The organism is Treponema sp. Marseille-Q4132 (genome assembly GCF_014334835.1).
GTDB lineage: Bacteria > Spirochaetota > Spirochaetia > Treponematales > Treponemataceae > Treponema_D > Treponema_D paredis.
In genome coordinates, this window is record NZ_CP060591.1 from 2,133,014 (window position 1) to 2,246,704 (window position 113,691).

114 protein-coding genes, 1 tRNA gene and 2 pseudogenes (2 of these 117 only partly in view) are annotated in these 113,691 nt (G+C 47.4%); 80 read left to right on the forward strand and 37 right to left on the reverse strand.

What is annotated here, in order from left to right:
• Both H9I35_RS09665 and H9I35_RS09670 read left to right on the forward strand, forming a co-directional pair.
• Nucleotides 1–1,069: the 3' portion of a proline--tRNA ligase gene (locus H9I35_RS09665; protein WP_187419200.1), read on the forward strand. The gene continues 779 nt to the left of window position 1, outside the view; only the last 1,069 of its 1,848 coding nucleotides appear in the window; its start codon lies off the left edge, out of view; its stop codon occupies nt 1,067–1,069.
• Between the two features lie 46 nt (nt 1,070–1,115).
• Nucleotides 1,116–2,198, forward strand: coding sequence for a DUF7954 domain-containing protein (locus tag H9I35_RS09670; RefSeq protein WP_187419201.1), 1,083 nt, complete (start codon nt 1,116–1,118; stop codon nt 2,196–2,198).
• A 347-nt stretch (nt 2,199–2,545) separates the two neighbouring features.
• Here the strand turns inward: H9I35_RS09670 and H9I35_RS09675 are convergent, their stop codons facing one another.
• The 3 genes from H9I35_RS09675 to H9I35_RS09685 all read right to left on the reverse strand — a co-directional run bounded on the left by H9I35_RS09675 (nt 2,546) and on the right by H9I35_RS09685 (nt 6,267).
• Nucleotides 2,546–3,475: a GerMN domain-containing protein gene (locus H9I35_RS09675; RefSeq protein WP_187419202.1), complete on the reverse strand. Its 930-nt coding sequence runs from the start codon at nt 3,473–3,475 to the stop codon at nt 2,546–2,548.
• Nucleotides 3,476–3,847: 372 nt separating this feature from the next.
• A complete protein-coding gene (gene gltA / locus H9I35_RS09680; RefSeq protein ID WP_187419203.1) occupies nt 3,848–5,365 on the reverse strand; it encodes an NADPH-dependent glutamate synthase in 1,518 nt (505 codons plus the stop codon).
• A 44-nt stretch (nt 5,366–5,409) separates the two neighbouring features.
• A complete protein-coding gene (locus H9I35_RS09685; RefSeq protein WP_187419204.1) occupies nt 5,410–6,267 on the reverse strand; it encodes a sulfide/dihydroorotate dehydrogenase-like FAD/NAD-binding protein in 858 nt (285 codons plus the stop codon).
• A gap of 350 nt (nt 6,268–6,617) precedes the next feature.
• Between H9I35_RS09685 and H9I35_RS09690 the strand changes: the two genes are divergently transcribed.
• Nucleotides 6,618–7,484, forward strand: a complete 867-nt coding sequence (locus H9I35_RS09690; protein ID WP_187419205.1) for an Rpn family recombination-promoting nuclease/putative transposase — start codon at nt 6,618–6,620, stop codon at nt 7,482–7,484.
• 61 nt (nt 7,485–7,545) lie between these two features.
• Here the strand turns inward: H9I35_RS09690 and H9I35_RS09695 are convergent, their stop codons facing one another.
• Nucleotides 7,546–9,945 carry a helix-hairpin-helix domain-containing protein gene (locus tag H9I35_RS09695; RefSeq protein ID WP_187419206.1) on the reverse strand — a complete coding sequence of 800 codons (2,400 nt, stop codon included), beginning with the start codon at nt 9,943–9,945 and terminating at the stop codon, nt 7,546–7,548.
• Nucleotides 9,946–10,060: 115 nt separating this feature from the next.
• Here H9I35_RS09695 and H9I35_RS09700 point away from each other — a divergent pair, with 115 nt between their 5' ends.
• The 10 genes from H9I35_RS09700 (at nt 10,061) to H9I35_RS09745 (ending at nt 18,826) form a co-directional block, all read left to right on the forward strand.
• On the forward strand, nt 10,061–10,876 hold the full coding sequence (locus H9I35_RS09700; RefSeq protein ID WP_252722644.1) for a tetratricopeptide repeat protein: 816 nt from the start codon (nt 10,061–10,063) through the stop codon (nt 10,874–10,876).
• Between the two features lie 278 nt (nt 10,877–11,154).
• Nucleotides 11,155–11,862, forward strand: coding sequence for a Gfo/Idh/MocA family oxidoreductase (locus H9I35_RS09705; RefSeq protein ID WP_187419208.1), 708 nt, complete (start codon nt 11,155–11,157; stop codon nt 11,860–11,862).
• A gap of 82 nt (nt 11,863–11,944) precedes the next feature.
• A complete protein-coding gene (locus H9I35_RS09710; protein WP_187418599.1) occupies nt 11,945–13,114 on the forward strand; it encodes an ISAs1 family transposase in 1,170 nt (389 codons plus the stop codon).
• 91 nt (nt 13,115–13,205) lie between these two features.
• Complete coding sequence (locus H9I35_RS09715) at nt 13,206–13,451, forward strand: type II toxin-antitoxin system prevent-host-death family antitoxin (RefSeq protein WP_187419209.1); 246 nt, start codon at nt 13,206–13,208, stop codon at nt 13,449–13,451.
• Nucleotides 13,451–13,765 (forward strand): type II toxin-antitoxin system RelE/ParE family toxin, encoded by a 315-nt coding sequence (locus H9I35_RS09720; RefSeq protein ID WP_187419210.1) that lies wholly within the window; start codon nt 13,451–13,453, stop codon nt 13,763–13,765. Before H9I35_RS09715 ends, H9I35_RS09720 begins: the two co-directional genes overlap by 1 nt.
• A 101-nt stretch (nt 13,766–13,866) precedes the next feature.
• Nucleotides 13,867–14,718 (forward strand): hypothetical protein, encoded by an 852-nt coding sequence (locus tag H9I35_RS09725; protein WP_187419211.1) that lies wholly within the window; start codon nt 13,867–13,869, stop codon nt 14,716–14,718.
• A gap of 44 nt (nt 14,719–14,762) precedes the next feature.
• Nucleotides 14,763–15,638, forward strand: coding sequence for an SH3 domain-containing protein (locus tag H9I35_RS09730; RefSeq protein ID WP_187419212.1), 876 nt, complete (start codon nt 14,763–14,765; stop codon nt 15,636–15,638).
• 124 nt (nt 15,639–15,762) lie between these two features.
• Nucleotides 15,763–16,263, forward strand: coding sequence for a hypothetical protein (locus H9I35_RS09735; RefSeq protein WP_187419213.1), 501 nt, complete (start codon nt 15,763–15,765; stop codon nt 16,261–16,263).
• Between the two features lie 197 nt (nt 16,264–16,460).
• Complete coding sequence (gene serC, locus H9I35_RS09740) at nt 16,461–17,558, forward strand: 3-phosphoserine/phosphohydroxythreonine transaminase (protein WP_187419214.1); 1,098 nt, start codon at nt 16,461–16,463, stop codon at nt 17,556–17,558.
• An 89-nt stretch (nt 17,559–17,647) separates the two neighbouring features.
• Nucleotides 17,648–18,826: a phosphoglycerate dehydrogenase gene (locus tag H9I35_RS09745; RefSeq protein ID WP_187419215.1), complete on the forward strand. Its 1,179-nt coding sequence runs from the start codon at nt 17,648–17,650 to the stop codon at nt 18,824–18,826.
• A 224-nt stretch (nt 18,827–19,050) separates the two neighbouring features.
• Here the strand turns inward: H9I35_RS09745 and H9I35_RS09750 are convergent, their stop codons facing one another.
• Entirely contained in the window at nt 19,051–19,815 is a 765-nt protein-coding gene (locus H9I35_RS09750; RefSeq protein ID WP_187419216.1) for a rhomboid family intramembrane serine protease, read from the reverse strand.
• 231 nt (nt 19,816–20,046) lie between these two features.
• On the opposite strand from H9I35_RS09750, the gene H9I35_RS09755 reads away from it, so the two are divergent.
• The 4 genes from H9I35_RS09755 (at nt 20,047) to H9I35_RS09770 (ending at nt 24,610) form a co-directional block, all read left to right on the forward strand.
• Entirely contained in the window at nt 20,047–20,367 is a 321-nt protein-coding gene (locus H9I35_RS09755) for an ATP-dependent Clp protease adaptor ClpS (RefSeq protein ID WP_187419217.1), read from the forward strand.
• A 310-nt stretch (nt 20,368–20,677) separates the two neighbouring features.
• Complete coding sequence (gene clpA, locus H9I35_RS09760) at nt 20,678–23,059, forward strand: ATP-dependent Clp protease ATP-binding subunit ClpA (protein WP_252722645.1); 2,382 nt, start codon at nt 20,678–20,680, stop codon at nt 23,057–23,059.
• Entirely contained in the window at nt 23,046–23,825 is a 780-nt protein-coding gene (aat, locus tag H9I35_RS09765; RefSeq protein ID WP_187419219.1) for a leucyl/phenylalanyl-tRNA--protein transferase, read from the forward strand. The genes clpA and aat overlap by 14 nt, the downstream gene beginning before the upstream one ends.
• Nucleotides 23,826–24,340: 515 nt before the next feature.
• Nucleotides 24,341–24,610: an ACT domain-containing protein gene (locus H9I35_RS09770; protein ID WP_040770105.1), complete on the forward strand. Its 270-nt coding sequence runs from the start codon at nt 24,341–24,343 to the stop codon at nt 24,608–24,610.
• A 146-nt stretch (nt 24,611–24,756) separates the two neighbouring features.
• Here the strand turns inward: H9I35_RS09770 and H9I35_RS09775 are convergent, their stop codons facing one another.
• From H9I35_RS09775 to H9I35_RS09785, 3 genes are all read right to left on the reverse strand, one after another.
• A complete protein-coding gene (locus H9I35_RS09775) occupies nt 24,757–26,550 on the reverse strand; it encodes an ABC transporter permease (protein ID WP_187419220.1) in 1,794 nt (597 codons plus the stop codon).
• Nucleotides 26,551–26,663: 113 nt separating this feature from the next.
• Nucleotides 26,664–27,851: an ABC transporter substrate-binding protein gene (locus H9I35_RS09780; RefSeq protein WP_187419221.1), complete on the reverse strand. Its 1,188-nt coding sequence runs from the start codon at nt 27,849–27,851 to the stop codon at nt 26,664–26,666.
• A gap of 152 nt (nt 27,852–28,003) precedes the next feature.
• The gene (locus H9I35_RS09785) at nt 28,004–29,275 is read right to left on the reverse strand and encodes a deoxyguanosinetriphosphate triphosphohydrolase family protein (RefSeq protein WP_187419222.1); all 1,272 of its coding nucleotides are present in this window, start codon (nt 29,273–29,275) and stop codon (nt 28,004–28,006) included.
• Between the two features lie 217 nt (nt 29,276–29,492).
• Between H9I35_RS09785 and H9I35_RS09790 the strand changes: the two genes are divergently transcribed.
• Nucleotides 29,493–30,821, forward strand: coding sequence for an ArsB/NhaD family transporter (locus H9I35_RS09790; protein WP_187419223.1), 1,329 nt, complete (start codon nt 29,493–29,495; stop codon nt 30,819–30,821).
• Nucleotides 30,822–30,938: 117 nt separating this feature from the next.
• Here the strand turns inward: H9I35_RS09790 and H9I35_RS09795 are convergent, their stop codons facing one another.
• Nucleotides 30,939–31,814: a helix-turn-helix transcriptional regulator gene (locus H9I35_RS09795; protein WP_187419224.1), complete on the reverse strand. Its 876-nt coding sequence runs from the start codon at nt 31,812–31,814 to the stop codon at nt 30,939–30,941.
• Between the two features lie 149 nt (nt 31,815–31,963).
• Between H9I35_RS09795 and H9I35_RS09800 the strand changes: the two genes are divergently transcribed.
• Genes H9I35_RS09800 through H9I35_RS09820 form a run of 5 tightly spaced genes read left to right on the forward strand, consistent with a single transcriptional unit; the run spans nt 31,964 to nt 36,835 of the window.
• Entirely contained in the window at nt 31,964–32,770 is an 807-nt protein-coding gene (locus H9I35_RS09800; RefSeq protein ID WP_187419225.1) for a hypothetical protein, read from the forward strand.
• 42 nt (nt 32,771–32,812) lie between these two features.
• Nucleotides 32,813–33,793: a tripartite tricarboxylate transporter substrate binding protein gene (locus tag H9I35_RS09805; protein ID WP_187419226.1), complete on the forward strand. Its 981-nt coding sequence runs from the start codon at nt 32,813–32,815 to the stop codon at nt 33,791–33,793.
• Between the two features lie 18 nt (nt 33,794–33,811).
• Nucleotides 33,812–34,534, forward strand: a complete 723-nt coding sequence (locus H9I35_RS09810; protein ID WP_187419227.1) for a tripartite tricarboxylate transporter TctB family protein — start codon at nt 33,812–33,814, stop codon at nt 34,532–34,534.
• Between the two features lie 16 nt (nt 34,535–34,550).
• Complete coding sequence (locus H9I35_RS09815) at nt 34,551–36,068, forward strand: tripartite tricarboxylate transporter permease (protein ID WP_187419228.1); 1,518 nt, start codon at nt 34,551–34,553, stop codon at nt 36,066–36,068.
• The gene (locus tag H9I35_RS09820; RefSeq protein WP_187419229.1) at nt 36,065–36,835 is read left to right on the forward strand and encodes an MBL fold metallo-hydrolase; all 771 of its coding nucleotides are present in this window, start codon (nt 36,065–36,067) and stop codon (nt 36,833–36,835) included. The genes H9I35_RS09815 and H9I35_RS09820 overlap by 4 nt, the downstream gene beginning before the upstream one ends.
• Before the next feature lie 112 nt (nt 36,836–36,947).
• Here H9I35_RS09820 and H9I35_RS09825 read toward each other — a convergent pair whose 3' ends face one another.
• From H9I35_RS09825 to H9I35_RS09840, 4 genes are all read right to left on the reverse strand, one after another.
• Nucleotides 36,948–37,712, reverse strand: coding sequence for a transglycosylase SLT domain-containing protein (locus H9I35_RS09825; RefSeq protein WP_187419230.1), 765 nt, complete (start codon nt 37,710–37,712; stop codon nt 36,948–36,950).
• A gap of 216 nt (nt 37,713–37,928) precedes the next feature.
• Nucleotides 37,929–38,468: a hypothetical protein gene (locus tag H9I35_RS09830; protein WP_187419231.1), complete on the reverse strand. Its 540-nt coding sequence runs from the start codon at nt 38,466–38,468 to the stop codon at nt 37,929–37,931.
• Between the two features lie 87 nt (nt 38,469–38,555).
• A complete protein-coding gene (locus H9I35_RS09835) occupies nt 38,556–39,002 on the reverse strand; it encodes a PTS sugar transporter subunit IIA (RefSeq protein ID WP_040770099.1) in 447 nt (148 codons plus the stop codon).
• A 61-nt stretch (nt 39,003–39,063) separates the two neighbouring features.
• Nucleotides 39,064–40,233, reverse strand: a complete 1,170-nt coding sequence (locus H9I35_RS09840) for an ISAs1 family transposase (protein ID WP_187418599.1) — start codon at nt 40,231–40,233, stop codon at nt 39,064–39,066.
• Between the two features lie 205 nt (nt 40,234–40,438).
• On the opposite strand from H9I35_RS09840, the gene H9I35_RS09845 reads away from it, so the two are divergent.
• From H9I35_RS09845 to H9I35_RS09865, 5 genes are all read left to right on the forward strand, one after another.
• Nucleotides 40,439–41,179, forward strand: a complete 741-nt coding sequence (locus H9I35_RS09845) for a WecB/TagA/CpsF family glycosyltransferase (RefSeq protein WP_187419232.1) — start codon at nt 40,439–40,441, stop codon at nt 41,177–41,179.
• Between the two features lie 138 nt (nt 41,180–41,317).
• Nucleotides 41,318–42,463, forward strand: coding sequence for a sigma 54-interacting transcriptional regulator (locus H9I35_RS09850; RefSeq protein WP_187419233.1), 1,146 nt, complete (start codon nt 41,318–41,320; stop codon nt 42,461–42,463).
• 126 nt (nt 42,464–42,589) lie between these two features.
• Nucleotides 42,590–43,159 carry a TetR/AcrR family transcriptional regulator gene (locus H9I35_RS09855; RefSeq protein WP_187420770.1) on the forward strand — a complete coding sequence of 190 codons (570 nt, stop codon included), beginning with the start codon at nt 42,590–42,592 and terminating at the stop codon, nt 43,157–43,159.
• A gap of 132 nt (nt 43,160–43,291) precedes the next feature.
• Entirely contained in the window at nt 43,292–45,037 is a 1,746-nt protein-coding gene (locus tag H9I35_RS09860; RefSeq protein ID WP_187419234.1) for an ABC transporter ATP-binding protein, read from the forward strand.
• Nucleotides 45,034–46,767, forward strand: a complete 1,734-nt coding sequence (locus tag H9I35_RS09865; RefSeq protein WP_187420771.1) for an ABC transporter ATP-binding protein — start codon at nt 45,034–45,036, stop codon at nt 46,765–46,767. Before H9I35_RS09860 ends, H9I35_RS09865 begins: the two co-directional genes overlap by 4 nt.
• On the opposite strand, the gene H9I35_RS09870 is transcribed toward H9I35_RS09865, so the two are convergent.
• Nucleotides 46,764–47,522 (reverse strand): RNA methyltransferase, encoded by a 759-nt coding sequence (locus H9I35_RS09870; RefSeq protein ID WP_187419235.1) that lies wholly within the window; start codon nt 47,520–47,522, stop codon nt 46,764–46,766. The genes H9I35_RS09865 and H9I35_RS09870 overlap by 4 nt on opposite strands.
• A gap of 251 nt (nt 47,523–47,773) precedes the next feature.
• Here H9I35_RS09870 and H9I35_RS09875 point away from each other — a divergent pair, with 251 nt between their 5' ends.
• From H9I35_RS09875 to H9I35_RS09910, 7 genes are all read left to right on the forward strand, one after another.
• Nucleotides 47,774–48,352, forward strand: a complete 579-nt coding sequence (locus H9I35_RS09875) for an anti-sigma factor antagonist (RefSeq protein WP_252722647.1) — start codon at nt 47,774–47,776, stop codon at nt 48,350–48,352.
• Nucleotides 48,353–48,737: 385 nt separating this feature from the next.
• On the forward strand, nt 48,738–49,784 hold the full coding sequence (locus H9I35_RS09880; RefSeq protein WP_187419236.1) for a hypothetical protein: 1,047 nt from the start codon (nt 48,738–48,740) through the stop codon (nt 49,782–49,784).
• 6 nt (nt 49,785–49,790) lie between these two features.
• The gene (locus tag H9I35_RS09885) at nt 49,791–51,593 is read left to right on the forward strand and encodes a hypothetical protein (RefSeq protein WP_187419237.1); all 1,803 of its coding nucleotides are present in this window, start codon (nt 49,791–49,793) and stop codon (nt 51,591–51,593) included.
• Between the two features lie 654 nt (nt 51,594–52,247).
• Nucleotides 52,248–52,415: a hypothetical protein gene (locus H9I35_RS09895; RefSeq protein ID WP_187419239.1), complete on the forward strand. Its 168-nt coding sequence runs from the start codon at nt 52,248–52,250 to the stop codon at nt 52,413–52,415.
• Between the two features lie 157 nt (nt 52,416–52,572).
• Nucleotides 52,573–52,899 (forward strand): hypothetical protein, encoded by a 327-nt coding sequence (locus H9I35_RS09900; protein ID WP_187419240.1) that lies wholly within the window; start codon nt 52,573–52,575, stop codon nt 52,897–52,899.
• 51 nt (nt 52,900–52,950) lie between these two features.
• The gene (locus H9I35_RS09905) at nt 52,951–53,598 is read left to right on the forward strand and encodes a hypothetical protein (protein ID WP_187419241.1); all 648 of its coding nucleotides are present in this window, start codon (nt 52,951–52,953) and stop codon (nt 53,596–53,598) included.
• Nucleotides 53,599–53,646: 48 nt separating this feature from the next.
• Nucleotides 53,647–54,111: a hypothetical protein gene (locus H9I35_RS09910; protein ID WP_187419242.1), complete on the forward strand. Its 465-nt coding sequence runs from the start codon at nt 53,647–53,649 to the stop codon at nt 54,109–54,111.
• A gap of 533 nt (nt 54,112–54,644) precedes the next feature.
• On the opposite strand, the gene murA is transcribed toward H9I35_RS09910, so the two are convergent.
• From murA to H9I35_RS09970, 12 genes and pseudogenes are all read right to left on the reverse strand, one after another.
• Nucleotides 54,645–55,928, reverse strand: a complete 1,284-nt coding sequence (gene murA, locus H9I35_RS09915; protein ID WP_187419243.1) for a UDP-N-acetylglucosamine 1-carboxyvinyltransferase — start codon at nt 55,926–55,928, stop codon at nt 54,645–54,647.
• 50 nt (nt 55,929–55,978) lie between these two features.
• Entirely contained in the window at nt 55,979–57,250 is a 1,272-nt protein-coding gene (gene pepT, locus H9I35_RS09920; RefSeq protein ID WP_187419244.1) for a peptidase T, read from the reverse strand.
• Nucleotides 57,251–57,525: 275 nt separating this feature from the next.
• Nucleotides 57,526–57,795 carry a hypothetical protein gene (locus H9I35_RS09925; RefSeq protein WP_187419245.1) on the reverse strand — a complete coding sequence of 90 codons (270 nt, stop codon included), beginning with the start codon at nt 57,793–57,795 and terminating at the stop codon, nt 57,526–57,528.
• A gap of 248 nt (nt 57,796–58,043) precedes the next feature.
• Nucleotides 58,044–58,373, reverse strand: a complete 330-nt coding sequence (locus H9I35_RS09930; protein ID WP_187419246.1) for a hypothetical protein — start codon at nt 58,371–58,373, stop codon at nt 58,044–58,046.
• A 275-nt stretch (nt 58,374–58,648) separates the two neighbouring features.
• Complete coding sequence (locus H9I35_RS09935; RefSeq protein ID WP_187419247.1) at nt 58,649–59,155, reverse strand: hypothetical protein; 507 nt, start codon at nt 59,153–59,155, stop codon at nt 58,649–58,651.
• A gap of 78 nt (nt 59,156–59,233) precedes the next feature.
• The gene (locus H9I35_RS09940; protein WP_187419248.1) at nt 59,234–59,992 is read right to left on the reverse strand and encodes an ankyrin repeat domain-containing protein; all 759 of its coding nucleotides are present in this window, start codon (nt 59,990–59,992) and stop codon (nt 59,234–59,236) included.
• Nucleotides 59,993–60,183: 191 nt separating this feature from the next.
• A complete protein-coding gene (locus H9I35_RS09945; protein WP_187419249.1) occupies nt 60,184–60,924 on the reverse strand; it encodes an ankyrin repeat domain-containing protein in 741 nt (246 codons plus the stop codon).
• Between the two features lie 100 nt (nt 60,925–61,024).
• A complete protein-coding gene (locus tag H9I35_RS09950) occupies nt 61,025–61,351 on the reverse strand; it encodes a DUF7674 family protein (RefSeq protein WP_187419250.1) in 327 nt (108 codons plus the stop codon).
• An 851-nt stretch (nt 61,352–62,202) separates the two neighbouring features.
• Nucleotides 62,203–62,739 (reverse strand): hypothetical protein, encoded by a 537-nt coding sequence (locus H9I35_RS09955; RefSeq protein ID WP_187419251.1) that lies wholly within the window; start codon nt 62,737–62,739, stop codon nt 62,203–62,205.
• Between the two features lie 39 nt (nt 62,740–62,778).
• A complete protein-coding gene (locus tag H9I35_RS09960) occupies nt 62,779–63,057 on the reverse strand; it encodes a hypothetical protein (RefSeq protein ID WP_187420797.1) in 279 nt (92 codons plus the stop codon).
• Nucleotides 63,031–63,256, reverse strand: a pseudogene (locus H9I35_RS12545) (RHS repeat-associated core domain-containing protein); the annotation flags it as partial. The gene H9I35_RS09960 and the pseudogene H9I35_RS12545, both read right to left, overlap by 27 nt.
• A 237-nt stretch (nt 63,257–63,493) precedes the next feature.
• Nucleotides 63,494–63,838, reverse strand: a complete 345-nt coding sequence (locus H9I35_RS09970) for a hypothetical protein (protein ID WP_187419252.1) — start codon at nt 63,836–63,838, stop codon at nt 63,494–63,496.
• 232 nt (nt 63,839–64,070) lie between these two features.
• Here H9I35_RS09970 and H9I35_RS12550 point away from each other — a divergent pair.
• Nucleotides 64,071–64,256 (forward strand): annotated as a pseudogene (locus tag H9I35_RS12550) (DUF4372 domain-containing protein); the annotation flags it as partial.
• A 599-nt stretch (nt 64,257–64,855) separates the two neighbouring features.
• Here the strand turns inward: H9I35_RS12550 and H9I35_RS09980 are convergent.
• Nucleotides 64,856–65,614, reverse strand: a complete 759-nt coding sequence (locus tag H9I35_RS09980) for a DeoR/GlpR family DNA-binding transcription regulator (RefSeq protein ID WP_371809476.1) — start codon at nt 65,612–65,614, stop codon at nt 64,856–64,858.
• 47 nt (nt 65,615–65,661) lie between these two features.
• Nucleotides 65,662–66,327 carry a class II aldolase/adducin family protein gene (locus tag H9I35_RS09990; protein ID WP_187419254.1) on the reverse strand — a complete coding sequence of 222 codons (666 nt, stop codon included), beginning with the start codon at nt 66,325–66,327 and terminating at the stop codon, nt 65,662–65,664.
• Nucleotides 66,328–66,474: 147 nt separating this feature from the next.
• Between H9I35_RS09990 and H9I35_RS09995 the strand changes: the two genes are divergently transcribed.
• From H9I35_RS09995 to H9I35_RS10015, 5 genes are all read left to right on the forward strand, one after another.
• The gene (locus H9I35_RS09995; RefSeq protein ID WP_187419255.1) at nt 66,475–67,479 is read left to right on the forward strand and encodes a DctP family TRAP transporter solute-binding subunit; all 1,005 of its coding nucleotides are present in this window, start codon (nt 66,475–66,477) and stop codon (nt 67,477–67,479) included.
• A 192-nt stretch (nt 67,480–67,671) separates the two neighbouring features.
• Complete coding sequence (locus H9I35_RS12555; protein WP_371809477.1) at nt 67,672–68,097, forward strand: TRAP transporter small permease; 426 nt, start codon at nt 67,672–67,674, stop codon at nt 68,095–68,097.
• Nucleotides 68,094–69,386, forward strand: a complete 1,293-nt coding sequence (locus H9I35_RS10005) for a TRAP transporter large permease (protein ID WP_187419257.1) — start codon at nt 68,094–68,096, stop codon at nt 69,384–69,386. Before H9I35_RS12555 ends, H9I35_RS10005 begins: the two co-directional genes overlap by 4 nt.
• The gene (locus H9I35_RS10010) at nt 69,386–70,891 is read left to right on the forward strand and encodes a xylulokinase (protein WP_187420773.1); all 1,506 of its coding nucleotides are present in this window, start codon (nt 69,386–69,388) and stop codon (nt 70,889–70,891) included. Before H9I35_RS10005 ends, H9I35_RS10010 begins: the two co-directional genes overlap by 1 nt.
• 189 nt (nt 70,892–71,080) lie before the next feature.
• A complete protein-coding gene (locus tag H9I35_RS10015) occupies nt 71,081–72,853 on the forward strand; it encodes a bifunctional metallophosphatase/5'-nucleotidase (protein ID WP_187419258.1) in 1,773 nt (590 codons plus the stop codon).
• Between the two features lie 63 nt (nt 72,854–72,916).
• On the opposite strand, the gene H9I35_RS10020 is transcribed toward H9I35_RS10015, so the two are convergent.
• The 3 genes from H9I35_RS10020 to H9I35_RS10030 all read right to left on the reverse strand — a co-directional run bounded on the left by H9I35_RS10020 (nt 72,917) and on the right by H9I35_RS10030 (nt 76,647).
• Complete coding sequence (locus H9I35_RS10020) at nt 72,917–75,133, reverse strand: polysaccharide deacetylase family protein (protein ID WP_187419259.1); 2,217 nt, start codon at nt 75,131–75,133, stop codon at nt 72,917–72,919.
• Nucleotides 75,130–75,375, reverse strand: coding sequence for a zinc ribbon domain-containing protein (locus tag H9I35_RS10025; RefSeq protein ID WP_016520708.1), 246 nt, complete (start codon nt 75,373–75,375; stop codon nt 75,130–75,132). Before H9I35_RS10025 ends, H9I35_RS10020 begins: the two co-directional genes overlap by 4 nt.
• A gap of 81 nt (nt 75,376–75,456) precedes the next feature.
• Nucleotides 75,457–76,647 (reverse strand): M23 family metallopeptidase, encoded by a 1,191-nt coding sequence (locus H9I35_RS10030; RefSeq protein WP_187419260.1) that lies wholly within the window; start codon nt 76,645–76,647, stop codon nt 75,457–75,459.
• Nucleotides 76,648–76,692: 45 nt separating this feature from the next.
• Here H9I35_RS10030 and lepB point away from each other — a divergent pair, with 45 nt between their 5' ends.
• From lepB to H9I35_RS10065, 7 genes are all read left to right on the forward strand, one after another.
• Nucleotides 76,693–77,205 (forward strand): signal peptidase I, encoded by a 513-nt coding sequence (gene lepB / locus H9I35_RS10035; RefSeq protein ID WP_187419261.1) that lies wholly within the window; start codon nt 76,693–76,695, stop codon nt 77,203–77,205.
• A complete protein-coding gene (locus H9I35_RS10040; RefSeq protein WP_187419262.1) occupies nt 77,202–79,070 on the forward strand; it encodes a penicillin-binding protein in 1,869 nt (622 codons plus the stop codon). Before lepB ends, H9I35_RS10040 begins: the two co-directional genes overlap by 4 nt.
• The gene (locus tag H9I35_RS10045; RefSeq protein WP_187419263.1) at nt 79,051–81,018 is read left to right on the forward strand and encodes a motility associated factor glycosyltransferase family protein; all 1,968 of its coding nucleotides are present in this window, start codon (nt 79,051–79,053) and stop codon (nt 81,016–81,018) included. Before H9I35_RS10040 ends, H9I35_RS10045 begins: the two co-directional genes overlap by 20 nt.
• Nucleotides 81,019–81,222: 204 nt before the next feature.
• The gene (locus tag H9I35_RS10050) at nt 81,223–82,467 is read left to right on the forward strand and encodes an HD domain-containing phosphohydrolase (RefSeq protein WP_252722649.1); all 1,245 of its coding nucleotides are present in this window, start codon (nt 81,223–81,225) and stop codon (nt 82,465–82,467) included.
• A 38-nt stretch (nt 82,468–82,505) separates the two neighbouring features.
• On the forward strand, nt 82,506–83,783 hold the full coding sequence (locus H9I35_RS10055) for an O-acetylhomoserine aminocarboxypropyltransferase/cysteine synthase family protein (RefSeq protein ID WP_187419265.1): 1,278 nt from the start codon (nt 82,506–82,508) through the stop codon (nt 83,781–83,783).
• Between the two features lie 180 nt (nt 83,784–83,963).
• Complete coding sequence (locus H9I35_RS10060; protein WP_187419266.1) at nt 83,964–86,102, forward strand: methyl-accepting chemotaxis protein; 2,139 nt, start codon at nt 83,964–83,966, stop codon at nt 86,100–86,102.
• Between the two features lie 405 nt (nt 86,103–86,507).
• On the forward strand, nt 86,508–87,347 hold the full coding sequence (locus tag H9I35_RS10065; RefSeq protein ID WP_187419267.1) for a sigma-70 family RNA polymerase sigma factor: 840 nt from the start codon (nt 86,508–86,510) through the stop codon (nt 87,345–87,347).
• A 79-nt stretch (nt 87,348–87,426) separates the two neighbouring features.
• On the opposite strand, the gene H9I35_RS10070 is transcribed toward H9I35_RS10065, so the two are convergent.
• From H9I35_RS10070 to dnaE, 3 genes are read right to left on the reverse strand one after another with little or no spacing between them, the layout of a single operon-like run.
• Nucleotides 87,427–89,919 carry an ATP-dependent DNA helicase RecG gene (locus tag H9I35_RS10070; RefSeq protein ID WP_187419268.1) on the reverse strand — a complete coding sequence of 831 codons (2,493 nt, stop codon included), beginning with the start codon at nt 89,917–89,919 and terminating at the stop codon, nt 87,427–87,429.
• A gap of 3 nt (nt 89,920–89,922) precedes the next feature.
• Nucleotides 89,923–90,519 (reverse strand): YggT family protein, encoded by a 597-nt coding sequence (locus H9I35_RS10075; RefSeq protein ID WP_187419269.1) that lies wholly within the window; start codon nt 90,517–90,519, stop codon nt 89,923–89,925.
• 19 nt (nt 90,520–90,538) lie between these two features.
• Nucleotides 90,539–94,117 carry a DNA polymerase III subunit alpha gene (dnaE, locus tag H9I35_RS10080; protein ID WP_187419270.1) on the reverse strand — a complete coding sequence of 1,193 codons (3,579 nt, stop codon included), beginning with the start codon at nt 94,115–94,117 and terminating at the stop codon, nt 90,539–90,541.
• A 185-nt stretch (nt 94,118–94,302) separates the two neighbouring features.
• On the opposite strand from dnaE, the gene H9I35_RS10085 reads away from it, so the two are divergent.
• The 32 genes from H9I35_RS10085 to H9I35_RS10240 all read left to right on the forward strand — a co-directional run bounded on the left by H9I35_RS10085 (nt 94,303) and on the right by H9I35_RS10240 (nt 112,377).
• Entirely contained in the window at nt 94,303–94,581 is a 279-nt protein-coding gene (locus tag H9I35_RS10085; RefSeq protein ID WP_187419271.1) for an HU family DNA-binding protein, read from the forward strand.
• Nucleotides 94,571–96,040, forward strand: coding sequence for an HU family DNA-binding protein (locus H9I35_RS10090; protein ID WP_187419272.1), 1,470 nt, complete (start codon nt 94,571–94,573; stop codon nt 96,038–96,040). The genes H9I35_RS10085 and H9I35_RS10090 overlap by 11 nt, the downstream gene beginning before the upstream one ends.
• Before the next feature lie 39 nt (nt 96,041–96,079).
• Nucleotides 96,080–96,325, forward strand: coding sequence for a TIGR03905 family TSCPD domain-containing protein (locus H9I35_RS10095; RefSeq protein WP_187419273.1), 246 nt, complete (start codon nt 96,080–96,082; stop codon nt 96,323–96,325).
• Nucleotides 96,326–97,009: 684 nt separating this feature from the next.
• Nucleotides 97,010–98,206, forward strand: a complete 1,197-nt coding sequence (gene tuf / locus H9I35_RS10100) for an elongation factor Tu (protein ID WP_016520690.1) — start codon at nt 97,010–97,012, stop codon at nt 98,204–98,206.
• Between the two features lie 54 nt (nt 98,207–98,260).
• The gene (gene rpsJ / locus H9I35_RS10105; protein WP_016520689.1) at nt 98,261–98,569 is read left to right on the forward strand and encodes a 30S ribosomal protein S10; all 309 of its coding nucleotides are present in this window, start codon (nt 98,261–98,263) and stop codon (nt 98,567–98,569) included.
• Nucleotides 98,570–98,720: 151 nt separating this feature from the next.
• Nucleotides 98,721–99,341 carry a 50S ribosomal protein L3 gene (rplC, locus tag H9I35_RS10110; RefSeq protein ID WP_187419274.1) on the forward strand — a complete coding sequence of 207 codons (621 nt, stop codon included), beginning with the start codon at nt 98,721–98,723 and terminating at the stop codon, nt 99,339–99,341.
• Between the two features lie 19 nt (nt 99,342–99,360).
• Nucleotides 99,361–100,002: a 50S ribosomal protein L4 gene (gene rplD, locus H9I35_RS10115; RefSeq protein WP_016520687.1), complete on the forward strand. Its 642-nt coding sequence runs from the start codon at nt 99,361–99,363 to the stop codon at nt 100,000–100,002.
• Nucleotides 100,002–100,286 carry a 50S ribosomal protein L23 gene (locus H9I35_RS10120; RefSeq protein ID WP_016520686.1) on the forward strand — a complete coding sequence of 95 codons (285 nt, stop codon included), beginning with the start codon at nt 100,002–100,004 and terminating at the stop codon, nt 100,284–100,286. The genes rplD and H9I35_RS10120 overlap by 1 nt, the downstream gene beginning before the upstream one ends.
• A gap of 27 nt (nt 100,287–100,313) precedes the next feature.
• A complete protein-coding gene (gene rplB / locus H9I35_RS10125; RefSeq protein WP_016520685.1) occupies nt 100,314–101,138 on the forward strand; it encodes a 50S ribosomal protein L2 in 825 nt (274 codons plus the stop codon).
• Nucleotides 101,139–101,155: 17 nt separating this feature from the next.
• Nucleotides 101,156–101,473 (forward strand): 30S ribosomal protein S19, encoded by a 318-nt coding sequence (gene rpsS / locus H9I35_RS10130; protein ID WP_187419275.1) that lies wholly within the window; start codon nt 101,156–101,158, stop codon nt 101,471–101,473.
• 11 nt (nt 101,474–101,484) lie between these two features.
• Nucleotides 101,485–101,841 (forward strand): 50S ribosomal protein L22, encoded by a 357-nt coding sequence (gene rplV / locus H9I35_RS10135; RefSeq protein ID WP_187419276.1) that lies wholly within the window; start codon nt 101,485–101,487, stop codon nt 101,839–101,841.
• 1 nt (nt 101,842) lies between these two features.
• The gene (rpsC, locus tag H9I35_RS10140; RefSeq protein ID WP_016520682.1) at nt 101,843–102,568 is read left to right on the forward strand and encodes a 30S ribosomal protein S3; all 726 of its coding nucleotides are present in this window, start codon (nt 101,843–101,845) and stop codon (nt 102,566–102,568) included.
• A gap of 3 nt (nt 102,569–102,571) precedes the next feature.
• Complete coding sequence (gene rplP, locus H9I35_RS10145; RefSeq protein WP_187419277.1) at nt 102,572–102,991, forward strand: 50S ribosomal protein L16; 420 nt, start codon at nt 102,572–102,574, stop codon at nt 102,989–102,991.
• A gap of 12 nt (nt 102,992–103,003) precedes the next feature.
• A complete protein-coding gene (gene rpmC / locus H9I35_RS10150) occupies nt 103,004–103,228 on the forward strand; it encodes a 50S ribosomal protein L29 (protein WP_016520680.1) in 225 nt (74 codons plus the stop codon).
• A 10-nt stretch (nt 103,229–103,238) separates the two neighbouring features.
• Entirely contained in the window at nt 103,239–103,514 is a 276-nt protein-coding gene (rpsQ, locus tag H9I35_RS10155; RefSeq protein ID WP_016520679.1) for a 30S ribosomal protein S17, read from the forward strand.
• Between the two features lie 15 nt (nt 103,515–103,529).
• The gene (gene rplN, locus H9I35_RS10160) at nt 103,530–103,898 is read left to right on the forward strand and encodes a 50S ribosomal protein L14 (protein WP_016520678.1); all 369 of its coding nucleotides are present in this window, start codon (nt 103,530–103,532) and stop codon (nt 103,896–103,898) included.
• A 12-nt stretch (nt 103,899–103,910) separates the two neighbouring features.
• Nucleotides 103,911–104,228, forward strand: coding sequence for a 50S ribosomal protein L24 (gene rplX, locus H9I35_RS10165; protein WP_016520677.1), 318 nt, complete (start codon nt 103,911–103,913; stop codon nt 104,226–104,228).
• Nucleotides 104,228–104,779: a 50S ribosomal protein L5 gene (gene rplE / locus H9I35_RS10170; RefSeq protein ID WP_016520676.1), complete on the forward strand. Its 552-nt coding sequence runs from the start codon at nt 104,228–104,230 to the stop codon at nt 104,777–104,779. The genes rplX and rplE overlap by 1 nt, the downstream gene beginning before the upstream one ends.
• A gap of 10 nt (nt 104,780–104,789) precedes the next feature.
• A complete protein-coding gene (locus tag H9I35_RS10175; RefSeq protein ID WP_021331277.1) occupies nt 104,790–104,975 on the forward strand; it encodes a type Z 30S ribosomal protein S14 in 186 nt (61 codons plus the stop codon).
• Between the two features lie 15 nt (nt 104,976–104,990).
• Nucleotides 104,991–105,389, forward strand: coding sequence for a 30S ribosomal protein S8 (gene rpsH, locus H9I35_RS10180; RefSeq protein ID WP_187419278.1), 399 nt, complete (start codon nt 104,991–104,993; stop codon nt 105,387–105,389).
• 12 nt (nt 105,390–105,401) lie between these two features.
• Entirely contained in the window at nt 105,402–105,941 is a 540-nt protein-coding gene (gene rplF / locus H9I35_RS10185; RefSeq protein ID WP_187419279.1) for a 50S ribosomal protein L6, read from the forward strand.
• 11 nt (nt 105,942–105,952) lie between these two features.
• Nucleotides 105,953–106,315: a 50S ribosomal protein L18 gene (gene rplR, locus H9I35_RS10190; protein ID WP_016520673.1), complete on the forward strand. Its 363-nt coding sequence runs from the start codon at nt 105,953–105,955 to the stop codon at nt 106,313–106,315.
• Nucleotides 106,316–106,324: 9 nt separating this feature from the next.
• Complete coding sequence (gene rpsE, locus H9I35_RS10195; protein WP_187419280.1) at nt 106,325–106,960, forward strand: 30S ribosomal protein S5; 636 nt, start codon at nt 106,325–106,327, stop codon at nt 106,958–106,960.
• A 3-nt stretch (nt 106,961–106,963) separates the two neighbouring features.
• Nucleotides 106,964–107,149 (forward strand): 50S ribosomal protein L30, encoded by a 186-nt coding sequence (gene rpmD / locus H9I35_RS10200; protein WP_016520671.1) that lies wholly within the window; start codon nt 106,964–106,966, stop codon nt 107,147–107,149.
• A complete protein-coding gene (rplO, locus tag H9I35_RS10205) occupies nt 107,149–107,703 on the forward strand; it encodes a 50S ribosomal protein L15 (RefSeq protein WP_187419281.1) in 555 nt (184 codons plus the stop codon). Before rpmD ends, rplO begins: the two co-directional genes overlap by 1 nt.
• Before the next feature lie 14 nt (nt 107,704–107,717).
• On the forward strand, nt 107,718–109,052 hold the full coding sequence (secY, locus tag H9I35_RS10210; RefSeq protein ID WP_187419282.1) for a preprotein translocase subunit SecY: 1,335 nt from the start codon (nt 107,718–107,720) through the stop codon (nt 109,050–109,052).
• Between the two features lie 38 nt (nt 109,053–109,090).
• On the forward strand, nt 109,091–109,204 hold the full coding sequence (gene rpmJ / locus H9I35_RS10215; protein WP_016520668.1) for a 50S ribosomal protein L36: 114 nt from the start codon (nt 109,091–109,093) through the stop codon (nt 109,202–109,204).
• Between the two features lie 11 nt (nt 109,205–109,215).
• Entirely contained in the window at nt 109,216–109,584 is a 369-nt protein-coding gene (rpsM, locus tag H9I35_RS10220) for a 30S ribosomal protein S13 (protein WP_187419283.1), read from the forward strand.
• Nucleotides 109,585–109,691: 107 nt separating this feature from the next.
• Nucleotides 109,692–110,072 (forward strand): 30S ribosomal protein S11, encoded by a 381-nt coding sequence (gene rpsK / locus H9I35_RS10225; protein ID WP_016520666.1) that lies wholly within the window; start codon nt 109,692–109,694, stop codon nt 110,070–110,072.
• A 203-nt stretch (nt 110,073–110,275) separates the two neighbouring features.
• The gene (locus tag H9I35_RS10230) at nt 110,276–111,325 is read left to right on the forward strand and encodes a DNA-directed RNA polymerase subunit alpha (RefSeq protein WP_016520665.1); all 1,050 of its coding nucleotides are present in this window, start codon (nt 110,276–110,278) and stop codon (nt 111,323–111,325) included.
• Nucleotides 111,315–111,836: a 50S ribosomal protein L17 gene (gene rplQ / locus H9I35_RS10235; RefSeq protein WP_187419284.1), complete on the forward strand. Its 522-nt coding sequence runs from the start codon at nt 111,315–111,317 to the stop codon at nt 111,834–111,836. The genes H9I35_RS10230 and rplQ overlap by 11 nt, the downstream gene beginning before the upstream one ends.
• A gap of 289 nt (nt 111,837–112,125) precedes the next feature.
• Nucleotides 112,126–112,377, forward strand: a complete 252-nt coding sequence (locus H9I35_RS10240) for a hypothetical protein (protein WP_187419285.1) — start codon at nt 112,126–112,128, stop codon at nt 112,375–112,377.
• 243 nt (nt 112,378–112,620) lie between these two features.
• Here H9I35_RS10240 and H9I35_RS10245 read toward each other — a convergent pair.
• The 3 genes from H9I35_RS10245 to H9I35_RS10255 all read right to left on the reverse strand — a co-directional run.
• Nucleotides 112,621–112,693: transfer RNA gene (locus H9I35_RS10245), tRNA-Ala, on the reverse strand.
• A gap of 16 nt (nt 112,694–112,709) precedes the next feature.
• Complete coding sequence (locus H9I35_RS10250; protein ID WP_187419286.1) at nt 112,710–113,387, reverse strand: HAD-IA family hydrolase; 678 nt, start codon at nt 113,385–113,387, stop codon at nt 112,710–112,712.
• Between the two features lie 18 nt (nt 113,388–113,405).
• Nucleotides 113,406–113,691, reverse strand: partial view of a mannose-1-phosphate guanylyltransferase/mannose-6-phosphate isomerase gene (locus H9I35_RS10255; RefSeq protein WP_187419287.1) — the final stretch only. The gene runs 764 nt beyond the window's last position; only the last 286 of its 1,050 coding nucleotides appear in the window; the start codon falls outside the window, past its right edge — the gene reads right to left on this strand; the stop codon is at nt 113,406–113,408.

The following is a 113,691-nucleotide window of genomic DNA, read 5'->3' on the forward strand; positions in this document are numbered from 1 at the left end:
AGTTCCGTGCCCCGGTGTCGAAACCATTGCCAAGATGGAAACATTTTTTAAAATGAGCGCTTCGCAGTTTATCAAAGTGCTCATTTATAAAACATATAATTCCTCCCTCGATTTGACGGATGTGCCCGGAGGAGCCGCGTTCAAGCGCGAAAAAGACGAAGGCGGAAACGAATATTATCCGGAAAGTTTTTTTGCCGTTGCGATCCGCGGCGATCTCGATGTAAACGAAACGAAACTTGCGGCTGCTCTCAAAGCGAGCGGCGCGGAACTCGCGGAAGAAGAAGACGTTATAAAGTATTCCGGTGCGCCGCACGGATTTGTCGGACCCGTCGGATTGACGAAAGTGCCGCTAGTTGCGGACGAAAGCGTTATGGTAAAAAAGGACGACGGCTCGTACGACGTGCGCGTCCACGATACGGTAACCGGCGGCGGTGAAAAAGACATCGACAATATGCACGTCGAGCCGCTGCGTGATTTTACGCCTTTTATGACGGCCGACGTGCGCACCGTAAAAGAAGGCGATGCGTGTGCCGTCTGCGGCCAAGCGCTCTATACGAAAAAAGGCAACGAACTCGGACATATCTTTAAGCTCGGCGCAAAATATACGAAGTCGATGAACGTTTCATATCTCGACGTAAACGGTAAATCCTGCATACCGCTCATGGGCTGCTACGGCATCGGCGTCGACCGTACGCTTGCGTCGATCATCGAAGAGCATCACGACGACAAGGGCATCATTTGGACGATGAGTACCGCTCCCTACCACGTCGCAATCGTACCGATAAAATACGAAGGGGGCATGAAAGAAGTCTCCGACGACATTTACGATGCGCTTACGAAAGCGGGCATCGAAGTGCTGCTCGACGACAGAAACGAACGGCCGGGCGTCAAATTCGCCGATATGGATTTGATCGGCATACCGGTGCGCATCGTCGTCGGCGAAAAAAATCTTCCGAACGTGGAGATAAAAGAACGTTCCGCAAGCGAAGCGTCCCTCGTTCCCGCCGGCGATGCGGCGCGGCAGGCGGAAAAGATCGTGCGCGATGCGCTCAGTGCGCTTAATGCTTAAATTTGATAAAAAATTCGTAAGGTATAAAAGGGGAGGGATAAACGCAATGCAACCGATAAAAAAAATTAATAATTATTATAAGGCGATCGCCTGTGCGGCATTTTTTTTGTGCATGAAGGCGGCGAGTGCGCTCCCGGGCTTTACGCCGTACATCGAAGATGCATCGGGTGAATACGTTTATTACGAAGATAAAACCTTTACGCGGAAATCTTACGTCGGCTTTCTCCGCTACGACGAAGCGACGTACGCCGCGCGGTATTATGCGCCGAAGACGGATAAAGACGCGCCGCTTTCCGTAACGATTTTTGTAACGCTGAATCCGGCTTCAGATCACATGGAAATCACCGGCGAAAAGCAGATCGCATCCGGTTCTCCGCGCGACGGCGAGATCGTCAATTATCTTGAAGACATGATGTACACGCTGAACGCGCACCGTATCAAAGCCGGCAGTATCGTTCGTGAAAAAGAGCGGATCGTACCGGACGAGTTCATGCAGTTCGGCGGCAAAGTCGTCATCGAATACGATTACCTCATTCCGCTTTTCAACGTAAAGCGCATCGCAAAGGGAAGCGATATGTCGATCCTTTTCGATGTAGTAAGCGTCGGAAAGCTTGCGTCTTCAAAGGATTCGGCGTTTTCAAATTTTTCGGGTTTTCCCGAATACTATGCGGATAAAAAAAATCACGCTCCGCGAAAAAAAACTGCGGCAAAAAAAACGACGCTTTCATTTGACGGGCAAAAAATTGATGCCGATGAAGACTGGGTGCAAAAGATGGACAATATGTGGATGCTCGGAAACGATGCGGTCATTTCCATGGCATCGCTTCCGAAACTTGCGGAAACTTCGCATCGCGCGGAAGCTCTCATGATCCGGCGGCTGCTCGAAGGAAACGGTACGTCTTATGCCGATTGGAGACGCGCTTCGGTGAGGGGCGCTGCAGGAGGCTATACGCTCGCCGCTGTTTTTTACGATGATGTAAAAAAGAAAGCGACACGCATCGTCAGAAAATTGATAAAAAAGAATGACGGTTCGTACGCGTTTTTTACGATGAGTGTTTTCGAAGGCGCGTACGAACCGAACAAATCGTATTTCGAGGGCATCGCCGATTCTTATACCGCCGTACAGTGACTTTATCGTCTGAATGTCGGGTTTTGAAATGCTTTCATAGAACTCGGCATTCAGGCTGATTAACCCGAATTTCGAGTTTGCCAGAACTCGAAATTTTCCAACCGTTTCGTACATCAATGCATGTTGAGTTCGAAAATAAATAAAATGATGCGGAGGCAAGGTTCCGGCTGCGTGCCGTTTCGAGCGTTAGGCTCACGGAAGCCTGTCTTAAAAGCTCGACTGCGGCATACACGGCGAGTTTGCAGAGCAAACTCGGTAGTGAGCGCAGCGAACGAAGTTCTCGCCGAAAGCATACTTTTATTTTGAAATGCTTTCATAGAACTCGGTATTCAGGCTGATTAATAATTTTATTGAAAGCTCGAACGCGAAAGCGGAGAGCCTATCCACGTACCTTCGCTTCCGAGATAATCTTCACGCTGTCCTTCGATGATAAACTGCACGCTGTTGACGGTGCTGAACGAAGTCGCCGTGTAAACGATCTGCATGAGCTGCGCGAGGTAGCCCTGGACGCCGACGCTGTTGAACGAAAAGGCTTCGCTGAAATTGAGCGTTGCGATGCCGTTTTTTACCGAAGCGCCGAGAAGCTTTGTACCCGAAGGGATCAGCGTTATCGTGTTGCGCGCTTTTTCATCCGCGCTGGGGCCGGCTAAAAGCGAGTTCAGCGTATCGGTGAGCGGAGAATCCGATTTCGGCAATTTGCGTGTTACGATTTGACGGCTCACCGACCCGTCGGATCCGATGACGACGAAGCAGAGCGGCACGTTTATCGTCGACGCAGGCTGCGGTGTGCTTTTCGGACTTTGCGTTTTATCGGCGTTCCGTGTATCCGATTTCGGTTTTTCCGCCGTCCGCGTTTCTTTGTCTTTTTCGCTTTTCGGCTTTTCCGCAGGTGTTGTTTCACCGCTCTTTTCGGTTTCCGCTCGGTCGGCAGGTTTTTGTGCATCGGGTATCGATGTCGGTTTTTGTACAGTGCTTTCGTTTTGCTTTGCAATGTTCGACCGGTTATTTTCAGTGACGGATGATTCGGTCGAATTCGCTTCGGGTAAAATATCTATTTGAAAGGCGTCGCTGCCGTTTTTCGGATTTTGTTTTTGTTCGTGGTTTTGGACGAACTCCGGCGTCTTTCCGAATACGCGCCCGAAAAAATCGGTGTTTTGCAGGTTTGAAAGTATGATATCTTTTTTAACAAAAAAGAATACGAGCAGAATGAGTGCGACGAGCAGCCAGCACGCAAATGCAAATCCCGTATTCTTCTTTTTTGTATTCCGTTCAGCCATATCTATAGTATCGGTAGCATTTGCCCGCACTATTAGTTTGAAACCGCACCGGAAACTATATTGTATAAAAAACAACGTATAACGTAAAAAAACGCTGCACTCCCGGCAGCAGCCCTGCCGTTCGCCGCGGCAGACCGTGATCGGAATCGGACTGCGCAAAATTTCTTCGAAATTTTGCTTGCCATCGGTCAGAGCGGCTCGGCGGCAGTTCCGCTGCCTCGCGTTCCGCCCTTTATTATACACTTCTTTTCGATAATATATATTTCCGGTGCGGTTGCCCTGAGTCCAGATGCTGATCTGCAAATTCGCCGGAACGGAACCGAAACTCCGCCTTCGAAATCCGGCAGCAGCCGCGCCGTTTTGTGCGATCCGTCAGCCGGCCAGATATTCGTTTATGCTCGCAGCCGCTTTTCTGCCTTCACCCATGGCGAGGATGACAGTTGCCGCTCCGAGTACGATATCGCCGCCCGCCCACACTTTCGTCTTGCTTGTAGCCTGTTTGTCGTCGACGACGATGTGACCGTGTTTATCCGCATCGAGTCCGGGCGTCGTGCGCACGAGCAGGGGATTGCTGCCGTTGCCGAGGGCGACGATGACCGCATCGCACGGGATTTCGTGTTCGCTTCCGGGAATGGCGACGGGACTCCGTCTGCCCGATGCGTCGGGTTCGCCGAGTTCGTATCGCAGTGCTTTGATACCGCGCACGCGGCCGTTCAGCGCTTTGTCTTCGCTTTCGATGCCGAGCACTTCGATCGGGTTTTCGAGGAAGCGGAATTCGACGCCTTCTTCTTCCGCGTGGCCTACTTCTTCTTTTCGTGCGGGCATTTCATCGCGCGTTCTGCGGTATACGATGCTGACGTGTTCCGCGCCGAGGCGGAGCGCCATACGTGCGGCGTCCATCGCAACGTTTCCGCCGCCCACGACGATGACGTTTTTCGCTTCGTAATACGGTGTATCGGCAGTACCCTTCATATACGCTTTCATCAAATTGGCACGCGAAAGGTATTCGTTTGCGCTGAATACGCCGATGAGATTTTCTCCCGGGATATTGAGGAATTTCGGAAGTCCTGCGCCCGTGCCGATAAAGGCGGCGTCGAAACCTTTTTCCGTCAAAAGCTGATCGAGCGTGTCGGTGCGTCCGACGAGAAAGTTCATTTCGAATTTGACGCCCATCTTTTTCAGATTTTCGACTTCTTTTGCAACGATGTCTTTCGGAAGACGGAATTCGGGAATGCCGTAAAGCATGACGCCGCCGGCTTTGTGAAACGCGTCGAATACAGTAACGTCGTGACCCGCTCTCGCGCAGTCGGCAGCGACCGTAAGTCCCGCAGGACCCGATCCGACGACAGCGACTTTTTTGCCCGTCGCTTTTGCGACCGTCGGCAGCGTCGTTTTATTGTTCGTGCGTTCCCAATCCGCGACGAACCGTTCGAGCCGTCCGATAGAAACCGCTTTGTCGACCGTTTTATGAATCTTTCCGACCGTACATTCTTTTTGGCACTGTTTTTCCTGCGGACACACGCGGCCGCAGATCGCAGGCAAAAGGTTCGTCAGTTTAATCGTATCGACTGCAGATTTGAAATCTCCCTTTTGGATTTCCGCGATAAATTGCGGGATCGCGATGCCGACGGGGCAGCCTGCGACACAGGGTTCGTTTTTACACTGGAGACAGCGGTTCGCTTCGTTGATCGCCATCTCTTTCGTATAACCGAGGGCGACTTCGCCCATTTCACGCGCGCGTTTTTTCGGCTCCGCGACCGGCATTTCCTGGAGCGGAATCGCCATGCGGTCTTTCGGAGAAAGAGGTGCCGCTTTTATCTTCTGTTCGATTTCATCGAATTCTTTTTTCGCCTGCGCTTCCAATTCATTTGCTGAAATATATTCCGTCATGATTATCGTCCTCTATAAAACTTTTGCAGGAAATTATTAAAAAATTACGATTGAGCTTTTTGCTCGATCGCGCTTTCCAATTTGCATTTGTGGAAATCTTCCTGTTCCTGCGCTTTGAACGTACCCATGCGCATCATCATATTGTCCCAATCGACTTTATGTGCGTCGAAATCGGGTCCGTCCACGCACACGAATTTCGTTTCGTCGCCGACCGTAACGCGGCAGCCGCCGCACATACCGGTACCGTCGATCATAATCGTGTTGAGCGAGACCACCGTCGGGATATTGTATTTTTCCGTCGTCTTTGCGGCGAACTTCATCATAATGGGAGGCCCGATAGCGATAACTTCGGCAGGCGGCGTCTGGGATTTGCAGAGTTCATCGAGCGGTACCGTGACAAGTCCCTGCCTGCCCGCGCTTCCGTCGTCGGTCATGACGATAACTTCGTCCGCAACCTTTTTCATCTCATCGACGAAAATGAGCAAATCCTTGTTTCTCGCGCCGATGATCATAATCACTTTATTGCCGGCCGCTTTCAGCGCCTGCACGATCGGATAACACGGTGCGACTCCGAAACCGCCGCCTACGACGACGACCGGCCCGTCGCGCTTTTCGATGACCGACGGATTTCCGAGCGGACCGAGTACCGCAGCGATGGAATCTCCCGTCTTTTTTTGCGCAAGTTTATACGTCGTCGCTCCGACCGCCTGAAAGACAAGCACGACCCAGCCTTCTTCCGCATTCGCATCCGCGATCGTCAGCGGAACACGTTCTCCGTAATCCGTGTCGAGCTGCACGATGACGAATTGCCCCGCTTTGCGGTTGCGCGCAATTTCGGGAGCTTCGAATTTCATGTAGTAGACGCCGGCGGAAATTTCTCTTTTTTCAAGAATTTTGAACATAGCATACCTTCGATAGAATAGATATCTATTATTGTATAGGAAAGGGGGAAAAAAGTAAATCGAATTAAAATTCTTAAAGACTATTTATCGACTAAGATCTTTTTACGGGATTTAAGGGGGGAAGTCTCCCCCTCGCGCGCACTTTGTTGCGCGCTGCCCCCTCATGCGGGGACACCCCGCAACGCCCCGTTTGCATCGCGGACATTCTCTGTCTAAAAAAAAATCTCCGAAAAACTCCGAGATCGCAACTTTTCCGCGATTTATATAGCAGACATCTGTGTACACGCGTACTAATTGCACCGTTCCTGCTTCTGAAGATTTACTCGCTGTATAATTTCAAGGATGGTCTTATGTCAAAACATAATCGTCGGTACAAAGATTCGGTTTTCGTCGACTTTTTCGGCGAAGATAAAAATGCAAAAAGCAATTTTCTCTCGCTCTATAACGCGCTCCACGACACTTACCTCGACGCATCTACGGAGCTGGAAGCACTCCGCATCGAACAGGTTATGTACATGGCTTTTCGTAACGACATTGCCTATCTCATAGACGGTAAAATCATCGCCCTCTCAGAACATCAATCCACAATCAACGCGAATATGCCGCTGAGATTTTTGCAGTATGCCGCGCGCCTTTACGAACGCATTCAAAACCCGCGCGACCGCTATCTCAAGTACTTGAAAAAAATCCCTACGCCCGAGTTTTATGTGTTCTATAACGGAGAAGAAGATTACCCTGAAAGCACGACTCTTCGTCTTTCCGATGCCTTTATGACGGTGTCCGAAAAACCTGTACTCGAACTCGTTGTCAGCGTAACGAATATCAATTATAATAAGGGAAGCAGAATCTTGCATACGTGTAAGCCGCTGAAAGAATACACGCTGTTCGTTGAAGCCGTACGGCGACACTTGCAGCTTGATTCTGAAAACGGCTTTAAGAACGCGATCAAAGAGTGCATACAAAACGACATCCTGCGGGAGTATCTGCTGCGGAAGTCAAAGGAGGTGATGAATATGTTAATTGCCGAATATGATTACGATGTAGACATCGCCGTGCAGCGGGAAGAAGAGCGGGAAATCGCTCTGCAGGAAGGCATTTCCGAAGGCTCATACCAAGCTAAGCTTGAAACGGCAAAAACCATGCTCGCTATGCGCTATCCGCTTGAAGATATTTGCAAAATAACCGGTCTCACGAAAGCGGAAGTCGAACAGCTGTAAATATTCCATACCCCGAAATCTTGTCTGCGCCGATATTCCACAGCCCCGACGTCCCGCTTTATCAATTTTTCAGCAAATCCGCAAAGGGATTGTACGTCATGCCGTCGTTCCGCACGCCGCCCGCTTTTGCACCTGAGCTTTGGCGGTTTTTGCCGTCGCTTTTCTGCCGAGTGCCGTCCGCATTCTTCGAAAGCGCTTTGACGACGATCACTCTCTTTGCGCCCCCGTTCGATTTTTTTTCATGCGCCGACCCGCCGCTTCCCTTGTCGCCGGATTTCGCTTCCGTCGGATTGAGCGCGCGCGATGCCGCGTCGCTTTTCAGCGACAGGCTGATGCGCTTTCTGTCGGGATCGAGCGCGAGGATCGTAAATTCTTTGACATCGCCGACTTTGACGACTTCCATCGGCTCTTTGACGAAATTGTCCGAAAGCTCGCTGATGTGGATGAGTCCCGTTTCGTGCAGACCGAGATCGACGAAAGCGCCGAAATCCACGACGTTTTTGATCTTTCCGGTAACTTTCATGCCCGGCTTCAAATCTTCGAACTGCACGACGCCTTTTTGCATGATCGGAGCGGGGTAGTCGTCGCGCGGATCGCGGTTCGGCTTTTTCAATTCTTCTGCGATATCCGAAATCGTCGTTTCCCCGATGCCGTATTTTTCTTCGAGTTTCTTTTTCAATTCGGCGGAAACTTCGCCGCCCGATTTGATGACGGCAAAAAGCTCGCGCGCCGCTTCGTAGTTTTCGGGATGCACCCACGTGTTGTCGAGCGGTTCTCCGCTTTCGGGGATTTTTAAAAATCCCGCGCACTGCTCGAAAGTCTTCGGACCGAGTCCGCTCACTTTTTTCAAATCATCGCGGCTTGTGATCTTTCCGTTCGCATCGCGGTATGCGACGATCTTTTTCGCGGTCGCAGGCGTAATGCCCGAAACGTATTTTAAAAGCGAACTGCTCGCCGTATTCAAATTGACGCCGACTTTGTTTACGACGGAACCCACCACTTCGTCGAGCATATCGGAAAGCTTTTTTTGATTGACGTCGTGCTGATAGAGTCCGACGCCGATCGCTTTCGGATCGATTTTGACGAGTTCGGCAAGCGGATCCTGCAGCCGCCGCCCCATGCTCACCGCTCCGCGGATCGTCAAATCCAAGTCGGGAAACTCTTCGCGCGCGATATCGCTTGCGGAATACACCGACGCACCGCTTTCGTCGACGACCGTATAGCGCACGTCGGGATAGTTTTCGCTTATGACGCGGCTTACGAGTTCGCGAACTTCGGGGCTTCCCGTTCCGTTTCCGACGGCGACGACTTGAATATCGTATTTTTTGATCGCAGCTTTAAGCGCTTCGTAGGAACCCGAAACGTCTGCGACCTGCTTTATTAAAAAGCTTCCGAGATATTTTCCCGTTTCGTCGAGAGCTGCGCACTTCGTTCCGGTGCGTATGCCCGGATCGACGCCGAGCACGCGGCTGCCTTTGATCGGCTGCGTCATCAAAAGGTTTCTGAGGTTTTCGCTGAATATGCCGATGCCGTGTTCGTCCGCTTTATCCGTTTCGTCGCTGCGGATTTCGCGCACGACGGCAGGCGAAAGGAGCCGCACGACGCCGTCTTTGATCGCGTCCGCGTGATACGCGTTGTTGATCGCTTGGCGCTTTTGCAGCATATCTACGGCCGCATCGACGTCCACATTTACGGTAACTTCGAGCGCTTCTTCCCGCTCTCCGCGGTTTATCGCGAGGATGCGGTGCGGCTTTATCTGATTGAGCGGCTCCGTGTAATCCCAATACATTTGATATGTCGACGTTTTTTGCTTTTCTTCGTCTCCTATACCTTTCGAAACGATCGAGCCGGTCGCCATATAGAGGTCGTACACCGCTTTGCGGTTCGCGCTGTCCTGCGCCGTCCTTTCCGCGATGATGTCCTTCGCACCCGCGATGGCATCCTCTGCAGTCGGAACCGAAAGTTCGGGATTGTCATCGTTTATTTTAATAAATTCTTCCGCTTTTTTTTCGACTGCAGTATCGTCGAGCGTGAGCATCGCATCCGCAAGCGCTTCGAGCCCGCGTTCGATCGCGATCATGCCGCGCGTTTTCTTTTTCTTTTTAAACGGCGCCCATAAGTCTTCAAGCGCCGTGAGCGTAAGCGCGCTCATTACCGCGTCGTACAGAGATTCGGTGAGTTTCCCTTGAGCAAAAATACCTCTCGCGATTTCGAGGCGCCGCTCTTCGAGATTTTTATGCGATTTGAACAAGCGGTCGCAGTTGCGTATCTGCATTTCGTCGAGCGAACCGTGCTTTTCTTTTCGATAGCGCGCGATAAACGGAACCGTGCAGCCTTCGTTTACGAGGTCGATGACGGCGCGCACCTGCGTTTCGCGGATGCCGATTTCCGCCGCGATTTTTTGTACGATGAGCGCTTCGTCGATTGCGAGCGCGTCCATTGTGTCTTGAGTAAATTCCATATAGGCGCTATTGTACGGAAAAGGACGGTGCGTGGCAAGGAAGATGAAAAATATATGTGTAATGTTTTTTTATACGGTATTGTTATGCACTGTTTTTGCCTGTAGTTCTGTTCCTATGAATCGGACTACGGAAAAAGATAATTTGTTGATATTCAGGCTTAACCTTCGAGTCTACGAGAAAAAAATACGGAAAGATCCCGATAATTATCGGCTGTATTATGAGTGGGGAAATTATTATTGTTTGTCGGGATACTATAATGCGGCGCTGGCGGATATAAATAAAGCTCTGCAAATACAGCCGTCTTATGAGGAAGCGCTTTTATTAAGGGGAATGATTTTTATTTGTAAGGTGCAATATAAGGATGCGCTTGCCGATTTCGCCGAAGCACTTGTGTTGATTCCCGACGATGACAGAGTATACAATAACAGAGCATGCCTCTATATACAGTTGGGAGATCTGGAAAAAGCACTTCGTGATATCGATACCGCTATAGAGTTGAATCCGAAGTGTGCCTTACATTTTAAAAATAAAGGACAAATCCGTTATCGAATGAATGATTATGAAAATGCGGTTTTAAATTATTCTCATGCGATAAGACTGAATCCTAAAAGTGCGGAAACCTATTTTGATCGGGGTACGGCGTATGAAATGCTGCGACGATATGATGCGGCTTTGAGCGATTACCGTAAAGCCGCATCATTAAAATACCGCGTTTCGGATGTATATTTTCATATAGGCGTTTGCTGTTACCGTTTGCAAAAATACGGTGATGCTCTCGATGCGTTTACCGAAGCGATTAAAATCGATGATGCAAATTATATATTCTATGAATGGCGAGGTAATACAAATCTTGCATTAGAAAGACGTAACAAAGCGGAGGTGGATTTTGATGCGGTGAAACGGCTTATGGCAAACGCTTCGCTGCAGTAATTTAAAAAAACGATATTGCAAGTCACTCTTTGAAATTACGCGGCTCCCGCTTTTTTGTTTTCATACATCATATCCGTTTTCGAATTGCCCCATCCTTCCGTCGCCTTCCTTTACCTTTCCCGCGCTCGCCTTTACTTTTTTCCCATTTACTGTTAAAAATTTCACAGTAAATGCGGATTTTCCGTTTTTTTTCGATTTTTCGGCTTCGAATCGATGAAAAAGGCCGAATTTTCCGTTGACCGGAAAACCTGGCATCCGTTACTATCGGGAGGATTGCGATGAACGAAATGCTTGCCGCGCCGCAAAAGCGCGTTTCCGAACCGTCGAAGCGGCGGCTCGTACTCTTGGCAGAACTTCTTTCGCGTACGGATAAAACGCGCATTACGTCGGTAGAGCTCGCATCTCTCGTGCATTGGAGTTCCGCGCTCATCAGGCACGATATAGCGTCGATCGGTTTTTGCGGCGGCGTTTCAAACGGCTACGACGTGCGCCGCCTTTGCGATGCGATTTTGCGCTTTTTCGAAATCGCTCCCGCATCGAGCGAAAAGAAGTGCTGCATCGTCGGTTTGGGGAGGCTCGGAACCGCCCTCCTCGACGAAGCGATATTCGACGGGACGGGTTATAAAATCGTCGCGGGATTCGATCCGAACGTAAACCGGACGGAAATCCTCCGATCGGCGTTTCCGCTCTATCCGGCGTCGCGGATCGAAGCGGTCGTCGCTTCGGAACGCATCGAATATGCGATCCTCGCGTCGAAAAACGAAGACGCCGCTCCTCTTGCTTCACGCCTTGCTTCTTGCGGCATACGCGGTATCGTCAATTATACCGATGCCGTGCTGGGATCGACCTTATCGGCTCGGGTGGAAAACGCATCTCCGGTGACGCTCCTCCGAACGCTTTCCGCCCGTGTTTCGGGAATCGCGTCGGATGGTGGAAAAAAGACGGAAGTCGAAAATGCGACGGAACAGCGGTGCCGCAGCGGATGACGGAAGAAAGCGGGGAAGTCCACGGAAATCAATTTTTGCTCGAGTATTGTTTAAAAAGTTGATAAAGTGCTAAAGTAAGTGTATGAGGTGGGAAACATTAGAAGAAGCACTTGCAGTGCTTGAGACGGAACGGGAATACGACGGGTATTTTTGCAGCGTACAAGACGCGGTTATCATCGTGATTTTGGGAAGCTTGTGCGATTTGCAAAGCGTAAAGAAAATCCACGAGTGGGCAACGACCGAACATGTCAGAACATTTTTGGCAGAAACGTTCGGAATCAAACGAATACCGTGCTATTGGTGGCTGTTAAGCCTGCTTGGAATCATACGGCCGGAATCATTGAATGAGTGTATGAAACAATGGGTAGCTTCGGTTGTACCGGCTCTTGCAGCAAAACTTGAGACGGAAGAGAAAGAACAAAGCGCGAAGAAAAAGAAGCAGCCGTTGACGATAGCCATAGACGGAAAAGCTATCCGCTCAACGGGAAAGATGAAAAAATACGACAGTCCCTTGCATATCATCAGTGCACAGATAGGGGAATTGGGGTTGACGCTTGCCCAAAGAACGGTCGAATCAAAGAGTAATGAGATTCCTGCCGTACCGGAATTGATAAAAGAGCTTGAAATTCAGGGCTGTATGGTGGTCGCGGACGCAATGAACTGTCAAATAGAGACTGCCGAGGCGATAATTGAGGCAAAAGCGGATTATTTGTTAAGTGCGAAGGGCAATCAGGAAGCACTTATGAACGATATCGCGGAGTATGTTCAGGATACAAAGCTGAGAGTGACGATGGACAGCATCACACGAACGGAAAAGGGACATGGGCGGAAGGAAAGGCGCAGTGCGTATACGAGTGCAGATGTTTCATGGCAGCCGGGAGGACGAGTATGGCCGGAACTCAAATGTATTGGAGCAGTGCATACACGATTTGAGACGAGTAAAGGGGTGACGGAAGAATGGCATTATTATATTTCAAGTAAAGCGTTACGAGCGGAAGAGCTGCTCCATCATGCAAGAGAGGAATGGTCGGTGGAATCGATGCATTGGCTGTTGGATGTACATTTTGACGAGGACAGATGCAGGGTGCAGAGTAAGAACGTACAACAGAATCTCAATATGCTGCACAAGTTTGCGCTTAACATAATCCGCATACACAAACGTGAATCACAATCGAAGCTGCCTTTAAACGGGATTATGTTCCGTGCACTTATGAATCCTCAAGCATTATTACCGCTTTTGGGCAAAACTTGATTTCCGTGGGGGAAGTCCGTTTTTTGTTGACAATATCGAAAAATATTAAGATAATAGTTGCGTAAAATATTAAGAATGATTGAGGTGGTATATGATAGCAATTAAACCGGTTTCAGATTTGCGCAATTATAATGAAGTATTGCAAGATGTTTCAGAAGATTCTCCCGTATTTCTTACAAGGAATGGAAGAGGCTGTTATGTGGTCATATCAATCAAAGATTATGAAAAACTTACGGCGGCAAAAACATTGTTTTCGGAATTAAAAAAAGGAGAAAATTCGGCAATAGAAAAAGGTTGGCTTAATGCAAATGATGTCAGAAAAATGGTCGGTCACTGATGTTTGAAATAAAAGTAACTCCGCAAGCGGCTGAGGATTTGTTGGAAATAAAATATTATATTGAGAATGAATTACAAAATCCGATTGCTGCTGAAAATACCATATTAAAAATTATAGAAACATATGAAAGCCTGTCTGATTTTCCTGATTTGGGAATACCTGTTGAAAGATATGTTTCTTTTCCAACGGATTATAGATTTGTATTAGCAAACAATTATTCAATTTTTTACAAAGTAGAAGATACCTTTGTAAAAATAATAAGAATTATATATTCAAAAAGAGATTTTGCAAGGATTTTATTTGAGGAGAAATAATATCACATAACACGGTTTTCAAGGCCGACGTTTTTGCCTGTACAAAAATGCGGTTTAAAATAATGATAGGCGCATACGCCGCAGGCGTGTAAAAGGAAGAAATGAAAAAACTGATAATTTTAATATTTGTATCTTTATTTTCAATAAATGTTTATTCAGCGGACGTCAGGATTTTAAATATTCAAAATTTTAAACTCGATTCAAAAATAACTTCAACATTAGCGGAAAAAACGAAAAAAATTGAAGAATTGCATATCTATCAGGAAAATAACGATATATATGTTCTGGGGTGGTCAAAAGACGGAAAAATAGCTTTTATTGAAAATAGAGGAATTGACGGTCGTGGCGGACATGATTTCCTATTTACAATTCAAGATTTAGTAGAAGATAAAATATGCTATTACAAAAAGATTGAATGTTATGATTTTGATGAATTCTCGGAATATCATGTATTATTACTTACTTTGCAAGAATGCATTAATAACAATGCGGAAGAGTTAAATAAAAAATTAAATGAATATAGTATCATAGTAAAACCGAGCGAAGTTCGGTTTTTTCCATTGTTTGATAAAGAAAGAAATGAGATTAAGTTTGATGTCAACGTAATTAAAAAAGGAATCGGTAAATACGGTTTGACTCATATGACTTATGAAATTTTCGCTATTAAAAATAATAAATATAAAATTCTTGGTAGAAAAGATGACGTTATTTGTGAATATATTCTACCGACCGGTTATATAAAAAGTCCTTATGAAGATAGAATCGCATTAATAGTAGCCGATGCCGAACATGTATATGAAGGAGCGGAAGTTTTTATTAAATTTTACGGATGCAATTTAAATGTAGGGTTTGAGAAGAAAAGCAGTATTATAAAACATATGAAAAATGGAACCGGAAAAAATCATAACACGGTTTTCGTAGCCGACAGGTTGCTGATGCAATTTGCCGTTTGAAATAATGATACGGATTGCCCGCTGCTTCGGGCACAGGAGTAAAAATGAAAAAAATTATTTTAGTAGTTATGCTTGGATTAATCACCGGTTCATTGTTTGGGGAAAGCAATGATTATTTTAACAAAAATAAAAACATTGATATTCTTTATGTAAATGCAACAGAAGGTTTGCGTGTTAGAGATAGTGCTTCATTGTATTCAAAAAAAATTGGAACTTTATTTGATAGAATGGTTGTAAAAGTCGTTTCAATTGGAAATGAAGCGGAGATAGATGGAATAAAATCTAATTGGGTACAAATTCTCCTTCCTATTGAAACGATTAATACGGGAAGTAATGTATACGGATGGGTATTTGGCGGTTACTTAACTGAAAATTTATTTCCGTTTTCAACTGAAAAATGGTCTGATGCTGATTTACAAAGATATTTAAGCAGATTTTCATGGGTTTCAGATAATAGATACAGAAAATTTTCTCCTGAAGGAAAATACTTCTTTGGTCTTTTAGAGTCAGGTATGGGAGGGAGTGGAAAATATTCAGTATCAATAAAAAATAAAACTATAACGTTAAGTGTGTCGTATGGCGATGAGGAATATAAAGGTCCTGTTGAAAAAGAAATTTATAAAATCTTAGATATAAAAGAAGATTCCTTGTTATTGGAGATTAAAGGTTCTGAAGTTACATTACTACCGGCATTCACAAATTCGAATTTCTGGGGAAATGTTGCCAGGGAAAAAATGAGATTTAGCAATTTTGATGAACCTGCAATGAATGCATTGCGTTTTCCATTTGTTACATCAATGATAAAAAAATTGCCGATTAAAGATACTACTGTTTTATGGACTAATCTTATAAAAATGGGAGTTAAGTTAGATAATCAGGAGTTTATAAATGAATATAATAAGACTTGGGGAAATCAATAATAAAGAACACCTAAAAAAATTATGGCCGACAGGTTGCTGATGCAATGTGCGGTTTAAAATAATGTTAGACGGACGGCTCTTTAAATAAGCAAAGTCCGTAAAATAAAATCATTAGGAGGATTTTATGAAAAGAGTTTTATTTTTGTCGGTACTGATTCCAATGATGGTTTTCAGTTCATGTAATTTTTTTGAACCTGAAAAAAAAGGATGGGAAAAATTTGAACCGGAGATATTGTCCTCAATTTCTTTTAAAGGAGATTTTACATCGACTCAAAAAATGTCTTTTTATAAAAATAAAGACGATTTGATCAATGCGTATAATAAATACGTTATTAACCAATATACAAATGTCGGTAAAAATTGGGATGTGAGGCCGAAACTTAAAGTTCTGACATATTCATCGACTTTTGTAACTTATTCAGACCCGAACAGCCAGTATGATAAGGTTGAAACCATCACCGTAACAGAAGTGAAACAAAAACTTAAAGATTATAAAAACAGCTATGATAATTCTTGTTTTGCCTTTGCAATTTTTGGTTATGGTATTACGGGGATTGGAATTTATTATATTGAAAACGACGAATTAAAATATTGCTGGTATTATTCATTTAAACATGGTGTATAATTATTTTTTAAACTCGAATATCTAATATGTGCGCCGCTCGCAACTTCGCGTTTACGCGTTCGTTGCGAAGTATGCGCACGGCTAAAAACTTTTTCGGAAGTTGATTCGAAGACCGCGAAAACGGACACGTAGAATCGGTTCTTTGCAGAACGAGCCGTAGGCTCTAACTTCCTGCAAAATTTTTTATAGGAGCAGCTATGGGACGTGTGTACAATTTTTCGGCGGGACCCTCGTGTTTGCCGGAAGAAGTGTTGAAAGACTGTGCCGATGAAATGCTCGACTACAAGGGCACGGGTCAGTCGGTTATGGAGATGAGCCATCGTTCGTCGGCATTCAAGCCGATCATTGAGGACGCGGAAGCTATGGTGCGGAAACTCATGCGCGTGCCCGACAACTACAAAATCGTGTTTTTGCAGGGCGGCGGTTCGACTCAGTTTGCGATGGTGCCGCTGAATCTCGGCATAGGTTCGGGCAAAGCGGTCTACGTCGATACCGGCGTGTGGTCGGGTAAAGCGATCAAAGAAGCGAAAAAATACGTTTCCGTCGATATCGCCGCGTCGTCCTCCGACCGCAATTTTTGCTATATTCCGAAAATCGATAAAATCACGGGCGATTACGATTACGCGTATATCTGTCTCAACAACACGATCAAGGGCACGCACTGGAATTATATTCCCGATACGGGCGGCATTCCGCTCGTTGCCGATATCTCTTCGTGCATCCTGTCCGAGCCGCTCGATGTGAGCGCTTTCGGTCTCGTCTTCGCAGGCGCGCAAAAAAATCTCGGGCCTGCGGGCGTTACGCTCGTCATCATCAGGGACGACCTCATCACCGACACTCCGCAAAAACTTACGCCGACGATGCTCACGTATAAAACGCACACCGACGAAGATTCTCTGTACAATACGCCGCCGTGCTATGCGATCTACGCCCTCGGTAAAGTGCTTCATTGGATAGAAAAAAACGGAGGCGCTGAAGGCATGAAAGCGCGCAATTATGCAAAGGCCGAGCGCCTGTACGACTACCTCGATTCGAGCGCCGTCTACCGCGCGACCGCCGACAAAGACAGCCGTTCGATCATGAACGTGCCGTTTTTGACAAAGGAAACGGACGCCGACAAGGCCGATGCGATCAACAAAAAATTCACAGCCGAAGCGGCGAAAGCGGGACTCGTAAACCTTGCAGGGCACCGTACCGTCGGCGGTATGCGCGCGTCCATATATAACGCCATGCCGATCGAAGGCGTCGAGCGGCTTATAGAGTTTATGGATAAGTTTGCCGCTGAAAATTTTTAAGCGGACGAATGCCCGCCGAAAGCATTCGTTTTGAGGCAGCTTTCAAAGCGCGGCATCCGTATTAATAATTATTAAAATTGAGAGGCAATATGTTTAAAATTCAAACGCTCAATAAAATATCATCTGCGGGGCTCGAACGATTTCCCCGCGACGATTACGAAATCGCATCTTCGATCAACGATCCCGACGCCATCCTCGTGCGCTCTCAAGACATGCACGGCATGACGATTCCCGATACGGTAAAAGCCGTCGCACGAGCGGGTGCTGGCGTCAACAATATTCCCGTGCAGGAGTTGACCGAGCGGGGCATCGTCGTGTTCAATACGCCCGGTGCGAATGCGAACGCGGTAAAAGAACTCGTCATACTCGGCATGCTCATCGCAAACCGCCCCGCGATCGCCGCCGCCGAGTGGGTAAAAAGTCTTGCGGGTAAAGGCGACGAAATTCCCGATCTTGCGGAAAAAGGCAAATCCCAATTCATCGGGCCGGAACTGCAGGGCAAAACGCTCGGCGTCATCGGTCTCGGCGCCGTCGGAGCCCTCGTCGCAAACGCCGCCGTCGGTTTGGGCATGACCGTTGCGGGCTACGATCCCTTTATCTCCGTCAAAAACGCATGGCAGCTCGACACGCACATCAAACAGGCGGAAACCCTCGATACTCTGCTTTCAAAATCGGACTACATCACGATCCACATGCCGCAGACAAACGACACGAAAGGTTTTATCAACGCCGACAGATTGAACGCGATGAAAACCGGCGTGCGCATCATAAACTTTGCGCGCGGAGGATTGGTCAACAATGCCGACATGCTTCAGGCGATCGCGAACGGAAAGGTTTCCATGTTCGTCACCGATTTTGCCGCGGAAGAACTGCTTGCAAATCCGAAAGTCATCTGCTTTCCGCACCTCGGCGCATCGACACCCGAAGCCGAAGAAAACTGCGCCGTCATGGCCGTCGCAGAGCTCCGCGAATTTCTCGAACGGGGCACCATCGCCAATTCGGTCAACTTTCCGAAAGTCGTCACCGAAAACGAAATCCCCTCCGGCGGTACGCGCCTTTGCATTTCGAACAAAAATATTCCGGGTATGGTGTCGAAGTTTTCGACGATTTTGGGCGAAGCTTCGCTCAACATCGCGGGTATGATAAATCAAAACAGCGGCAACATCGCCTACAATATTATCGACGTCGAAGGCAATGTGAGCGACGAAACGCTTGCAAAACTTTCCGCAATGGAAAACGTCACGCACGTGCGCGCGATCGCAGGGTGAACGTTTTTTTGCAGAAAAATTATTAAGAGGGGGAAGTCTCCCCCTCGCTCCCGTCCGCATCTCTCCGCAAGTGTAAAACTGTCGTTTTCCCCTTGCTCCGTTCATACGGCCGTTCGCTGCCCCCTCTGCGGGGACACCCCGCAACGCCCCGTCCGATTTTCAGCGCCGTCGAATAAAAATCGTTTTCGAAGTCACCTCTAAAGACTGCAATTTTTAGAGGTACTCTATCGTTTTTTTCCGTCCTTCGTATGTTTTTTTAACGCCGATTTTTTCGTACCGATTTTTACATCGCGTTTGCCGGCCGGCTCGGAAGCATCGCTTTGCGTTCTTTCCGAAGCGTTTTGCTTTGCGGAATTTTCATTCTGCGCGCCTGCCGGAAATTTTTGCGGCGTGAGCAAAAACGCGAAGAGACTTCCGCACAATCCTCCGGCTATGTGCGCGGCGACCGAAATGCCGTTATGCTGCAGCGTGCCGAAATTGAAAAACTGTCCGCCGATATATAAAATAAACACGAGTATAAACGACAGCGGTATTTCGTTTTTTGCAAACGATGTGAACGACGCGAGCATGATCATCATAAACACGACGGAGCTTGCCCCCATTTCCGGATGCGTGATCAAACACGCGTTGATGACGCCTGTGACGAGTGCGGTTATCGTTATGACGAGTGCGAAGACACGCGATCCGTAGCGGCTTTCGATGATCGGGCCGAGCAGCAAAACGAGCGACATATTCGAAATGAGGTGCTGCCAATCGGCGTGTCCGAAAACGTGCGAAAAGAGACGAAAATAATCGAGCGGCGCTTTCCAATCGAACGGATGGCTGCTGTACTTTCCGCCCGGTATGATAAAGAGCGCCGCCGCAAGGTGCCGGTCGAACACATGCGTGTCAAGGAGCATAATTACGGTACAGATGACGACAAAGGTAAGCGTAACGGGTGCATTGTAGGTTACACGGATTTTCGGGTGTACTTCGGTTTTTTCCTGCATGGCGACAGTATAATAAAAGCGACGCTTCCCCTCAAGCGATTTTTGTGTATTTGTATCGTCGAACTTCCGATCCTTTACCGTTTCAAACTCAGTACCGCCGCCGGAAATGCGACCGGTTTTTACGGTAGTGCTCGGTTTTCGGAAATACGGTTTTCGCTTTTTTTATTTTATCGATTTTTTAAAGTTTTTAATGCTATTGGAATAATTATAAAAATTCTGTATATTATAAGCATGACTGACAGCGACACATTCGGAAGCGGCGAGTTTTCGATCGAAGCGGTCGATGCCGTCGATTACGATATTCCGCCGAACGGTCGCGTCATTTTTTTTAACGACGACTATACGACGAAAGATTTTGTCGTCGACGTGCTCATGTCCGTTTTTTATAAATCAGAAGAGGACGCGTGCGTCATTATGGAATCGGTACACAAAACTGGTTCCGCAATCGTCGGCGTGTATGCGTTCGATATAGCGGCGACGCGGGCTGCGCTTGCGGTGCGCCGTGCGCGGGAACAGGGCTTTCCGCTGAAAGTTGAAGTGCAGGAAGTATAAGAGAAAGTCCCTGAAAACTCGGTCCGGTTTTTGAAGTCGCCCGAGAAATTGTATGACGGCTTCGGAAAATTAAAATATGTGCGGGCTGCAAAAATATTTTTTGCTCAGCCGCGCTTGAGCTTTTTGATTCTAACTATGTAAGCGTACCGCTTAAGCGAACGGCATAGGATTGTAACTTTGCCCCGTATCGTTTATTTTTTTTCGAAGTTCGGCATTCAATTGACACAAGGAAGAGCGTGAGATTTCATACGAGTGTAATTTCACGCTTAAGATCCGCTGCGCGATGCGGCGGGCGGGAAGTGGAAAATTTATGGAAATAAGTCCGCAGCTGCGAAAGATATTGTCGGTTTCGTTTTCCGACGCAAAATACGCCCGTCACGAATTCTTTACGCCGGAGCACTTGCTCAGCTCCGCGCTCGCCTTCGATTCGGTGCGCGGTCTGCTCGAATCGTGCGGCGCGGACGTGGCGACGATTCGCGATTATGTAAACGAATACATTAAAAAAAACGTGCCGGTATCGGCGGTGCAGGGAAACGGGCAGAGCGCCGAACCGGTGGAAACACAGGGTTTTCAGGAAGTGATGAACCGCGCCGTGTTTCACTGTGCGTCGAGCGACAAGCAAATTCTCGACATCACCGATGTACTCGTCAGTATGACGGAAGAAAAGCGCAATTACTGTGCGTATTCTCTGCGTATGGGCGGCGTCGACAAACTCCGCCTCATCGAAGCGATCGGAGAAGCGAAACTTACCGATGAAAACCGATTTTTTTCCGACGGTACGGATACGCAGCAAAAATTTACGCCGGACCTGCAAACATCCGACGATGTCCGGCAGGAAAGTCCCCGCGGAACAAAACAGACGGCGCTCGAACGCTTTTGTGTCGATTTGACCGAAGAAGCGAAGCAGGGCAAAATCGATTCGCTTATCGGACGGACGGAGGAAATCGACCGCACGATTCAGATTTTGTGCCGCCGCACGAAAAACAATCCGCTTTACGTCGGAGATGCGGGGGTGGGCAAAACGGCGATAGCAAACGGACTTGCACTCAGGATCGCGCAAAACAAAGTACCGGACGCGATTAATAATTTTTCAATCTACAGTCTCGATATGGGTTTGCTGCTCGCCGGTACGAAATTCCGCGGCGATTTTGAAGACCGTCTCAGAAAGATCACCGACGAACTGATGAAAAAACGGAACGCGATTTTATTTATCGATGAGATCCACATGATCATGGGTGCCGGTACGAGCGGCAACAGTACGATGGATGCGGCAAATTTGTTAAAACCGGTGCTGTCGTCGGGGAAAATCCGCTGCATCGGTTCGACGACGCACGAAGAGTATGCAAAAAATTTCGAAAAAGACAGAGCGCTCGCGCGCCGCTTTCAAAAAATCGATATAAAAGAACCCTCGCCCGAAGATACGCTGGCGATCTTAAAAGGGCTTCGCGAAAGGTACGAAAGTTATCACGGAGTTACGTACAGCGATACGGCACTCAAAGCCGCGGTCGATTTATCGGTGCAGTATCTGCCGGACAGGCGGCTTCCCGACAAAGCGATCGACATCATCGACGAAGCGGGTTCGTACATGAAAATCAAAGCGAACGGGGGATTCGCTCGCATGCGCAAAACTCCCGTTTCCGAAAGCGATGCCGCGCGTACAAACTCGCTTTCGAAAAAGCCCGTCGTGTCTACTTCCGTTATCAAATCGGTGACGGCAAAGATGGCGCGCGTGCCGCTTGAATCGGTGACGAGCGGAGAAAAAGAAAAGCTCCGCGACCTCGCCGACACGATGCGCTCGGAAATCTTCGGACAGGATGAAGCGGTCGATGCGGTGACAAAAGCGGTAAAAAGGGCGCGCGCGGGATTTAACAATCCCGAACGGCCGGAAGCCAGTTTTTTATTCGTCGGTCCGACGGGCGTCGGCAAAACGGAGCTTGCGCGCTCGCTTTCCCGTACGCTCGGCGAAACGCTCTTGCGCTATGACATGAGCGAATATCAGGAAGAGTATACGGTGAGCCGTCTCATCGGTTCGGCGCCGGGGTACGTCGGTTATGAAGAGGGCGGACAGCTTACCGAAGACGTGCGCAAAAATCCGCATTCGATCGTGCTCTTCGACGAAATCGAAAAAGCGCATCCGAAAATTTACAACGTGCTGCTCCAAGTTATGGACTACGGATTTCTTACCGACAATCAGGGCCGTAAAGCCGATTTTCGAAACTGCATCATCATCATGACGAGCAATGCCGGCGCGCACGAAATGGAAAAGAGCAAAGTCGGTTTCGGCGCCGGAGATGTTGCGGATGCAAACGATTCTCTTCGCGAAGCGGTCGAAAAAGCTTTTTCGCCGGAATTCCGCAACCGGCTCGACGGCATTATCGCGTTTTCACATCTGGGCAAAGAGATCGTCGACGACATCGCAAAAAAAGAAGTCGCAAAACTCGCCGCCCGCCTCGCGCAAAAAAAAGTCAAGCTCGAAACGACCCCGCGCGCGATTGCCTACCTTTCGGAAAAAGGCTATTCGCGCGAATTCGGAGCGCGGAATATGGCGCGTACTGTCGAAGAAAAGATCGCATCTCCGCTCACCGACGAAGTATTGTTCGGAAAACTTTCCGCGGGCGGTGAAGTGCGTGTCGACATATCCTCCGGAAGCGACGGCACGGAAACATTGACTTTCGATTATGGAAAGCGTTGATTGGCGGGCAAAACTCGGCGCCGAACGTTTCGGAAGCGATTTTGAATATACGCATTTTTTCGTACGCGATGCAGGGCGAAACGGCTTGCTCGGTTATACGGAAGAGCTGACGCCTCATCTCGTATTTTCGGCATATCTGCAGGGGATTTTCCCTTGGTATGATGAAAGCTCCGGCGATCCCGTTTTGTGGTGGAGTCCCGATCCGCGTTTCGTGCTTCCCGTAAATGAAATCCGCTTTCCGCGCAGCGCCGTAAAATTTTTAAAACACAGTCCGTATACGTATACCATCGATGCCGCCTTTTTCCGCGTCATCGAAAATTGCGCGCACGTATATCGCGCCGGACAGGACGGCACGTGGATAGGAAATCGCATGATCGATATCTACTGTGCGCTGCACGAGCGCGGTATTGCACATTCGATCGAAGCGTGGCACGGAGACGAGCTTGCGGGCGGACTTTACGGAGTACTCATCGGAAAAGTGTTTTGCGGCGAGTCGATGTTCACGCGTGAATCGAACGCGGGCAAAAGCGCGTTTATGCTCTTTGTAAAAGCCTTCGAAAAATGCGGCGGCGTTTTGATCGATTCGCAAGTGTATACGGAAAACATAGCGCGATACGGCGGCCGCAATATAAGCCGCTCGGCATTTTTGCGTATGGAAAGCGAACTTTTGCCGCAAAAACTTTCAGGCGACTTGCGCAAAGTTTTTACCGAAATCGCAGCGGAAACCGTATACGCGTCTCGGCCACGTACGGAAAGCGCTTCGTAGCCGAAGCTGCGCGGAAAATTTCGCTTCGTACAACCGTACACAGGGATTACGCATGAGAAATGGATACATAGAAAAGAAGCGTATAATTATATAAAAAAGGCGGAACGCGAGGCAGCGGCAATGCCGCCGAGCCGCTCTGACCGAGTTTAAACGGAATGCTAAAATAGCGCCTCCCGTTTAAGCGCAAGTTTGCTCCGCAAACTTGTTTATATACGTGTACGCTTTCGCGCACGAGTGCGGCATTTTCGAAAATCGACATTTTCTGCAATGTCGCACTTCAGAGAATGGCAAGCAAAATTTCGAAGAAATTTTGCGCAGTCCGATTCCGATTACGGTCAGCCGCGGCACTTGCAACGAGCGCGAAGCGCGAAGTTCCCCGCGCAAACGGCAGGGCTGCTGTCGGGAGTGCAGCCGATTTTTTACGTTACACGTTGCTTTTAAAGAATAAAGTTTTTCATGTGTAAGCCCTGCGTTCGCTCTTGCCGGTATACTCCGAATGCGGTACACTGAAACGTATGAATGCAATTATCACCGTCGTCGGCTCGGATAAGGTCGGCATTATCGCAAAAGTAAGCGGTTTCCTCGCCGAACACAAAGTCAATATAGCCGATATTTCACAGACGATCCTCTCCGGAAATTTCGTTATGATGATGATGGTAGATCTCGACGGCGCCGATATTTCGATCGAAGATCTCCGCGCTGAAATGAATAAAACCGCAGACGCTATGGGCGTTGAAATCAACATCATGAGCGAAAAAGTGTTTTCCGCAATGCATCGGATTTGATCGCACCCGCCTGCGGATTTTACGCCGCGTCGTATTGGGGTGATACGCTACTCGTTTTCCGATTAAAAAAATACGGGCGATTCGAACTGCGCCATTTCATATTGCGCACAGCCCGTCCGCCCGTACAAACGATTTTTCGAATTGTTTTACGCGCCGCCGACACCCTTGTCGATCGAAGCGCCGGTCGCTTTATTTACGGTAAAATTGATAAGCAATACGAGTACGATGATCATAAGGTTGATCGCGTTGCCGTACTGCGTATAGCCTTTTTCGTTGAACTGCATGAGCATCGTCGTGAGCACTTTATTTTGCGGAGTGACGAGGAGCGCGAACAGCGAAAGCTCTCTCATGCACGAAATAAACGGAAGCAAAAATCCCGACAGGAACGTCGCCTTTTGAATCGGAACGATGATGTGCGACATACGCTTTATCCACGGTACGCCGACGATGACGGCGGCTTCTTCGATTTCGTTTGAAAGCTGCAGCATGGCGTTGACGCCGCTTCTCGATGCGAAGGGCAGATATTTTACCGAACCGATGAGCGCGAGGATAAAAAACGAACCGTACAAAAACGGTATCTTCGTCGCAATCGAAAGGTAGATCGCGCCGAAGGCCATCGACGGCATGAGGTAGGGAAAAAACGCGAGGTTGTTGACGAAAGTTGCCAATTTCGATCCGCGCCGTTTTCCGATCGCATAGCCGATGAGGATGCCGCTCGTGCCGGCGACGACGGAACATACGACCGACAGGCGGAGGCTGTTCCACAGCGTGCGCCACACGTCGGCGCTCATGAGGATGCCCGCGTCCATACCGTTTTCGAGGGCGGATTCGCCGCGCCCGATCCAAAAGTCGAGCGTAAAATTTTTCAGCGAATAATCGCCGGGCAGAAGCAGCACCGATTCAAGCGCAAAGGTGATGAGCGGTACGATCGCGATAAAGCACAAGAGAACGACGAGGAAGGCCGAAAGCGGCGTCCGTGCGCCGCGAAGGTTCACGAGCGAAATCTGCGAAGATTTTCCGGTGATCGTCGTAAACGATTTTCGTCTGCCGGTAAACCATTGATTCAATCCCAGAATGCCGATGCCGAATAAAATCATCGTAAACGCGATGATGTATCCCTGTCCTTGGAAATTGCCGTTCATCATCGTGTACATCTTTGTCGTGAGTACCCAAAAGCGCACGGGCGATCCGAGAAAAACCGGAACGGCGTACGCGCTCATCGCGGAAGCGAACACGAGCAGAAAAGTCGAAAGAAGCGCGGGCATGACGATCGGCAGCGTGATTTTCCGCATGATTTTTGCGCGGCTCGCTTTTAAAATCGTCGCGGCTTCTTCGAGGTTCGCATCCATATTGCGGAGGATACCGCCGATGAGGATGTAGGCGAACGGCGAATAGTGAAGCCCGAGTACGACCGAGCAGGGAAAGATTCCGTAAACGAACCATTCCGGCATTGTGATGCCCGTAAGCGCCGTAAAGATACCCGTGATGCCCATACCGACGTTCGCATTTCTGAAAAAGTTCGTCCAAAACATCGCGAGTGTCCACGACGGCATGATATACGGAAAGACGAATACGAACGAAATGAATTTTTTATATTTGAGATTCGTTCTCGTGATAAGCCATGCAACCGATCCGCCGAAAAAAATGGCGATGATCGACGCGATGATCGCCATGAGGACCGTGTTCAGCAACGGACGGTAAAAATTATTAACGGAATATTCGCCGCCTGTGAGCAGTCTCTTCCAATGATACGGCGTGAGCGCACCGGTCGGCTTTCGTATGAGCTGCATTTCCATCGGATGAACGCTGTAGGTTTCGAATACGAGCGAAAGCAGCGGATACAATGTCAGCGCAGCCAGCAAAATAAAAAATACGACAAGGATGACATTTGCGGGGTTTTGAAAAAATGTCTTTATATGATTCGCCGCTTTTTTTGACATGATAGCTCCCATAAAAATTCTGGCAGACGGATTGCGGGCATACGCTTTGAAACGCATACCCGCACATACATCTTTAAGGAAGGGCTTGAAAAATTATGATTTTTCGAAGCGCCTTATTTGGTAAGATTTTTTGAAATGAATTCGAAAACATCGGCATACGCCTCATTGATGTATTCGGGATCATCCATGACCAGGCGCGTTTTCCAATACGAAAGCGGCTGATCGCCTTTGTTTACCGGAATGCCCGTATTTGAAGAATACGCGCCGATGTCTTTGCCCCACGGAGCGAATCCGGCAGGCGATACCAAATGTTCGACAAAGAGCATGGACGTGTACGGCATCGTCGTCGTTTTGACGATCTGGGCATAGAGCGGATACATAAAGCCGGCAAAGGGTTCAACCGTCGTATTTTTTCCGTCCGCATAGTATGAAGCGACTTCGAGATTTTCAGTGCGCACCGTTTTCGAGCGGAGTTTGCTCAAAACGAAAAGACCGATTTTTCCGGACGCTTCTGCGTTGGAAATCTGTTCGGCTATCGTCGTATCCGAATTGCCGAAGGAACAGTTATGCAGGAATTCCGCAATCCATTTATAGCCCGCGTTTTTGTAGCTTCCGAGTTGAATATCTTTGCCGTATAAGTTTTTATATGCCTTTGCAAGCTTATCCGACCATGTTTTATTCGTCAGCATGATAAGGAAATTTTCGTTTACCTTTTCCGTTTCGGGGCTTTTGAAAAACACTCTGCCTTTCATAGCCGGTTCGGTCAGCTGCCACACGTTCGTGATTGCAGGGACGTTCGAACCGACGGTATTGAAGATAAAGAGTTTGTCGATATATTGCTGTACAAGCGGTACTTTGTCCGAGTTTTCGATATTCGAAGCGACGGATGCGGGAATGTAGTTTATGAGATTTCCCGTGTCGACCATCTGCACTTTCATAACCGCACCGTTCTGTGTCAGCACGACGTCCGCGCCGTCGATTTTGCCGCTGATTTCAGCCTGCAATTTCGTATAGATTTCGCTGTCTTTGACGTTCGTCGTTTCGACGTCGATACCGTATAATTCGGTAAACGCTTTTGCCGCCCTCGCGATGCGCGAACTCGTTCCGTACGCTTTGAATACGGTGCCGGCCGATTTTGCCGCAGCCGCTTCTTCTTTTGCCTTTGCGACGATATCGTCGTGCGACATATTTTTTGCCGCGGCGATTGTCTGCGCTGCAGCGCTGCCCGAGTCGTTTCCTCCAAGCGCAAAAAGCGACGATGCCGCGAGAATGCACATCGCGCCGATAATCAATTTTTTCATTTTTACCTCCAAACAAAGTTCATAACGATTTGATTTTTTTATATGCCCGGCTGAAATTGCCGTTCAGCCGACAATATTTCATTGTACTACGGATTTTTGTTATGTGTCAAATATCTTTTTCAGTTTAATGCGGATGCCCGAAATGCGGCATGTTAAAACGTGATGATCTCTTCATACACTTGAATTGCAAACTGATCGGTCATGCCGGAAATATATTCGATGACGCATTTTTGGTACGACTCGTTATCGTTTATATCGAAAACTTCGGCGGTATTGCAGCGGAGAATTCGTTTTCGGTCTGTCTGTCCGAGAGGTGCGTAGTTTGCGTATTTGACGAGCCAGTCTTCATAGGTCGAACACAGATTCGGATAATAGCGCAGCGCTTGTCGTGCGCGTCCGTTTTGCGCGTAGGGCTGCACGCGCATGAGCACTTCGTACAGTGTTTTGATAATGTCCGACGCGTAGTGCATGAATTCTTCTATGCGCCAGTGAGCATAGATCCGCCGGAAATTGAATTTTTTCAGTTCGATGATAAAACGGAAATACTCGTCCGAAAAGCGCAAGCCCCCTTCCGGACTCGACTGCGTGCACAAGTCGACGATGAGATCGTTTATTAAAACCGTTGTATTGACCGCTTTGCCGCTTCGGAACGCGCCCTTCGCTTTGCCGTCGATGCCGAGCGTCGTCGCGACGATTTCGCGCAGTTCGCGGTAGGACGTCATATCGAGCATGTGGTATGCCCGCGCATCTTCGATGTCCCGTCCCAAGTATGCTATTTTGTCGGCGATTTTTACGACGCAGCCTTCCCACGTGTACGGCTGTACGATACCCGGCCGTTTTATCGAATAGAGATCGATCGCTTCAGTCCGCGGCATGATACCCTGCTGATCGATTTCGCCGCAGTGGCAGATAAGTCCGTCTCGCACCGCATAGGTCAAATTGAGCGGCTGTTCGATTCCGTCGGGATCGGCAAGCGTTTCGATATAGTCTGCAAAAAAAAGACTGTTGCGTTCGTGCCAAAATTTTTTCGGAGCATTGACGCCCGTTTTTTGTTCAAGGAGCGAATTGAGACGGTTTTCTCCGTGGTGACCGAAGGGTGCGTGTCCGATATCGTGCCCGATCGCAATTGCGGCGGCAAGTCTTTCGTTCAAGCCGAGGTATTTTGCGATTTCGGATGCGACCGATGCTACGTGCAGCACGTGTTCCATGCGCGTACACGTGTGATCGTTGTGCGGTGCGAAAAAAACCTGCGTTTTATGTTTTAAGCGGCTGAACGCGCGGGAGTGCAAAAGCCGCGTATAATCGCGCTCGAAGTCCGAGCGGATTTCATTGCCTCTGCCGTACAGCGGCACTTCGCGCTTTATGCATTCCGCCCAATTTTTGCGTTCGGGACAGCATCTTACGTCTTTAAAAGAATCTTTCATACAGCGGCTATTATATCACGGAAAAAGAGCGGTAGTAAGTGCGCGGTTAAAAAATAAGGCCACTGTTAAAAGGAGGAAAAACAGTGACCTTTGCGTTTGCATATAATGCTTGCACTCTATAAACGGCGGACGGGGAAAATGGTTACAACCGAAAGAAATTTTATGAAAAAAATCGTGTGATTTACCTGCGGCTTTTTTTTCTGTATACTCTTTCAATATGGAAATGAAATGGGTCGTGCTTGCACTTGCCGCCTCGATGTATGCGCTCGTCATCGTCGTGCAGCATAAAAAAATCGTATTTACATCCGCTGCGGCGCTCATTATTCTGTTGTTGGGCGCGATATTTCCCGGCAGCATTTTTCCCTTTGACGGCGGCGTTCCGCTTCGTGCATATCCTTTCGTGCACGCATTTTTTTCTCTTGTCAACTGGAACGTGCTCATGATTTACGTCGGAAGCATGGCAATCGCGGCGCTCTTTATCTATTCGCAGATGCCCGCGTTCATTGCGGATAAAATAGTTGAAAAAGCTCCGAATACGGGAATCGCAATCGTGCTCATCCTTGCAATGACGGGCTTTATTTCGATCTTCGTTGAAAACGTCGCGACCGTACTCGTCATGGCTCCGATAGCGCTTGCGTTGTGCAAAAAGCTTAAAATCGATCCGACGTATTTTATGATAGGACTTGCCGTCATGTCGAATCTCGAAGGAACGGCAACGCTCGTCGGAGATCCGCCGTCGATGATTTTTGCAAGCTACGCGGGCTATACCTTCAACGATTTTTTCGTACATGCCGCCAAGCCGTCGATTTTTTTCTTTATTCAAACGGGTATGCTTGCGGGCTGTCTGTATTTTTATTTGTTTTTTGCAAAGCAAAAAGAAAAACCCGATTCGGATAAAACCGAAGTGATTTCTTCGGTGCCGCTTCTGCTCCTGCTCGCGATGATTTTCGGGCTTGCGGCGATTTCGTTTTTTCATTTCGATTTTGAATTTTTATCGGGACTGTACGTGCTTTTTCTCGGTATTGCGGGCGTGCTGTGGTTCCGATTTGTACGGCACCGCTCGCTTCGTGAAACGCAGCTGCTTATCAAAGGACTCGATTGGGAAACGATTGCGTTTTTGATCGGCATATTTATCGTCGTCGGCGCGATTTCGGAAACCGGTTTGCTTTCGGATTTCGCCCGTATTCTCGTACGCATTACCGGCGGCAATGTGTTCGCGGGTTTTATGCTGATCCTCGTCGTCTCCGTCGTTATTTCGGGTTTTGTAGACAACGTGCCGTATATTATCGTCATGCTGCCGGTTGCGAAAACGCTCGCCGTTCAGATGGATCTCGCCGCCGAACTCTACATGTTCGCGCTTCTTATCGGTTCCTGTCTCGGCGGAAATTTGACGCCTTTCGGAGCGAGTGCAAACGTCGTCGCTATGGGTATCCTCAAAAAAGAAGGCCGCCCCGTCGATTTTGCGGGCTGGCTGAAAATCGGCGCGCCTTTTACGATTTTAACGACAGCCGCTGCGGCTTTGGCGCTGTGGCTCGTGTGGGCGTAGTTTTGTTTGGGAGAAAGCGTACCCTTCTTCGGCTGTCTGTGTGCGGCTCGAAGCGGTAGACACGGGACGGAAAATTTTCCTTCGCTGCGATTTTAAAAAAAAATTTACCGGCGTATATTATTTTTTTAATTCCTGTATGAACTTTCTCGGCGACATACCGAATTCGGTTTTAAATGCCCGATAAAACGAACTGTAATCTCCGAAGTTGTAATTCGTACACAACGTTTCAACGGAAGCATGCCCCGATAAGAGTTCCTGTTTCGCCAAATAAAGCTTCTTTTTTATGATGTACTGATGGACGGACGTTCCCATACAGTCCGAAAAAAGTTTTGAAAGATGAGAGCGGCTTATGCACAATTCGTTTGTGATGTCGGAAATCCCGATGTCGTCGTGAATGTGTTCGGCAATATAATTTAACGTGCGTAAGATTATGGGATTGTCGTCAATATCCCGTTCAAAATAGACGGGTTGCCAATATAATTTGATACGCGCAATATGAATGAGAAGTTCGGTGATGTAGGAGTCGGCCAAAAGGTCGGAGCCGTATTCATGAGAATTGAACTGGATTAAAATCATTTGCAGCAGATTGGCTACGACGAGGCGCATATCATGCGGCAGCCGCAAATAAGAACCGGAAAAATTTATTTTGCGGAAGGGAAGCAGCAGATCGGTGTGCGCGGATGACAGTTGTTTGATATAATCCGTGTTCAGCCATAGAATATAGCGTTCGTAAGCTTTTTGATTTTCGTTTATCAATGCGGCATGTACTTGTTCGGGTTTAATTAAAAGGATATCGCCGGGGCGGAGAGGATACGTTTTGTCGTCTAGGGTATACATAACGCTGCCCGATATTAAAAAATAAAATTCATAGTGACTGTGCGTATGTTTTCCTATCCGGCCGAGTGAAAAGTCACTGTTATAATAAATCTCGTATGTTTTTGATTTCATCACACCTTTGTGATAATAAGGAGTCGGAGCGATTTTTTTTGTCATATCGATATCACCTTAATAAATAGTCGATTGTCTATTATAAATCAAATAGGACAAAATGCAATGTTTTTCAGATAAAAAACTCTTTTTTTATCACGGGATCGGGCATACAATATACGCATATTCCAAACTCGGTAAAGCATAATTTCGATATGAAGATAGTAGAATCCATAGTAAAAGGTAAAAAACGCGCCGGTTACTGCGAAGACGTTTTGACGATCACCGATCATTTTATTGCCGTAATTGACGGCGTTACTTCAAAGAGCGATTTTATCTGCGGTGAAAAAAAAACCGGACGGATTGCCGCAGAGCTGATCGCCCGTGCCATAGAGCAAAGCGCCCCCGATTCGGAATGCACCGATATCATCAAAAACTGCAATGCCGCTTATGAGGATTTTTATCGGCGTACCGATTTTCCTTACGATAAAAAAGAATACGGTTTGCAGGCGGTCGCCGTTATCTGTTCCGTTTCGAAGCGCGAGATATGGCTTATCGGAGACTGTCAGGTGATGGTCGACGGCGCACTTTATACCAGTGTAAAAAAAAGCGATATCGTTCTTGCCGATCTGCGCAGCATGATACTTTATCTGCAGCCCGATCAAAGTTTGTCCGATGGAAGTTCTGCCGATGAAGGCAGAAAGGTAATTCTCCCGTGGATCGTTAAAGCGACGAATTTTGCGAACCGCAGCGATACGCCCTACGGATATGCCGTTATAAACGGCGATGAAATTCCGGAAACTTTAATAAAAAAGATTCGTCTGCCGGAAAAAAGTTCGGAAGTCATTTTGGCGAGCGACGGATACCCCGTATTGCTGCCGACGTTGGAGAAAAGCGAAGCCGAACTGGCGAAGATTTTACGGGAAGATCCCGAGTGTTACAGACTTCATGTGTCTACCAAGGGAATCGAAAACGGTAATATAAGTTTTGATGACAGAACGTACGTGCGCTTTACGTTGTGAGCGCACATACACGTAAAATATGCGAAAATTCTGGAGGTATGTATGAAAAAAATTGCTTTGGTGTTGTCGGCTGCGGTCTTTGCCGTTATTCCGGTATTTGCTATGGGGTCGAACGAAAACGCGTTTCCCGATCCCGAAAAAACGATAACGATCGTCGTGCCGCACGCGGCAGGCGGCAGTACGGATTTGATTTTCCGTGCTTTGGTCGAAGATTTGAAAAAGACAACGGGACAGAATTTTATAGTGACGAATATGCCCGGAGCGGGAAGCGCTACGGGAACGAATGAAGTGATCAACGGCGCTGCCGACGGATATACGCTTTTGGGTTCCGGTACGCATACGACGGCGGCTACGATGCAAGGCTTAACCGAGGGGTATAAAGCGCTTGATTATATTGCGGCTTTGAACTGGGATCCGTTTATCATCGCGGTTCGAAACGATAAGCCGTGGAAGAGCTTAAAAGAAGTTGAAGCGGCTGCAAAAGCGAATCCCGGAAAAATCACGTTCGGAAACGCAGGCATGGGAGGCGCGACGGGTGTTGCAAGCGTGGGCATAAATCTCGCTTTAAATAAAGTATTCAACGTAACGCCTTTTAAGGGAGGAGCGGATCTTATAGCTTCCGTTTTGGGCGGTCATTGTGACGTCGGTATTTTCAGTCAATCCGAAGTCAAAGCGAATAAAGCGTCGCTTCGTCCGTTGGTGATTCTCGGTGAAAAACACAGTTCGATTCCGGAGTTGGCGGACGTACCTACGATCGCGGAAGCGGGCTATCCCGGTCTTTCCATACCGAGCGGATCTTTCCGTTCGTTGACGGTGAAAAAGGGTACTCCCGATGCGGCAAAAAAATGGCTTGCCGACGCGGTTGAAAAAGCTTTTTATTCAGAGGGTTTTCAAAAATTTATGAAGACGAACGGTTTTATTCAATCCTTCCATAAGCTCGACGACTTTGCCGCATACGATGCGGGCATCATTGCGGATTATGAACCGATATTGAAAGAAGCCGGTTTATATAAAATGAAATAAATTATGAGGACAAACGGTATGCTTAAAGATAAAAAACCGATTCTGATAGCTTTCGTTATTTTATCGGGATTGTATTTTATCTACGTAATCAGTTCCGGCAGTTCAAGGATGATCGGCGATGAAGTCGGCGGTGATCCGGGCGGCATGATTTTACCGCTCGTCTTTTCGATTTTTATGTTTATCGCATCGGTATATTTACTGATAACCGATAAGCGTAGCGAAAAAGAAGATGCCGCGATGTCGAAGCCTGAAAAGCGCCTGTTTGTCCTTACGCTCGCGCTTGCTGTTGCTTATATATTTTGCATACGGAGCGCGGGCTTTATTCCGTGTACGGTACTCCTTCTGTTTTGTTTGTGTTTTGCAAATCAACAGGGAGATATCCGTAAAAAAGACCTGAAATTTTTATTGTCCGGCTGCATCGCGTCTCTCGTCAATATTCTGCTGCTCTATACGCTCGGCCGGCTTATTACACGCAATTTATTGTCTGCCGGAAGAAGGGGAAGCGTTCCGTCGTGGGTCGGGTCTCCATCCTTTACTGCGGCTTGTACTCTCGTTATTACGGTGCTTTGGATCATTGCCGCCGTGAAACTCTGTCGAAAAAAATGGCCTGCAAATGATGATAAGAGCTCGTACCACACTTGGCTTTCTGCTGTCATTGCAACGGCGTCCACCGAAATAATCTATCTTGTTTTTAAACAATTGTTCCTTGTCGAATTGGTCAAAGGACTTATTTTTTGGTAAGAGAGGCGGTTTTCGTATGGATACTTTTTTGCAAGGATTACTTCAGGTTGCGAATATATCGACGCTGCTGTGGATGGCGTTCGGCTCGATTTTAGGCATCATACTCGGAGCGCTTCCCGGGCTGACGGCTACGATGGGCATCGCATTGATTATGCCGATCAGCTTTCATTTGCCAAGTGCGACGGGAATCGGACTTTTGCTTGCCGTATACTGCGGTGCGGTCAGCGGCGCTTCCATTCCCGCCATATTGCTCGGTATACCGGGAAATCCTAACGCCATAGCGACCGTTGAAGACGGCATTCTCATGACGAAAAAAGGCAAAGCCGATCAGGCTTTGGGAGGCGCCGTTGTTGCGTCTCTTATAGGCGGGATGGGCAGCCTGCTTTGTCTCGTTTTATTTGCACCTTTGATTGCACGCTTGACGCTTGCTTTCGGACCTGCGGAAAAGACTACGCTCGCTTTGGTAGGTCTTGTCATTATCGCTTCGGTTTCCGCAAATAATGTTATGAAAGGTTTGCTTATGGGAGCATTCGGTATGGCGCTTGCATTTTTAGGAACGGATCCTTTCAGCGGACAATTGAGGATACCGTTTTCTTCGTATTTGGCGACGACTCCTTTGGCGAAAGGTTTGGATTTGACTTCAACGCTCATAGGCTTATACGGAATTTCGCAAGTATTCTTTGAAATGCATAAATTGAACCGTCCCGTATCAAAAACGGAAAAAGTAAAAATAGACCGTATTTTTCCGCCTTTAAAAAAGATAGGGCAGATGTGGAAAATAATTTTAAGTTCCACCGGTATAGGTACGATTGTCGGTGCGATTCCCGGTACGGGCGCGTCGATTGCCGTTTTTTTGGCAAGAAATACGGCAAAGGATATTTGCGCGGCATCAAAAGGAAAACTTGAACCGATCGGAAGCGGATGTCTCGAAGGCGTATTTGCACCCGAAGTTGCAAACAATGCGGTAACCGGCGGAGCTTTGATCCCCGCTCTTGCGTTGGGAATTCCCGGAGACGCAGCGACGGCGGTGCTTATCGGTGCTTTGATGATAAAAGGGATAACGCCGGGCTTTCAATTGTTCCAGCAAAATATGGCGCTTGTGTATGCAATCTTTGTGACCTTATTTATATCGAATATCTTTATGGCGGTCTTTCAGCTCGGCGGTATCCGTCTCTATCCGAAAGTGCTTAATATTCCGCAACAGCTCTTGCTGCCGTTGGTGCTGGTTTTATCGTTTATCGGTTCTTATGCGATCGCAGGTCAAGCTACGGCTGTCGGTATTTACAATATGGGAATTGCGCTTGCAATGGGTTTGATCGGCTATGTATTGAAGCGCAACGATTTTCCGATCGCGCCGATCGTATTGGGTTTGATTTTGGGCGGTATGTTTGAAGAAAATTTCAGACGTGCGGTAAAACTTGCAGGCGGAAATTATTTTACCTTTTTCACCAAGCCTATCTGCCTTTTATTTATCGCGGCAGCCCTCTTTTCAATCATCTTTCCTATCGTGACGCGTAAGCGAAAAGCGATATGAAAGTAATTTTCCTCGGCAGCCAAGGATGTCTGCAAAGCGCAAGTTCAGGAAATACGTCTTTGCTCGCGGACAGCGGTGGCGCCTTTGTACTCGTCGATACGAGCGGTGCTCCGGCACAGCTGATTCGGCAGGCAGGCTACGATCCTATAGACCTCGATGCGGTGATTTTGACGCATGCGCATATCGATCATATGTACGCTTTGCCTTCTTTAATTCACAATCTTTGGATCTTAAAACGATCAAAACCTTTGCGGATTATAGGAAGCGCGGCGGCGCTTGAGTGTGCAAAATCCCTGTGCAACGTATTTGCGCTTTTTCAAAAACAAAATATGGTCCCGATACAATGGACGGTTTACGATGGAAAGCCGGTGAATATAGAGGGATCGTTTTGTGCGGATTTATTCGATGTCGATCATACGATTCCGACATGCGGTATCTTTTTGACCGACGGCTCGGCGCGTTTTGCATATTCGGCGGATACGCGCGTGCTGAAAGAAGTTCCTTTGCAAATGTTCGATGCGGATCTGCTTGTTCATGAAGCGGGTGGTACCGTATTCGATGAAGCGTTGCTCGAAAAAGCGGGACACTCAAGCGCTCGTCAGGCTGCAATGACGGCCGTAAAAGCGCATGCAAAACGTCTTATACTCTGTCATCTGCCTCCGGCGCTCGAAGTGCAAAAAGATATGGCGGCGGAAGCATGCGCCGTTTTTCCGAATACTTGTCTTCCCGTATTGTTTACTCCGTACGATATCGGCATACGGAAATAAAATCCGATACACGATTCCCTTCGTCGGCTGCCTGTGTGCGGCTCGAAGCGGTGCACACGGGACGGAAAATTTTCCTTCGCTGCGATTTTAAAAAAAATTTACCGGCGTACGTCTATCGTTTTCCGCTCATCGCGAGCGATACGTTCGCATCGAGCGGATTATTGTAATCGATGTATGCCATAACTTCTTCGGCAAAGCGTTTGTCGATCGTCTGCTTGTGCGTCATGATATTGCCGATATAGTTCAGCGTCGACTGCGGCGTGCTGTTTGAGCGCACTCGGTTGGCGCCCGCGTTGTACATTGCGAGCGCGGGGATGATGTTTCCGGCTATATTGAGGCAAAAGCGCAAGTGCGCCATGCCGTAGCGCGCACTGACTGCGGGATTGAAAAAATCTTTTTCGACGAGCTGCGGAAACGAGCGGTCGTTGAGCTGGAAGAGGCCGCGGTCGATCGAACTGTTCGTATTGTAGTTGACCGCGCGTATATTGTAGCGGCTTTCCGTATATGCAAGGGAAAACGCGAGCGACAGAGGAATGTCGTTTTTGTCGGCGAACTCGAGGATCGCAAGCGTAATGTCGCGGTTGTTCGTTTCACTGATATAAAAATCTTCGACGGCGAGCCGGTAATAGGGCTGACGGTAGAGCGTGAGCCCCTCGTCTCCGTGCCGAACGGCGGCCGGTTTATCGGACAGAGGTGTGTTGAATTCCGCCTGTACTTTCGGCCTTTCGTTTACTGCAACGGGAATATCAAACGGGGTAATTTTTTGTTCGGGAAATATAAAAAATATAGACAGCGACAATATACCCAGCACGCTTATAAAGATGAGAGCATTGCGTCGTGTCTTTGCAAAATTTTTCCCGTCGGGTTTATATTTCATTTTTGTTATACCGATAATTGCTGCGCGTACGATTGTGTCGTCTTTGCGTCCCTATAAATGCGGTATTGCAGAAAATGTCGATTTCCGAAAATGCCGCATTAGTGCGCGAGAGCGCACACGTATATCCACGAGTTTTTGAAGAAAACTCGAAATTAAACGAGTCGCGCTATTTTAGCGGCTCGTTTAAACGTCCGTATTTCCGCCGTCGGCGGAAACTTACGATTGCTCGTGTCCGCTTTCGACGGCATACGCGACAAAGGATGAACCCGCATACCGATTCGAAAAATAGACGTAGTGAGCGTGCTTGGCGCTCATCGCATCCGTAAATGCCGCCGCTTCGCTTTCCGTCAGTGCATCGGGAATCGCAAAACCGATGACGGCTGCGCAGTCTTTGATCCGCCGAGCCGTATGGCACATCGCTTGCGTTAACCGTTCGGCACCGCAGTCCGAAATCGGCACGACTACGGCGTACGCGCCGTATGCTTCGATACTCTTTAAAAACACGCGGAGGGCTGCAAGATACATTTCGTCGTATATATTTTCAGAAATTTCCGCGGCACGGAGCGGAACGTATACGGCAAGTATTTTACCCTTGTCCTCAGAAAATCTTTGCGCTTCCGTTTCCGCAATTTCGGACGAAACGCCTGAAAGGACGCCCGAATCGAAGGGAATGAAAGCGCCCGTATCGGCTTTTTCGCCCGTTTTGAGCGCATAGAGTTTTCCGTTTTTCGATTCGAACTGAGCGTCGATTTTCATAGCGTGAGTTTAAAATAAAAACGGTCTTCATGCAATACATAAAGACTGTTTTTGAGCGTTTTACGGAAAAAATAAAAAACGAAAACGCTATTCGGTGAGGATTCTGATGACTTCGGCCTTATCCTGTGTCTCAAGAATGAGCTGCCGTTTTTCGGGGCTCTTAAACAGGAGACTTACTTCCGCGAGGAACTGAAGATGCGGACCGGTTTTGTTTACCGGCGAGAGCGTCATGATAAAGATGCGGCACGGTTCCTGATCGAGAGAATCGAAATCGACGGGATTGTCGGAAATGCCGATGCACGCGACGAGGTCGCTCACCGTATCCGTTTTTCCGTGAGGGATCGCGATGCCGTGTTTCATGCCGGTAGACATTTTGCGTTCGCGGTCGAGTACGCATTCGCGGGCGGCCGCTTTATCCGTAACTTTACCGGCCTTTACGAGCAATTCGAGCATTTCGTCGATAATCGCTTCCTTTGTCGTTCCCTTGAGATGGAGATCTACGGTATCGGTCGTTAATACTGTTCTTAAGTCCATACTGACAGTGTATGCTGAGATTGGTTTCTTGTCAAGGAGAAAATCCTCGGCATCACGGAAATCAAGTTTTGCCCAAAAGCGGTAATAATGCTTGAGGATTCATAAGTGCACGGAACATAATCCCGTTTAAAGGCAGCTTCGATTGTGATTCACGTTTGTGTATGCGGATTATGTTAAGCGCAAACTTGTGCAGCATATTGAGATTCTGTTGTACGTTCTTACTCTGCACCCTGCATCTGTCCTCGTCAAAATGTACATCCAACAGCCAATGCATCGATTCCACCGACCATTCCTCTCTTGCATGATGGAGCAGCTCTTCCGCTCGTAACGCTTTACTTGAAATATAATAATGCCATTCTTCCGTCACCCCTTTACTCGTCTCAAATCGTGTATGCACTGCTCCAATACATTTGAGTTCCGGCCATACTCGTCCTCCCGGCTGCCATGAAACATCTGCACTCGTATACGCACTGCGCCTTTCCTTCCGCCCATGTCCCTTTTCCGTTCGTGTGATGCTGTCCATCGTCACTCTCAGCTTTGTATCCTGAACATACTCCGCGATATCGTTCATAAGTGCTTCCTGATTGCCCTTCGCACTTAACAAATAATCCGCTTTTGCCTCAATTATCGCCTCGGCAGTCTCTATTTGACAGTTCATTGCGTCCGCGACCACCATACAGCCCTGAATTTCAAGCTCTTTTATCAATTCCGGTACGGCAGGAATCTCATTACTCTTTGATTCGACCGTTCTTTGGGCAAGCGTCAACCCCAATTCCCCTATCTGTGCACTGATGATATGCAAGGGACTGTCGTATTTTTTCATCTTTCCCGTTGAGCGGATAGCTTTTCCGTCTATGGCTATCGTCAACGGCTGCTTCTTTTTCTTCGCGCTTTGTTCTTTCTCTTCCGTCTCAAGTTTTGCTGCAAGAGCCGGTACAACCGAAGCTACCCATTGTTTCATACACTCATTCAATGATTCCGGCCGTATGATTCCAAGCAGGCTTAACAGCCACCAATAGCACGGTATTCGTTTGATTCCGAACGTTTCTGCCAAAAATGTTCTGACATGTTCGGTCGTTGCCCACTCGTGGATTTTCTTTACGCTTTGCAAATCGCACAAGCTTCCCAAAATCACGATGATAACCGCGTCTTGTACGCTGCAAAAATACCCGTCGTATTCCCGTTCCGTCTCAAGCACTGCAAGTGCTTCTTCTAATGTTTCCCACCTCATACACTTACTTTAGCACTTTATCAACTTTTTAAACAATACTCGAGCAAAAATTGATTTCCGTGCCTCGGCATTATACGGCGGGCGGGGTCGCATACAGGTGCCGTCCGAAAAATAAATCAAAGCATTCTCCCGCGGCAAAAGGGATAGCGAAGCTTCCGCTGCTTGCCTTGCATAATTTTGTACGGTAAATTAAAATACTGGCGGTATGAGTATTCAAAGGATAAGCGTCGCAGGCGTAAATGTCGATATTTGCCGTGCGGAAGACATCGAATCCGAAGTGCTTGAACTTCTTGCAAAGCCCGGAACGAAACAGATCGTATTTTTGTCGGTGTGGGATCTGCTTCGTGCGCGCGGAAAGAGCGAATACGCCGAATGCGTGCGCAACGCCGATTTGATTTTGCCCGTTTCGAAGAGTATCATCGCAGGTGCGAAATTTCTCAAAAAATCGATACCGGTGCGCTACAATCCTTTCGATGCCGTAATCGAAGTATTGTCGGTGCTTGAGCGCCATTACAAATCGATTTTTTTGCTCGGTTCCCGGAGGGCGACGCTGCAAAAAGCCGAATCGAATGTGCGCGATACCTTTCCGAATTTACAGATCGTCGGACGCTATATCGGTTATTATTCGAAAAACGCGGAAGCCGCCGTCGTGCAGGCGATCTACAAATCCTCTCCCGCTCTCGTTCTCGTAAGCGACGGCATCAAAGAAAAAGACGTATGGGTGTACCGCAGACGGAACCGCTTCGCGTCGAGTATTTTTATTTATTATAAAGAAGTGCTCGGCATCTTTGCCGAACGCATTAAGCGTATCGACGAAAAGACATTTGCGCGCGGTCACGAAATATTTGCTGAAATCCTTCATAATCCTTTGAAAATATTTTTGCTTTTTCCCTACTTGTGGTATATACTGTTGTTGATGGGCTACCGTCTTTTCAAAAACAAATAAACGATTTTCCGAAAAATATAATTTGCGGGATCGGAGAAAAGAGCGCGCCTTAATCATTAGCAGTTAATTATCGGGCGGATATTCGGAGTTTTCTGCGGAGCCGTGCCGATTCGAATGTGTGTTTGAAACGGGGGAACGATGGACGTTTTTCCGAGTCTGAATACCGTTGTTTTAATATCTTCCGATGTAAAGGTGATCGATTGGTGCCGTCACGCCCTCGAGCCGGTTTTTTCGGTCAGAGTGGTCGATTCCGTCCGTCCCGATTCCTATGCCCTGTCCGCTTTCCCGAATCCCGTTCTTATCGACACCGCGCAATGCGGCGGAGCGGCCGAAAAGATTTGTATCGACATTGCGCGCCGTTCCCGCATTCTCTTTCTTGTAAAATCCGACAGCGCTTTTTCGCTTTCGCATATACAGCGCTATCACAAATCATGTATTCCCTTTCCGTGCGATTCCGATCTGCTGCGTACCGTCGTCAAACGGCATTTACCCGAAGCAAACGATATAGAGCGGATTTTTAAAAAACCGGTGCGTTCATTTTCCCGTAAGGTCGACATAAGCGGTTTCGAAAAATTTGCAGGGTCTTCAAAAATCGTCACCGATTTGAAACGGCGTCTTGCCGAAGTCGCGCCGAAAGATTTGTCCGTACTTTTTCTCGGCGAAAGCGGAACGGGAAAAACTTTTGCGGCGAAATTGCTGCACGATAATTCATCTCGAAAAGATAAGTCTTTCATTTCCGTAGAGATGTCGTCCGTCAGCGAAAGTCTTGCCGAAAGCGAACTGTTCGGTACGGTGCCGGGCGCATATACCGGTGCGGTAAAGCGATCGGGGCGTTTTGCGAAAGCGAACGGCGGAACTCTTTTTCTCGATGAGATCGGCGACGTTCCGCTTTTTTTGCAGCCGAAGCTGCTGCGCGTACTGGATACGGGAACTTACCGCAGCGTCGGCTCCGACGCCGAGCGCCGTATCGATTTCCGTCTTATATGCGCGACAAACGCCGATTTGCACAAGATGATGCAGAAGGGAAGATTCCGAAGCGATTTGTATTATCGGATTGCCGGCTGCATGATAACCTTTCCGCCGCTTCGCCGTCACCTTGAAGATATCGACGAAATCGCATCTTCTTTTTTGGAAGAGCGTAATATCGCTCTGTCGGACAGGGCGCGTGAAAAACTTATGAGTTACGATTGGCCGGGTAATGTGCGTCAGCTTATCAACTGTTTGAAGAAGGCGTGCATGTTTTCAAAAGGCGAAATGATTTATCCGGAGGACATCAATTTTTAAATCTGGTACCGTATATGAGCAAAATGTACGTGTGCGGTATACGTGTGGCGGCAGATGAGCATGCCGTTGACAAAAAAAGAATACTGCGTAATAATGAATATATATTCTATATTGGCGGGCGAGTTTATGGCGCAAGTGTTGAAAGAAGAAATCTACGATCGCATTTTCCGAGCAGGGCTCGACGTCTTTTATGAAAAAGATTTCAGAAGTGCAAAAATGCAGGATATCGCTGCGCGTGCGCATATTCCGGTCGGATTGATCTATACGTATTTTAAAAACAAAGAAGCGCTGTTCGATAAAATCGCTTCGTCTTTTTCGATCGACTTTAAACGTATCGCGCGGGAAGAAGAAGCGGGTAGCGGTCTTCCGTCCGAACGATATAAAACGATCGCGGAAGGATATTTGCTCGAGCTGCTCAAAAATCATAAAGCCTTTGTCGTTTTGATGGATAAAAGCGGCGGCACGAAATACGAATGTGCGAAACAGGATTTGATCGCTGCCTTGGGCAAGCACATCAAAAAGGCGCTTACAAAAACGGCGGCAAAACCGTATGACGGTTTGCTCGTGCATATTTTGGCAAGTAATTTTGCCGAAAGCCTTTTGGAAGTGGCGCGGCATTATGAGAGTCAAAAACGCGCCGCGGAAATACTGCGTATAGTAGCGAAATGCTACTATGAGGGAGTCAATGCATTGTAAACAGTATTTTTTATTTTGTCGAATATTGAATTATTATTCCGTATTCGATGCCGATTATCCGGCGGATGTAATTTGTTTTTTTTAATTGAAAAATGAATTTATATTCATTTTTAGTCTAAAGAAGGAGTGATTATGACGCTGCAAAGCGAACTTATCAAAAAAGTAAAAGCGAAAAACAGGCTTTCAAACATATTGCTCTGCTTGAAAGCGCTTTTTGACATACTGCCGCAGATTCTCATCGTACACATATTTGCCCTCGCTGCGTTGCAGACGCTTTCCGTACGAAAGCTGTGCTTCTTTTCCTGCGCTGTTTTTCTGTGTTTTGTACTGAAAGCGTTGTGCGCGTACGGCGCCGTATGGAAAGCGCATGAAGCTGCATACAATTCGCTTACGGAACTCCGCATGCGGATTATCGCACATTTGAAAAAGCTGCCGCTCGGATTTTTTCACGAACGGAAAACGGGCGATTTGACGAATATCGTACAGCACGATGTGGAACAAGCCGAAACGTATCTTGCGCACGGGCTTCCGGAACTTATGTCGGCGACGCTTATGCCTGCTCTTATTTTCTTTATCATGCTCGGATTGGAACGGCGCCTTGCGCTTTTGATGATCGCGGGCGGGCCGTGTATGTGGCTTGTCAAAACGCTGTCTGCGCCGCTTTGGAAAAAGAATTTTAAAATATTTTCCGACAGTACGAAAACGATGCAGGAAAATCTTATGGAATACGTTTCGAATATTTCCGTTATCAAAGCGTTCGGAAGAGAAGAGACGAAAACGGAAAAGACGCTCCGCTCCGCAAAAGACTATGTGTACTGGGTGAAAAAAGCGATGGCGGGCATCAGCGTTCCTATGGGACTTATCGATCTGTTTATGGAATCGGGCGTCGTTTTGGTTATAGGTTTCGGATTGCGGCTTTTATCTTTGGGCGAATTATCGGCCGAGCGTTTTATCCTCGCCGTTATTTTGGGATCCGCTTTTACGTCTTCGATCGCAAAGACGGCGACGCTGCAGCATTACGGCATCGTATTCAATCAAGCGATGGAGGGTATCGGTTCCGTTCTCAACGTACCTGTTGCCGAAAGGGATGAAAGCTGCCGTATCGATACGGGAATTTCCGGGGGCGACATTGAAATTGTTGATGTCAATTTTACCTACGGAGGCAGACGGAACGCGTTGGAACATATAAATCTCGTTTTTAAAAGAGGCAGTAAAAATGCGCTCATCGGTTCTTCCGGCTCCGGAAAGACGACGATCGCAAATTTGCTCATGGGATTTTGGCAGCCTGACGACGGAACGATACGTATCGGCGGCGTCGATACGAAATCTCTTTCGGAGCGACGGCTCGGCGCGCTTTTTTCCGCTGTTCAACAGGATGTCTTTTTGTTCAATATGAGTATGGAAGAAAATATTCGAATCGGAAAACCGGATGCAACGAAGGAGGAAATCTTTTCTGCGGCGAAAAAGGCGCACATCCATGATTGCATCGCCGCGCTCCCGTACGGCTACGATACGGCGGCGGGAGAAGCGGGCGTCAAATTTTCAGGCGGCGAAAAACAGCGGATCGCCGTCGCCCGTATGTTTTTAAAGGATGCGCCGATCGTGATTTTGGATGAAGCGACGGCTGCACTCGATGCGGAAAACGAAGCGTATATACGGGACGCGCTTGCGGATTTGAGCCGCAGTAAAACGGTCATTACGATTGCGCACCACCTCAATGCGATACGGGATGCCGATCAAATCGTCGTTATGGACGGGGGACGGATTATCGACCGCGGTACGCATTCGGAATTATTAAAACGCTGCGAACTCTATCGAACGATGGTATGTGCGCAGGAAAAAGTGGACCGGTGGAATATAAAGGAGGAAACGCGGTGATCCGAGAGATAGTGCATACGTTGACAAAAAAAGGAAAGTGCGCATTGGCTTTGAGTATTGCGGGATTTACGGTATATGCGCTTTCGGGCGCGGTTATGATGCTGTCGGTGCTGAAAGCTATGGAAGACATCGGTGCGGGAAAAGGCGGTTTGCTCCGATACGGACTGCTGTTCGGATCTTGTCTTTTGATAAAGTGCGGATGCAGTGTATTTGCCGACATGCAAAAACATTTCGCAGGTTTCGATCTCGTGTATGAAATCAGATCGAAGATCATCCGCCGGCTGAAAACTTTTTCACTCGGATTTTATACGAATGAGCGGCTCGGAGAGATCGGCACGATCATCCATAAGGATGTCGATACGATGGAATTGGTCGTCGGACATTTGTGGACGAGGATGTGCGCCGACGGCATCGTCTCCGCCGTTTTGCTGCCGCTTTTGTTTTTCGCGGATATGCGGATGGCTCTGATCACGATTGCCGGGATTTCGTTTGCTCTGCTGTTTCTTGTCCGCGCATTGAAAACGGCAGGTAAGATGGAAGCCGGTGCAGGAGACCGGCTTGCCGATATGGTAAGCTTGTTTGTAGAATACGTCAAAGGTATTCCGCTTTTAAAAGCGTTTTCCGAAAGCAAACGCTTCGATGAAAAACTTGTATCCGCCGCAGGCGCTTTCGGCGATGCGGCGAAACGGATTGCAAAATACAAAGCGGCTCTGCTTTCGGTATACGGCTTTTTTCTCGATGCGACGTTTTGGCTTACGGCGACGGCGGGCATTTTCTTTATCGTAGACGGGACTTTGCCGCTTATGCGTTATTTGCTTTTTATTATTTTAAGCAGGGAATTCTATAAGCCCTTTGTCGCGATGGAAACGCATTGGATGAATTACCTTGCCGTGACGGACAGCTTTCGGAGAATAAAAAAAATAACGGATGCGCCGGCTGTCAGTGAAAGCGCTCATCCGAAAACGCCGAAAGAATTTTCGATCGCCTTCGACGGAGTCGGTTTTTCATATGAAGAAGGCGGATTTGCGATGAAGGATATTTCTTTTTACGTACCCGCACGCACGCTCACCGCCCTTGTCGGCGCGTCGGGTTCCGGAAAAACGACTGTGACGAATTTACTGCTGCGCTTTTGGGACGTACGGCAGGGTGCCGTTCGTATCGGAGATGTCGATGTGCGCGATATGGCGTACGACGAACTGCTCGGTTCCGTGAGCATCGTGATGCAGGATGTCAAACTTTTTGCGGATACTATCGGTGAAAATATACGGCTCGGCAAAGCGGGTGCTGCGGACGATGAAGTCATTCGGGCGGCAAAGCGGGCACGCATTCACGATTTTATCGTGTCGCTGCCTGACGGTTACCGGACGATCGTCGGAGAAAACGGTACAGGACTCTCCGGTGGACAAAAGCAGCGCATCTCCATCGCGCGCGCGTTTTTAAAAGATGCGCCGATTTTACTGCTCGACGAGATTACGAGCAGCGTCGATCCCGTCAACGAAGCGTTGCTGCAGGAAGCGATTTCGGAGCTTGCAAAAGACAGAACGGTGTTGGTCGTCGCGCACCATTTAAACACGATTCGATTCGCCGATCAAATTCTCGTCTTTGAAAACGGCGCGATCGTACAGGCTGGAACGCATGAAGCGCTGCTTTCGGAAACCGACGGCGCATATTGTCGGCTGTGGCGGCAAGGCTGCGAGCCGTGTGAACGCCCGGGAAAAAATAATTATTAATTATGTTTGATTTTAATCTGATTATTAATTTTATTTTTTGAAGCCAGTCCCGCCGCTTTGGTAAATATTTTTTCCATGTATTTTGCTTCGCCTTCGGAAAGAGAGGCGCGCGAAAGGATTGCTCTCCAAAAATGTTCCATATCGCGCCGTCCCGTCACGCTGAAAAATCCGATTTTTTGCAGATTGTCCGCGATGATCGAAACGGTTTTGTCGATGCGCGAAAGCGGAAGCGGTGTGTAGCCTGCCATGCCGGCTCTTTTTTCCCGAAAAAGCGCATAGCAGATTATCTGTACGGCGTGTGAAAGATTGAGAGACGCGAAGCTTTCGCTTGACGGTATCGTAACGCCGAGCGTACATTCGGCAAGTTCTTCGTCGGTGAGACCCGTGCGCTCGTTTCCGAATACGGCTGCGACCGTTCCGCCGTTTCGTTCGCCCGAAATATCGGCCGCTTTTGCCGCAAATTCTTCGGGCAGCAAAAGTTTGCCTTTTCTGTTTTTTCCGCGCCGTCTCGTCGTCCCTGCCGAAAGCGTACAGTCCGCCGTCGCATCGGTAATCGAACGGAAAAAACGCGCGCTCTCCCAAATGTCCGCTGCATGGAGTGCGAGCGTCCGAACCGCACCGTCTTTATAATCGCTTTTTTTTCCGACGATGCGCAGATCGGCGATGTCGTTATTTGCCAAGGCCCTGCACGCGGATCCTATGTTCCGGCTTTCTTCGGGGCGTACAAGAACGATGCATATCTTCCCTAAATCCATAAAATACACTATACTTACTTTTATTATTGTACGCCAGATGTACCGATTCTTTTTATTTCAAATCGTATCGGTTTTCTGCGTGCCGAAGTTTGTAAAAAATGTTTATGTCAACCGGATGCGTTGGCGGCACTGTTCTGTAAGTTAAAGTAAGGAAAAAACGCAATTATAAAAACGTAAATTCGATTTATTTTTAATAGTTAATATATTTGACATTATGGTGATTTTAGTGTATTATTATATAAAATTAAATAATGTATTTTGGAGATGATGAAAAAATTATGGTAAATAATAATAATTTGGTTCCGGGTTTTAATGACGAAAAGGACGATAGTTTAAAAATTTCGCTTGAAAAAATCGATACGGTAAAAAGCGGTTTGTGCGTATATTTGAACGGCTATATCGATACGTACAATTCGAACTTTTTTCAGAAAAAAATTCAAAAAATTGTCGATTCGGGTTATATCAATTTGATTTTTAATTGTTCTTCGCTGAATTATGTTTCATCGACCGGCATAGGATCGTTTACCGCATTTTTGAAAATGGTAAAACCGAAAGGCGGCGATATCGTCCTGCTCGATATTCAGCCGAAAGTATCCGAAGTGTTTCAGTTGCTCGGGTTTTCTCAATTTTTCAATATCAAAGACACGATCGAAAATGCGGTTGCGTTTTTCAAAAACGGCTCACCCGTTGCAAGCAGCATTTTCCCGAAGGTTTTCGCGTGTCCGGTGTGTACGAAACGTCTCAGAGCGACGCGTGCCGGGCGCTTCCGCTGTTCGGAATGCAAATCCATCCTTGCAATCGACGACGGGGGAGCGATTTCGCTCGGATAAGCGCACGGATCCGGCAGACGATGCCGGATTTTTCATTTGTGGATAAGTTGTGGAAAAAAGTGGAGAAAATGCGGAATACCGCAGCGGATCGCGGAAAAATCTTTTTTAAACCGAAAAACTTCGATCCGACTGCCAAAATCTTTTGTAAATCTTTATAATACAACGAATTATATAATATTATATCTGAAGAGCTAATTATCGGTATTATAGAGAAATAGCCTTGCAGGCGATTTCCGTTTTTTTTCTGTGGATAAGTTGTGGAAAGCCTGTGTATGCTCAGGTGGAAAACCCGACCGGAAGGCTGTCGGCGGAGTTTCCCCGCATATTTCCGTTTATCCCGTTTTCGTACCTTGTAAAATCGGGGATATATCGAAATGATCGGTTTTTGCCGATAATCATAAAAGCCGGAGCAGTGCGTTCGGGACTTTCGGACTCGGATGTCTTTTTCGGAGCAGGCGGAAGCAGTATGGCCGAATCGGTAAAAAAATCCATTTTGCTCATTCCCGCGTATATCGGGATTACGGCGTGCTGTATTGTCGTCGGCGAACTCGCATATATGATGTATTTCAATACGGCGCATCTCGTTGCCGGCCAGCCGCTTGAACTGTTCAGCGCCTATGCGCTTGCCCGCGGTTTTTTTGTCGTTGTGCCCTCCTTTATCGTTTTATCGCCGCTTTTTTTCAGTCTGTATCGCATTCGCCACTCCGGCGGCGGATTTTTACCCGTTATCGTCTATATCCTTTTATGCGCGGTGATGTGGATCGTGATTTTTCCGCTCTTTATCGAATTCAAATGGAAAACCGAGCAATCCTTACCGCCCGCGCCGAAAACTACGCTCTCGGCCGGATATTTCCGATCGTATGCCGGAGAAGCCGCTTATCTGCTGCGTGATGCTTCCGCACCCGAAAGGGCTGCCGTCGTACTTAAAAGCGCGGGCGATGAAAACGCGATAGGTCTCGCTCAAATCGATACGAACGTTATGGAAGCCGAAAGCGCGCCTTTTGCCGACATCCTCATCCGTGAAACGGTTCCCTCTTTTCCCGCGTGGATCGGAAGCGGTATCGACACGATCGAAATGCACGCCGAGCAGGCGTGGAAAAACGGGCGTTTCGCATGGCTTTGTTTTTTGTCGCTTGCGCTTGCGCTCTGTTCGACGTACGCCGTTTCGTTTTGCAGCGATTGGCGCTTTGTCGGAATTCTCTATCTCCTGATAATGGACGCAGGCGTATTGTCGTTCAATCTTTTGTATTATTCGGAATATTTTAAGCGATTGCGGGAAGCGGGCGCGCAGCTTGCAAATGTGTTTCCGTTTTTTGCGCGATCGGGTGATCCTCTCCTTATCTGCATCAACATAGGTATTGCCGTTCTGTGCGCTTCGGTCGGGTGCCTTGCCGCAGCGGTCCGTGCAAAGCGGCTTAAGAGGGCGAGGTAAGCGCTTATGAAACGCGTACTTCAGATTTTAGTCGGCTACCTTCTCTTTTGCTTTTGTGCGTGCATGGCGTTTCGTTTTTTTTCGCCGTTGCTGCCGCCGCTTATTGCGAAAAACGAAACGCTTTATCGGATTTACAGCGGGCTTGAATTGTTTTGCCGCATTCTTCCCGCACTTTCGGTGACCGGCTTTGTCATCGGCTATGCCGTTTCGTTCGGACGAAATCCCGACGGCAGCGCTCGGCGATTTTCCCAAGCGATGTTCCGCCGCTACCGCAGCGTCGTCGTCACATCCCTCGTCCTGTCTCTCGTTTTGACTGCGGCATCGGAAATCGGAACGCCGATCTTATCCGCCAAGCAAAAGCAATTGGAGCGGATGCCGCTCCTCGTACAGGAATACGTCCGCGTCGGACGACAGGTTGAACGGTCGGGCAGGGGAGCGCTCGCATATCGTTACGCGGAACTTGCGCTGAAAATCGATCCCTCTTCTCCCGACGCGCTTTCACTTTTCCGTGATACCGAAATCGCTTCGCGCGAAGCGCACGATGCCGTACGTAAAACGGTTTCGAAGACGGCGAGCGAACCGGTCAGCGAAGACGGCTATACCGTGCGGGAACTCCGTGCGCGTGCCGAAAAAGCGTACGCCGAAAAAAAATACTTCGACGCGCACTACTGGGCGCAAAGTGCCGTGTCCATTACGACGAGGCGCGATACGAATTACGCGGAAGTGCAGCGCATAGCCGCGGATGCGTGGAACGCGCTTTTTGCCGCAGACTTGCCCGCAACAACCGATGCCCAAAAAACCTATGCGCGAAAACTTTCCGGTTATACCGCGCTCGCCGAAGGCGACAATCTCAAAGCGTATTATATATTCCGCACGCTTTCGCTTGCATCGCGCGAAAACGCGAACGATCCCGATATCGTGCGCTATCTTGCGATCGCACATGCGCGGCTCGATGCCGAATATTTTTTTATCGACGAGATAATCGATGCGAAGGAATTTGAAACGGCAAGCGATGTGTATTTTTCGCTTAAAAAAGACGACGGTGCGACATCGATCGTCTATATCAAAGGCATCACTCCGGTAAAAGGATCCGGAGGCATCGTACAATATCTCCGCGCCCTTTCTGTTTTTTCCATCGATGCAAACGGAGCGTACACCGACAGCGTCTACGTGCCCTATGCGAAAATGCGCCAAGTTTCTTCCGCCGACTTCGACGAGGACACAAAGCGCTCTCTCGGCGTACCCGCCGGCGCGCATTTCATTCCGTACGTTCTGCTCCGCTCGGTCGACAGAGACACCGAAGGAGTCACGGAGGGACCGCTCTATCGTTACGCCGCTTCCGATAAAAAAGGCGGGAGCGATCGGATTGTGCTGCCGCTGTCATACGAAGATCTTTTGCTGCTCACCGAAGTTTCCCGCGGCGCCGAATATATGAATATGATTTCGCTTTACCGCTTTGTCGGAAAAGGTGCGCGTTTCGGTTATGCCGACGAAGTGTTCGCCCAAGTGCTTTTGAACCGCATCCTGTATCCGCTGTTTATGCTGATCCTCTTTATCTGGTTTGCGGCATTCGCGTGGAATTACCGCATCGGCGAAACGGTTTTGTTTAAAATGTCGTGGATTTTCGCCTTTCCGTTTTTTTCCGTGCTCGCACATATTTTGTATCGCGCGCTCATGTGGCTCTTTAAAATTATTAATTACGTATTCATCGGTATTGCAGGAACGTATTGTCTCCCGCTCGGAGCACTTGTGTATGCCGTCATATTGCTCATCGTGTCGCTCGTGTTTTTGGCGCGCAGCGAAGGATAGCGCGCGGCGAAAATCGTTGCGGGAGTGGAAAGCCTAACGGAGGCGGCGCTTGCTGGTCAATAAATTTTTGCTGTTGGTTCTGTTTTGTTTTTTTATCGCCGTTATAGGTTTGCTGCTTGTGTTTATGCCGAGTAAAAGGCGTAAGACAAACAAAATACCTGTTTTTGTTTACTCTGTAATTTTCTGTATTATCGGTTTATATCTTCTTGTCAATCAAAAAAGCGGCACTGTTGCTTGGGAAAAAATAGACGATACGACATATTCCGCAAAGATGAATACTTTTCAAAGAGTGACCGTTTTTCTTTTGGAAGAAAGTACTTATCGATTGTTTGGTTCATGCGAAGACGAATTTATAAAGCAATACATAAAAACCGAGCGAAAATGTAAAAAAAGAAAAGTTTCAAATAGAGAAGCCGCAATATGCGTCAACATAATTAACGATTTCGAACATACCGTTCAATACGAAACAGAAAAAACGTATTATGTATTGTACGTGGATTACGGTAATAAAAGCGTTATCTATTTGCTCGATAAAATTTCGGAAAAGATCGAAGCGGAAAGGTTTTGCTTTCGGATATTCTGATTCGCATCGGAGAAATTATTTCAAGGAGTGCGATTTGAGATCGATTGATATTTTTATCGATGTGAATTTTCATGACAGGAAAAGATAATGAAAAAGAAATTCGTTCTTTTGTTGATTTTAATGACTTTTTTATCTTTCGTTTGTTTTTTGATTTATCAGGGGCTGGCAAATCCGAAACTGCATACGATAGGGATCGGGAAAGAAAAAAAGCTTACAGATATTTACAAATACAAATGTGAAAAAATCGTTTTTATTGAACTGAAAAAGCAAAGGAATAATTAACAAACAGAAGGATTTTGAACGATAATGTACCGACGATTAATAATTTTGATTTCAATTGTTATTATCATACTTTCCGCTTTTTGTTTTAGATTTACGAAAGGATTGGTATCGGATATGAGCGCAGCAGTATTTTTAGATTATCTAAATGCCTATCCGTCTTCGCTTCCGGATAATAATGTCGTTATAGATTTTTTCGTTTTTTTATTTACCCCTGCGCTTATTGTTGAGATTATAAGATCTCATGCCAAAATGAAATTTTCAGAATATCTTTTTCATTTGATGATACTCGCTTTGCAGGGAATATTGGTATACTCGATCATTTTAGATGGCGGATCGTTATGGAAGACGGTTTTATATGGGAAAAATGTACCGGTATTTTTTATTTTTATCGGAACAATTATGTATGTCGTATCTATTAATATTGTTTATTGGAAACGATAATTGTAAGAGGAAGTAAAACTTTTACTTTATTTTTAATTACAGGAAATTCTTATGACTTTAGAAACGATATTAAAATTAGATGAAATAAATAATATTCTGAAACAGAATAACATTTTGGTTAGAAAAAATAAGTCCGACATAGATTTTATAACAAAAAATAACATTACTGTTTCAATACATAAACAAAATCATGTCCTTCCGGGAAATGAGCGGTTGATTTATTTGGATTGTTTACTGGGCGGATACGGTCTTCCCGAATTTCGGAGAGATTGGCATGAAGGAGAAGACCTGCCCGGCTATATTATAAGTATTGTTATTCCCTTTATCGCGAATATTAAAGGTCCTTTAACGTTGGATAAAAATAAAATGTACAGTTTAATTCATGATGACTTAGCGGCCTTAGGAATAAAATCGACATATAGTGAAAAAGATAAGTTAAAGTATATACAAGTAAATTATTCGGGGCAATTATATGAAGAATATTTAGAGCGGAATATTTTTACATTTATCGTTAATGATGTAAAATATGGGATCGCCTATAAAAATTCATTTATATCGTTGTTGATATTTGAAAATATAGAACGCAAAGATGTTCTAACGGAATATCAATGGTATTCGTTTTGTCCGATAACGGTTGGCGGAGAAGAATATGTCAAAATGACTGTCAGCCATTTTATTGATTTTATCAAAACAAAGTAATGTCGAATTTTTCACTTTATTATGCTATCATGTACGGAGGAATGAAAAATGAAGAAAAAGTTTTGTTTTTTTGCAGCCATTTTATTGATTGTCGGATATGTGTACAGTCAAGATAATTCACGGGATATATTCTTAGATAATTATTTTGATTATCAGGAATATAAAATAGAATCACATCATTTTTCAAATTTCGATTTTTATTTTGCATATAACGTTTTGCATAATAAACAGGGCTTTTTTACCAAGGCGATTTTGTTTAAAAAAAATAATAAGACAATTGAGCCGATCGGCTATATTCGAGGAAATAAAATATTTAACGGCGAACGGCTTTTGTTTTCAGGGGTAATTCATACGCAGAAATTTGCAGGATGGAAAATAACCGTTGTTGATCGGAATAACAGTATCGCTACTGTTTTTTATACAAATAACGGAGAAAACATGACGGAGGGACCTTTGCTTATATGGAAAAACGATATGTTGGTGCAATACGTTATTGATACATCAATGCTCTGATAAAAATTCACAGATAAAAATTATTAACGTGGACCGACAGTGTTTTGTTCGTCGGCAGGGGCCGAAAGATGAATAAAGTCTATTTAATAAATATATTCGGCATATTTGGGTTATTTTTATTCCAACTATTTCTAGTGTTCATAGGAATAAATAGCTCTTTAACAAAGAAAAAACGAAAGAAATTAGGTATAAAAAATAAAATGAAAATAATGTATGGTTTTTCATGCTTATGGGTTTTTAAATTCCGAAAACTTTTTGTTTTTTATAAATTATTAGTTATATACATATTTGAAATACGGAAGAGAAGCAATTATCATAGTGAAGGATGGATATCTAAAACAATTAGAAGTTCATACTTATGGAGAAGATTTTCCCGGCAGTTCGGAGAATATAGATTCTATTATTGTTCACGCGCCGGATGATTTTGCCGATATACTGCCGTGAGCAAGGCGAATAAACGCTCTCGCTGCAGCACAGCGTACACTGAATAGCTTTTTCCGCGCAAATGCCCCCATGCCGCAAGTCCCGCGCTTTTACTCGACGTCGACCGTCGTGATGTGCGCTCCGACCGATTGAAGCCGTTCGACCAAGTGTTCATAGCCGCGTTCGATCTGATACACGTTTGAAATTCTGCTTTGTCCGTGCGCCGTCATCGCCGCGATTACCATCGCCATGCCTGCGCGTACGTCGGGTGAGACGAGGTGGTCGCCGTGGAGGATGCGCGGACCGGACACGACGGCGCGGTGCGGATCGCAGAGCGTGATGCACGCTCCCATGTTTATTAATTTGTCGACAAAAAACATGCGCGATTCGAACATCTTTTCGAAGATGAGTACCGTGCCTTCGACTTGCGTTGCGACGACCGTCATAATGCTCGTCAAATCGGGCGGAAAGCCCGGCCACGGAGCGTCGTCGATTTTCGGCGTCGAGTTTCCGATATCGCTGTTTACTTTAAGTTCCTGCCGTTCGGGAACGGTGAGTGTAGTGCCGTCGATATTCCACGCGATGCCGAGTTTGCTGAAACCGAGCCTAAGCGGCCGCATATCCTGAGGATTGACGCCTTCGATAGTGAGCGAACCGCGAGTGGCCGCCGCGAGTCCGATAAACGAACCGATTTCCATATAGTCAGGGCCTATCGTGCATTCGCAGCCGTGCAGGGAGTCGACTCCTTCTATGCGTAAAATATTGCTTCCGATGCCGCTGATTTTGGCACCCATACTCACGAGCATGGTACACAAGGTCTGTACGTGGGGTTCGCTCGCCGCATTCGAAATGATCGTTTCTCCCTTTGCGAGCGCCGCCGCCATAACGGCGTTTTCCGTCGCGGTTACCGACATTTCGTCGAGAAAGATATCTGCGCCTTTGAGCACGTCCGCATAAAACACGAATTTACCGTTTATGTCTACGCGTGCGCCGAGTTCGGTGAGCGCGAGAAAGTGCGTGTCGAGCCTTCTCCTGCCGATAACGTCTCCGCCCGGCGGCAGCATTTCCGCTCTTCCCGTTCGGGCGAGGAGGGGACCTGCAAACAAAATCGATGCGCGTATCTTTTTTGAAAGTTCCGGCGGGATCATCGTGTTTGCAAATTGTTTGGCGGTGATTTTCCAGCTGTGATTTTTTATGCACTCGACGTCGGCACCGAAGGATCGGGCAATGTCGAGCATAACGCGCGTGTCTTCTATGTCCGGAATATTGTGCAGCGTAACGCTTTCTTCCGTGAGTAAAGCCGCAGCAATGCACGGCAGCGCCGCGTTTTTATTGCCGCCTGCGGTGATGCTTCCCCTGATCGGATATCCGCCGTCGATTATATATTCGTGCATTGCCGCCTCCCGTTTTTATAGTGCGTTTTACACGCAGGTACATCGGGGGGTTAATTTGCCGTACCGATAATGCCTGCGAGGTTTATTAAAATATCGGCAGCTTTACACATTTGGTTAAGCGAAGCCCACTCCATACGCGAATGATAATTGTGACCGCCGGTAAAGATATTCGGCGTGGGGATGCCCATTTCGGTGAGCCGGGATCCGTCGGTGCCGCCTCTGATCGGTATAAAGACAGGTTCCACGCCCGCTTTTCGGTACGCCGCTTTCAAATCGCGCACGACTTCCGGATGCTCGTCGAGCTTTTGCTTCATATTGAAATACTGCGTTTTATGCGTCACTTTTGCATTGCCGCCGAAAGAAAGTGCGGCAGCTTCGGCAAGCGCTTCCACGGTTTTTTGCCGCTTTTTCATATTTTCGCCGTCGAAGTCGCGCAGTAAAAGATATACCGTCGATTTTTCGATCGTTCCCGTGAACTCTATCGGTGCGTAAAAGCCGGCCATACCGTCCGACGTTTCGGGGCGTTCGGTGATCGGAAGAGAGGACACGAAGTGCGATGCCATGGCGATCGAGTTTATCATGCCCGCTTTCCGTGCCGTTCCCGTGTGCGTCGATTTGCCCGTAAAGACGATCGTCGTTCCGACCGCATTGAAGCATTCTGTTTCGAGTTCGCCGATATGCCCGCCGTCGACAGTGTATGCACGCTTCGATTGAATCGATTCGAGCGGCACTTTATCCATGCCGTGCCCCGTCTCTTCGTCGGGTGAAAAAATCACTTCGATTTTTCCGTGCTTGATCTCTTCGTGCGCTTTAAGGTACGAAATCGCCGTCATGATCGCCGCGATGCCCGCCTTATCGTCCGCACCGAGGAGCGTGTGCCCGTCCGTCGTGATGATCGTATCGCGCTCGCGTGCGGCCTGGGCGAGCGCTTCGTCCGAAGCTGCATCGAGCGGATTCGTTTCCGCAAGTTCGATGAGAGCGCCGTCATAGTTTTCATGTACGACGGGATTGACGTTTTTTCCGGTCACTTCGTCGACCGTGTCCATGTGCGAAAGAAGACAAAAGGGCGGTACGTTTTCAAAACCCTCGGAAGCGGGGAGGACGCCGTACGCATAGCAAAACTCGGTGACGTGTACGTTTTCCAAACCCGCAGCCTTCATCTCTTCGGCAATCATATTTGCAAAATCTCTTTGCTGCGGCGTCGACGGCATGATCCCCTCGTCGGCTTTATTCGAATCGCTTTCGGAATACGTTTTTACATAGCGCAAAAAACGCTCGAGCAATTCTTTTTCTTCTTGTGAATTTTTTTTGATGTAGTTCATATCGTTATAATATGATTTTCACGCGCCTTATGCAATCGATGACTTCGTCCGCTTCGTTCACTACCGAGTTTACGGAGCAAAATCGGCGCGGATGTCGCTTGGATTATCTTCCGTCGTATAGGTTGCGGCGGACACGCGGAGCGGGGAAGTAATCCGGCGTAGGCGAGTTTGTCAGAAATACACATTATAAAAAAATACTAATTCCATGCCTGTAAAAACTCTTTCCTAATTTATTAAGATATAATTACTTTCTCTAAATAAGTCAGTCTTTTGAGCTAAAACAAAAATATCCAAGAAATAAAAATAATACCATTTAATGCAAGAACAGCTACAAAATAAACATCATGGTTATCATTTTTATTATACGATAGTGTATTTATTTTTTTATTTAGAATTAGCCCTGTTATATATCCTGTTATACAGCCAGGCCATAAAACACGAGGACCAAACTCATGGCCTGTAATAAATGCTATTAATAAAAATATATTGATAACCGTCATTCCGACAGTTCCACAAAACAATTTAATATTAACACTCTTTTTCATATGTCATTGTAGAAAAAATATAAATAAACTGCTACTGATCTTTAAAATCATTTATTATCTTAATCAGTTTCTTCTTTTTATCGTTTGCTTTTATTCTGTCGTCTTCTGAAGTATATACAAAACACAAAGGTGGTGAAAGAGTTAGTATGAAAAAACCAATTATGTAAGAAAATAACATATTCATTGTTCATAGCTTTCAATAAATATTTATTATTCATTATTCAAATCCAACAGATGTTAATGCAAAATCATTTTCTTGAATAAATATAATTCACAATTATCAAAACAGGAATAATTGCAAAATCCGTTTTTATTAACAAGTCTTTTAAAAAAGAGAATTCTATTCCGTCAAAATATGATAAGGCAAGAGTTGTAAAAAAGACTAAATAAATAAGAACTGTTATCAATTTGTAGATTACTCTTTTTTCAAGAAAAAAAACAGACAGACCCGAAACTTTCAAAAACAGTGAATTATTATAGCCTTTTTTTTCTGTCTTTGATAATGTCGCAATATTTCCCAAATATAAAAAAAACAATTGAATAATAAGAAGAAGCATCAAACCAAGATAGTTTTTCATTATTAATCCTCCGCTCGTTTTTTCACATAATTAACTACCTTATCTATTCGGTAACCCTCATTTCCGCCGCCGCTCCCGCTCGCGTCGGGAATACTGCGCGGAAAAGCAATCCGGCGTAGGGCGATTAGTAAAATATGTATCTACCGAAAAATTATCTTTTTCGTTTGCCAAAATATAGTCCATTTATATCAAATCTAATTTTATTGGTAGGAACAATATATTAAGCCAATCTTTCTTATCCGAATTATAACATAAAATACTACTACAATCCTTATTTATAAAAGTACTATTTTTAATTCATAAATTTTGAATTTTTCTTCAGCTTTTACTATAAAAAAATATTCATTAGTTTTTAAATTTTCATATTCAACATTTATCTTTATATAATAAATATTACCGACCGGATAATCATAAGGCTGTGAATCAAAATCTTTACTCACTTCCATTTTTTTTATAATTTTTCCTGCTTTATTTCTATAAGCCTGATATAATTGAATTTCATTTATATTATGAATTTTCCCAAGGTAATTATAATTATTGTAATTTTCGATTATTTGATTAGATTCTATGCAAATATTTAATTTATTTTTATAAAATAAATTCTCTATCTCTCTCCAATCATTATCTTCAAAACTCCTATAGATTACCCCTAGTAATTCTTCGATCTTCTTTAAATCCGAATTGGAAATTCTTTTAGATTTAAAACTTAACGAATTACAAAATATAATATTAAATATTAGAAAAAAGAATGCTATGAATATTTTTTTATTTGGATGCGTCATATATTTCCTTATTTTTTTAAATCAATATCAAATATTGACTGTGACTGTTGATTTAAAATATATTGTTCTGCAGCTGCATTAATTCCCATTTTGTCTTATCCATTGTGCTTTTACCAATTCTTCCATTTCTGTTGAACCTGTTCTTTCTGTTGTTGCTTTGGCCAACTCTAACGATTTAGTATCTAATACCGCTCCGTATTCGAGCAGCAGAGGAAACACGGAAAGCAAATTTTCTTTTATACAATAATTGATTGCTGTTTCCCCATATCTATTAAAATATCTTTTATAATTCCAATCAGTCGCCGGCCATAAAACAATAGACGCTCCATAGGCCTTTAAGTTCGGATCAGCTCCTGATTCTAACAATAATTTACAACATAAAAAAATTTCATGTTCATATCGACATTTCATTTGAGGATTTTCTTTATAAAATCTTACCCAGTTATCCCTTGGATTTTTCATTGCAATAATTCGATACGACAATAAACGAGCAATATATGGTCTCCGTTTTACATCGGCTCCGTAACTAATAAGTAATTTAGATAATGCATAATTACCATTTGAATTCCATAAAGGATTTGTATCCAGCCATTTAAATTGACCTGTCTTTTTATTCGGATCCGCTCCTGCTTTTAATAACGCTTCAACTTTTTTATAACACTCTTTATCATCATCAATTAATAAAGCCATTTCCATTTGATATGCCAAAGTGTTCTCTTCTGATCGCGTTATTTTCTTCGTAAAACCGAAAACAGGAGCAGGACTTCTTTGCATTTGTTCAACGCGACATGAAACCAATACTAATAGCATAATAATTGTACCTACATGGATTTTCATAAAACTCCAACCTTGTCGTCGTCTTTAATCCCGACGGAAGCTGTTTTCCTTCCTTAAATACATTTATCCGCAACTGCTATTGTTGGAAAAATCTGAATTTTTTACCATTCATTTAAATACTTAATTTTTTTATATCAATACCAAATATTGACTGTGACTATTGATTTAAAATATATTGTTCTGCAGCTGCATTAATTCCCATTTTGTCTTATCCATTGTGCTTTTACCAATTCTTCCATTTCTATTGAACCCGATAATTCCGTAGCCTTTTTTGCGGCTGCAAAAGATTTATCATCGAGTTTTGCACCGTAAGCAATAAGAAGTTTTGTAATTTTAAATGCATTATATTTTATTGCTTGATTTATTGCCGTATCTCCATATTTATTAAAATATCTTCTGTAATTCCAATCCGTTGCAGGCCATAAAACAATAGACGATCCATACGCCTTTAAGTTCGGATCAGCCCCTGATTTTAACAATAATTGCAGAACAGATAAAATATCATCTTCTACAATGCAGGGAAAATTTTCCCATTCGTGAATTTGTTCCTCTTTCGTTATAATTCTATGCCCTTTTAATATTTTAGCGATATAGGGGCGTTTCTTTATATCTGCCCCATATGAAATAAATAAACTTACAAGCTTTTCATCACCGCAACAATCCCATAAAGGATTTGTATCCAGCCATTTAAATTGCCCTGTCTTTTTATTCGGATCCGCTCCTGCTTTTAATAACGCTTCGACTTTTTTATAACACTCTTCATCATCATCAATTAATAAAGCCGTTTCCATTTGATATGCCAACGTGTTTTCTTCTGATCTCGTTATTTTCTTCGTAAAACCGAAAACAGGAGCAGGACTTCTTTGCATTTGTTCAACGCGACATGAAACTAATGCTAATAGCATAATAATTGTACATACATGGATTTTCATAAAACTCCAACCTTGCCCTCATCTTTAATCCCGATGGCAGCTGTTCTTCCTCCTTAAACGCATTTATCCGTAACTGCTGTTGTTGGAAAATCTGAATTTTTTACCACTTATTTAAATACTTATTAAAAATTTCTTTTAATTCATTATTTGAGTTTTCTTTTAACTTATTATACGTATCGATATCATCATGCAAAACTTCCAGAAAACCGACTATAATTATATTTTCTTTGTCACCCGGCTGAAAGGAAGAAGTCAAAAAAAGATTTATAATATAATTAACACTTTGCATATCAATGGAAACTTTATTATCATTGATAAATAATGCGAACTCACCAAAAAAACAATATGGAAATTCTTCAATGTCCCATCCTAATCTATTTTTGAAAGCCGGAAATAAATTAAAAAGATTATTCAAAAATTCTTTCATACTTAGTTTCCTTCAATTACCGTACTTAAATCTTTTATCAGCAATTTAAGTATATAGAAAGTATATTCTTAGAATAACTCGAAAAACTAATAAACTTAAAACCAAGAATATTATTTTTTTTGACATCTTTAACCTACATTCTTAGTAAATTCTATTACAAAATAATTCTATCCTAGTCTTTTCCCAGTAAATTTATATTGATGCGGGAAAAGACATTATGATAATACTTCATACTGTAGAATCAATCCCATAATATAAAAGAAATAAAACATAACAACAAATCAATAATAAAAGATAAAATTATCTTTTTATCTTTTATTATTTCAGAAAATGATCTACGACATCTTGTCATTTCCCATATTCCATTAAGAATAGGAAGTGAACATATAAGCAGACATAATGAAAATAAATTTATATGCATAAGCATCCTTATTAAAAATCTTGATTACCATAAACAGATTTGAAAATATCATTTTTCTCATGGGTCCACAAATACCGTAGTAATACAGCCCTGCGCACAAAACGCCGGCTATCGTGCGTGCTTCATCTTACAGCTCAAGCGCCATGATTTTGAACCGCTGCTGAATTGTCAAAGAGCAAAACTGAAAAATATTTCATGGGAATATCTTGCAGAAAATATCTTTCAAATCGTTTTATTATAATGCACTGATGGCGAATTGTAAAATGCTATTTCAGTTTTTATACGTGGGCGAATTTTATTTTTAGGCGACGGATAAATAGAATATGTCTGTCACGAACACCAGCGGAATATGCTCGCAACGCATACCGTAGTTTTTTTTGCGAAAACTACGGTGTTTAAGAGAAATAAACTGTGTAAAAAAAGAAGTTAATTATAGAATTTCTATTTTATGTTCATAAATTTTGAATCGGTTATGTTCATTTATTATAAAAAAATATTGATACGTTTTTGCATTCTTATATTGTACATCTACACTTACATAATAAACATTTCCGACCGGATAATCATAAGGCTGATTTACAAACTCCTTTAAAATAATTTGTTTCTTTATTAAAGAACCTACGTGCCGATTATAAGCTCCTCCGATTCTATTTAAATCACTTTCAGTTTCTATGGTTCCAAAATAATTATATTCATAATCCGTTAATAAATTATGTCCATCTGTTATTTTTATATTGATCTGCCCTTCAAAAAATAATTCCTTAATTTTTGCATAATCTAATTTAAAATAATCAAAATAAAAATTCTCAATTACATTAGAAACCTTTACATCTTCTTCAAAAGTTAATTTACGAGTATCTTTATTAATTAACCACCTCGAAAATATTGGAATAATAAAAAGGAAAGTAAAAATAATCGAAAATAAAATAAGCAGGAAGTAGCATAGTGTAATTCTATTTTTCTTCATAAATTTCCCCCTGCCGTTTTGAAATTTTCCAAAAATGTTCTAACCAAGCAAAATTAACCCGTATTTTCCAAGCTTTCGGATTGTCTTGCTTCCTCTATCATGGTCAGTAACCCCTAAATGTTTATCGGAATATTGACTAACAGAACCGTCTTTACGAAAACCTCCCAATTCTCCGAAACCAACCAATCCATGAAGTGTATGAGGATTTCCAGCATTTTTACCGATGATATGTGCATAACGATATTTCCTGTTAGTTTCATTATCATTTATTACTCTTTGCAAAATTGAAGCTCTTCCATCCGGATCCGTATACTTCACCGGATTATTCCCCGCATAGTGATACAGCTGCAAGTTTACGACATTGAACACACCGCCCATGCCCCGGCAGGCTTTGGTTATGCTTTTTCGCCTTATCGTTCACCGGCGCAAGCGGTACATACTCCCTGACTGCCGGATCCGCACTCAACCTGCGAGAGTACTTCGCATCCAAATATCTCGCACCGTAGTAGTACAGCCCCACGTATGAAACGCCGGCTATCGTACGTGCTTCACCCTACAGCTCAAGCACCATGGTTTTGAGCCGCTGCTGAATTGTCAAAGAGCAAAACCGTAAAACAATTCATGGAATTAATTGGAATTTCATATCAATTAATAACCGGAGGCCACGGTTTTTTGAATCTGTCCTGTAAGCTTTACTCCCAAAGCTCGTTGAGAGGATTTGGAACTGATTCACACCGTTTTTTCAGCAGTCTCTTCATATTCTATAATAAGATTCGATTTCTTTTAAGATATTTAATGAATACATATCTTTTGCCAGTCTTTTCTTTAAAACTTGAAGATTAGTTACAAAGTCCTTAGGGATTTCTGTGGTATCGCTTTTTCGTATAAGTAAATATAAAATATCAACAAGTTCGGTACATAAATAAGCGTTTGCTTCAGATTGTATAAAAAATACAACTTTCATTATAGCATTAAAAGATTCTTCTACCGTAAACGAACTATTTATTTTATCTCGTTCTTTTGCAAAAAACCATTCGTCTTTTTGCAGCTCTTCTTGCCAATTTAGCTGTAAATTCTGGAGAAGTTCATTTATTTTCATGTTTATTCTTATTTCCGTCTGTTGAACAAGCAATAGCTATAGCAAGGCTAAAAACTGTATTACTTCACAACTGTCCAAGATAACATAGAGAATTCTTAAAGTCTGTAATTCATGATATAGTTAAGTTATCACATAAAACAATATCACAAAATGAATTGCAGACATGAACAAGTATAACCCAAAGCCGGGGCGGTTGCTATCGTTCGTTGAGAGACTTTGATTTGAAAAAGCTGCAGACGATACGGAAGCGGATAAATACGGCAAGGGATTTTCAGAACGGCAACAGTTTGTCATCATGGTGTATGTCCGGCTCGCAAATCAGAACGGACTGAGAACCCTTGCGCACTCTCTGTACTCAAGCGGCAGCTTCTATCATCCGGGCATTCACAAGAACGTGAAACGCTCTACGATTTTCTAAAATATATTACAAAAATATAGATAAAGCCAAATAACAAAGGAACTCATAACATCATAAGGAAGGGGTAATTTAAAAATTACTGCGGTAGAAACAAGTCCAAGCAATAACAATGGAATTTTTATATATTTGGAAAACTCACTGAGATTAATAAAAAAACAAATATCCTTTGCATACTTATGGAGAACACAAACAGGAAAGATCATTATTCCAAAAAATAAATTCACCATAAAATATCCTTCAATAATCATTCCCGTATTATTAACCTTAACAAATAAAAAATACTTAATAAACAGAAAAACAGAATATAATAGAAAATTGATACAAAAAAGCAATATATTTATCATCGCCGTTTATGTAAATAGGCCGTTATACCGATAAGAGTAATTAATAATTTGAATATTATTAATAATAACAAACTCCATATTGCGATATGTTTAAGCTATGAATGTTTTTTAGTAAGAAAACTCAACTACCCGATGCAGAGCATCGGGGAATTAAAGCCTCCGTACGAATAAACAGCTTGTACAATTATCAATGTTTTTTCTCTTAATGTACGGTCCGCGTTTTTTTCAGGCGTTGCGGGCTTTGTCTGTTGGCGCTTATTGTGCAATGATAATATGCGTAGAGGGAGAAATTTTATCTTTCCATTCTTGCGAACATGTATCGGTTACGAGTATGTCGCATTCGGAAAACGGAAATCCCAATACGGTAGCTTTTTTGTCGAATTTTGCGGAATCGGCTACCATAATCATTTTTTCCGATTTTTCGGCTATTTTTTTGCGGATATCCATTGCCTGTAAATTCAAAAAATAAAATCCTTCATCCGAAATACCTGCAGGCGAAAAAAATGCTTTTTGAAAACAAACATTATTTAAAAATTCCGTGCCGGTATTTTCGATTGTCGTGTGCGTACCTCTTTTTACGATACCCCCGAGCATTATGGTTGTCACATTGTATTTGTTTTCCAATTCCAATGCTATTTTTAAATCGTTCGTTACAACCGAAAGATTACAGTCTTCACTTAAATTTTTTGCCAACTCGAGCATCGTTGTCCCCGTATCGATAAAAATCATTTCACGGGGTTCTATCAATTCGGATGCTGTTTTAGTTATTTTCGTTTTTGTGAGAAGATTTTGTTCTGTACGGAAATAAACGTTTTCCTTATATAAATTACTTTTGTCATTCCAAATAACGGCGCCCTGACTTCTGATTACGAGATTTTTCGATACCAATTCTTCTATATCTCGCCGTATGGTCGATTCGGAAGAGTGCAGATCGCGTATCAGATCGGAGATTAAAATAAATGTATGTTTTTTTGTTAAATCTAAAATATGTTGTTTACGTTCAAAACTTTTGATGGCATTCCTCCCTGTTTTATTATATCACATAAAACTCGATATGCGAGCTATTTATAATATTCGTGCAGTGTTTGTATTTGCTCCCGGCTCAGAGGATTTGCCTTCCCGTTTGTAATAAAAAACAGCTTTGCATTCTCTTCGATTTCTTCAATCAAATCCAAAGCTTTTTCGAGGTTTTTTGCGGCAACGACGCTCCCGTGATTTGCCAAGAGTACGGAATTCCGTTCCTTTAATACAGTCGCTACGGATTGTGCGAGTTCCATGGAACCGGGTACTTCATAAGGAATTACCGGCAGACAGCCGACGCGTAAGCCGTAGCCTGGTGTATAGGCGGGAATTGTTTTGTCGTGTATAAAATCGGGCATACTTGCTATCGCCGCCGCATAAACCGAATGGACGTGAATGATGGCATGTATGTTTTCATTTGCACGATACGAAAGCAGGTGCATCATGATTTCTTTTGACGGCGTTATATCGTTTAAAGGTTTTCCGGTTTCGATCGAAACAACGCTCAGCAATTTATCCGTTATTTTTCCCAACGCAACGGATGTCGGTGTAATATAAATTACGTTACCCGTTTTTATGCTTATATTTCCGCCGGTACCGCTGACAAGCCCTTTTTCCTGTACGTGATGGCAGATATCGACAAGATTTTCAACAGCCTGTTGTTTTTCCATATCGTTGATCCCTTGTTTATGTTCAAAATATTTCATTTATTTTCATTATATTTCTAATAAGAGAAAAGTCAAGCTAAATTTCTGTATTTTTTTTATTGACAGATGAAATATTGTGATTTATAATGAAAATTAAAGAATAATATTGGCTATTTTTGGGTAGAAGCTTAAAATCAGGAGGAAATTATGAAAAAAAGGCTTTTTATGACGGGGATAGTCTTTTTTTGCGGACTTGCGGTATTTGCATTGGGGCAAAATGACGGCGGAACTCAAAGCGGTGCGGGGAATACTTTTGTTATGAATATCGGTTCGGCGGTATCGGACAGTAATCCTTCTACGCTTGCATTACAAAGTTTTAAAACCGCTGTCGAAAAGCGGACTAACGGAAAACTGAAGGTAAATATCTATGCAAACAGCGCTCTGGGAAACGAACAAGATATGATTTCTCAGCTCATAGCCGGAACGCTTGAAGGATCAATGCAGATGGGTGCCGCAAACTGGGAAGGCTATAACGAAGAAGCCGGCGTCGCGCTTTTGCCTTTTTTGTTTCCCGATATTGAAAAGGCGCGAAAAGCATGGAACGGTGAATTCGGAAAGAAATTTGCGAAAGAAATCATTGAGCCTACCGGCTGTAAAGTGCTGTCCGTTTGGGAAAGCGGGTACAGACATATGACGAATAATATACGTCCGGTTAAAGTTCCGGCGGATATGAAAGGTATAAAATTCCGAACGAACAATAATAATATGAAAGTTAAAATGTTCAAAGCTCTGGACGGCAATGTTATTATGATGAGTTTTTCGGAAGTATTTACCGCTTTGCAAAACGGAACCATCGATGGACAGGAAAATCCGCTTGCAAATATTTACACTTCTTCGATTCAGGAGGTACAAAAATATTTGTCGCTGACAGGACATATGTACGATGCGGCACCCTTTGTATGCAGTAAAAAGTGGTTTGACGGTCTGCCTACCGAATACCAAAATATCTTAATGGAAGAGGCCGATAAAGCCCGCGCCGTTGATCTCAAAGAAAATGATGAAGGACGATTCCTTGAACTTTTGAAAAAATCGGGCATCAAAGTGAATGAAGTCGATAAAGCCGCTTTTCAAGAAAAGGTTCAGCCGGTTTGGAAAGAGTTTTCTCAAAAATACGGCGATGAATGGTTGAAATTGGCAAAGTCTGCGAAATGATGATACAGGCGCATACGGAAATTCGTTGCGGGTTTCGGTATGCGCCGTATTGATTTACTTTTTTTATTTACGAGTCCGTCTCGGTTTTTATAAAAGCAGGTACGGGAGGTTACGGTTTTGAAAGTATTGGTTCTCTTAAAGAGTATTCTGCGTTTTTTGGGAGCTTTTACATTATGCATACTCGTTGTCATTTTGGCAATGCAGATATTCAATCGGAATATCATCGGGAAATCTTTCGTTTGGGTCGAAGAGTTGGCGGGTATAAGCATGATTTATCTGACATTCCTCGGTTCGGCGCTTGCGACTTTAAACAATTCGAATACGCGGATTGATTTTTTTATTAAATTGCTTCCTCGAAAAGCTACGATATTTGCCGCGATGATTTCGGATTTCGTGTCAGTCTGTTTTCTTTTTATATTAGGCCGATATTGTTTGAAGGCCATGGCAAACAATATGCATAATTTAACTCCGGCGATGAAACTGCCCGTGTCATTCCAGTTTTTCGGTATGTTCATCGGTATTTTTTTTATGATATGTTTTTTCGGCTTTCGATTTTATTTGAAAATTTTGGAATTGCGATCGAAAGATATATCTTCAATTGAAGAGGCGCTGCAATGAGTCCGCTTGCCGTTCTTTTTATTTCTCTTACTCTGTGTTTGATTATCGGAACTCCGATCGGGATTTCGATAGGTATCAGTTGTATGACATTTCTTTTGGCAAACGGTTATCCGCCGCTTGATATTATCGTTCAAAGGATGACGAGCGGGGCAAATTCATTCAGTATGCTTGCTATGCCGTTATTTGTTTTTGCGGGGTCTCTGATGATGTACGGGAGTACACCCCGCTTGATGCGTTTTGCGAATATGTTATTGCGTAAAATGCCGGGCGGCCTCGGAGCTGCGACACTTGCCGCTTGCGGCTTTTTCGGTGCCGTATCGGGTTCGGGGGTCGCCAGTGCGGCGGCGATAGGCTCGACTTGTGCTCCTGAAATGATAAAACAGGGATATCCGAAAGGCTTTACTGCCGGATTGATTGCAGCCGGCGGAACTATGGCATGTATTATACCGCCGAGCATTATTATGGTAATATATGCTTCCATCGCTTCCGTTTCCGTCGGCGATATGTTTTTGGCCGGTGTCGTCCCCGGTATTTTAACAATCGTTGCGCTGATTGTCTTAAATACGATATATGCAAAAAAGCGGGCAAAAAAAGAAACCGTTGAAAAAACTTCATATTCTTCAAAAGAGAAGCTGCAAATAACGATCGATGCCATTTTGCCGATGCTCATGCCTGTATTTGTGCTTGCAAGCGTTTTTTCCGGTATTTGTACGGCAACGGAAGCTGCGGTCGTAGCGGTTGTTTATTCTTTTATTTTGGCTGTCTTTGTTTACAAAGAACTGACCTTTTCCGAATTTTTACGCGCCGCATCCGACAGTGTTATAACATCTGCGGTCATAATGCTGATCATATCCGCCGCGACGCCGTTCGGCTGGATTTTATCTACGCAAAACGTACCTCAGCTGTTTGCCGAATGGGTTGTATCTTTTGCACATACTAAATTTTTAATATTGCTTTTCTTCTTTATTCTCCTGTTATTTCTCGGCTGCTTTATGGAAACCGTATGTATCATTATTTTACTAACGCCGATATTACTGCCGATTGTAACCGGTCTCGGAATGAATCCCATACACTACGGGGTAGCCATGCTTATGAATTTAATGGTCGGTTCTTTGACGCCTCCGTTATCGGTAAACCTGTTTACTTCATGCCGTGTATTGAATATGAGTATAGACGAAGCGTTCCCCGATACATTAAGCGTTATCGGCGTGGTAACCTTGATGTCGGCTGTCGTTTTCATGTTTCCTCAGCTTTCTCTGGGGATCGTAAATTTGGTAAAAGGGCTTTGATGGCATCGCAAGATATTATTTTAGGAATCGATATAGGAACGACCGGTACGAAATGTATTTTTTATACATTCGACGGGTCGATTGCCGCACAAGCATACACTGAATATAAAACCGTAGTTCCTCAAAACGGTTGGTCGGAACAAAACCCTGAGGTTTGGTGGCAAGCTGTCATTTCAAATATTCGTACATGCTTTATATCCGAAAAAGCTGTTACTCCCGACAGGGTTGCGGTAATCGGTATCAGCTGTACGAATGCCGTTACATTGGTGGATCATGACGGTAATGCGATTTATAATGCGATAACGCTTCACGATAAAAGAGCTTCGACACAAGTCGAATGGCTTAAAAATAAAGTCGGTGAAGAAGATGTTGTTTCCTCTTCGAAAAACAGACTCGATAAGGGAACGTTTGCTCTTCCGACAATACGATGGCTTATCGATAATCGGCCGGATATTATTAAAAATTGTTATAAATTTTTAATGCCGAGCGGATATATTATACAAAAACTGACGGGAGAATTCAGTATTAATAAATCCCGAATGGATTTGACTTCCCTGTCAAACATGTCTGCCGGTACATGGGATGAAAATATCTGTACTAAAGCGGAAATTCCGATGCAGTTACTGCCGAAAGTGTACCGGTCTACGGATATTGTCGGTACGGTTACAAAAGAAGCTGCTGAATTGACGGGTTTGAAGATCGGTACTCCGGTTAATGCAGGTGCGGTGGATACCATTGCGGCAACGGTCGGAGCGGGTGCCGTTTATTTCGGTGATTCATCTGTTACGATAGGAAGCAGCGGACGTATATGTACGGTCGAAAAAGAGCCCGTTCAAGATACGAGGCTCTTAAATATAAGCAGCGGAGTATTGGACAATACCGTAATCGTACAAACAACCGATAATGCAGGAATCTCTCTAAAATGGTTTCGCGATAATTTTACATCACTCATACAGCCGGATCGAAATAAATCGATTTATCAAATTTTGGACGAAGCGGCGGAGAGTGTTAAAGTTACGGTGGAAAATTTGATTTATCTTCCGTATCTTTCCGGAGAAAAATGTCCTATTTGGGATCCTCATGCGAAGGGTGTTTTTTTTAATATAGGTTTAAATGCATCGTTCGGTTCTTTTGTCAGGGCGATTCTTGAAGGCGTCGCTTTTTCAATACGGGACTGCAGCACTTTGCTGCAAAATTCGTTTGCCTCATCGCATGAAATTCCTTTGGGCGGGGGTGCCGCAAAAAGCAAGCTTTGGTGTCAGATATTTGCGGATGTCCTTAATAAAACTATCATTCAATTAAAAATAAATGATACGGAAACGCTCGGTGATATGATCATTGCAGCGCAAGCGATGGGGATAAAAGAAATTCCTGTAGATTTCGGAAAAACACTTGCCGCAAAGGGAACGATTATCACACCGATCGTTCAAAATGTTGCCGTGTACGATGTTCTTTTTCAAAAATATAAAGAAGTATATCTCCGTTTGAAAGACCGCTTTTATTAGAAAAAGGCTGCGGAATTTGTACGGGTAAAACGGTTTTCAAATATGTTCGATTCATAATATCTGTATGCTTTTACAGAAGTATCCGGCATACAATGCAAACATATTCTTCATGTTTTTTTTCTCGTTGCTTCCCTCGTTGACAGAACGCCGTCCTGCGTATACGATAATTAACAATTCTCCGGAGGTATTATGAAACGACTAAAAATAGTATTCGCATCGTTGGTGATTTTTGCGGCGGGCTTTGCGACTTTTGCAAAAAGTGCGGCTAAATCTTCGAAAACGATTACGGTGATCGGTACGACGGATATGCACGGCAATATCTGGGGCTACAGTTATGAAGACAACAAAGAGACGACGAACAACGGCGTCGCGCGCGTGTATTCGTATATCGAATCGGTGCGCAAAGAAAATCCGGGGCGCGTCGTCCTCGTCGATAACGGAGATACGTTTCAGGGAACGATTTTAACCGACGATCTCTACAATAAGCAGGAAGGAAAGCATCCGATGGTAAGCGTATTGAATTTTATGAAATACGATGCCATGGCGCTCGGCAATCACGAATATAATTTCGGACTCGGTTTAATAAAACGGATTCAAGCGCAAGCGAACTTTCCGATTCTCGGTGCGAACGTCCGTTATGCAAACGGTAAAGAATTCGCCAAGCCGTATACGATCGTTAAACGCGCGGGTGTTCGGATCGGCATCATCGGGCTTACGAATCCGGATGTTCCGCGCTGGGACGGCGAAAAAGTGGACGCGCTCAAATTCGAAAGCGTCGCGCAGGGTGCAAAGACCGCATACGATGCGATTAAAAACAAATGCGATTTCGTCATCGCCGTCGCTCATGTGGGCTTTCACCCCGAATACGATGAAGATCACGGAACCGATGCGGGTGAAACGATTTTGAAAGCCTGCCCGGATATCAAAGTACTCATGCTCGGTCACGCGCACGTAACGGTAAACGAAAAGGTCGGGGGCGCTCAAGTATTGGCATGCAGAAACAGCGGACGAGAAGTCGCTCGTTTCGACATCACCCTCGATGCGCGCAATAAAATAACGGACGTTACCGGCACGATTGTCGATATGAAAGATTATGCGCCGAGCGAAGCGCTCCGCAGTCTGCCCGACGTAAAAGAAGCGCATGAAAAAACGATCGCCTTTGTCAGCGGCGGTACGGTAAACGGCGACGGCACGGTGTCGGGCGGCGTCTTCGGAACGGCATCGGCAGACTTTCAACCCAAAAACGAAATCCGCGGCATCCCCGAAGGAAAGCTTCGCGACACTGCGGTCATCGATTTGATCAATAAAGTGCAGCTTTTAAACAGCGGCGCCGATGTTTCCGCTGCGGCGTTATTTAAAGATACGAGCAATATCAAAGCAGGTCCGATCAATTACGGCAATATCTTCGATATCTATAAATTCGACAATACGCTTTACCTCGTTGAAGTGACGGGTACGGAATTGAAGCGTTATATGGAATGGTCGGCGGCGTGTTACAATCAGTGGAAACCGGGCGATATTTCGATTTCGTTCAATCCCGAAAAACCGGGTTACCTCTACGATATGTTCGCGGGTGTCGATTATCAAATCGATCTTTCAAAGCCTGCAGGCGAACGCATCGTGAATCTTACATTTAAAGGCAAGCCGGTTTACGGCGATCAAAAGTTCAAACTCGCCGTAAACAATTACCGTTATTCGTCGGCTCTCAAAACGCAAAAGCTCGTCGAAGGAAAACGGAGTTGGGAATCGTCTCAATCGATCCGCGATATGCTCGTCGCCTACATCAAAGAGCACGGAACGATATCTCCCGAAGTCGACAACAACTGGTCGATTACGGGAGTCGATCTCTCATCTCCGTACCGCGATGAAATTATTAAAATGGTAAACGACGGAAAACTCGATGTGCCTTATGCGAAAAGTTTGAATGTAGACGAGCTGAAAGCAAAAGGTATTATTAATTAATAAAAATGAAATCCGGAACCGAACGCCGGCTCGTATAAGGCGCGGCATTCGGTTCATGCAGCGTTATTCGGAAAGTTCGTCCGCTCCGACGATATCGAAACCGGCGTCGAGGATCGCACTTATGAGCAAATCGAGTTTTTGATAAACGCGCTCGTTTGCCGGATCGCGCGAAGAGCCGACGCTTACGGGTACGATGCCGCCTCCGTTTTCACTCAGAGAGGCAAGACAGCTTTCGATAAAATCGGCAGTATTCCGGTATTCGGTGTAAGTGCTCGGATCGTATCTTGTATTCGCTCCGTTTCGCATGTCGCCGATTACGGATTCGGCGTAAGCGTAACCGGCTTTTTTCCCCGCTTTCCGTGCGGCGGCGGTTGCACGGTAAAACGGCGCGTGCCACAAAAGCGAAAGTTCTTTTCCCGTGCATCGGAAAAACTCGTCTTCGTTTCGTGCAAGTCCGCGCCGGATAAAGTCTTCATCGATCACGAAGGGGCTTTTCGTAAAATCCAGTTCCGAAAAAAACAGAGAGGCGCAGGTGTTGCCGCTGAGCGAAATCTGTTTTGTCTCTTTCGGATAGCGTCTGATGAATTCTCCGTTGAAAAAAAAGGTTCCGCGTATGTTATAAGTGTCGAGTGCGGAGAGGATGAGCGGAAGCCCGTCCGCGCTGTCGTATGCGTCGAAGGCGAGCGCGGCTTTTTTTCGAGGCGGAGTTTTTTGCGCGCTTTCGGGAAATACCGCTTTGGTAACCGCTTTGCCCGAAAGCGTACGCACGTACAGCGCGTTTTCGTAGTGCGGGGACGGCGTCGTTCCGAAAAATAGGCGGTAGCGGCCGTTTTGCATAGAAACGGTATTTTCGCGGGGGGAGGGCGGTTCGGTCCATTTTTTCAGCGACGCGTCGAGCGAAAAAGTTTTATTTCCCGCCGTTACCGTCGCGCGCCCGGTTTTGTCGTCCCACGAACAGGATGAAGCGGATGAAAGAAAGAGAGCGCTGCTCGTGCCCGAAGCGACGTTCCAGCGGCGCACCGATCGCTCTCCTCCGACATAAAGCGTATCGTTTCCGTCCCAAACCGCGCTCACCGTATTTTCCCCCGCAAGTTCGCCGATGCGTTTCCATGACGCAACGTCGTATACGTAGACGGTGCTGCCGGAAAAAAAAGCCGCGCGGCTTCCGTCGGGCGAAATCACCGGCCGGCATGAATTTTCTGCCGAGAGAAGGGGTGAAAGGGAATCGGACGCTCGGTATACGGCGGCCATCGCTTTGCTTCCCGAATACGGCATGATGCGCATCCACACATAGGGCGTTCCGTCGGAATCCCACAGGACGGCCGCATCGATGAGGGGACCCGAATCGCTTACGTAGGGGCGGGAAAACACTGCGGGAAGATAGTCCGCCGAATTGCCTCTCAGGAGATAGCGCGAAAATATCTTTCCCGATTTTATTAAAAAGAGAGAAGTGCCGTTTTTGTCGACGCTGAACACATCGCGTGAAGGATCGAAGGGTTCGGGCAGACGGCCGGCCGGTGTTCCCCTCCCGATGACGGCAGAATACAAACCCGTCGTATACAATTCCTTTACGTTGATTTTATAGAGCATGTCGCCGTCGATATAAAAAACGCTGCCGCCCGCCCAGCAAACCGAATCGATCGACCCCGGACCGATTTCGCGGTAGGCTTCGTCGATTTCGACGCCGCGGAAAAGCGCGTCGGGACTGCAAAAACACACCTTGCCGTCTTTAGCGTAGAGTACGAGGGAGCTGTCGGGCGCCCATTTGACCGGAAGAGAGTCGTAACTGACGGATGCGTGCGGATCGAGCGCCGTGCGCCGGCCGGTGGCGGAATTTTCGAATATCAAAGTGCCTTCGGCGAATCCCGTTTTTACGACAAAGCAGCTCCATGCTCCGTCGGGACTTACCGCACGGGGAAAAAGAGGCATCGAATCGAGGGGGATGGTATCGGCCTGTTCGCTCCATTCGAGAGTGTCCGTTTCGAAGGAATAGCGCGCCGTGCCGGCGCGGTTCCGTATCTGCAATACTCTTCCGTGCGAAAGCAGTTCCATCCGCTCGGGATAGCAGGTAAGCGCTTTCGGGCTTTCTGCGGGAGCGCCGTTTACGAGCTTTGCGTAAAAAAGCGAGCGGTAGGACGGAGTTCCGGGAAAATCGCGGCGCACCGTAAAGAGGATTTCGTCCTTATCGTTCAGATCGGCGCTGCCGAAAGAAATGCCTGCAGAGAGCGGCAGTACGGCAAGAGAGACGAAGAGGCAGCACAGGGCGCGGAGCTTCGTCATTTATGCAGCTCCGTACTCAAGACGATCGCATCGAGCTCGTGTACGAGATCGTCGAGCTGCTTTTCCATTTCGCTTATCTGCCGGTTGCGCGAATCGTTTTGCAGCTGTTCGAGCTGATTGAACACCGCTTCGAGCGATGCGCTGTCATCGGAAGCGACGCGCGAATAGCCGCACCACGGGCAATAGATAAAATCGTTGTCGATCGTGCGTCCGCATCCGCGGCACACAGTTACCGGCTTCATACGGTGACCTCCGTCGTTGTAAGTATAGACTATATTGCGATATTTTGCAAAACCGTTTCGGACAATTCTCCGCAAAACCGATTACTTCAGCACGGAAGAAGGATTGACGAGCCGGCCGTTTTTATACACGGTAAAATGCAAATGCGAACCCGTCGAATAACCTGTCGAACCGACGAGCCCTATGACCGTCGCCTGCGTTACGTTTTGTCCTTTTTTTACGCGCGAAGAAGCCATGTGACCGTAGAGCGTTTGATATCCGTTCGGGTGGTTTACGATGATGTAGTTACCGAAGACGTTCGACCAGCCTACAAAAGCGACTTTACCGTTCATCGCCGCACGGATCGGAGTGCCTTCGGGACAAGCCAAATCGATTCCCGTGTGATAAGAGCGTACGCCGGTAAAAGGATCGGGACGCCAGCCGAATTTCGATGAAATGCGGTACGCTGCGGAAATCGGAATTTTAAACAGATCGCCGAGCACTTCGTGCAGTTTCGCCGCATCCATCTTCGCACCCGGGATAAACAGCTGTTGTCCGACAGCGAGGGTTTGACTTGAAAGATCGTTTACGTCGAGGAGATCTTCAAGCGGCACGTTGAATTTCGCGGAAAGACCTGCGAGCGAATTGCCCTTGGCCACCGTGTACATAAGGCCGTCGACCGACGGGATGCGGAGCTTTTGGCCTTCGTGCAGAGCGCGCGCGTTTGTAATACCGTTCAAATCGATGAGCGTCGAAAGGTTCGTCAAGCCGAAGCGCTTTGTGATGCCGCCGAGCGTATCGCCGGATCTGACCGTATAGGTTTGATACGAAACGGGCTTTTTAAACAAAGCGGCGAGTTCCGCTTGCGATTTTCCGCTTCCGACGATATCGCCGCTGTCGGTATAGCTTATGGACGCATCGGCTACAAAGGCCGCCATAACTTTATCGAGTGTTTCGAGTTCCGCTTTTCCGCTGTCTTTAAGCGCGAGCGGGCCGGTGTGGCTTAGCGCATACGAAAGCGCCGCTTTGGCGCCCGAAAGAAAAGCGAATACGGCGATCACTGCAATTCCCGCTTTCCAATGCGAGAGCGCGCTTTCGGCCGATCGGCCGAGCGAAATAAAAAACGAGCGCAGCGAAAAACCGGAACGCACGGCGGTTGCGGCAAACGAATGCGTGAGCGGAGAGTGCGTAAAGGAGTAGGAGAGATTATTTTTGCGTTCTCCGAAGCGGAACGGCAATTTTAAGAACGGCTTCGTCCTGCCTCCCTCAAAACCGACATAACTGATTATTTCCATATCATTTCTATCGACATAAAAACGCACTCATATTAGAATAAAGCCATGCAAAAAGATGAAAAAAAAGCGCGGCATTTTATCGTTCCTCTGTTCATAGGTCTGTGCATCGGCATCGCCGTTAAACTTTTCGTCATCGATTTTTTGCATATTTCCGGCCGATCGATGGAACCGGCGATCAAAGACGGGGAAACGGTACTCGTCAACAAACTCGCGTACGGCCTCGTAAAGCCCGGAAGCGTAAGCTTTTTCGTTTCGTGGGCGGAGCCGAAAGCGGGCGATATCGTAATCTACCTGCACGCGAACCGCATCGTCGTCAAACGCTGCGCCGCCGTCGCAGGCGCGCATCTGGAATATTCGGCGAATTCGGGATATAGTCTTTTTGTGGGAGATTTGAAAATCGAGCTGACGAAAGAACAGTATGAATTGATGCACGCTTCTTCCCGCGTACCCGACGGATACATCCTCGCTCTCGGCGACAACTATGCCGAATCGATCGATTCGAGGAACTACGGTTTCGTTTCCGTCAAAAACGTCGTCGGCAGGATTATTAATAAATGAACGATTTTTTTCACACGCGGCGGATCATAGTCATTGCCGTTTTCGTTTTTATCGCCGCCGCCTATATCACGCTGCGTTATATCCGTCTCGCGCTCACGCCCGTCGCCGAAATCACTCCGCGTACGCCCGTTATGGAACGCGGTGCGATCGTAGACCGTTCGGGAAAACCGCTTGCCGTACAGACGAATTTTTATCACGTAGGCGTAACGCCGAAAATGGTTACGGACGCCGCTTCGTTTGCAAAAGATGTCGCATCGATTCTCGGCATGAAGGAAGATGAGGTCGTATCGATTATCGAAAAAGCAAAGGGTGCGCACTTCGTCTACCTTAAAAAAAAGATAGCGCAGACCGCGTACGATGAACTGAAGCAGATTATCGATACGAAGGGCTACATCTTCGTGCGCTGCGACAGGATCCCCGGCCGCGTTTATCCGGAAAATTCTCTCGCTTCCCAGCTTGTCGGTTATATGGGAGACGACGGAAACGGACTTTCGGGTACCGAATATTCGATGCAGTCGACGCTTGCGCCTTCCGTAAGCGCCGACTCCGCGCAGATAGAGCCGGGCAAAAACGTGTATCTGACGATCGATGCGAATCTCCAATACAAACTCGAACAGATCGCTTTAAACGCCATGAAAAATACGCAGGCGGAAAGCATGATGCTCGTCGCGGCTGAAGCGAAGACGGGGGAAATCCTGTCGTATATCAGTCTGCCCTCGGTCAATTTGAATGAATACGGAAAAGCGACCGTCGAAGAGACGATAGACAGACCCGCGATGACGGCGTACGAGCCGGGATCGGTTTTTAAAATATTTACGGTTGCGATCCTGTACGACGCGGGGCTCATACACAGCGGCGACAGCTTTTTTTGCAACGGCATGTATGAAAGGAAAACGCGCGGCGGAGAAACGCTCCGCATCAAATGTCTCGGCACGCACGGATGGGTAACGCCGCGCGATGCGCTTCGTCTTTCGTGCAACGCCGCGCTCGGCCAAATGAGTGACCGCATCGACGAAGACGAATTTATCGAAAAGATACGCGCGCTGGGATTCGGAAGGCGAACCGGCATAGAGCTTCCGGGCGAAACGGCGGGTTCGGTCAAAGATCCGAACTCCCGTTCGTGGTCGGCGCGCTCGAAGCCGACGATCGCGATCGGGCAGGAGATAAGCGTGTCCGCCCTGCAGATGATGTATGCGGCGACTTCCCTCGCTTCGGGCGGTATTCCCGTAAAGCTTGCGACGGTCAAGCGGATCACGAACAAAGACGGATCGACGTACTACGAACACAAAGCCGAACGCGGCGAGAGAGTGCTGAGCGAAGCGACGGCGCGCTATCTTTTGAGCTGTATGGAAACGACGGCGACGACGGGAACCGGTTCGCGCGCAAGGCTCGGCGATATCTCCATCGGTGTAAAAACCGGAACCGCGCAGATGGCGGACAAATCCGGCGGATACAGCAGCACCGATTTTTTATCGAACTGTATAGCGGTCTTTCCGATTGAAAATCCCGAAATCATTCTCTATATCGTCATCGAAAAGGCGAAAGGCGAAACCTATGCGGGGCGCATCGTCGCTCCGGTTATCGCCGAAGCCGCCGACGCGATCATCAATCACCTCGGTATGAGCCGCGGAGGAGCGGAATCGCTTTTGCATTCCGGACGCATCGTGATTCCCGCAGGCAAAACGCTCGCCGTCGGAAGCCTCCTTCCCGACTTTACGAATATGTCCAAGCGCGATCTTTTGCCGCTGTTCGACGGCGGAAAGTTCCGCGTAACGATACACGGAAACGGCTGGGTTACGAGCCAAACGCCGCCGGCGGGAACGCCCGTCACGGAGAATATGGTCATTGAACTCAATCTGGAATAAAAACCGATCCGCATTCGTTTCCCGTTTTCCTTCCCTCGCAAAGATGTTCGCATCCGAAATCGCCGGAGTCGACGCGATTTGTAAAGACAGTTCGAACGATGATCCTCCGGCAATCGGACAGCCCTTTCCCTTTTGGAATATCGTTTCGGCAAAAGACGGAAGCATAAGCGCATACGAAGACGGCGTACTGCTCCATTCGGCATACAATCCGAAAAGAGAGGCTGAACAGGCGGTTGCAAATTCGGATTTCCCGGAGTGCCGCGCCGCAGTCTTTTTCGGTTTCGGACTCGGTTATGCGGTCGAAGCCTATGCCCTTCGCTTTCCGGACAGAGCCGTCATCGTCGTCGAGCCGGATGCCGATCGATTTTTCGCGTCCCTCGCGCTTATCGATTGGACGGCGGTTTTCGCAAGCAAAGAATGTATCGCAGCCCTTGCCTGTCCTCCGCACACTGTCGTTTCGTTTATCGAAAAGTACGGTGTTTCCCGCTGCGCGTTTTTTTCGGTACCCTCGCAAACCGCTCACGCGTCGCATTATTTCGATACGCTTCGGACCCTTGTCGAACGGAACAGACGCAAAGACGATATCAATGCCGCAACCCTCGAACGCTTTGCAAAACGCTGGCTCAAAAACAGCTGTAAAAATATTAATAATTATGCGCTGATGCGCGGTGTGTCCGCCTATGCAGGCAACGCGTACGGCATTCCGTTTACGATCGTCGCGGCAGGTCCTTCGCTCGAAGACTCTCTGCCTTATCTTTCGGAAATAAAAAAACGAAGCGTCATCGTGTGCGTTGAAACGGCTCTCCGTGCGTGCCTCCGAGCGGGCGTCGAACCCGATTTTATCGTCGTCGGAGATCCGCAGTACTACGCGTACCGCCACATAGCGGGCTTAACGTCGAAGTCGAGCGTACTCGTCGCGGAGATTGCAGTGTACCCGTCGGTCTTTTCGTTTACGTGCAGAGACTTTGCGCTTTCGTCGTCGCTCTTTCCTGTCGGAAAATGGTTCGAACGGCGCATCGGAGAAAGAGGCGATTTGGGTGCGGGAGGTTCGGTCGCGTCTGCTGCGTGGAATTTCGCGTATGCGGCGGGTGCATCCGAAATCTATTGCTGCGGACTCGACTTCGCTTTTCCCGGAAAAAAAACGCACATCAAAGGCAGCATGTTCGAAGAGGGAACGCATGAGACTTCGGTGCGAACTTTTCCTGCGGAAACGCAAAATCTGCCGCTCCTTTTTTCGGCTGGCGCGGAGGAGGCGTGCGATTACGACGGAAAGAGCGTGCCGACCGATTCGCGCATGAAAATGTTCGCGTGGTGGTTTGAAAGCAGACTTGCTTCCTGTCCCGATGCGAAAACGTATACGTTTTGCCGAAGCGGAATCGCGATCCCCGGCATAGAGCCGGCGAGCCTGCGCTCCTTTTTGGAAAAGCCCGACATCACGGTGCAAAAAAAAGAATTTATTAAAAAAAGCGAAGCGTCCGAAAAAGGCGCGCCTCCGGATAAAGAGAGCTTCGAATCCGCCCTCGCCGAATTTTTGCGCGAAATCGATTCGCTCCGAAAAATTGCGGAAGACGGAAAGAGGATATGCGAAAACGCGCTCGCGGACGATATGAATACGGCGTCGGTCGATGGCACAGCTGCGGGAAAGTGCGGCGGGGCCAGCGCAGACGGTTGCGGCGCGGACACTGCGGCCGCTACGCGCACGCTCGCGGATGACGGTGCGCGGCAAAGGATACTTCGAACCCTCGCCGATATAGACGCGGCGATCCTCAAAAGCAGCGTAAAAGATGCGGTCTCTCTTGCCCTGCCGAGCGGGATGCGCTTTGCCGATCTTGGCGAAAGCGGCGATAAAAAGGGAGATACGTTTCGGGAAAGTCTTTTGCGCTCGCGCCTCTTTTATGCGGCGCTTTCCCTCGCGGCTTCCGAATGCGAAAAATATTTGCCGTATTAAATATTAAAGTTTTCCGTTTTTATCCCCGATAATAATAATGTCGGTTTAAGCGGGCGGTGCGACATCCGGACGCCTGCAATGCCGATTTCCATGTTTATAAAAGTTGAAAAACGTGTGAGGTTTTTCAACTTTTTTTTTGCTCTTTTCCGTTTTTTCGCTTGCAAAAAGGGCGGAACGCGTTACAATAAGATAATAGAGAATATAATGAATACATTCAAACTCGGAGTTATAAAAGAAGGTATTTCTTTTAATAAAGATTTACTCCTCGATATGCTGTTTGTCATCGAGCCGGCCGGATGTCCGATCCCGAAAGCGGTTATCGCCGCTCTCGGCGATTGGGAATTCGATGAAGTGTCGAGCGAAGGTAATCTGATCGTCGATGATTTGATGGCCGAGCGCATAAAGGCCGAAGCGGAACGACCGAAAACCTCGCCGTCGGAGCCGCTTCTCAGCAGCGGTATAAAGCGTTCTCTCGAAGATGCCCGCCGCATGCGTACGCTCGAAAACAGCGAGCAGGCACGGCTTGCATCGGTGCAAAATGTATACGACGAATACATGAATTATATCGATCACGTATATACGTACTATGCGACGCATAAACAAATCGATTACGAGAGTTTGTCGGAAACGGTGCGGAGTTTGTGCATTTTTATCCGTGAAAACCGCGGTTATGTGTTGCGAATTACATCGTCCGACGGCACCGCCAAAAAAAACTTTATCGTTACGCATTCGATGCGTTCGACGGTACTCGCGATTGCGGTCGGGCTGCAGCTGCATATGAGTCTTTCGAAGCTTGTCGAACTCGGCTCTGCGTGTATGCTTCATGAAATCGGCATGCTGCGTTTGCCCCCGCAGCTGTATCTTTCGACAAAGCAATTGTCGGCTGCCGAGCGCGATCAGATATCGAAGCATCCGATCATCGGATTTGAAATCGCAAAAAAACTCGATTTTCCGTTAGAAGTGCAGTTCGGTATTCTCGAACATCACGAGCGCGAAAACGGGACGGGATATCCGAGAAATCTTACGGGCGATAAAATCTCGCTCTATGCGAAGATAATCGCAGTCGTGTGTTCGTTCGAATCGATCGTTACTCCGCGTCAATATAAAACGGAACGCAGCACCTTTGCCGCGATGGTCGAAATGCTCAAAAACGAAAACCGTCAATACGACGAAACCGTTATCAAAGCGCTGTTGTACAGCATATCGCTTTATCCGATCGGTACCTACGTATATCTTTCAAACGGAGAGACCGCACAGGTTATCGATGTGAATCCCGATAATCCGAAAAATCCGATCGTACAGCTGCTCGGTGCAAAAGATGCGGACGGTTCTCCGAAAACGATTCAAACGGACGACAACGATATAAAGATCATGCGGCCGCTCGGCAAGCAGGAACTTGAAGACGTGATGAAAAGTCTTACCGGACGCGAAATATTTTCCACGCAATAGCGATGCGGAAAGGTAGCCGCCATAATAAGGAGCAAATTATGAAGATTGAAACGAAATGTCTGCATTCGGGATATGAGCCGAAAAACGGAGAGCCCTGCGTTATGCCGATCGTACAGAGTACGACGTATAAATTCGATTCGTGCGATCATGTCGCCGCTCTTTTCGATAAGCCGACGGAATACATATATTCGCGGATGGCGAATCCGACCTGCGATGCCGTTGAAAAAAAGATCGCGGATCTTGAAGGCGGCGTCGGGGCTATGTTGACGTCGAGCGGGCAGGCGGCTTCCCTGCTTTCGATTTTAAACCTGTGCTCGGCGGGCGACAGCTTTATCGCGAGTTCGGCGATTTACGGCGGTTCGACGAACCTCTTTTGCTTTACGCTCAAAAAGCTCGGCATCGAATGTATTCAAGTTTCAGCCGGCGCCGATTACGATACGATTCTCAAAGCGTTCAAACCGAATACGAAAGCGGTGTTCGGAGAAACGCTCGCCAATCCTTCGCTTGCGGTATTCGATTTCGAAACGTGGGCGAAAGCCGCTCATGCGCGGAACGTACCGCTCATCATCGACAATACTTTTGCGACGCCGATACTCTGCCGTCCTTTCGAATGGGGCGCGGATATCGTCGTTCATTCGACGACAAAATACATGGACGGTCATGCAGTCCAGTGCGGCGGCGTTATCGTAGACGGCGGCGGATTCGACTGGGAAGCGGCACACAAAGCGAACGGTTTTTTTGCGGATCTTTGCGAACCCGATCCGAGTTATCACGGACTTACCTATACGAAAGAATTCGGAAAAGCCGCCTATATCATCAAAGCGCGGACGCAGCTCATGCGCGATTTCGGCTGCTACCCGTCGGCGCATTCGGCTTTTTTATTGAATTTGGGGCTTGAAACGATGCCGCTTCGGATGAGGCAATATTGCAAAAACGCGCTCGCGCTTGCCGAGCATTTTCAAAAAAGCGATAAAATCGCATCGGTGACGTACCCCGCGCTTTCAGGCGATGCGAATCATGCGCTTGCAAAAAAATATTTACCCGAAGGGACAAGCGGCGTCATCGCGCTCGGTATAAAAGGCGGCCGGGCGGCTGCGGTGCGTTTTGTGGATTCTCTTTCGCTTGCAACCGATGAAGTCCACGTCGCCGATATCCGCACCTGCGTGCTTCATCCGGCATCTTCGACGCACCGTCAGCTCACCGACGAACAGCTTGCGGCGGCGGGCATCGACGGAGGCTTGGTGAGATTCAGCTGCGGACTTGAAAACGTCGAAGACATCATCGCCGATGTCGACCGCGCGCTTTCGGCAGTGTGAGGCCCGGGCTTTGTAAATTGCGGCGATGCGCGCCTCGGAAAATCGTATGTTTGAAACGGGGAGGCGGCTTGAAAACGCGGATGAAATAAACAGTGGACGCAATCGGCTAAAACGTATATACTGAAAAACGAGTTAAAGTCTATTCCGACAGCTGCATAGAAAAGGAGCTTCGTTATATTTATGGAAAAGAATACCGCATTCCTTAAAAAAAATATAAACAGTGCAACCGGAAAAAAGCTGTTTTCAATCCGTAAGAAAGTTATTATTGTTTTCGGAAGCTTGATTGCCGCAGCAATACTCATCGAAAGCGTTTTGATAATCCGCTTGGCGCGCAGGGCAGTCATCGAAAAAGTCCGAGCACACTTGACCGATAAAGCTTTAGATACGGCTGAAATCATCGACGGAAGGATAAACGCGCTCTTCCAGTTTCTCGAAGGTATAGCGCGTATACCGGTTTTGTATGATCCTTCGTATTCGTATGCACAGCGGGTCGCTTTGCTGAAAAACGAAGCCGCACAAAACGATTCCATCCGCGAGCTCGATATAACCGATACGAAGGGAACATTTTATTATGACGGAGGCACCGTTCAGGTAGCCGACAGAGTGTGGTTTCAAACCGCGTTTTCCGGAAAGAATTTTATTTCCGAGCCGTATATCGAACGGGTAAGCCATACGCTTGTCGTAACGGTCGCCGTTCCCGTCTACGATGCGAATGAAAGCATTTGCGGGGTTTTGTCCGCCGACCTTCCCGGTCTTCAGCTGCGCGATTATATTAAAGATATCGTTATCGGAAAAACGGGAAACTGCTATATTTTGGGGCCTACGGGTGCGTCGATTGCGGACGAAGATGCCGAACTGGTAATAACCATGTCCAATGCCTTTGAAGAAGCAAAAACCGATCCGGCCATGGTTTCAATCGGTATGTTTGAACATGATGCCGTAGCATCGAGGGTGCCTATTACCGGTTCGTATACGTACAAAGACGTTTCAAAAGTCGCGGCGGCGGTAAAGATGCGCTCTGCCGATTGGACGGTCGTCATCAACGCGCCCTACGAAGAATTTATGAATGAAGTAAAAAGCCTCAGCATTTCGCTGTTTGTCATCGGCGTTCTCATTTTAATTGCGGTTTTTATCATCATCTATTTTGTCACCACGCAGATAGTAAAGCCGGTTCGCCTTGCGACGAGCGCGTTGAAAGATATCGCACAGGGTGAGGGCGATTTGACCGTACGTCTTCCGGAAAACGGAAACGACGAAGTAACGGACGTCTGTGAATATTTTAATAAAACGATCGAAAAAATCGCCATGTCCATACGCACCGTCGACAAAAACAGCTATACGATGACCGATATAGGAAACGACCTTGCGTCGAATACGACACAAACCGCGAGTTCCGTTCATCAAATCAGCGCAAATATCGAAGGCGTCAAAGAGCAGGCGATGACGCAAAGTATAAGCGTTACCGAAACTTCGGCTACTATCGAAGAAATTCTCCGCACGATCAGACAGCTGAACAACAGTATTCAAAATCAGGCGGCAAGCGTTACGCAATCCTCGGCTTCCGTCGAAGAAATGGTTTCGAATATCATGGCTGTCGGTCATACGCTCGACAAAACCGACGACGCGATCAAAAAACTTGCATCTGCGACCGACGAAGGTAAAAATACGCTTATAGCTGCAAACGAAGTCGCACAAAAGATTAGCGAAGAATCCGGTTCTCTTATGGAAGCGTCGAGCGTTATTCAGCGTATCGCAAGTCAAACGAACCTTCTCGCCATGAACGCCGCAATCGAAGCGGCTCACGCCGGTGAAGCGGGTAAAGGTTTTGCCGTCGTTGCCGACGAAATCCGTAAACTTGCCGAAGATTCCGCGACGCAGGGCAAATCGATTACAACGACGCTGAAAGATCTTTCAGCCGAAATCGAAACGCTTTCGGTTTCTTCCGGAACCGTCGGAGAAAAATTCAACGCAATTTTCAATCTCGCCGAACAGGTAAAAGAGATGAGCGGCCGCCTTACCGAAGCGATGAAAGAACAGGAAAACGGCAGCAGAGAAGTGCTCTCCGCGATTAGAGACATCAATTCGGTAACGATGGAAGTACAGACGGGTTCTGAAGAAATGATCAAAGGCAGCGAAGGCGTTGCACGGGAAATGCACAAACTCGACGATCTGACGCGCATCATTACCGACAGCATGAACGAAATGGCTTCCGGTGCTGCCGAAATCAATAAAGCCGTCCAAGAAGTAAATACGCTGACTCAAAAAAATAAATACAATATCGACAATTTGACTGCTGAAGTAAGAAAGTTTAAGATATAAACGCAGCGTAAATATCGGCGGGGAAGCGGCGATTGATCGTGTTTTGTGAGCATCCCCGCTTTGCTTTTGAAGCGCTTTAATGCGGTTTTTTCCAAGTACGGGCACGAAAACGGCAGGACGATAAAAAAACGTGTCAAAATGATACGGTTTCGGTGTGTTTTTATGAGGGTGAGTAAGTTTGACATAAATTTACTCAAAATTCTGCCGGAAGTCAAGAAAAATCGATCGTTATTCGAAAGGGCAAAAAATCAATAGATTTTTTAATGTATTGTATTATAAAGAATTATAAAAATACGACAAATCTAACAAAATATTATCGTAACGATTTTCCTTTTTCATCGTTTGTTGGCATAGATATTGCAATAATTTGTACATACGGCTTTGTGCCGCTTTGGAGGTGTATCTATGACAAACGACAAAAACATCCTTTCAATGTATTTGAAAGATATAAATAAAGTTTCTCTGCTTTCCCGCGAAGAGGAAACCGATTTGGCGCTGAAAGCGAAAGCGGGCGACAAGGCTGCGAAAGACAAAATCGTAAACGCGAACCTGCGTTTTGTCGTCAACGTTGCGAAAAAATATCAAAATCACGGACTCGATTTGCCCGATTTGATCAGCGAAGGCAATATCGGTCTTTTAACGGCGGTAGACAGATTCGACGTATCGAAGGGCTATCATTTTATTTCATACGCGGTGTGGTGGATCCGTCAAGCGATTTTAAAAGCGATCTGCGAAAAGAGCCGCACCATCCGCCTCCCGCTCAACCGTGCGAACGAACTCGTGCAGATCGAACACGCGCGAAAGCTTATGGCGGGCGATAAAACCGAAGAGCAGGAATTCGCAGAAGTTGCGCGTATGTTGAAGATGGATAAGCAGCACGTGCGCGAAATGGTGAACATTTCCCGCGATATGATTTCCCTCGACGCGCAGATCGCTTCGAGCGACAACGACCGCACGTCCGTGAGCGATTTTATCGAAGACGAGCGTTACGACAATCCCGACGAAGAAGCGATTTCGAATGCGATGAAGCGCGATATCGGAAACGTGCTGAACACGCTGAAGCCGAATGAAGCGAAAGTGCTGTCGCTGCGCTACGGTTTGAACGGTACCCGTCCCATGTCTCTGAAAGAAGTCGGCGATACGTGCAATCTTACCAAAGAGCGCATCCGTCAAATCGAAAAGCACGCCATCGTGCGCATGCGCCATCCGAGACGTATGCAGCGCCTCGAAGCGTACATCGCGTAGTCGTTTTGCTTGACCGCGTGCCGGCGTTTCGCTCGATGTGCGGCCGGCATTTTCCCGCTTGCACGGTAAGTTTAAAGCGTCAGCGCAAAACGCTTCGCATATATTCGAATGCGTCGTTTCTCGCTTCGACGAGGATTTCCCCGTCGCGGCGGATGTCCGCGATGCCGAGTTCGAGTTCTCCCGATTGTGCGGTTCCGGTTACTTCGCCGGGACCGCGCAGTTTTAAATCCCGTTCCGCAATAAAAAATCCGTCGGTACTTTCACGCAGGACTTTCATCCGCTCGATCCCTGTTTCCGTGATATTTTTTCCGTAAATCAAAAAGCAATACGACTGCGCATCTCCGCGTCCGACCCTGCCCCTCAGCTGGTGCAGCTGCGCGAGACCGAAACGATCGGCCTGTTCGATGACGATACACGTCGCATTCGGCACGTCCACTCCGACTTCGATGACGGTCGTCGCGGCGAGCACTTGTATGCGCCCCTTTTGAAAATCGTGCAGGATGCGCACTTGCTCGTCTTCATCGACGCGCGAATGGATGAGCGCACATTCGAATTCGGGATACACGCGCTCGGATAAAAATGCGAACATTCCTTCGGCCGCCTTTGCCGCAGATTTTTCTTTTGCATACAAAAGCGGAAACTGTGCGTTCCGCGTTCGCTTTGCGTCTGCTGCCTTTGCGTCCGCCTCCGATCGCACATGTGCCGCTTCGGCGGCTTCCACATTGTCGTCGTTTCCGTCCGTTTGCCGGCCGTCGCCTTCTATTGCGGGATAGACGAAATACGCCTGATGTCCCGCTTCGAGTTCTTTGCGCACGGCTTCATACGCGTTTGCTTCGTTTCCTTCCCGCACGAGATATGTTTTGACCGCCTTTCGTCCTTCGGGCTGCGTGCGCAAAATCGAAACGTCTAAGTCGCCGAAAGCGGTGAGCGCGAGCGTCTGGGGGATCGGCGTCGCGCTCATCATCAAAAGATGGAGCGTGTAAGACGAAGTGTGCTCGATTTTTCTACCTTTTTCGATTATCGCTTGACGCTGCAAAACGCCGAAGCGGTGCTGTTCGTCTATGACGGCGAGCTGGAGGTCGTTGTACTGTACGGCTTCGGAAAAAAGCGCGTGCGTACCGATCACGATGTCGATATTGCCCGCTTTAAGCTGTTTTAACAATTCCGATCTGCCGCTTGCTTTTACGTTTCCGGTGAGAAATGCGACGCGTATACCGAGCGGCGCGAGCATGCGCGAAGCGTTTTCCGCGTGCTGCCTGGCGAGTAGTTCCGTCGGAGCCATAAACGCGCACTGTCCTTTCCAGCTTATGACGCGAAGGCATGCGAAAAAAGCGGCGAGCGTTTTGCCCGATCCGACGTCTCCCTGCAAAAGCCGCGCCATCGTAAACACCGGAGGCCGCTCGTTTTTCGCGCGTTCCGCCGCATCATTTTTTTCATCGTTTGCGACGAGTTCTCGCTCCCGATAACCTCGGTCGAGGTCGTCATCCATTTCCATGATGACGTTCATCTGGTCGAGCGTGAGACGGAACGGGATGCGGCCGTAGAGCGCCCTTTGCAGAGGAGAAAGCGAATCGATGAATACCTGCCGTGTCGCGTCGTATATGCCGCCGTCTGCCCCGTCGTGCGTGCCGCTTCCACCTTCGATGTCGCCTGCCGCTCTTCCGTTTGCCGCGCCGCTTTCATCCGTGCCGATTTCGGGGGCGATGGTGCCTGTCGCTCTTCCGTTTGCCGTGCGGCTTTCATCCGTACTCGAGGCGGGGCTTTTGCCGCTTCCGCTTTTCACATTGTGCGCTTCCGTGCTTTCAAACGGAGAGAACGAAAGCGATGCGTCGGGGACTGCGCCCCTGTGTTCCCACGCGCGCTTTGCTATGACGCATTGAAAATGAAAGAGTTCTTCGTAGATGAGCGTTCGCCGCGCTTCTTCGGCCTGCGAAAGACTTTCGGGCGCGTGTACCGCGCGGATCGCATCGCGCTTTGAAAGGAGTTTATGCCTTTCCACGATGTAATCGGGCAGTTCGTTTTCGATTCCCGCGCTGTATTCGCGGAGAGCGGCGAGGATCGTTTTTCTCACGTTTTTTTGATTGAGTCCTTCGGTGAGCGGATAGACGGGAAGTACGCGGGAGTCGGGAAGCGTCGTTTTTTCATAATCGGAAAGATCGCCGCTTTCGGCGAGTTTAATAATTTCGAATGAAGTGCTTTGGAGTTTGCCGTATTTTATATCGAAGGCGCCCGTCACCGCGATGATCGTTCCGACGGGAAACTGTTTTTCCAAAAACGGACGATTGAACGCGACGAGTTCCGCTTCCGCTTCCCCGTCGCGGATGATGAGCTTCAGCGTTTTCATCCTGCCGTAGCCGAACCATTCGTGGGAAGTGACGATGGCGGCGCAGTGCACTTTCGATGAGCGGAACGCGGAAAGACCCGTGCGCTTCGTGCGGTCGTCGTATTGTTTCGGATACAGCATGAGCAAATCGGCGACGGAAAAAACATTGAGCTTTGCGAACAGCTTTGCCGCCGCGGGACCGACGCCCGGAAGAGTCGTTATCGAATTGCGTATATCGCCGAGTTTCATTATTTAAAACGGCAGCTGCTGTACGATTTTTATAAGCCATTTGAAAAGGTAATGGCCGCCCGCCAAAACACCGATGAGTGCGGCGATCGTGATGCCGAGAGAGGTTTTATAGCCGACGAATTTATTTCCCGTAAATATGCGGGAAATGCGGTGTACAAAAGGTTCGAGCGCGTAATCGAGCTGCGACCAAAGCGAGCCGTAATAGTTCGCGCGCTTTTGCGAAAGGATGACGATAAATCTGATGGTGAGTAAAACGAGCAAAAACAATGCAAGCGAATTGACGATAGACCATGCCATACCGATGATGATCGCAAGAACGGCGCCGAAATATATGCGTCCCGTCATTAAAATATTTTGGAGAATATACGAAAGCGCGTACAAAAGCCCGATCGAAACTGCGGGGGAAAAATCGAGAGAGCCGATCTGCATCCACCTTGCACCGCGGAATATATTTAAAAACGGATCGCACAGCGCCGACAAAATCCTGCCCGGCGCCGAATACTGCGCGCCGGGAATCCACGTGAGTATTATCCGTATAAAACACAAAAACGAATAGATATTGATGAGCCGTATAAGCGTCGCGATAACATATCTTACCATGTGCATCCTCGTATAATTTTTATGCGGTCCATACGTCTTTGACGAAGGGCAGCTCTTTCAATTCGGCGATAAGGGCGGAATCCGACGATACGGTGAGCTGCGAATTGGCTTTGACGATGTACGGGCCTTTGCCGGTGTCTATATGAAAATATACAAAACATTGACCCGATTTGCCAAATAAAAAATCTTTCAGCGGATTGATTTCGGCGGCGTTCGAAAAACCGTCTTCGACGGCGATGTGCACTTCGCTTACCGCGCGCGCTTCGAGAGTGGCGGGATCTTCAATCGAATCGACGATGAAAGATGCCGCGTCGTTATTCACATCGACTTTGCCGCGGAACGCATAGATGCCGTCTTCGAAAATCCGCGATTTTACCGTTTCCCACGTGCGCGGGAATATCGTGATGTCGATCGCGCCTCCGTAATCCTGGAGCTTTGCAAAAGCCATTTCTTTGCCGTCTCTTTTCGTTCTGATGATTCGTATATCGGTGAGCATACCGAGCGCGATGTGCTCCCGCCCTGAGCTCCGCGTCTGCCACGAAGGCGCTCCGTTTGCGATGCGGGCGGCTTTTATAGCCTGTGTGTCTTTCGCTTCCCGTTCGATATTTTGCGAATTGAGCGTCACTGCGTTTTTTACCGCGGTTTTGTAATCGTCGAGCGGGTGACCGCTGACATAGCTTCCGATAAGCTGCTTTTCTTCGTTGAGCTTTTCGGTTTTCGACATGTCTTCTACTTTTTCGAATACGAAATCGGCGAATACTTTTTCGTCGGTACTGCCGAATAAATCTTCCTGTCCGTTCGCCGCATCCCGCTTTTTTGCTTCCGCATACGATACGGCGTTTTCGAGATTTTTCAGCAGCGTCGGTCTGTTTTGATCGAGTTTGTCGAAAGCGCCCGTTTTGATGAGCGCTTCGAGGGCGCGTTTGTTGACCGTGCGGAGATCGACGCGGTCGAGAAAATCGATAAAATTTTTATACGCGCCGTTTTTGTTCCGTTCATCGACGATACACTGCGCGGCCGCTTCACCCATGCCTTTGATGCCTTTCAGTCCGAATACGATGTGCCCGTCCACGACGTCGAAGATGATGTCCGAACGGTTGACGTCGGGCGCGTCGACTGCGATGCCCATGTGCCGTGCTTCTTCGATGTATTCGGGCAGCTTGTCGGTCGATGTGATTTCGTTCGTTAAATTTGCCGCCATGAATTCCGCGGGGTAGTGGCACTTGAGCCAGCCCGTGCGGTATGCGACGACCGAATACGCGGCCGCGTGGGATTTGTTAAAACCGTAGCCTGCGAAGGGTACCATGATTTCGAATATACGGTCGGCCTTTTGTTCGGAAAATCCGTTTTTGACGGCGCCTGCGATGAATTTTTCTTTTTGCGCCATAAGGACGTCTTTTTTCTTTTTGCCCATAGCGCGGCGCAGCATGTCCGCCTGTCCGAGCGTAAAGCCCGCGATCCGCTGCGCCACCTGCATGACCTGCTCCTGATACACCATGACGCCGTAGGTTTCTTCGAGGATGTCTTTCAGACAATCGTCGGGATAAGTGATCGTTTCCGGATGAAAGCGGCCTTGGATAAACTGCGGAATAAACTGCATGGGCCCCGGCCGGTAGAGCGCGTTCAATGCGACGAGGTCTTCGAGCTTTGTCGGCTGCGCTTGGCGCAAAACCTTTTGCATGCCCGGCGATTCGAATTGAAAAATCGCGGCGGTGTCGCCCCGCTGAAAGAGCTCGTAGGTTTTTTTATCGGCTTCATCGACGCTTTCCGTGCGGAACTCGCTCTCTCCGGGTTTTCGATGCTTGTTGATGATCGTTTCGGCGTAGCGGATAAGCGAAAGCGTTTTTAATCCGAGGTAATCCATTTTGACCAAGCCGCACGGTTCGATGATGTCCATCGTGTACTGCACGCCTACTTCGCCCGTTTTCGGATCTTTGAAAACCGGCGCCCAGTCGGGGAGCGGCGTCAGTGAAATCACCATGCCCGATGCGTGGAGGCTCGTGTTGCGGTTCATATTTTCAAGTTTAAAACACAGATCGAAAAGCTTTTCGTAGCGCGGCTCGTCTTTGAATTGAATGAGTTGTCCGTTTTCGGGATGGCTTTCATCGGGAGGCGTGAACGCGTCTTTTAAACGGAACTTCGGATTGTTCGGAATACACTTCGTGAGCGCCGTCACTTCCGCGAGCGGAACGCCGAGCACGCGCCCGACGTCTTTGATGACGGCTTTCGCTTTCAGCGTACCGAAAGTGACGATGTGTCCGACTTGCGGATCTCCGTAAACTTCCCGCGTGTGGCGGATGACTTCCTGCCGAAAATCGTAATCCATGTCCACGTCGAAGTCCGGCATCGAAATGCGTTCGGGATTTAAAAACCGCTCGAACAGCAGCTTAAAGCGGAACGGATCGATGTCGGTGATTTCCATCGCGTATGCGACGAGCGATCCCGCCCCCGAACCGCGGCCGGGCCCGATCGGAATATTGTTTTTTTTCGACCAGTTGATGAATTCCCACACGACGAGAAAGTAGCCGGAAAAGCCCATCTTAAAGATGATGGAAAGTTCGTGTTCGGCGCGTTCGGTCATTTCCGGCGTTATCGTTTTATAGCGTTTTTGTAAACCCGTTTCCACGATGTGGCGCACGTATTCGTCTTCGCTTTTAAACGGTTCGGGAATATGCACGTGCGGCAGACAGGTGCGAAGTTCGGCCGTATCGTATTGGTGAATCGTCAGCTTGCACATATCGGCGATTTTGAGCGTGTTCGCCATGAGTTCGGGATAATCCGGAAAAAGGGATCGCATTTCCCCTTCGCTTTTAAAATACCACTCGGCTCTGCCGTCTCCCATGGTCTGGTGCGGTTCGGAAAGCTTTGTCTGAAAACCGATGCAGCGCAGCACGTCCTGCGCTTCGGCGTCTTCTTTCATGCAATAGTGTACGTCGTTCGTCAGCACTGCCGGTATATTGAGCTTTTTTGCGAGCGCAATGAGACGCGGTGCGACGCGCTTTTGCTCTTCGACTCCGTGATCCTGCACTTCGATATAGTAGCGGTCGGGGCCGAAAAGTTCGGCATAGCGCTTTGCGACTTCTTCCGCATGGGCTTCATCTCCGTGGAGCAGCGCCTGCGGCACTTCGCCCTGCAGACAGGCCGACAGACAGATAAGCCCTTCGTGATATTTTTCGAGCAGTTTGAAATCGATACGCGGTTTATAGTAAAAGCCTTCCGTGTAAGCGATGCTCGAAAGCCACGACATATTGCGGTAGCCCGTTTCATTTTCACACAGCAAAATAAGGTGATAGTATTTTCCGCCGTAGCGCGTCTTTTCCTGCGTGCGGCAGTCGTTTTCCGCGACGTAGAATTCTTCGCCGACGATGGGATTGATGCCGTTCGTATGACAGAGTTTTTCGAAATTGAGTACGCCGAACATATTGCCGTGATCGGTGAGCGCGAGCGCTTTCATATTCAGCTCTTTGGCACGCTTTACGAGCGATTCTATTTTTGCCGCGCCGTCGAGCAGCGAATAATCGGAGTGTACGTGAAGATGCACGAACTGCGAAAGGGGAGTGCCGTCCGGCGCTTCGGGGAATTTGGGATAATCTGCCATACCGTCAGTATAAATGATTTCCTTTGTAAGGGAAAGTCGTCGCATCAGGGGCAAAAGCATAGGAGACGACGACGATTTCTTAACGGCGCATCTCTTGTTTTCCGCAGTTATCAATCACTCATTATCGATTATCCGTTATTTTTTCCTTCTATACAAAAGCCGGCATTACCGTTATAATAATTAATATGGTACGTTCGGATTTGATAAAATCGATCAGCACGGCGGTCGAGCTTGACAAGAGAATATGCGGAGAAGTCGTTTCGGCAATGCTCGAAGAGATATACACGGTTTTGGAAAACGGCGGCAAATATACGCAGTCGGGCTTCGGCGTTTTCGATACCCAAGTGCACAAAGGGAAAGTTCGGCGCAATCCTTTTACAAAACAAAAAATGCGCTATCCCGAAAAGCGTACCGTACGTTTTAAACCGGCAAAAATTTTAAAGGATACGCTCAATGCCGAATAAAAAGACGACACTCAAAAACGCGGCGAATGCTTCGGAGTCGGTAACGGTTTCCGTACTCGCCGAACGCATCAAATCCCGCCTTGCGGACAAATCTCTCGATGATAATAAAATCAAACAGGTTATCAATTCTTTTTTCGACGCGGTCAGGCGCGACATCCTCGATAACGGATCATTTAAACTGCTCGGCTTCGGTACTTTCGACCGGATGCTCGTCGATGAAAAAGAGCGTACGGATCCTTCTACCGGTGAAACGCTTATTACGCCCGGACATTATAAAATCAAATTCGTTCCGGTGTCGGCTCTCGCAAAACGTATAAATAAACCATACGAGCATTTGCAGCCGGAAGTCATCGAAGAAGCGCCGGCCGAAGAAGAGAAAATCGAAGCGAATAGAGCAGCGGACGATTTTTCCGAAAATGAAAAAGAATCCGAATCGCTCCGCGATGCTTTCGCCGAAATCGACGGGTTCGATGAAGACGACGGAGCCGACGCTTTCGGTTCGGATTTTGATTCCGACGTTTCCCATTCAAATGCTTCACAAGCGGAAAAGCAGAGAAGGGCGCCGGCGGGGATTCAAGCGGCGCAAAAATCGCCTCGCTCCGCAATTCATGAAATGCCTCGTACGGAAAGAGGATACGATCCCTTTGCCGTTCCGTCTTCATACGATTCTGCCGAGCAGCCGATGCACGGCATTTCCGCAGGCGGTTCGGCCGTAGAAAACCAAACGGTGCGGCATGCGGTCATACAGCAGCAAATTATCGAACGGCAGATCGTTCAGCAGCGCGTCGTTCAAGACCGGCACGCCGACGAAGCTCTCGAAGCGGAAGAAGACGTATTCGATCCCGATTATGACGGCGACGATTACGAAGAAGGAATCCAGCGCTATATAAGCCGCTGCTGGTTTTTCGCCGGTGTTGCAGTCGTTCTTACCGCTTTGATGATCGGAGCGCTCGTGTATGTGTTTACTCACCGTACGCCCAAAGCCAAGCTTGTAAAAACCGCGGCTCCCGAACCGAAAACGGTCGTCGTAGAACAGGTGCCGGAAAGCCGGATCGTTTCGCTTGAAATTGCGGCGGATGACAATCTTTATGCCGCCCTTGCGCAGGCGGAGTACGGCGAGCGGAATCTCTGGCCTTATATTTTCAGTGCGAATATGCTGCGCTATCCCGATCCCGACAATCCCGGTGCGGCGCGCGAACTGATCGTGCCGTCGAAACCCGACAGAGCGATCGACCGGCGCGATATAGAACTTTCCGTAATCGACGTTTACGATTCGTACCGTTCGCTTATTGCGGCGAATCCCCGCGGCAGAGCGGCGGCCATCCGCAAAGAGCATGCGGTTATCGCTCTTATTTGCGGAGAATCGCTGTACGGCGGTTTTATCGACAAATACGCGATCCGCCTCGATTCGGAAGATGTAAGCGCCGCACGGGAACGGATCAAAAACGCCGGCCGCTGATTTTATAACAGCGGCATAAATGATACACAAACGACATATATGAAAGAAATTGCATTTAAAACACAGGGTTCATGCGCGAGGACGATCCGCTTTACCAAAAGCGATGACGGGCGCATAACGGATATCGTGTTTTCAGGCGGCTGCAACGGCAACTTAAAAGCGATTGCAAAACTCTGCGACGGTATGACAGCCGAAGAGATCGCGGCAAAACTTGCCGGCAATACGTGCGGATTTAAAAAGACGAGCTGTGCCGACCAGCTTGCAAAAGCGGTTATGAGCGAATGACGCGCCGCGGCGAGTACGGCCGATACCGTATTCGCCTTCGGAAATTATATTTCGAAATCGATTAATCAGCTTTCAACCGTAATCAATTTACCGGTTATTTTGATTTTAAATGAATTCGATATAAATCAAGATTGTTTTTTTTACGGGGCGGGGGAGCCGATTTATACAGTATTCGAATATTTTCATAAAATTTTTCGTTTTCCTCTTGCATCTTTTTTGCAAATAGTGTATAACTGGAGAACGCGTCATTTTTACGCGTAAAAGGGTTCTTTGAGAGTCAAGCGGAGTGAGTCCGGCATCCCCGTAAAGTCAACCGGTTTCGGTTTTCAGGAGGATGCGGCCCTAAGTGCGGATTCCGTTGCCGTCGGCAGCGGGAGTTTACTATAGAAGCATTTCGGGTTTTTGACCTGCCCTGAGGGGCTAGAGGCTCGAAGATGCCAAACCAGTTGTCAAAGCGAGTTTGATGATGATCGGTGGTGTCGGCCAAGAATGTTCCGAAAATATGGAACATTTCGTATGAATACAAATTCTTGTCCGTCAAATTACGTTCATCATATCATTCTCACAAATAACAATGTGTATGCGAATGCGGCGTTTTCTGTTGGAAATTGTCCCGTTCTGGCTTAAAGTGCAACACATACCATTATGCAATGTCGGACCAGGAAATCCGGCAAGGAGAAAATCATGGCAAAGGAAAAGTTCGTCAGAACTAAACCCCACATGAACGTTGGAACCATCGGTCACGTAGACCATGGTAAAACTACGCTGTCGGCTGCTATCACCCAATATTGTGCAAGAAAATTCGGTGACCATGCGCTCAAGTATGATGAAATCGACAATGCTCCTGAGGAAAAGGCCCGCGGTATCACGATCAATACCCGTCACCTTGAGTACCAGTCGGATAAGCGCCACTATGCGCACATCGACTGCCCGGGACACGCCGACTATATCAAAAACATGATCACCGGTGCTGCGCAGATGGACGGTTCCATTCTCGTCGTTTCCGCTCCGGACGGCTGTATGCCCCAGACGAAAGAGCACTTGCTGCTTGCCCGTCAGGTCGGCGTTCCGAAGATCATCGTTTTCCTCAACAAGTGTGATCAGTTCGATGCGGCTGAAGCCGACGATATGATCGAAATGGCTGTCGAAGACGTTAAAGACACTGTTGCAAAATACGGCTTTTCCGCCGATACGCCGATCATCCGCGGTTCCGCATTTAAAGCGCTGAACCAGCCCGAAGATCCGGAAAACACGAAGTGCATCGAAGAGCTGCTCAAGGCTATGGATACGTGGTTCGACGATCCCGTTCGCGATGAAGACAAGCCTTTCCTTATGCCGATTGAAGATATCTTTACGATCACCGGACGCGGTACGGTTGTAACGGGTCGTATCGAACGCGGCGTCGTCAATATGAACGACGAAGTCGAAATCGTCGGTATTCGCCCGACGCAGAAATCGACGGTTACCGGTATCGAAATGTTCCAAAAGACGCTCGATCAGGGTATGGCCGGCGATAACGTCGGTATCCTTTTGCGCGGTATCGAAAAGAAAGATGTCGAGCGCGGTCAGGTTCTCGCAAAACCGGGTTCCATCCACCCGCACACGAAATTCGAAGCGCAGATCTACGTCCTCACGGAAGCCGAAGGCGGCCGCAAAAAACCGTTCTTCTCCGGCTATCGCCCGCAGTTCTATTTCCGCACGACGGATATCACCGGAACGATCGAACTCGAAGCGAACGTTCAGATGGTAAAACCGGGCGACAACGTTAAGATCATCGGCGAACTCATTCACCCGATCGCTATGGATGAAGGTCTGAAGCTTGCTATCCGCGAAGGCGGTCACACGATCGCATCGGGACAGGTTACGAAGATTATCGAGTAGTTTTCGAAACGGGCGGCGCTCTTTGCAGCGCCGTTCGCATCGATTGGAGGAATAATGGCAAGTGGTAAGATTCGCGTCACGCTCCGTGCTTATGATGTGGAAGTGATCGATCAGAGTGCAAAATCCATCGTGCAGACCGTTCAAAAAGCGGGCGCACAGGTTTCAGGTCCTATTCCGCTTCCGACAAGGATCAATAAGATAACGGTGCTTCGTTCGCCGCACGTAAACAAAAAATCGCGCGAACAGTTTGAGATGCGTACGCATAAGCGCCTTATCGATATATTGAACCCGACTTCGGATGTGATGGATTCGCTTATGAAGCTGGAACTGCCTGCCGGTGTTGAAGTAAAAGTAAAGCAGTGATTTCCGTTCGGAAATCCGCTGTATACGGTACGCTCCCGAGGATCCGGGATGACGGCCGAGCCGAAGCGTCCGCGCTTTCAGGCGAACGTTTTTAAGGCAAAACTTGTACGGAGTGCCGCGCAGGTTTTGCAAATTTTACAGGAGTATCAGAATGAAAGGTCTGATTGCAAAAAAAGTGGGGATGACGCAGGTATTCGATGAAAGCGGAAACCTTATCCCGGTAACCGTGATCCGCATCGATCCCAATACCGTCATCGCTACCAGAACAAAAGAGCGCAACGGCTATGATGCCGTCGTCCTCGGAATCGACGATGCAAAAGAATCGAGAGTGACGAAAGCGTATAAAAATCAGTTTGCGGAAAACATCGCGCCGAAGCGGACATTGAAAGAATTCCGCGATTTCGAAAAAGAAGTGAAAGTCGGCGATCAAATCGGTATGGAGCTGTTCGACGGTATCCGCTTTCTCGACATTACGTCGACATCAAAGGGTAAGGGCTTTCAGGGCGTTATGAAGCGCTGGGGCTTTCACGGCGGACGCGCTTCGCACGGTTCGAAATTCCACCGCGAAGCCGGCGGTACGGGTCAGTCTACGACTCCGGGTCATACGTTCAAAAATATGAAAATGCCCGGCCGCATGGGTTCGAAAAAGGTTACGATTCAAAATCTGCAGGTCGTCAAGACCGATGCGGATCTGAAAGTGATTATGGTTCGCGGGGCCGTTCCCGGGAATAAAGACTGCACGCTGATCGTCAAGTCCGCGGTGAAAAAATAACGACGGAAGGTGACTCATTATGGAAAAGAAAGTCTTTTCGGTCGACGGTAAAGAGCTGCGTACGATTTCGCTTGACGACGCCGTATTCGGTCTTCCGGTAAATGAAGACGTCATTTACTATGCCGTCACGAATGAATTGGCAAACAGGCGCGTCGGAACAGCTTGCACAAAAGGTCGTTCCGAAGTGCACGGCAGCAATGCGAAGCCGTATAAACAAAAGGGTACGGGACACGCCCGACGCGGCGATAAAAAATCTCCGCTCCTTGCAGGCGGCGGTACGATTTTCGGACCGAAACCGCGCGATTTCAGCTATGCGATACCGAAAAAAGAAAAACGCTTGGCGATGAAATCGATTTTGAGTATGCAGGCGCAAAGCGACCGTTTTACCGTCGTCGAAGATTTTACGATCGACAGCGGCAAAACGAAAGACTTGGTAAAGATTCTCGACAATTTTACCAAGGGCGAGCGCACGGTGCTCATCTTAAAGGATGACGATCCCAAAATCAAACAAGCTGCGCGCAATATCCCGTTGCTGCAGTTTTTGTCGTATAACCGTTTGAGCGCACACGCGCTGTTTTACGGACGGAAGATTATCGCTCTTGAAAGCGCGGTAAAAAATCTTTCTTCGTTCTATGCGGCGAAAGAAAAGGAGGCTGAATAATGGATATCACGGATATTCTTATCAGGCCGGTTATTTCGGAAAAAGCGAATATGCTGCGCGAGCAGGATAAATACGTTTTCATCGTTCACAAAGATGCGAGCAAAATACAGATTAAAGACGCCGTTCGAAAGCTCTTTAATGTAAAAGTTATCGGCTGTACGACGATGAATATTGGCGGAAAGATGCGGCGCACGCGGGGTGTTCCCGGTATGACCGCTTCGTATAAAAAAGCGATTGTGCGCGTCGCCTCCGGAGAAAAAATCCAGGCGTTTGAAGGCGTGTGAGCTTTTTAAGGATTAAGGGGATTTACAATGGCTCTTAAGATATTTAAGCCAATAACGCCGGGTACGCGCGGACGCGTGGACTTGGTGCGGGATCACTTGACGGCAAAGAAACCCGAAAAAACACTTACGTCAGGTATGGTGTCTCATGCGGGCCGCGGAGGCGGCGGACGTATTTCCGTGCGCCATCAGGGCGGCGGACACAAACGGAAGTATCGAGACATCGATTTTAAACGCAATAAGCACGGTATTCCCGGTACGGTAAAAACCATCGAATACGATCCGAACCGCAGTGCAAATATTGCCCTCGTGTATTATGCCGACGGCGACAAGCGCTATATCATCGCTCCGAAAGGTTTGCAGGTCGGACAAAAGATCATGGCAGGCGAAAGCGCTTCTCCGACGGTCGGCAATGCGCTGCCCCTCGGTCTCATTCCTGTCGGTTTTACGGTGCACAATATCGAATTGCAGATCGGACGCGGCGGACAGCTTGCCCGTTCTGCCGGTACGAGTGCGATGATCGCCGGTAATGAAGGCGACTACGTTATCATCCGTTTACCGTCGAGCGAAATGCGCAGGATCAACAGCAAATGCTATGCGACGATCGGTGTCGTCGGAAACGAAGATCACATGAACGTGCGGCTCGGAAAAGCAGGCCGTAGACGCTGGATGGGCGTCCGCCCGACGGTTCGCGGTATGGCGATGAATCCGGTCGATCACCCGCTCGGCGGCGGCGAAGGCGCCGGAAAGGGACGCAATCCCGTTACTCCGTGGGGACAGCCGTGCAAAGGCTATAAAACCCGCAACAAGCGGAAGACGTCGAGTAAATTTATTATTTCGCGCCGTAAGAAGTAAGTACGGAGGAGCTGACAGTGTCAAGATCGGTTAAAAAAGGCCCTTTTGTCGAAAAGAGCCTCTATAAGAAAGTACAGGCGATGAACAAAGAATCGGACCGGAAGATGATAAAAACCTATTCCCGCTGTTCGACGATCATCCCTGAAATGGTCGGAAATACGATTTCCGTATATAACGGTAAGTCGTGGATTCCCGTGTATATCACGGAAAACCTCGTCGGGCATAAGCTCGGAGAATTTTCTCCTACCCGCGTATTCCGTGCGCACGGCGGCTCAGATAAGTCCGCTGCAAAGGCGGCCGCACCGAAAGCGGCTCCTGCGCCTGCCGGTAAATAAAGGTGGAAACTATGGCTGAAAACAAAGGATATAGAGCTGTATCGAAATTTCTTTTCGCATCGCCGACGAAGGTTCGCCCCGTCGCCCATGTGATAAATCAAAAGCGCTGTTCCGAAGCTGCGGTCATTCTTGAAAATATGCCGCAAAAAGGCGCGCGCCTCATCGGCAAAACGCTCAAGTCGGCCGTGTCGAACGCGCTCAATTCGAACAGCAAGCTCGATGAAGATATGCTGTATGTCAAAGAGATCAGAATCGATGAAGGCCCGCGGCTCAAGCGGATTTGGTTCCGCGCACGCGGACGTGCGGATCAGCTTTTAAAGCGCATGTGTCATATTACTGTCGTCGTTGACGAAAAGGCGGGAAAATAAAGTGGGTCAGAAAGTTAATCCTATCGGTTTGCGTCTCGGCGTAAACAAAACATGGCAGTCTCGCTGGTATGCGGATCCCCGCGAATATGCAGGTCTCGTCCTCGAAGATTTGAAAATCCGCAAAATGATTGCAAATCTTCCCGAGTGCAAAAACGCCGATATCGCGGAAGTTGAAATCGTCCGCCATCCGCAGCGCGTGACGATCGTGATCCATACGGCGCGTCCGGGCGTCATCATCGGCGTCAAGGGCGCGACGATCGAAACGATCAGCGCACAGATACAAAAACAGCTTGAACCGAAAAAGGTGCAGATCAAAATTAAAGAGATTAAACGCGCCGATTTGAACGCGAGGCTCATCGCCGAAAATGTCGGCCGTCAGCTTGCGGGTCACGGTTCATACCGCCGTGCTTTAAAACAGGCGATCAACAACGCAGTGCGCGCAGGCGCTCAGGGTATTAAAATACGCCTTGCAGGCCGTCTCGGGGGCGCGGACATGAAGCGCACCGAAGAGCACAAAGAAGGACGCGTTCCGCTTCACACGCTGAGAGCCGATATCGATTACGGCACGTATGAAGCGCAGACGACGTACGGTAAAATCGGTGTCAAAGTTTGGGTGTACAACGGTATGAATTACGGTGTCGAACAGAACGAAGACGCCGGCCAGCTCGTGCGTAAAGGCCGCCGCGAACGCGCTCCGGCGCAGTCCGAAAAACAGGCAAGGAGTTAAGGTATGCCGCTCAGTCCTAAAAGAGTATTGCACCGTAAAGTGCAGCGCGGTAGAGAAAAAGGAAACGCGACGCGCAACAATCATATAGATTTCGGCGACATAGCGCTTGTTGCGACCGAGCCGACGTGGCTCAAAGCGACGGTTATCGAAGCGTGCCGTGTCGCGATCAACCGCGAACTCAGCCGCAAAGGTAAAGTGTGGATCCGCGTGTTTCCGGATAAACCCATTTCAAAAAAGCCGGCTGAAGTCCGCATGGGTAAGGGAAAAGGTGCGCCCGAATTTTGGGCGGCCGTTATCAAGCCGGGTATGATTTTATTCGAAATCGGCGGCGTCGACTTAAAGCAGGCGCATCGCGCACTCGAACTTGCGCAAAGCAAACTGCCTATTTTGACGAAGATCGCCTACAGGCCGGTTACGGCGTAACGGGAGGATAAGATGGCCGATAAAAATATCAAAGATAAAGACCTGTCTTATGAAGAGCTCGTTGCAAAGCGCGACAAGATGAAAAAAGAGTACATGGATTTACGTTTTAAAATGGTAATCTCCCATGTAGATAATCCGCTTCAAAAACGTACGATGCGCCGCGAAATCGCCCGCTTAAATACGTTCATTCGGCAAAAGTGCCCCGCCGCGCAAAAAACTGCCGAAGCAAATAAATAGGAGCTGAACCGTGGAAGAGCAGACTGTTCAGGTAAAAAAGCCGAATCACCATTCGTTTGTCGGTCTCGTAACGAGCGATAAAATGGAAAAATCGATTGTCGTTTCCGTCGCCACAAGGAAGATGGACAGGCTTTATAAAAAATACGTCAAACGTACAAAGAAGTATATGGCTCACGATGAAAAGAACGACGCCCATATCGGAGATACCGTGCGTATCGTGGAATGCAGACCGCTCAGCCGGCACAAGCGCTGGCGGCTTGTTGAAATTATCGAACGTGCAAAATAACGCAGGAGCAGCAGTATGATTCAAATGCAGTCCATGCTTACCGTTGCGGATAACTCCGGTGCAAAAATGGTTCAGTGTATTAAAGTGCTCGGCGGCACGCATCGTCGGTATGCCGGCATCGGCGACATCATCGTCGTAGCCGTCAAAGACGCGATCCCGACGTCGACGATCAAAAAAGGTGCGGTCGAAAAAGCCGTTATCGTGCGTCAGTCGAAAGAATACCGCCGTCCGGACGGAACCTATATCCGCTTTGACGACAACGCGTGCGTCATCGTCGACGACAACAAAAATCCGAAAGGCAAACGCGTGTTCGGACCGGTTGCCCGCGAATTGCGCGATATGGATTTTATGAAAATCGTTTCGCTTGCGCCGGAAGTATTGTAAGGAGCATTTCGTATGCAAAAGAAATTCAAAATTAAAAAGAACGATAATGTGGAAGTGCTTGCCGGCAAAGACAAAGGAAAACGCGGCTCGGTCGTGCGTATCATTCCGAAAAAGGACAAAGTGATCGTTTCCGGCGTCAATATCGTCAAAAAGGCGATGAAGCGCAGAAGTCAGCAGGATCAGGGCGGCATCGTCGAAGTCGAAGCGCCGCTGCACATTTCGAACGTCGGCATCGTATGCAAAAAATGCGGACGTCCGGTAAAGATCGGTTATAAAATTGACGGCGATAAAAAAGTTCGTGTCTGCCGTAAATGTGGAGAAACACTGTAATGGACAATTACGTACCTCGGCTTAAGAAAGTCTACAAGGAAACTATCGCACCCGCTCTCATAAAAGAGTTCGGCTATACGACGCCGATGCAGGTTCCGGCAGTTAAAAAGATTGTCGTGAGCATGGGCGTGGGCGAAGCTCTCACCAACAAGAAACTTCTTGATGCCGCTGTCGAAGATCTGGCTCAGATTACGGGACAGCACGCGGTCAAGACAAAGGCTCGCAAAAGCATAGCCAACTTCAAACTTCGTGAGGGCAATGAAGTGGGCGCACGGGTAACGCTGCGCGGAACAATGATGTATGAATTTTTGGACCGCCTCGTCAACGTTGCGCTTCCGCGCGTTAAGGATTTCCGCGGTATCAAATCGACAGGATTTGACGGACACGGAAATTTTTCTCTCGGCATTACGGAACAGATTATTTTCCCGGAAATCGATTTCGATAAAATCGCGCGGATATCCGGCATGAATATCGCGATCGTAACAAGCGCAAAGACGGACAACGAAGCCCGCGCTTTGCTTGCCAAGTTCAATATGCCGTTCCGGAAATAAGTGAGGATCTATGGCTAAGAAATCGATGGTTATTAAAGCCGCCCGCAAGCAAAAATATCCGACACGGGAATACAACCGCTGTCAGATTTGCGGACGTCCGCGTGGATATTTACGGAAATTTAAAATGTGCCGTTTGTGCTTCCGTAAATTGGCAAGTGAAGGCCTGCTTCCGGGCGTCACGAAATCGAGTTGGTAGCGGCAGGAGTGTAAAATGAGTGCATCAGATCCCGTAGCAGATATGCTCACCAAGGTTCGGAATGCGGTTGCTGTCCGCCACGAAAAAGTCGACGTTCCGACTTCAAAGCTGAAGCTGGAAATCGTGAAGATTTTGAAAACCGAAGGGTATATTAAAAACTTTAAAAAGGTTCAGGAAGAAGGGAAAAACGTTATCCGTATCTTTTTGAAATACGACGTAAAGAATAATCCGGTCATTCACGGGCTGAAAAGAATTTCGACGCCCGGCCGCCGCGTATATTCGGGCTTTAAAGATTTGCCGCGCGTGTACAACGGCTACGGAACGCTTATCGTTTCTACGTCGGCAGGCGTTACGACCGGGAAAAAGGCGACCGAAAAAATGGTCGGCGGCGAATTGATTTGTACGGTATGGTAAGGGGAGAAAGCTATGTCAAAACTAGGTAAACTTCCCGTCGCTGTTCCGGCGGGCGTAACGGTAACGGTAAACCCCGATTCGATTTCCGTAAAAGGGCCGAAAGGCGAACTGCATCAGCATTACGGAAACAATGTAAAGGTTTCGTTTGAAGACGGAAACATTTCCGTAACGCCGAATAATACATCGAAACAGGCAAATGCGGATCACGGTCTGTACCGCAGCCTTATCAAAGATATGGTGATCGGAGTGACAACCGGTTTTTCGAAATCGCTTATCATCACGGGTGTCGGTTTTCGTGCCGAAGTCAAAGGCAAGGAGCTTGTGATGAACCTCGGTTATTCGAACGATTTTATCGCGCTGATCCCCGAAGGTCTTACGGTCGCAGCCGATGCGAACGGCAAAGTTACGGTATCCGGTATCAGTAAACAGCAAGTCGGTCAGTTTTGCGCGGAAATCCGCAGTTTGCGCAAACCCGAACCCTATAAAGGCAAGGGTATCCGCTATGAAACCGAAGTCATCAGACGCAAAGTCGGCAAAACCGGCGTAAAATAAGGTGAAGTGTTATGATTAAAAAGATGGACGATAAAAACAGACGCCGTCTGCACAGAAAATTCCATATCCGCAAAACGGTATACGGAACGGCTTCCCGTCCCCGCATGACGGTGACGCGAAGCAATAAAAATCTGTCGGTGCAGATCGTCAACGACGACGAAGGCAAAACGCTCGCCTGTATTTCGACGCTTGAAAAAGAATTTGCAAACCTGAAGCCGACCGTTGCCGACGCGGCAAAACTCGGCGAAGCGCTCGGCGCGCGTCTGAAAGACAAGCAGATTACGACTGTCGTGTTCGACCGCAACGGGTATCTTTATCACGGTGTCGTTAAAGCACTTGCCGACGGAGCCCGCAAAGCGGGAATCGTATTCTAAGGAGTATGTATGGCAGAGCAGGAAAATAAAGAAGTAAAAGAAGTTAAAGCTGCAGCCGATCCGAAGGACACGCCCCGCGCGGAAACTTCACGAGAAAACGCCCGCGAAGGCGGACGGGAGAAACGGGGCAGAGGCAGAGACCGCGGCGAGCGCAGAAGCGACGAAGAAAAAGAATTCGTCGAAAAGCTCGTTATGCTCAACCGCACGGCAAAAGTCGTAAAAGGCGGCCGCCGCTTTTCGTTTGCGGCGCTTACGGTCGTCGGCGATAAAAAGGGCCGCGTCGGCTACGGGTTCGGAAAAGCGAACGATGTAACCGAAGCTATCAAAAAGAGCATCGACCGCGCAAAGCGCAGTCTCATCATTTTGCCGGTAAAAAACGGAACGATTCCGCACGAAATGATCGGCAAGTATAAAAGCTCCGAAGTGCTTATCAAACCGGCGTGTCCGGGTACCGGCATCATTGCCGGAGGTGCTGTCCGTGCGATTATGGACGCTGCCGGAGCGACGGATATTATTTCGAAATCGCTCGGTGCGAGCGCGTCCGTCAATGTCGTACGTGCGACTTTCGATGCGATCGGGCATTTGCTCGATGCAAAGGCCGTCGCTGCGGGCAGAGGCAAAACGCTCGACGAGTTGTGGGGTTAATCTATGGCAGGTAAACTCAAAATTACGCTTAAAAAAAGTACGATCAGACAGAAGTCGGATGTAAAAGCGACAGTGCGTTCGCTCGGTCTGGGGAAACTCAATTCGTCGGTCGTACATGACGATAATTCTTCGATCCGCGGAATGATTGCAAGATGTTCTCACCTTCTTACAGTCGAGGAGGCGAAATAATGTCGGATTACAATCCTGTACTTCACGCGCCCGAAGGCGCAAATAAAAAACCGAAGCGTGTCGGCCGCGGTTCGTCTTCAGGACTGGGAACGACGGCGGGAAGAGGCAATAAGGGACAGCAGTCGCGATCGGGCGGTGGCAATCCCTATGTCGGATTTGAAGGCGGTCAGATGCCGCTTTTCCGCCGTGTCGCACAGCGCGGTTTTTCGAACGCTCGTTTTAAAGAAGACGTTCTCTATTTTAACGTTTCCGATCTCGAAGCGAAATTTGCAGACGGCGAAACCGTCGACCGCGCTTCGCTCGTTGCAAAGGGGCTTATTCCGGCAAAGCGCAATGCGAAGATTAAAATTCTCGGCGACGGAGACGTGACGAAAAAGTTTTCGGTGACGGTGGACAAGATTTCCGCATCCGCGAAAGAGAAAATCGAAAAGGCGGGCGGAAGCGTTCAGGCCTCTGTCGGACAAAACAGAAAAGAGCGCAATATAGCGTATGCGACTTCTCGCGATGCTAAAAAAGACGCGGCGGCAAAACCGTCCGACGACAAGAAAAAATAACGCGGAGTTGAATCATGGCAGGCAATTCTATCGTGAATATGTTTAAAATCAAAGAGCTCCGCAGCCGTTTGCTTTTTACCCTGTTGATTTTGGCCGTTTTCCGCATGGGAAGCGTGCTGACCATACCGGGTATCGACGCGAACGTGCTCTTGTCGTACTTCGACGAGCTTGCGCGCCAAAACAAAAACGCGTTTGCGAGCTATATGGACTTTTTCGTCGGCGGCGCTTTTTCGAATTTTTCCATTTTCATGCTCGGCGTTATGCCCTATATTTCGACGCAGATCATCATGCAGCTTGCGGTGATCATCTTTCCGTCTTTAAAGCGAGTCGCCGAAGAAGACGGCGGTCAGCGTAAAATCGCGATGTGGACGCGGATCGGCACGATATTCGTGTGTTTGCTCCAGTCTTTTGCGGTGACGGTGTATGCGTCGAGTATTCCGAATTCGATCGTTATCGAAAACAGAATCGCGTTCCGTATGCTCGCGATGATAACCGTTACGACCGGATCCATGGTAACGATTTGGCTCGGAGATCAAATTACGGCGCGGGGTATAGGTAACGGTATTTCAATGATGATCTTTGCAGGTATCGTCGCCAGACTTCCGAGTGCGGTGATGGAACTCGGACGGAAAATCGTTGCGGGCGACATACAGCTTGTGTTCGCGATCATCGTGCTCGTCATGTTTATCGGTATCATCGCCCTCGTCGTATACGAAGAATCGGGCGAACGGAAAATACCCGTACACTATGCCAAGCGCGTTGTCGGACGGAAAATGTACGGCGGACAAAATACGTATATTCCGTTTAAAATCAATCCGTCGAACGTCATTCCGCTCATCTTCGCATCTTCTCTTTTGACGTTTCCGATCCAGCTTATTCAAATGTTCGGAAGTAATCAAAATTCCGCACGGTGGGTAGCGCGCCTCGCATCGTTCCTCACACCGAACGGAGTGTCATATAATATTCTGCTCGTCATCCTCATCGTCTTTTTTGCATACTTCTACACTCAGGTAACGCTGAACCCCACGGAAATTGCAAAAAACATCAGGGAAAACGGAGGCTCCATTCCCGGTGTGCGTACGGACAAAACGGAAGAATACCTGCAGAAGATATTGAATCGGCTCATATTGCCCGGCGCAATCTTTTTGTGCGTTATCGCGATATTGCCGACCTTTATTCAAACGATTTTCAGATTTCCGCAGTCGATCGCTATGCTGATGGGCGGAACGTCGTTGATCATTATGGTCGGTGTCGATTTGGATACGATGAGTCAGGTTGAAGCCCTTCTCAAAATGCACCATCACGACGGATTGACGACGAAGGGCAGAATCAGGTCGCGGAGCCTCTAGGCTTTGCGGATAGCTGAAACATTGCATGGGAGAACAGTATGAAAGTACGAACCAGCGTAAAACCGATCTGCGCAAACTGCAAGGTTATCAAACGGGGCGGCATTATCCGCATCATTTGCACGAACCCGAAGCATAAGCAGAAACAGGGCTAAGGAGAAACTGTATGGCTCGAATTGAGGGTGTGGATATCCCGAACAAACACATAAGCATTGCATTGACGTATATCTACGGTATCGGCCGCCCTGCGGCACGCGATATCTGTGAAAAGGCCAAGGTAGATCCGCAAAAATTGGCAAACGAGCTTACGGAAGAAGAGCTTGCCCGTGTGCGCGAAGCGATCGACAAAAATTATAAAGTCGAAGGCCGCCTCCGCACGGAAATCGGTCTGAACTTAAAGCGTCTTATGGATATCGGCTGCTACCGCGGTCTGCGCCACAGACGCGGACTTCCGGTACGCGGACAACGTACGCGCACGAATGCGCGCACGCGCAAAGGCAAAAAGAAGACGGTTGCCAACAAGAAAAAGGCATAAGCGGAACCTCTGTCCGCGCTCGGTCGTTTTATGCGGCATAAAAAGTGCGGATGCGTTTTGCGGCAAAAGATACGGCGCCGTCCGATGCGGCGCTTTTGGGAGATACAATGGCTACGGTTAAAAAGCGAAAAGAAAAAAAGAGCGTATACGAAGGCAACGTATACATTCAAGCCACATTCAATAACACGATCGTTACGATTACCGACTTGCAGGGCAATACGATTGCATGGGCGTCTTCGGGCGGACTGGGCTTCCGCGGAGCGAAAAAATCGACTCCGTTTGCCGCTCAGTCGGTTGCGGAATCCGCTCTTCAAAAGGCGGCGGGCTACGGTTTGCGTGAAGTCCACGTGTACGTCAAGGGACCGGGAATGGGCCGCGAAAACGCGATCCGTTCCATCGGCAGCATGGGTCTCAAAGTAAAATCGATTTCCGACGTTACACCGATCCCGCATAACGGATGCCGCCCGCGCAAAACGCGCAGCATGTAAAACTGCGTTTCGGTATAGCCGTTTTCCGGCGTATGCAAAAACGCTTGCGCCGTGCGGAACGGTTCATAGAGATTTATTAGTCGGGAACGGCGATGAGGAGCCGCCGCGAAAGGCGGTTTATGCGGCATCGCATCGAAGTTGCCGATTTGGCTGATAGCGAAGAACGGCTCGTATTTGAGCTCTATTCTACATAAGGAGTTCGGATGGCTCGCAAAAATCTGCTCAAAGGTTTTAAAAAGCCGAAAGGCATTACTTACACTCCGCTCGAAACGAATCCGAATTACGGAAAGTTTACGGCGTATCCTTTTGAAACGGGATTCGGGACGACGATCGGCAATACGCTGCGCCGCGTCCTGCTTTCTTCGATTCAGGGCTATGCGGTCACTTCCGTCAGGATTACGTCGTACGATGCTGACGGTGTTCCGCACGTTATTTCAAGCGAATTCGAAGCGATTCCGAATATTGCGGAAGATACGCTGGAAGTTATCAACAGCTTAAAACAGATACGTTTGCGATTGCCCGGCGATACCGAGCAGAACACGATTTTGTATGAGTTCAAGGGACCCGGTACCGTTAAAAGCGGCGACTTTGCCAAAGAGGGCGAACTTGAAATCATGACAAAAGACGCCCTCATCTTTACGATGACGGACGGAGCGCGGGTCGATATCGAAATTCAAGTCGATTTGGGCAGGGGCTATGTTCCCGCCGAAGTAAACGAGCACTATATCGAAATCGTCGGTACGATTCCGATGGATGCGATTTTTACTCCGATCGTTAAAGTAAAGTACGCGATCGAACCGTGCCGCGTCGGACAAAGAAACGATTACGATAAGCTTGTACTCGAAATTTGGACGGACGGAACGATTTCTCCCGAAGATGCGCTCGCGGAAGCGGCAAAAATCGCCGAAGAGCATTTCAGAATTTTTATCAACTTTGACGACAGTGCGATTTCCGGCGGAGACGACGGCGATGAAGGGGACAAGCACGTCCGCGAAATCCTCAACACGCCCGTAGACGAACTTGAGCTTTCGGTGCGTTCGTCGAACTGTCTGAAAAATGCGAATATCCGCACGATCGGCGAACTTACGAAAAAAACCGAAGACGACATCACGAAAACGCGAAACTTCGGAAAAAAGAGTCTTACGGAAATTAAAGAAAAGCTTCAGGAGTGGGGTTTGACGCTCGGCATGACCGATTACAGTCATCTGAAGAATTTGAATATCACAAAGAAGGAAGAAACAGATGAATCATAAGATGGGATTTAATCCGCTTTCACGCACACCGGCACACCGCAGAGCCATGTCGCGGAATATGGTAACGTCTCTTTTTCGATTTGAACGCATTACGACGACGCAATCGAAAGCGAAAGAAGTGCGCAAATCTGCGGAAAAACTGATTACGCGCGCAAAAGAGGATTCCGTACACAACCGCAGAGAAGCGGCGAAGTTTATTTCCGATGAAAAAATCTTAAATAAACTTTTTACGGAAATCGGACCGCGCATGAAAGAACGTGCCGGCGGTTATACGCGTATTTTGAAGCTCGGTTTCCGCTGCGGCGATGCCGCCGATGTCGTCATCCTCGAACTTGTCGACTATAAACTCGATACGTCGAGCGAAGAGGAAAAGGCTGAAAAGAAAGCGGCGAAGTCGGCGGAAAAAAAGAGCGCTGAAAAAAAATCCGCTTCCGAAAAAAAGGACGCGGATAAGAAAACGGCCGGCGCGAAAAAAACGGCAAAAGCCGATAAAGCCGATTCTAAAAAATAATATCGCAGAGTAAATCAAGGAAGCTGTCCGAAAGCTAAAAGTTTTCGGGCAAAGCTTTAAAGCGTTTGCGAAAACCGACGTTTCCGTAAACGTTCTTATGGGAGATGATACGAAACGTCGTCTAAAATATCGCCGTCGTTTCGTATTTCGAGTTTGCGTTGCAAACTTGACTATTCGATATGTGCGCCACTCGCAACTTCGCGCCTACGCGCTCGTTGCGAGGCGCGCGCACGACTAAAAACTTTTTCGGATGTTGAAACATTCTGCAAAAGTTTTTATGGGAGTATGTATGTCTAAAAACCATCGAGGAACGGGAATCCGCTCTTTGCCGTCTCGCGGAAGAGACGAGTGCCCCGTCTGTCATAAAACGAATATCAAAGTTTTGTACGAAGTTGAAATCGACGGGCAAAAAGTAAAAGTGTGCAAATTCTGCAATGCAGCGATGAAAAACAAAGCGCGCAGAGAAGCTCCCGCCAAAGAGCCTGCCGCTCCTGCAGCGGAAGCGAACGAAGCTCCGGCCGAAGCGACCGCAGAAAGTTGATCGAATACCGAGCGGAATTCCGCAAGCGCGGCGCCCGTTCGGTTCGGTATTTTTAATTGCCGGCTGCGCTCTTATGAGCGCGGTAATGCCGCCCATGCGCGTTTTACATACGCACTTCGGCGGCGTTTTTTTTCGATATTTTTTATGATTTTGTCTTTTAAAATCCGGCTTCCGTAAGCGTGGCTGCGGATCGACGATTGCTGCCGAAATCCCTGTGATTTTATTTATTTAAAGAATCGGAATTGGAGATAGCCGGGATCGAACCGGTGACCTATAGATTGCGAACCTATCGCTCTACCAACTGAGCTATATCCCCATATTCCAATATTATACTACAAATCGATAATTTGTTGCAAGAGGGTAGGCAGCGCATAAATATCCGGTATGGAAAAAAGTCGCCCGCGCGCAGAAGCCGATTCATGTGCGGCTTTTGAATCCGAACTTTCATCCGCCGCGCCGACGAGTACGGCATTGCCTCCGAGCGCCGTATAGCCGTCGATATATTTGCGCTGATCGTCCAAAAACAGCGTATCGCCGATCGTGCATCCGCATTTTTCGAGCGCCCTGCGATAAGCGCTTTCGTAGGGTTTGCCTTTGAAATCGCAGTCGCGTATGTCGCAAATCGATTCGAACTGATCGGCGACGTTCAATTTTTCGAGTACGCGCTCGGCATGTTCTCTCGGCGAATTTGTTAAAATCGATTTCGGCATATCGATCGATGTAAGGAGCGGGCGCAGGTTTTCATCGGCGTCGAGTTCATCCGCTTCACTTTCGGGATGTATGTATGCCAAATAGCGTTCAATGTCCGTAAGGCCTTCGCGGCGCATCCATTCGAGCGTCGTCGAATAATGCGGCAGATTGGAAAGACGTCTTTCCGCCGCCTCTTCGCGGCTGATGTGAAAAAAATCCGCAACGAGCGTAATCGTGCGCTCCAAAAAGCCCTTCGTCATATCGGAGTCCGGCGCATAGAGCGTACTGTCCAAATCGAATAAAAGGTGTGTGATTTTCATACTTTCGATAATTCCGTATTATTTTAAAAACCGTTCGGCGGCTTTTTTCACTTCCTGCACGTACTGCATATCGGCGATGAGAAGTCCGTCTTTTGATTCGATGACGGCGCAGTTTTTTATGCCGAGCAGTGCGACCGCTTTCCCGTCTTCCGTGTGAATGAGATTGCCGGATGCATCTTTGAAAAATGCGATGCCGTTCGCCGCGTTGCCGCTTTCGTCTTTTTCGGAAAGCTCCCACACCATGTTCCACGAGCCGACGTCGCTCCAGCCGGCATCAAGCGGAATAACGACGGCGTTTTTCGTG

Excerpts from the sequence above, each read along its gene's own strand:
- rplD (WP_016520687.1), top strand. The coding sequence starts at position 99,361 with ATGGAAAAGAAAGTCTTTTCGGTCGACGGTAAAGAGCTGCGTACGATT.
- H9I35_RS09990 (WP_187419254.1), bottom strand. The coding sequence starts at position 66,327 with ATGAAATATTTTGAACATAAACAAGGGATCAACGATATGGAAAAACAA.
- H9I35_RS10060 (WP_187419266.1), top strand. The coding sequence starts at position 83,964 with ATGGAAAAGAATACCGCATTCCTTAAAAAAAATATAAACAGTGCAACC.
- H9I35_RS09675 (WP_187419202.1), bottom strand. The coding sequence starts at position 3,475 with ATGGCTGAACGGAATACAAAAAAGAAGAATACGGGATTTGCATTTGCG.
- H9I35_RS09790 (WP_187419223.1), top strand. The coding sequence starts at position 29,493 with ATGGAAATGAAATGGGTCGTGCTTGCACTTGCCGCCTCGATGTATGCG.
- rplO (WP_187419281.1), top strand. The coding sequence starts at position 107,149 with ATGTCGGATTACAATCCTGTACTTCACGCGCCCGAAGGCGCAAATAAA.
- H9I35_RS09800 (WP_187419225.1), top strand. The coding sequence starts at position 31,964 with ATGAAGATAGTAGAATCCATAGTAAAAGGTAAAAAACGCGCCGGTTAC.
- H9I35_RS09870 (WP_187419235.1), bottom strand. The coding sequence starts at position 47,522 with ATGGATTTAGGGAAGATATGCATCGTTCTTGTACGCCCCGAAGAAAGC.
- H9I35_RS09830 (WP_187419231.1), bottom strand. The coding sequence starts at position 38,468 with ATGAAAATCGACGCTCAGTTCGAATCGAAAAACGGAAAACTCTATGCG.
- serC (WP_187419214.1), top strand. The coding sequence starts at position 16,461 with ATGGGACGTGTGTACAATTTTTCGGCGGGACCCTCGTGTTTGCCGGAA.
- H9I35_RS09730 (WP_187419212.1), top strand. The coding sequence starts at position 14,763 with ATGAAAAAAATTATTTTAGTAGTTATGCTTGGATTAATCACCGGTTCA.
- H9I35_RS10250 (WP_187419286.1), bottom strand. The coding sequence starts at position 113,387 with ATGAAAATCACACACCTTTTATTCGATTTGGACAGTACGCTCTATGCG.
- H9I35_RS10065 (WP_187419267.1), top strand. The coding sequence starts at position 86,508 with ATGACAAACGACAAAAACATCCTTTCAATGTATTTGAAAGATATAAAT.
- H9I35_RS10015 (WP_187419258.1), top strand. The coding sequence starts at position 71,081 with ATGAAACGACTAAAAATAGTATTCGCATCGTTGGTGATTTTTGCGGCG.
- H9I35_RS09720 (WP_187419210.1), top strand. The coding sequence starts at position 13,451 with ATGTTTGAAATAAAAGTAACTCCGCAAGCGGCTGAGGATTTGTTGGAA.
- H9I35_RS09925 (WP_187419245.1), bottom strand. The coding sequence starts at position 57,795 with ATGAAAAAGAGTGTTAATATTAAATTGTTTTGTGGAACTGTCGGAATG.
- H9I35_RS10010 (WP_187420773.1), top strand. The coding sequence starts at position 69,386 with ATGGCATCGCAAGATATTATTTTAGGAATCGATATAGGAACGACCGGT.
- H9I35_RS09900 (WP_187419240.1), top strand. The coding sequence starts at position 52,573 with ATGAGCGCAGCAGTATTTTTAGATTATCTAAATGCCTATCCGTCTTCG.
- rpmC (WP_016520680.1), top strand. The coding sequence starts at position 103,004 with ATGGCCGATAAAAATATCAAAGATAAAGACCTGTCTTATGAAGAGCTC.
- H9I35_RS09970 (WP_187419252.1), bottom strand. The coding sequence starts at position 63,838 with ATGAAAATAAATGAACTTCTCCAGAATTTACAGCTAAATTGGCAAGAA.
- H9I35_RS09725 (WP_187419211.1), top strand. The coding sequence starts at position 13,867 with ATGAAAAAACTGATAATTTTAATATTTGTATCTTTATTTTCAATAAAT.
- murA (WP_187419243.1), bottom strand. The coding sequence starts at position 55,928 with ATGCACGAATATATAATCGACGGCGGATATCCGATCAGGGGAAGCATC.
- H9I35_RS09775 (WP_187419220.1), bottom strand. The coding sequence starts at position 26,550 with ATGTCAAAAAAAGCGGCGAATCATATAAAGACATTTTTTCAAAACCCC.
- H9I35_RS09875 (WP_252722647.1), top strand. The coding sequence starts at position 47,774 with ATGTATTTTGGAGATGATGAAAAAATTATGGTAAATAATAATAATTTG.
- H9I35_RS09700 (WP_252722644.1), top strand. The coding sequence starts at position 10,061 with ATGAATCGGACTACGGAAAAAGATAATTTGTTGATATTCAGGCTTAAC.
- H9I35_RS10175 (WP_021331277.1), top strand. The coding sequence starts at position 104,790 with ATGGCTAAGAAATCGATGGTTATTAAAGCCGCCCGCAAGCAAAAATAT.
- H9I35_RS10075 (WP_187419269.1), bottom strand. The coding sequence starts at position 90,519 with ATGGTAAGATATGTTATCGCGACGCTTATACGGCTCATCAATATCTAT.
- H9I35_RS09950 (WP_187419250.1), bottom strand. The coding sequence starts at position 61,351 with ATGAAAGAATTTTTGAATAATCTTTTTAATTTATTTCCGGCTTTCAAA.
- H9I35_RS10030 (WP_187419260.1), bottom strand. The coding sequence starts at position 76,647 with ATGGAAATAATCAGTTATGTCGGTTTTGAGGGAGGCAGGACGAAGCCG.
- H9I35_RS09820 (WP_187419229.1), top strand. The coding sequence starts at position 36,065 with ATGAAAGTAATTTTCCTCGGCAGCCAAGGATGTCTGCAAAGCGCAAGT.
- rplV (WP_187419276.1), top strand. The coding sequence starts at position 101,485 with ATGGCTGAAAACAAAGGATATAGAGCTGTATCGAAATTTCTTTTCGCA.
- H9I35_RS09850 (WP_187419233.1), top strand. The coding sequence starts at position 41,318 with ATGGACGTTTTTCCGAGTCTGAATACCGTTGTTTTAATATCTTCCGAT.
- H9I35_RS09770 (WP_040770105.1), top strand. The coding sequence starts at position 24,341 with ATGAATGCAATTATCACCGTCGTCGGCTCGGATAAGGTCGGCATTATC.
- H9I35_RS10020 (WP_187419259.1), bottom strand. The coding sequence starts at position 75,133 with ATGACGAAGCTCCGCGCCCTGTGCTGCCTCTTCGTCTCTCTTGCCGTA.
- H9I35_RS09955 (WP_187419251.1), bottom strand. The coding sequence starts at position 62,739 with ATGAAGAAAAATAGAATTACACTATGCTACTTCCTGCTTATTTTATTT.
- H9I35_RS10055 (WP_187419265.1), top strand. The coding sequence starts at position 82,506 with ATGAAGATTGAAACGAAATGTCTGCATTCGGGATATGAGCCGAAAAAC.
- H9I35_RS09715 (WP_187419209.1), top strand. The coding sequence starts at position 13,206 with ATGATAGCAATTAAACCGGTTTCAGATTTGCGCAATTATAATGAAGTA.
- H9I35_RS10120 (WP_016520686.1), top strand. The coding sequence starts at position 100,002 with ATGGATATCACGGATATTCTTATCAGGCCGGTTATTTCGGAAAAAGCG.
- rplB (WP_016520685.1), top strand. The coding sequence starts at position 100,314 with ATGGCTCTTAAGATATTTAAGCCAATAACGCCGGGTACGCGCGGACGC.
- H9I35_RS09685 (WP_187419204.1), bottom strand. The coding sequence starts at position 6,267 with ATGTTCAAAATTCTTGAAAAAAGAGAAATTTCCGCCGGCGTCTACTAC.
- H9I35_RS09910 (WP_187419242.1), top strand. The coding sequence starts at position 53,647 with ATGAAGAAAAAGTTTTGTTTTTTTGCAGCCATTTTATTGATTGTCGGA.
- rplC (WP_187419274.1), top strand. The coding sequence starts at position 98,721 with ATGAAAGGTCTGATTGCAAAAAAAGTGGGGATGACGCAGGTATTCGAT.
- H9I35_RS09810 (WP_187419227.1), top strand. The coding sequence starts at position 33,812 with ATGCTTAAAGATAAAAAACCGATTCTGATAGCTTTCGTTATTTTATCG.
- secY (WP_187419282.1), top strand. The coding sequence starts at position 107,718 with ATGGCAGGCAATTCTATCGTGAATATGTTTAAAATCAAAGAGCTCCGC.
- H9I35_RS09780 (WP_187419221.1), bottom strand. The coding sequence starts at position 27,851 with ATGAAAAAATTGATTATCGGCGCGATGTGCATTCTCGCGGCATCGTCG.
- rpmD (WP_016520671.1), top strand. The coding sequence starts at position 106,964 with ATGGCAGGTAAACTCAAAATTACGCTTAAAAAAAGTACGATCAGACAG.
- H9I35_RS09815 (WP_187419228.1), top strand. The coding sequence starts at position 34,551 with ATGGATACTTTTTTGCAAGGATTACTTCAGGTTGCGAATATATCGACG.
- H9I35_RS10230 (WP_016520665.1), top strand. The coding sequence starts at position 110,276 with ATGGCTCGCAAAAATCTGCTCAAAGGTTTTAAAAAGCCGAAAGGCATT.
- rpsK (WP_016520666.1), top strand. The coding sequence starts at position 109,692 with ATGGCTACGGTTAAAAAGCGAAAAGAAAAAAAGAGCGTATACGAAGGC.
- H9I35_RS10095 (WP_187419273.1), top strand. The coding sequence starts at position 96,080 with ATGAAAGAAATTGCATTTAAAACACAGGGTTCATGCGCGAGGACGATC.
- H9I35_RS09895 (WP_187419239.1), top strand. The coding sequence starts at position 52,248 with ATGACAGGAAAAGATAATGAAAAAGAAATTCGTTCTTTTGTTGATTTT.
- pepT (WP_187419244.1), bottom strand. The coding sequence starts at position 57,250 with ATGAACTACATCAAAAAAAATTCACAAGAAGAAAAAGAATTGCTCGAG.
- H9I35_RS09735 (WP_187419213.1), top strand. The coding sequence starts at position 15,763 with ATGAAAAGAGTTTTATTTTTGTCGGTACTGATTCCAATGATGGTTTTC.
- rpsJ (WP_016520689.1), top strand. The coding sequence starts at position 98,261 with ATGGCAAGTGGTAAGATTCGCGTCACGCTCCGTGCTTATGATGTGGAA.
- H9I35_RS09935 (WP_187419247.1), bottom strand. The coding sequence starts at position 59,155 with ATGACGCATCCAAATAAAAAAATATTCATAGCATTCTTTTTTCTAATA.
- H9I35_RS09825 (WP_187419230.1), bottom strand. The coding sequence starts at position 37,712 with ATGAAATATAAACCCGACGGGAAAAATTTTGCAAAGACACGACGCAAT.
- H9I35_RS09805 (WP_187419226.1), top strand. The coding sequence starts at position 32,813 with ATGAAAAAAATTGCTTTGGTGTTGTCGGCTGCGGTCTTTGCCGTTATT.
- H9I35_RS10070 (WP_187419268.1), bottom strand. The coding sequence starts at position 89,919 with ATGAAACTCGGCGATATACGCAATTCGATAACGACTCTTCCGGGCGTC.
- H9I35_RS09940 (WP_187419248.1), bottom strand. The coding sequence starts at position 59,992 with ATGAAAATCCATGTAGGTACAATTATTATGCTATTAGTATTGGTTTCA.
- H9I35_RS09755 (WP_187419217.1), top strand. The coding sequence starts at position 20,047 with ATGACTGACAGCGACACATTCGGAAGCGGCGAGTTTTCGATCGAAGCG.
- H9I35_RS09885 (WP_187419237.1), top strand. The coding sequence starts at position 49,791 with ATGAAACGCGTACTTCAGATTTTAGTCGGCTACCTTCTCTTTTGCTTT.
- H9I35_RS10005 (WP_187419257.1), top strand. The coding sequence starts at position 68,094 with ATGAGTCCGCTTGCCGTTCTTTTTATTTCTCTTACTCTGTGTTTGATT.
- rplP (WP_187419277.1), top strand. The coding sequence starts at position 102,572 with ATGCCGCTCAGTCCTAAAAGAGTATTGCACCGTAAAGTGCAGCGCGGT.
- dnaE (WP_187419270.1), bottom strand. The coding sequence starts at position 94,117 with ATGGCAGATTATCCCAAATTCCCCGAAGCGCCGGACGGCACTCCCCTT.
- H9I35_RS09945 (WP_187419249.1), bottom strand. The coding sequence starts at position 60,924 with ATGAAAATCCATGTATGTACAATTATTATGCTATTAGCATTAGTTTCA.
- H9I35_RS09835 (WP_040770099.1), bottom strand. The coding sequence starts at position 39,002 with ATGGACTTAAGAACAGTATTAACGACCGATACCGTAGATCTCCATCTC.
- H9I35_RS09710 (WP_187418599.1), top strand. The coding sequence starts at position 11,945 with ATGAGGTGGGAAACATTAGAAGAAGCACTTGCAGTGCTTGAGACGGAA.
- H9I35_RS09845 (WP_187419232.1), top strand. The coding sequence starts at position 40,439 with ATGAGTATTCAAAGGATAAGCGTCGCAGGCGTAAATGTCGATATTTGC.
- H9I35_RS10040 (WP_187419262.1), top strand. The coding sequence starts at position 77,202 with ATGAACGATTTTTTTCACACGCGGCGGATCATAGTCATTGCCGTTTTC.
- rpmJ (WP_016520668.1), top strand. The coding sequence starts at position 109,091 with ATGAAAGTACGAACCAGCGTAAAACCGATCTGCGCAAACTGCAAGGTT.
- rpsH (WP_187419278.1), top strand. The coding sequence starts at position 104,991 with ATGAGTGCATCAGATCCCGTAGCAGATATGCTCACCAAGGTTCGGAAT.
- rplR (WP_016520673.1), top strand. The coding sequence starts at position 105,953 with ATGATTAAAAAGATGGACGATAAAAACAGACGCCGTCTGCACAGAAAA.
- H9I35_RS10240 (WP_187419285.1), top strand. The coding sequence starts at position 112,126 with ATGTCTAAAAACCATCGAGGAACGGGAATCCGCTCTTTGCCGTCTCGC.
- H9I35_RS09750 (WP_187419216.1), bottom strand. The coding sequence starts at position 19,815 with ATGCAGGAAAAAACCGAAGTACACCCGAAAATCCGTGTAACCTACAAT.
- H9I35_RS09745 (WP_187419215.1), top strand. The coding sequence starts at position 17,648 with ATGTTTAAAATTCAAACGCTCAATAAAATATCATCTGCGGGGCTCGAA.
- H9I35_RS09995 (WP_187419255.1), top strand. The coding sequence starts at position 66,475 with ATGAAAAAAAGGCTTTTTATGACGGGGATAGTCTTTTTTTGCGGACTT.
- H9I35_RS10050 (WP_252722649.1), top strand. The coding sequence starts at position 81,223 with ATGAATACATTCAAACTCGGAGTTATAAAAGAAGGTATTTCTTTTAAT.
- H9I35_RS09705 (WP_187419208.1), top strand. The coding sequence starts at position 11,155 with ATGAACGAAATGCTTGCCGCGCCGCAAAAGCGCGTTTCCGAACCGTCG.
- H9I35_RS09785 (WP_187419222.1), bottom strand. The coding sequence starts at position 29,275 with ATGAAAGATTCTTTTAAAGACGTAAGATGCTGTCCCGAACGCAAAAAT.
- rplX (WP_016520677.1), top strand. The coding sequence starts at position 103,911 with ATGCAAAAGAAATTCAAAATTAAAAAGAACGATAATGTGGAAGTGCTT.
- H9I35_RS09840 (WP_187418599.1), bottom strand. The coding sequence starts at position 40,233 with ATGAGGTGGGAAACATTAGAAGAAGCACTTGCAGTGCTTGAGACGGAA.
- lepB (WP_187419261.1), top strand. The coding sequence starts at position 76,693 with ATGCAAAAAGATGAAAAAAAAGCGCGGCATTTTATCGTTCCTCTGTTC.
- rplF (WP_187419279.1), top strand. The coding sequence starts at position 105,402 with ATGTCAAAACTAGGTAAACTTCCCGTCGCTGTTCCGGCGGGCGTAACG.
- gltA (WP_187419203.1), bottom strand. The coding sequence starts at position 5,365 with ATGACGGAATATATTTCAGCAAATGAATTGGAAGCGCAGGCGAAAAAA.
- rplQ (WP_187419284.1), top strand. The coding sequence starts at position 111,315 with ATGAATCATAAGATGGGATTTAATCCGCTTTCACGCACACCGGCACAC.
- aat (WP_187419219.1), top strand. The coding sequence starts at position 23,046 with ATGGAAAGCGTTGATTGGCGGGCAAAACTCGGCGCCGAACGTTTCGGA.
- H9I35_RS10025 (WP_016520708.1), bottom strand. The coding sequence starts at position 75,375 with ATGAAGCCGGTAACTGTGTGCCGCGGATGCGGACGCACGATCGACAAC.
- H9I35_RS09930 (WP_187419246.1), bottom strand. The coding sequence starts at position 58,373 with ATGAAAAACTATCTTGGTTTGATGCTTCTTCTTATTATTCAATTGTTT.
- H9I35_RS09795 (WP_187419224.1), bottom strand. The coding sequence starts at position 31,814 with ATGACAAAAAAAATCGCTCCGACTCCTTATTATCACAAAGGTGTGATG.
- tuf (WP_016520690.1), top strand. The coding sequence starts at position 97,010 with ATGGCAAAGGAAAAGTTCGTCAGAACTAAACCCCACATGAACGTTGGA.
- rplN (WP_016520678.1), top strand. The coding sequence starts at position 103,530 with ATGATTCAAATGCAGTCCATGCTTACCGTTGCGGATAACTCCGGTGCA.
- H9I35_RS09855 (WP_187420770.1), top strand. The coding sequence starts at position 42,590 with ATGGCGCAAGTGTTGAAAGAAGAAATCTACGATCGCATTTTCCGAGCA.
- H9I35_RS09690 (WP_187419205.1), top strand. The coding sequence starts at position 6,618 with ATGTCAAAACATAATCGTCGGTACAAAGATTCGGTTTTCGTCGACTTT.
- rpsM (WP_187419283.1), top strand. The coding sequence starts at position 109,216 with ATGGCTCGAATTGAGGGTGTGGATATCCCGAACAAACACATAAGCATT.
- rplE (WP_016520676.1), top strand. The coding sequence starts at position 104,228 with ATGGACAATTACGTACCTCGGCTTAAGAAAGTCTACAAGGAAACTATC.
- clpA (WP_252722645.1), top strand. The coding sequence starts at position 20,678 with ATGGAAATAAGTCCGCAGCTGCGAAAGATATTGTCGGTTTCGTTTTCC.
- rpsE (WP_187419280.1), top strand. The coding sequence starts at position 106,325 with ATGGCAGAGCAGGAAAATAAAGAAGTAAAAGAAGTTAAAGCTGCAGCC.
- H9I35_RS09905 (WP_187419241.1), top strand. The coding sequence starts at position 52,951 with ATGACTTTAGAAACGATATTAAAATTAGATGAAATAAATAATATTCTG.
- H9I35_RS09695 (WP_187419206.1), bottom strand. The coding sequence starts at position 9,945 with ATGGAATTTACTCAAGACACAATGGACGCGCTCGCAATCGACGAAGCG.
- H9I35_RS09860 (WP_187419234.1), top strand. The coding sequence starts at position 43,292 with ATGACGCTGCAAAGCGAACTTATCAAAAAAGTAAAAGCGAAAAACAGG.
- H9I35_RS10090 (WP_187419272.1), top strand. The coding sequence starts at position 94,571 with ATGCCGAATAAAAAGACGACACTCAAAAACGCGGCGAATGCTTCGGAG.
- H9I35_RS09670 (WP_187419201.1), top strand. The coding sequence starts at position 1,116 with ATGCAACCGATAAAAAAAATTAATAATTATTATAAGGCGATCGCCTGT.
- H9I35_RS10085 (WP_187419271.1), top strand. The coding sequence starts at position 94,303 with ATGGTACGTTCGGATTTGATAAAATCGATCAGCACGGCGGTCGAGCTT.